Below are 115,343 nucleotides of genomic sequence, written 5' to 3' on the forward strand. Positions count from 1 at the left end.
CCTGCTGGGGGCGCGTTGACACCGCATGTACCCGCGGCGGGGGGGTGGGGGTATTCCCCCCGCACCACCCGTCCGCTTCTGTGCGCCCGTCAACCCCACCCGCCGCGTCAGCCCTCCACCCCGTCGCCATCCCCGTCGCCGTGACAGATTCCGCACCAAAATCCGAGATCAAGGCGCGGAATTCGCGACGGCGGCGGCGGTTCTTCGTCGAGTGATGCGGAATCTGCCACGGCGCCGGCGGGCGGCGCTCACGGCAGCCGCGCCCGTGGCGCACGAGAACGGCCTCCCCGCGGGGAGGCCGTTCTCGTGCGTGCGCCTATTCCCGTTGCCAGGCGAGCACGGCTCGCTGCAGCAGCACGAAGATCAGCAGGATGCCGCCCGTGATGATCGTCGTCGCCTCCGGCGGGATGCCGCCGTCGCGCGTGATCAGGACGTTCATCAGGCCGAGCACGAGCGCGCCGACGACGGAGCCGAGCACGAAGCCGGCGCCGCCCGTCAGCAGCGTGCCGCCGATCACGACCGCAGCGATCGCATCGAGCTCCCAGCCGATGCCCGTGATGTTCTGGGCACTGCCGAGGCGCGCCGTGTACAGCACGGCCGCGAGGCCGGCAAGGGTTCCGCTGATGACGTAGACCCAGATCTTCGTCCTGGCGACCGGCAGGCCCATCAGCAGCGCCGACTGCTCGGAGCCGCCGATCGCGTACACCGTGCGGCCCGTGCGGGTGCGGTGCAGGATGACGAATGCGATCAGCACGACGATGATCGCGATGAACACGCTCGGCGTGACCGTGAAGTCGTTGACCTTCGGCCCGTCGATGATCTTGATCTTGGTCGAGAGCAGGCTCAGCGCGCCCTCGTTCTCGAGCCGCTCGGGCGTCGTGCTCATGATCGAGGCGAGCCCGCGGCCCAGGAACATCATCGCGAGCGTCGCGATGAACGGCTGCACGTCGAAGTACTGGATCAGGATGCCCGAGATCGCGCCGAAGGCCGAGCCGATCAGGACCATCGTGACCATCGCGATCCACGGGTTCCACCCCGCGTTGATCAGGATCACGCCCGCCACGCTGCTGCAGGCCACCACGGCCCCGACAGAGAGGTCGATGCCGCCCGTGACGATCACGAACGTGAGCCCGACCGCGAGCAGGATGAGGTGGGAGTTGTTGATCAGCAGGTTCGACAGGGTGTTCGCCTGGAAGATCTGGCCGTAGGCGATCTCGCCGTAGACGAGCATCCCGACGAAGATGACGACGGCGGCGGCCGTCGGCAGCGCATCGAGCCGGTGCGAGAGCCGCTGCCCGAGCTGCCGGATGGCCGAGGGCTTCGGCTGCTGCGCCGGGGTGGGGGTGGTCAGGAGCGAGCTCATGCCGCGACCGCCTCTCGCTTGTTCGGGCGCGCCGTCCGGGCCCGCCGCTTCTGGAACGCCTTCCGCACCCGCTCCGACTGGAGCAGGCACAGCGCAACGATCACGATCGCCTTGAACGCCGGCGTCGCCGCCGAGGGGATGCCGAGGAACACGACGGTCTTGTCGAGGGTCGCGATCAGGATCGCGCCGATCGTCGCGCCCGTGATGCTGAACTTGCCGCCGGCCAGCGACGTGCCGCCGATCACGACCGCGAGGATCGCGTCGAGCTCCAGCAGGTTGCCGGTGCGCGAGACGTCGACCGTCATCACGCTGGCCGTGGCGAAGACGCCCGCGAACCCGGCGAGCACACCGGATGCGATGTACACCGTGAACAGCAGGGCGCGGCGGTTGATGCCCGCCAGCCTCGCGGCTTGGGCGTCCATGCCGATCGCCTCGATCATGAGGCCGAGCGCGCTGCGGCGCACGAGGCCGCCGACGAGGAGGACGATGCCGAGCGCCAGGAGGAACACGACGGGGAGGCCGAGCACGTACCCATTGGCGAACCACTGGTACACGTCGTTGGTCGCCGCCGTGTTCTGTCCGCCCGTGATGACCTTCGCGAGCCCGCGGCCGGCGAGCATCAGCACGAGCGTGCTGATGAACGGCTGCAGGCCGACGACCGAGACGAGCAGGCCGTTCACGGCCCCGAGCGCGCCGCTGACGAGGATCACGAGGAGCAGCGCCGTGAACGCCGCACCCGCCGTGTTGGGCGCGGAGCTCAGGAACTCCATGCCGACGGCGCCGGCGACGGCCATCGTCGAGCCGACCGAGAGGTCGATGCCCTTGGTCGCCACGACCAGGCACATGCCGACGGCGATCATCATGATGGGCGCGGATGCGCGCAGGATGTCGATCGGGTTGCCGACGAGCTGCCCGTCGGCCCCGACGGAGAGCGCGAGGTAGCTCGGGTCGGCTATCAGGTTGATGATCAGCAGGACGACGATGGCGACGATGCCCCAGAAGTACTGCCGTTTGGCGAGGCTCTTCAGCGCCCCGCCGATTCCACGTGGGCTGTCGTTCATGACGCCACCTCCTCGAGGGTCGAGCGGTCGTCGGCGATGATCGTGACGATGTTGTCGGTGGTGGTGCCCGCGCCGCCGGGCAGTTCGGAGATCTTGCGGTGGTCCTTCAGGACCATGATGCGGTCGCTCTGGCGCACGACCTCCTCGAGCTCCGACGAGATGAACACGACGGAGAGGCCGTCGTCGGCGAGGCGCGACACATAGTCGAGGATCTCGGCCTTCGCGCCGATGTCGATGCCGCGCGTCGGCTCGTCGAGGATCAGGATCTCCGGCTCGGTCGCGAGCCAGCGGCCGAGCAGCACCTTCTGCTGGTTGCCTCCGGAGAGCAGCCGGATGGGCCGCTCCGGGTCGGTCGGCCGAACGCCGAGCGCCGAGATGTACTTGTCGACGATCTGGTTCTGCTCGCGCCGCGAGAGCGGCCGCGCCCAGCCCCGCTTCGCCTGAACGGCGAGGATCATGTTCTCGCGCACCGACAGGTCGCGGATGATGCCCTCGTCGCGGCGGTTCTCGCTCGCGAACGCGATGCGCTCGGAGAGCGCCTTCGCCGGGTTCTTGATGTCGGCCTTCCTGCCGTGGAGGCTGATGGTGCCCGTGTCGGACTTATCGGCGCCGTAGATGAGCCGCGCGAGCTCCGTGCGGCCCGAGCCGAGCAGGCCGGCGAGGCCGACGACCTCGCCCTTGCGCAACTCGAAGTCGACCGGTTCGAGAGCCCCCTTGCGGCTCAGTTCGGTGGCGGCGTACACCGGCACGGTGCCGGTGCGCACCTTGCGCGTGTCGCCGACGCCCGCCGTGAGGGCCGAGACCTCCTTGCCGATCATCTCGGCGATGAGCTGCGTGCGGTCGAGGTCGCGCGTCATGTGCTCGCCGACGAACTGGCCGTTGCGCAGCACCGTCATCCGGTCGCTGATCGCGTAGACCTGGTCGAGGAAGTGCGACACGAACAGGATCGCGACGCCCTGGTCGCGCAGGTGCCGGATGACGCCGAACAGCTGCTCGACCTCCGCGGCGTCGAGGCTCGAGGTCGGCTCGTCGAGGATGAGGACCTTGCACTCCTCGACCATCGAGCGGCTGATCGCCACGAGCTGCTGGATCGCGAGCGGCAGCGTCGACAGCGCCTGCTTCGGGTCGAGGTGGCCGAGGCCGAGCTTGTCGAGCACCTCGTGGGCGGCCCTGTGCGTCGCGCGCCAACTGATTCCGAGCGGCCCCCTGATCTCGTTGCCGAGCATCACGTTCTCGCCGATGCTCAGGTTCGTGCAGAGGTTCACCTCCTGGTACACCGTCGAGATCCCGGCGCTCTGCGCGTCGGCGGTTCCGCTGAAGCTGCGCTCCTCCCCGCCGACGACGATCCGGCCGCCGTCGATCTTGTAGACGCCCGTGAGCGCCTTGATGAGCGTCGACTTCCCTGCACCGTTCTCCCCCATCAGGGTGTGGACTTCGCCGGGGAAGAGCCGGAAGCTCACCTCGTCGAGCGCCTTCACACCGGGGAAGGTGATGGAGATGTCGGTCATCTCCACGATTGGACGCGATTCGGGCATCACTGTCTCCACATCTGGTTGCCGCGGTCGCCCGCGAGCGCTCGGGGCGGTGCGGGGGCGCTGGGCCCCCGCACCGCTCATGAGCGCGCTTGTGCTCGGTCGATCAGAACGCGCGGTCCGGGAGGGCCTCTTCGGCCGCCTCGGGCGAGTCGAACGTGGCGCTCTCGACGACGATGCTCGGCTCGACCGTCTCACCGGCGAGCGCCTTCTCGACGACGTCGAGGGCGACGTCGCCGAACAGCGGGTTGTACTCGGCGACGAACGTCAGGTCACCGGCGGCGAGCGCCTCGAGGGCCGACTTCGTGCCGTCGATCGTCGCGATCTTGACGTCCTCACCCGGAACGAGGCCGGCCTCTTCGACGGCCTGCGCGGCGCCGAGACCCATCTCGTCGTTCTGGGCGAACACGAACTGCACGTCGTTGCTGTTCGACTTCAGCACGGTCTCCATGACGCCGCGGGCCTCGTCCTTCGACCAGTTCGCGGTCTGGGCGCCGACCTTCTCGAAGCTGTCGTTGCCGCCGATGACGGCGTCGAAGCCCTCGTTGCGCTCGTTCACGACCGAGACGCCCGCGGGACCCTCGAGGGTGAAGTACTTGGCGCCCTCGGGGAAGGCACCGACGGCCCACTCGGCGACCGCGCCCGAGACCTCGACGTTGTCGGGCGCGATGCGGGTGACGTACATGCTCGTGTCGTCGGGCTCGATGCCGCGGTCGAGCAGCACGACCGGGATCTCGGCCTCCTGTGCGTAGGCGAGCGAGTCCTCCCAGCCCGTGGCCTCGGTGGCCGAGAGCAGGATGATGTCGACGCCCTCGTCGACGAACGACGTGAAGCTGTCGATCTGCGACTTCTGGTCGTTGTTCTGTGCGGGGGCGTACGAGAGGTCGTATCCGGCGTCCTCCGTGAAGGTCTCCTGGATGTTCGTCTCGTTGGCCTCGCGCCACGCGCCCTCGGGGCCGACCGCGACGAAGCCTACCTTGACGAGCTCGCCGTCGCCGCCCCCGCCGGTGGCGCCGGCATCATCGCCGCCCGAGCAGGCGACGAGGCCGACCGACATCGCGCCCACCGCGGCGAGCCCGGCGGCGCGGAAGATGTGCTTGCGTGCAGACATTTCTCTCCTCCTTGAGACCGCCGGATGCCATCATCCGGCGGCGTGAGTCCGACACAGGACCCGTTGCTGATTGCAGAGACGCTGGCGCGTCGTTCCGGCTATGTTACCGGGAACAATTTGTATCACACAACCCGCCCCGGACACGGTTCGGTCACGGCCGGCCCCGCCGCGGGCCGCCCGTTCAGGCCTCGTCGTCGAGGTCGGCCGCGATCATCTCGACGACCGTGTCGACCGTGACTCCCGGCCCGTTGCTCAGCTCACCGATCTTCTCGCGGTCCTTCAGCACGACGATCCGGTCGCTCAGCCGCACGACCTCCTCGAGCTGCGACGAGATGAACACGACCGACATGCCATCGCCGGCCAGGCGCGAGATCCGGCGCTGGATCTCGAGCTTCGCGGCGATGTCGATCCCGCGGGTCGGCTCGTCGAGGATCAGCACGTGGGGGCGTGTGGCCAGGAGGCGCGCCAACATGATCTTCTGCTGGGTTCCGCCCGAGAGCTCGTCGACGGGCCGATCGAGGTCGGCCGCCGTGAGGCGGAGCGCCTCGACCCAGGTGTCGATGATGTCCGCCTGCTCGGCGGGTGCGACCGGATGCGTCCAGCCGCGCATCGCCTGGAGCGCGAGCATCATGTTCTGCCGCCCCGTGAGCCGGCCGATCAGCCCGTCGCCCCGGACGTCCTCGCTCGACATCGCGATGCCGCGGCGCAGGCCGGCACCGGGGCTGCGCAGGTCGATGCGCTCGCCGTCGAGCCACAGCTCGCCGGCGTCGGCCCTGTCGATGCCGGCGAGCAGCCGCGCGAGCTCGGTGCGCCCCGATCCGCGCAGGCCCGCGAAGCCCACGATCTCGCCCGCCGGGAGCTCGACATCGGTGGCATCGAGCACCCCGCGCCTGCCCAGGCCGTCGGCGCGCAGTCGCGCCTCCCCCTCGCTCGGATAGGAGTGCTCGAGGCGCTCGGAGCGCAGGGCGCGCAGCGCATCGATGTCGCCGCCGACCATCTTCGACACGAGGTCGGAGCGATCGATCTCCTCGGCGAGGTACTCCGCGACCACGCGGCCGCCGCGCAATACCGTCATCCGGTCGCTCACCGCGAGAACGTGCTCGAGGAAGTGCGAGATGAACAGGATCGCGACGCCGCGGTCGCGCAGCCGCCGCACGACGTCGAGCAGGCGCCGCGCCTCGGCGGCATCGAGGCTCGACGTCGGCTCGTCGAGGATCAGCACGCGCGGGTCGAGCACGAGGGCGCGCGCGACGGCGACGAGCTGCTTCACGGCCGGCGACAGGCGGGCGAGGCGCGTGCTCGGGTCGACGTCGTCGAGGCCGAGCTTGGCGAGCACATCGCGGGCGCGGGCGCGGTTGCGCTTCCAGTCGATGCCGAACGCGCCCCGGGCCTCGTCGCCGAGCACGATGTTCTCGGTGACGGTGAGGTGCGGGAGCAGGTGCGACTCCTGGAACACCGTGGCGATGCCGTCCGCCCTGCTCTGCGCGACTCCCGCCGGCACCCACGGCTCGCCGCCGAGGCGCACGGTGCCCGCGCTCATCGGGTACGTGCCGGTCAGCGCCCCGATCAGGGTCGATTTGCCCGCGCCGTTCTCGCCCATCACGGCGTGCACCTCGCCGGCGCGCAGCGTGAGGTCGACGCCGTCGAGCACGCGCACGTCGCCGAACTCGACCGTGATGCCGCGCATCTCGACCAGGGGCGCCGCCTCGCTCATCACCGGCCTCCCCTGGGCGCCGACGTCGAGGAGCGCACGACGAGCTCGGGTTGGATCCGCGTGACGTTCGGGATGTCGCGCCGCTCGATCGCGGCGCGGAGCATGTCGACCGCCGCGGCCCCGAGGCTCGCGAAGTTCTGCTGCACCGTCGTCAGCGGCGGGAGCGCGTGGGCGGCGAGGCTGACGCCGTCGAAGCCGACGACGCTGATGTCGTCGGGCACCGAGATGCCCCGTTCGTGGAAGCCGTGGATGAGGCCGATCGCCATGTCGTCGTTCGCGACGAAGACGCCCGTATAGTCGGGCAGCCCTCGCAGCCCCCGCGCATAGTCGTAGGCGAAGTCGGCCGACCAGTCGCCCACGACGATGGGCCGCTCGCGCATCCCCCACTCCTTCGCGCGGGCGTGGAAGGCGCGCTCGCGCGCGCGGGCGTCGAGCCAGTCGAGCGGGCCCGCGAGGTGCAGCACGTCGCGGTGGCCGAGCGAGACGAGGTGGTCGACCGCGAGGGCGGCGCCGGCGTGCTGGTCGATCGAGATCGTGAGGAACGTCGGGTCCTTGTCTGGCTTGACGACGAGCACCGGCACCGCGATGGCGATCTTCCGGATGGTCGCGAGCGACGACGAACGGGGCGCCACGATGCAGAGCGCGTCGATTCCCTGCCCCGTGAGGTGCTCGATCGCGTCCTGCGGCGTCACCTCGTCGCCGCCGTGCAGCGCAATCGAGTCGACGGAGTAGCCGGAGGTGCGGGCCGCGAACTCGAGGGCCCTGAGGATGCTGGTCGGGCCGTACGAAGCGGCGCTCTCGACGAGCACGCCGATCCGGCGCGTGCGCTGGGTCGCGAGGGCCCTCGCCGCCTGGTTCGGGCGGTAGCCGAGCTCGTCGATCACGTCGAGCACGCGCTTGCGCGTGGCCTCCTTGATGTGCGGGTAGTCGTTCATGACCCGCGAGACCGTCATGTGGGACACGCCGGCGATCTCGGCGACCTGCCGGATGTTCGGCCGCTCGGCGCTCGTGCCTGCCACGTGGCTCCTCCCTGATGCGCGCCGGTCGGCGCGCCCGCGCGCACGGCGCGGTCGTCTCAGATTAGCGATCGCGCCCGCGCGGCGTCGCCCGCCGCCCCGGCGCGCGGCGACGCCGCACGCCGTCGGGAGGAGCGCTCCTCCCGCCGGCGCGCGGCGTGCGGACCCGGATCAGCGGCAGGATGCCGCCGGATATCCGGCGGCGGCCGTCGCCGCACCGACCGTCGCGGTCGCCTCACCCGCCGCGACCTCGGGCAGCCGCGTCGAGAACGCTGCCGTCCGGCTCGCGCCGGGCGCGACGCGCACGCTCTCGCGCTCGCCGAACTCGGTCGCGATCGAGGCCGAGACGGCCTCGTCGCCGGTGTTCGACACCGTCACGGCGAGCACGACGCTGCCGGCGACGCAGCGCGTCGCGGCCGTCGCCTCGACGGGGGCTCCCCCGAGGTCGACAGCCGCCGACTCGGAGGCGGCGACGAGGCCGTCCCTGTACCCGTCGTAGCGGGCGGTCACCGAGGCGACGCCCTCCGGGACCTCGACGCTCGCCGCGCCCGCCGAGAGCGCGACCTGCTCGCTCCATCCGGAACCGGAGAACGTCACGGTGCCCGCGACCTCGCCGCCGTCGGTCGCAGACACGGCGGCCTCGAGCGTGCGCCCATCCGCCGACAGCGCGGTCTCGGAAGCGACCGCCTCGATGTCGCTCCACGAGTGCATGGCGTCGAGCACCTGCTGCGGGGCGCTGACGAACGAGCCGTGGCGGGGGCTCGCGGGCAGCCCGTCGGTGCGCGGCGTCCAGCCCTCGCGCTGCGAGAGTCGGTCGCCCTGCGAGCTCGAAGCGATCGCCTCGCCGCTCGTCACGAACGCCCGGTAGCCGCCGGCGCTGTAGTTGTCGACGAGGAACACGTATCCGTCACCCGCCGAGGCGTTGTTCGGGTCGCCCTCGTTGAGCTCCGCGATCTGCGGGCCCTCGCCGTGGTGACCCGTGACGGAGTTCGTCATGGCGGTGTCGACGAGCTGCCACGTCTGCTCGGGGTCGGCGTTCCAATCGCTCGCCGCCGTCGGCGCCGTGAGCACCTTCGAGCGCTCGAGGAAGATGTCCTTGCCGCGCTCGAGGCCGTCGGCGGCGCCGCCGTCCTCGTTCTTCGTGAAGCGGTAGTAGTAGTCGCCGATCTTCTGCACCGTCGAGTCGATGCGCGCGAATCCCGTGTCCTGCCACGTCGCCGGCGGCGACGAGAAGGTGCGGAAATCACGCGTGACGACGGCGAACATCTTCGCGTACATGTCGCCCGTCGTGTGCTCGACGTCGTCGTAGAGGCGCGAGGCGAAGAACACCACGTACGACTGCAGCTCGTCGTCCCAGTACGCCTCGGGCGCCCAGGTCATCCCGGCCTCGGGCTGGTTGACCGTGATCCCGCCGTTGCCGTCGCCGTTCGTGCGCTCCCAGTGGACCATGTCGGTCGACTCCCAGAAGTTGATCTTCAGGCTGCCGGCGCTCTGCGCATCGCCCCAGCTCGTGCCGCACCCGATGCAGAGGTCGGTCGCGATCATGTAGTACTTGCCGCCGTCGTGCGAGCGCAGGATGTAGGGGTCGCGATGCCCCGTCGTGTCCTCCGCGTTGTCGACGACGGGCTGACCGCCGTTCACCTCCTCGAACGTGAAGAAGTCGTTCTCCGTCGTCGCCGCGCTGTAGATGCGCTCGTCGCCGTCCGACTTGAAGTAGGCCGCGGCGTAGCCCGCGTCGGGTGCCGTGCGCGCCCGCTCCGCCACGGTCACGACGAACTCGCGCGTCTCGGTCCGGCCGCCGAGCGACGCCGTCGCCGTCAACGTCACCTCGACGTCGCCCTCACCGTACGCGGGCCTGGTGACGATGCCGCCGCCCGCGTACGGGTCGGCCATGCCGACCTCCGGCACCGCGTAGGCGGCGTCGGTGCCCGTGACGACATCCGGGTCGGACGAGGCCCACGTGATGGAGGCGCCCTCCTCGGGGCCCTCGACGACGAGCGGGAGGTTCTCCGTCGTAACAGGAGACAGGTCGATGGCCTCGAGATCCGCTGAGACCGACGGTGCGAGCACCGTCACCTCGAACGCGAGCTCGGCACCGGACGCGGTCACGGCCGTGAGCGTGACCACCGTGTCCTCCGCGATCTCGCGCGAGACCGTGCCGTCGAGCGCGACGACCGCCTCGTCGGACGACGACCAGGCCAGCGCGACCCCGTTCAGCTCGCCCGGGAGCGACAGCGGCTCGGTCACGCGGTCGAGCGCGGGGTTGGCCCCGAGCATGGCGCGCTCGATGTCGAAGCTCAGCAGGCCCTCGTCGGACGCCTGCTTCTGCTCGGCCGTCGGCTGCGACGCACGCAGCTGCTCGGCCGTGAGCGCCTCGTCCCAGAACTTGACGTCGGTGACGTCGGCCTCGAGCAGCTGGTCGGGCGCGTAGAGCGAGCGGCCGAGGTAGCCGAGCACGTCGCCGGACGGTACGATGTCGCTCATCGCGTAGGGGTGCGTCCCTGTCGAGATCTGCTCGCCGTCGACGTAGACCGTGAGCGCATCGCCGGAGCCGACCATCGTGATGGTGGCGAAGCCCGAGCCGATGCCGCCCCCGGCGGGCAGGCGGACCTCGCCGTTGCCGTCGCCCGTCTTGACCCGGATGCCCGAGAGCACCTGGGACGCGTAGCCGGACTGGGCGCTGCGCGGGTTGACGAAGACGTGGTCGCCGAGCTCGGTCGAGTTCCAGGCCCCGACGCCGTCGCCGATGACCCAGCCGAACTGGTTGCGATCGAGCTCGGTCGCCACCGTGTACTCGACCGTGAAGTCGTTGTCGGCTCCGGTCACGAGCCCCTGCGGCAGAGCCGCGTACGCGTCGCCCGCGAAGCGGAGGACGTCGTCGCCCGCCGCGGAGACGAAGCTCGTGTCGGTGGTGCCCGTCAGAACCGCGTCGCGCCCGTTGCCGGACACGTCGATGAGGGTCTCGCCCGAGTGCGACATGTCATAGTGCGCCGTCGGTGCGGGAACGTCGACGGCATGCGCCGCCGCGGCGCCGAATGCGCCGAGCGGTACGGCCAGCGCGCACGACAGCAGCGCGGCCACGCCGCGCCGGCGGCGCCGGATGGTCGGCGCCGCATCGGCGCCGGGTGAGCGGGTGGTCATGGGGTGTGCTCCTCTGCGGAATGGTGGGAGGGGAGGGGCGCAGCGGCGCCCCTCCCCCGGTGCGGGGATCAGCCGCAGGACGACGCCGCATACGGCGCCGCGACAGTCTCGTCGCCGACGGTCACGACCGCCTCGCCCGCGGCGATCTCCGCCGCGCGCGTCGTGAACGACTTCGTGACGCTCGTGCCGGCGCCGACCCTGACCTCGGGCCGTTCGCCGAACTCGGTCGCAATCGTCGCTGTGGCGGCGTCGGCCCCGGCGTTCTCGACGGTTACGGCAAGGACGTTCCTGCCCGCGACGCAGCGGGTCGCCGCGTCGGCCGTGATCTCGGCGGCCTCGGTCACGTCGACCGTGACGGTCACGGTCTCGTTCGCCACCTCCTCGTGCGATTCCATGTCCATGACCGGCATGCCCTCCGCGTCGAAGTGCACGCGGCGCACGAACATGTCGCGGCCGGTGAGGCCGTTGTGATCGGTGCGGGCGTGGAAGACGTAGATCAGGTTGCCGTCCTCGTCCTCCGACCACATGCCGTGCCCGGTGCCGAGCTGCCACTCGCCGTCGTAAATGCCCGACTTCTGCAGCGGGTAGTTCAGCTTCTGCCACGACGCGGGGTCGGTCAGGTCGCTGCCCGCGGCATCCGCCGTCGCGAGGCCCGTCGTGTACGTGTCACCGACGCTCGACCCGGAGTAGATCATGAGCAGCTTGCCGCCGCGCGTATGCACGTTCGGGCCCTCGGCGCAGACGTTGTCCCACGCGTACTCCGGCTCGATGATCATCACGGGATCGGTCGTGATGCGCGTCGGATCGGTCGGGTCGACCTTCGCGATCCACGTCGCGCACACCTGCTGCCACGCGTAGTACGCCTGGCCGTCCGCGTCCGTGAAGAACGTCATGTCGAGCGAGATCCCGGAGACGGCGTTCAGGTCGCTGCCGTCCGCACGCGTGACGTGCTCGGGCGTCGACCAGTTCTCGGGCACCATCGGGTCGAGGTCGTTGCCCTCCGCGTCCTGCGCGAGCTGCATGATCGATGCGCGGCCGGTCATGTAGTCGGGCGAGGCGTTGTAGCAGGGCATGAACAGGATCGACAGCCTGCCGTCGATCTCGTGCAGTTCGGGTGCCCAGAAGCACCCGGTCATCTCGCCGCCGTGCGCGTCGACGTCGCCGCGGTCGAGCAGGTGCACCTCTTCCGCGCCCGCCTCGTCCGAGAGGCCCGCCAGCGTGTCCGACGAACGGATCGGCAGGAACGCCGCACCGCGCTGATTGACGACATCCGAATTGGGGTCGTTCGTCGCGACCATCAGGTAGCGCGTCTCGCCGTTCGCGGTGTACTTGTACGCCGAGGGGTCGGCGCGCTCGTCGGCGAAGGGCGTCGGGTAGTCGGCGCGCTTGACCGTCGTGGTCGCCTCGTAGGTGCCCGGTGTGGTCGTGTCGACCCCCGAGAGGTCCCACTCGTTCAGCGGCAGCTCGCGCGTCGAGCCGTCGGAGTACTCGAGCTCGACCGTGCCAGGCAGGTCGCCCTGCGCCACGTCGGAGCCGGCGGCCACCGACACGTCGTCGAACGCGGTGTGGCCCGTGTTCACGACGCGGCCGAAGCGCTGCTCCAGCCCGTCGGCCGTGCTCTGCGGGATCGTGAGCTCGACGCCCGCGGCGAAGTCCTCGATGCCGGTGCCGGATGCCTCGGTCGTGCCGGTGGCGCGGCCGCTGGCCGACGTGCCCGTGGCGTCGCCGCCGACGGCGGCGACGATGTCGTCGAACGTCTGGTGGCGCTCGGCGCCCGAGTCAGTCGTCCACGAGACGCGATACACGTCGTCGGCCGTGTCGTAGACGGCGCTCGGCCGGTTCACGCCGCCCGCCTCGTCGAGCTCGAGCAGGCCGATCTCGTCGTAGCTGCGCAGGTCGCTCGAGGTGGCCACCAGGACCGAGTCGGTCTGCGTGCCGTCGGCGCCGCCGCCGCGTGCGATGCGGGTGCCGACGATGCCGTAGCCGCCGGGCATCGCGAAGACGGCGGGGTCCTTGAGGCTCCGGATGAGCGCCGAGCTCGGCCCCGCGGCCGGCAGCGGCGCCGAGGTCTTCGGGAAGAAGATGCCGTAGTTCTCGTTCAGCGGCGCCCACGCGTCGCCATCGGCGAGCGCGAGGTGCATGCTGTACGCGACGTCGGCGTTGTTCGCCTCCTGCTCGCTCGTGGGCGTGCGGTGGTAGGCGGCCAGGCGTGCGGCACCGGATGCCGGGAGCACCGAGACGTCGAAGGTCTTGGAGACCGCGACATCCGGGGCGCTTTCGCGGGCGACCTCGACTGTGACGGTCGCGTCGGCGGTCTGGTCGCCGTCGAGGCGCAGCGCGTCGCCGTCGAGCGCGGCCCCCGTCGCCGAGACGGGTGTGACGACGACGCCATCCGGTGCCGCCGGCAGGCTCGCGCCGTCGGCGAGCACGGCGGGAACCGCGTAGCGCTCGGCCGCGAGCGCCGCGCGCTCCTCGGCCGTCGCGGTCGACGGCTGCACGACGACCTCGTAGTCGGCCGTCGCAGAGATGCCGCGGACGGTCGCGGTCGCGGTCAGGGCGACCGTCACCGGGTCGGCTCCCTGCTCGGGCTGCGTGACGCGGCCGTCCGCAGAGATCACCGACTCGTCGCTGCTCGTCCAGCGCACCTGGCCGTCGGCCGTCGGGAGCGCCAGATAGTCGCTCTCGACGGCGTCGGGGAGCGCCCCGATGTCGTCGAGCAGGCCCTGAGCGTGCGCGAGGATCTCGTCGTGGTTCAGCTCGGCGTCGGCCGCGCTCTCCGTGGCGATCTCCTCGGCCGTCAGCGCGCGGTCGTACACGCGGAACGCCGAGACCTCGCCCGCGAACAGCGGGTCGGGCCAGGGCGAGCGACCGATCGTGTTGAACGACTGGTCGGTGATCGATGCGGGCGTCAGCGACGTGCTCGTCTGCCCGGTGAGCTCGCCGTCGACGTAGAACGACAGGGTGCCCGCCGCGCCGTCGAGGCTCGCCGTGACCGAGTGCCAGCGGTCGGCCTCGAGGTTCTTGCTCGACGGCGCGTTCGACTCGGCGCCGCTGGAGCCGGTCGTGATCGCGGTGCGTGCGGCGTCTCTCGCAGAGGCGAAGAAGTAGTGGTCGGTGTCGTTCTCGGCGCCGATGTTCCAGAGGAAGTTGTAGACGCTCTTCATCGACTCGTCGATCTTGACCTCGGTGGTGATCGTCGCCGAGTCCGCGCCCTGGAGCAGGTCGTTCGGCAGCCGCACCCAATTGCCGGTGCCGCCCTTCGCGCCGCCCGTCAGCTCGAGCGAGCTGCCCGTCCACTGCGCGTCGGCGGCGTTCTGCACGACGGCGGGTTCGCCGCCGGCGGCGTCTGCCACCTCGGCGCCCGTGGCCTGGGTGAACTCGTAGTCGACCACGGGCGCGCCGCCCTCGGCGGCCGTCGCCGTCTGCGACACGGGCAGCAGTAGTGCCGCCGTGACGGCGCACGCGGCGCCCAGCGCGAGCGGGCGCCTTCGCCCGCCGCGCGGCGGAGCCGCACCGTTCGATGTTCGGATGTCCATACGCATCTCTCCTGTCGTGGGGTGGGCGGGGCGGCGCACGCGACGTGCGCCGCCCCGGAGGGGGATCAGCCGCAATCGGCTGCGGGATAGACGGCGGTGACGGCGTTCCCGTCGACCGTGACGGCGATCTCGCCGGCGGGGATGTCGGCGGCGCGCGTCGAGAAGCTCACGCTGCGGTCACCGCCCGAGGGGATCGTCACGCCGGTGCGCTCGCCGTACTCCGTCGACACATCCGCGGAGACGCGGGCGTCGCCCGTGTTGGTCACGGTCGCGACCAGCACGTTCTTCCCCGCGACGCAGCGCGTCGCCGTGTCGACCTCGACGGCGGGCGCCTCGGTCACCGTGACGCTCGCCTCGACGGGCCGACGCGAGTCGTCCTGCGCGACGCCGGCGACCGTGAAGGTCCCTGCCTCGGCGTACGCCGACGCGGGCACCTCGTCCCAGACGACGCTCGCGTCCTCCTCGGCGCCGGAGGCCTTCTTCAGGCTCACCGTCTCCGGCAGGGCCGGAGCGGTGCCGGCCGGCGTCTCGACCGCGACATCTGCGACCTCCGCGACCGCGACATCCGGGGCGTAGGCGGCGAGCACGGTCTCGTACTGCTCGCGTGTGACCGGGACGATCGTGCCGTGTCGCGGCATGCCGCCGTCCGTGTTCTGCGGGAACTGCGGCTCGGGCATCTCGTCGCCGATGACCTGCCAGGCCGACGCGTCCGTGATGTCGCCCGTCGCCATCGGCACGTAGTGGTTCGGGCCGCCGTGGTAGTTCGGCTGGTCGGCGAACAGGTAGTACTCGTACCCGTTCACGTCGCCTTCGTTGGCGGGGAACAGCGACGGCCCCTCGCCCTCGGCCCACGTGCCGCCGTAGCCGTTCGGCTGGCCGGCGCCGAGGTGCACGCCCTGCTCGACCCACTCATCGGCAGCGCCCGTCGTCGCGGGGTAGCTGCCCTCGACCGTGGCGAGGAGATCCGACGAGACCTCCTGGCGCAGAGACATGTCCTTCTCGTCCTTGTAGACGCGGTAGTAGTCACCCTCGTGCTGCGTGACGCTGACGTCGATCGAGCCCGCGCCCGCCTGGCCGCGGCGGTCGACGTCGATCCAGACCTGCGGCTCCGAGAACGTGACGAAGTCGTCTGTCGTGACGTACATCATCCGGTTGTAGTTCGGCGTCGTGCGGTCGGCCGGGTCGGTCGTCTCGTAGAGGTTCGACGCCCAGTAGACGACATAGGTCTCGCGCTCGGCGTCCCAGAACGCCTCCGGGGCCCAGGTGTTGCCGGCGTAGGGGGTGTTCACCTCGACGTGGCGCTGATCCGACCAGGTGACGAGGTCGCTCGACTCCCAGATCTCGATGCCGAGCGAACCGTGCGTCTGCGCGCCCGTGAAGCCGCCGGGGCGGCCGTCGATCTTCAGGTCGGTCGCGAGCATGTAGAAGGTGTCGCCGTCAGGCGAGCGCAGGATGAACGGGTCGCGCAGGCCCTCCTCGCCGAGCGTCGACTCGAAGAGCGGCTCGCCGCCGTTGAGCGTGTTCCAGTCGAGCGCGTCGTTGCCCTTCGAGGCGGCGAGGCTGATCTTCTCGCCGCCGACGCCCTCGCCCGTGAAGAAGGCCCAGACGTACGCCTCGTCGTCGCCCCGGTCGGCGGGCATCGGCTGGATCGCGACGGTGAACTGCCGCGCATCGGCCGCCGTGCCGGATGACACGGTCGCCTCGAGCACGATCTCGACCGCTCCCTCGCCCGCCGCGGGGCGCGTTACGTCGACCGTGACGCTCGTGTCGTTCACACCGTCCGAGATCGTGGCGGTGCCAGCGCCGGACGCGACCCGCCAGGCGATGTCGGAACCGAACTCGCCGGATGTCGGGAGCGAGAAGCTGCCGCGCATGGCATCGGCGTTCGCGATCCCGATCGCGTCAGCGTCGCGCGCCACCCTCAGCTCGTCCGTGACCTCCGGGACGGTGACCGTGACGGCGGCCGTCACGCTCGGGTCGCCGTCCGCGGCGGCCGTGATCGTCGTCGTGCCCGGCGCGACCGCCGTCACGGCACCGCCCGTGACGGTCGCGACCGCCTCATCGGCGCTCGACCACGAGACGGTGCCCTCGGCGCCCTCCGGGGCGACGGTCGCGGAAAGCTGCGTCGTCTCATCCGGCCACAGCTCGACGGCGCCGTCGGCGACGGCGTCGCCCGTGATCGCCACGGACTCCGGCGCCGGCAGACCCAGCTGCGCTGACGTGAGCGCGGCGTCGTAGATCGTGACGTTGTCGAGGAGCCCCGCGAAGTACTCGCCGCCGCCCCAGTTCGCCTTGCCGAGCTGCAGGATGCCGCCGTCGCCGAGGATCTCGGTGAGCGCGGGGCCGTTGCTGTTCGCGTCGACGAGCTGCCGGTCGACGTAGAGCTTCGCGGTGTCTCCGTCGAGCACGAGGTCGACGTGGCGCCAGCCGTCCTGCAGGCCCGACGCCGCGAGGTTGCCCGTGGTGTCGCGCCCGCCCGTGTTGTCGTAGCGCTCGAACGTGATGCCCGTCGACCTGTCGAGGAAGCCGATGTAGTGCTCCTCGCCACCGGTCGGCGGGTCGGCCGTCTCCGCCGCGAACAGCGTCCATCCGGTGTTCCCGGACGCGGCGGGGCGCGAGTCGTACGAGATCGTCACCTGGTCGCGACCGGCGAGGAGCGCCCCGCCATCGGTGCCCGTCACGTCGAGCCAGAACGCGCTGCCGAGCTGGGCGGCGGTGCCGTGACCCTCCTGGCTCGGGGCGAGCGCGGCGGTGCCGTGCACCTCGGCCGTCGCCTCGCCGGAGACGAAGGCGCCGCCCGTCGGCTCCTCGTCGAACGTGAACTGCGCGATCGGCTCGGGCGGCGCCTCGGCCGCGCCCGCGGAGAGCGGAACCGCCATCGCGGCAACGGTCGCGGCGCTGGCGAGCGCGCCGGCGGCCGTGATGATCCTGCGTCTTCTGCTGTGCATGGTGTCTTCCTCGACTTCTCTTCTCGGGTGGGGGGCGCCCGCGGCGGCGGGCAGCGGCGGACGACGTCTCGCGGCTCAGCGGATGACGACGAGCCACAGCGCGAACAGGCCGACCGCGACGACGCCGGTTCCGGCGAAGGCCAGCGCGGCGGTCGGCACGGCGCCCGCGGAGCGATCGGGTTCGTGGCCGCTGCCGTTGCCGCCGGGGCCGTGGTCGCCCTGACCGTGGCCGTTGTTCCCGTTGTTCCCGTTGTTCCCGTGGCCGCTGTTTCCGTTGTTGCCGCTGTTTCCGTGGCCGCTGTTTCCGTTGTTGCCGCTGTTTCCGTGGCCATTGTTTCCGTTGTTGCCGCTGTTTCCGTGGCCGTTGTTCCCGCGGTCGTCGTCGGGGTCCTCGCCCTGGTCGCCGTCCGTGCCGGAATCGTCGAGCTCGGTGATCGTCACGTGCACGGCCACGTCGTCGGAGATCTCGCTGTCGGCGGCCGCGACGGCCGCGCCCGGCGCCGACAGCAGCATCGCGGTGAGCGCGATCGCACCGAGGCCGGCACAGGCGAGCGTGCCGGGGGTCCCCGGCGCCGCGGAACGGCGGCCTTCCTCGCGCGCCTGCTGCAGCATCGTCTGCAGCCGGCGCCTGCCGCGACGGCGGTTCCACGTGGCCGCGATCACGATGAGGGCGAGCGCGAGCAGCAGCAGCAGCTGTGCCCACGGGATCGCCCAGGTGTGCACGTCGGCGGAGACGGCGGGCGCCGCTGTCTCCGCCCCGTCCATCGTCGTCGCGACCGGAATCACCTCGATGCTCCCGGTCGCCCAGACCGTCGGCCACACACCGTCGACGTCGTACGCGACCTCGCGGGTGTCTCCGGGGAGGAGCTCGATCCGTGCGCCGTCAGCGGGGACAGCGGCCTCGCCCGTGCCGATAGAGGCCACGCCCGTCACCGAGAGCCGCACGTTTCCATCGTTGGAGATGGTCACGGCTCCGCTCGCGCTGCCGGGGCGGAACGGGTTCCACGAACCGTGGTACTCGACCGCGGCCTCACCGACCGTCAGCACCGGCGTGACCTCGCCGGCGACGCGTGTGATCACCTTGACGCCGACGCGGCTCTCGACCCCGAGGCTCGTGCCGTCGCCCGCCGACTGCGTCGTGGTGAACGATGCCGCGATCCCCGCCGGGTGGTCGCCGGGCTCTGCCCGTTCCGGCACCGTGATCTCGAACGGCACGGCCGCCGTCTCCCCGGCGCCGACCGTGACCTCGTCCGGGATCGAGATCCAGGTGCCGGCGTCGACGGACTCCTCGCCGGTGGGGAGCATGTCGAACTTGCCGCCGACGGTGGTGAAGCCGTCGGCAGCGGAGAGTCGGAACGTCTGCTCGCTGCCGCTGAGGTTCCGCACGGCGATATGGTCGACGATGCTCGCCCCCGGGTCGAGCTCGTGCTGGATCGACACGCGATCATCCGGGCCCGACGCGGTCGCCGGGGTCACCGACCAGCGCACGTCTTCGTCGGCCGCGTGCGCCGGTGCGGCGATGAGCGCGCCGACGAGGCCGGCGAAAGCGGCGACGGCGGCGGCGAGGACGCGCATGCGCCGAGGGTGCTGTGCTGCGAAGGGAGCCATGTGAAGGTGCATTCCTGTGTCGGAACGGGTGAATCATCCTCTGCCGAGGTCGGCGGCCGGGTGCCGGGTACGGTGCGCCCGGCCGCCTGTTCGTGCGCTCGGCGGCGCGCGGCGCCGAGGTCGGTCGCACGGCCGGAGCCGCGACCGCCGTGGCACCGCGCGGTCTCGGCTCAGTACGTGTCTTCGAACAGAGACAGCGTCACGGTCGAGCTGTACGCGCCGCTCGCGACGTCGTTGGGGGTCTTCAGCCGCAGGTCCGCGTTCGCGGTCCACTCGCCGTTGGCCGCCTGCGACTCACCGGAGTCCAGTGCGAGCTGGAGCAGCTCCTGGCCCGACAGACCGCCGGTGTAACCCGACTCGTCGAGGGCCGTGCCGACCTCCTCGCCGGGCGCGACCTCGCCGTTGCCCTCGGTGACGAGCGCCGGCGACCAGCCGAGGTGGTCGGGCGTGATCGGCGCCTGGCCGGCGTCGCCCGTGAAATCGCTCGCCTGACCCGTGACGTACCAGTACACGCCCTCGGGCACGTCCGACCGGGTGTCCGTCACCGTGACGTTCGGCAGGGTCCCCGTGAACTCTCGGTAGTCGGCGGAGGCACCCTCCACCTCGGTCAGCGTCGACGAGTCCGACGCGACGCTGAGCGAGAGCGCGCCCGCGCTCTGCTCCTCGATCGACACGTTCACGTCGACGGCGTCGTTCCCGACTTCCTCGGCGAGGGCTGCGCCGCCCACGCCCACGAGCACGAGCCCGCCGACGGCGCCCACGGCTGTGCGGGCGAGCGCGGCTCGGTTCATCCGGATCATCGTTGTCTCCATTCCTCGGCGTCTGTGCCGATGGGTACTGCGGCAGTGCCGCTCCTCACGTACCGGGCGTGGGGTGGCACCCGGCGGGTCGGCACCCGTTCGCGCCAGCGCACCTCCGACGACGGAGAGCGCGATCACCTCACGGGGTGAGGGTCACGTGGGCACCGTCGCCGCAGGCCGACTGTCGTCGTCTGGGGGCCTTCTCCCGGGAACGATAGCGTGTTATGTTACCGGGAACAAGCAGGAGTTCCGGCCCGCACGGCGCCGTGCCGCCGGGGCCGGGCCGTGCGCGGACGCCGATCCGTTCGGCCCGTTCGACCACCAGCGAAGGAGCTGTCGTGCTGCCCTATCCACCCGCTTCGCGTTCCGCCGTCCGACGCCTCGCGCGCCGCGCATCCGGTGCCCTCCTGGCGGTCGCGGTCCTCGTCGGCGGCGCACCGGTCGCCGCTCAGGCGGTCGAACCCCCGCGCCCGCAGACCGACGCGCACATCCAGGAGCAGGACATCGTGGACGCCGAAACCCCCTTCGGCTATCTGATGGTGCACTTCATCGAGGACAGCGACGGCTACGCCGAGAAGATCTACCTCGACGTCTCGCGGGGCGACGACCCCGAGCAGTGGGACCCGTTGAACGGAGGCGAGCCCATCCTGGCCTCCGACCTCGGCACGACGGGCGTGCGCGACCCGTACCTGACCTACAGCCCCGAGAGCGACACGTACTACATCATCGCGACCGACCTGCGCGTGTTCGGCGGCGACGGGCGCGATGGCGGCGCGTGCACGGAGTGGTGCCACTGGGCGTCACAGGGCAGCACCAAGCTGAACGTCTGGGAGTCGAAGGACCTCGTGACGTGGAGCGATCTGCGCCAGATCGATGTGGCCACGACGGCCGACAACGCAACGCACGCCGAGCTCGGCATGGCGTGGGCGCCCGAGGCGACCTGGGTCGACGACTACGACGGCGAAGGCGAGGGCGCTTTCGTCGTGTACTGGTCGTCGAACGTGTACGACGACCCCGAGCACACGGGCGACACCTACAGCCGCGTGCTGTGGGGAGCGACGACCGACTTCACGCAGGAGACCTACGAGTACGGCGGCACGCTGGTCGACCAGGGCGCGAATGCGATCGACACCACGATCATCCAGGACGAGGGCACGACCTACCGCATCACGAAGGACAACGGCCTCGGCAAGGGCATCTACATGGAGGCGACCGATGCTGGCGACTGGTGGGCCGACGAGACCTCGTGGTCGATGATCCAGACCGAGATCGGCGCGAGCTGGGCCGGCGGCAACGCCGGCGGCGTCGAAGGCCCCGCCATCTTCAAGCGCCACGACGACGACCACTGGTACCTCTACGTCGATGTGATCCCGTCGATCGGGTACCGCCCGATGGAGACGAGCGACCTCGACGCGGGCTGGACCGAGCTGCACAGCGACGACTTCTTCATGACGCCCAGCACGAAGCACGGCGGAGTGATCTCGCTCACGAAAGGGCAGTACGACCGCATCCGGGGCGCGGACGCGGTCGCGGTTCCGGATGCCGAGCTCGGCTCGTTCGAGGTGGCATCCGGTGCAGACGGGGAGACCGTGCGCGGGGCGCTGCCCGCGACCGCGGACGTCACCCTCGCGTACAGCTTCAGAGACGGCGAGCTTCCGGTCGATTGGGATGTCTCGACGGTCAACACGGCGACATCCGGCACGTATGACGTGACGGGCACGGTCCGCTCGATCGGCGCGAACCTGAACGACTGGGTCGGCGACGGCGGCTCGACCGAGTGGGACGCCGAGGGCAAGGAGCTGTTCAGCTCGACGGCGCTGACAGTGACGGCCGAGGTCGTCGTGGGCGACGCGGCGTCGCTGACCGCGACCGCGGCGACGCGCTGCGCGGCGGGCAAGGCCGTGCTCGCCGTCAGCGTCACGGGCGGCACCGACGCCGAAGCGGTCGTGACCACGCCGTTCGGCGAGCGCACGCTCGAGGTCGACGCCGGTCGGACCACGTCGGTGTCGTTCTCAACGCGTGAACAGTCGATCCCCGCCGGGGAGGTCGAGGCGGCAGCGGGCGCGGCGACCACGACGGCCACCTACCCGGCGAAGGACTGCGGCTGAAGTACTGCGCAGCTCGACGTTGTGAACAGCACGAGAATCAGGAAGGGACAATGATGTACTCGAAGAACACCATAGCCCGTACGGCGATCGGCGCAGTCGGAGGACTTCTGCTGGCGAGCCTCAGCGCAGTCGCCGTCGCGCAGCCGGACGACGGACTGAGATCGAACGCCTCTGCCGCGTCAACAGAGGCGGCCGGGAGCCAGACGGCTATCGCCTCGGAGACCGACGAGATCTCGCAGGAGGTGTTCGACCAGATCTACGAGGAGGTGAAGACGCCGTACGAATACGGGATGGTGCTGTCCAAGGGCGAGCAGATCGCGGATTTCGACAGCGAGCTCACCGACCAGATGAACGTCTTCCGGATTCCCGGCGACGATGAGTACGTCTACACGACATATGTGGGCAAAGACATCAATCGGAAGACCGACGGCACTGATGACACGGGCTACAGCACAGGGCTCGCACGCAGCAAGGACATGGTCTCGTGGGAGAAGCTGGGCGTGATCCTGGAGCCGGACGGCGGTTTCTACAGCGGGTCGACGGCGGGCTACCTCGTCAAAGAGCACCAATGGGGCGAGCTTCCCACCCCGCATTCGACGGAGGACGGCAAGTACGCACTCACCGTCCTCGCAACCGACGAGAACGGCTACGAGCAGGGCAACAAGCGCGGCGGTGTCGCGTTCTCGGAAACGACGTCGTTCTTCGACGACAACGGCGATGTCGCTGAGTTCGAGATGCACCCAGAGCCGGTTCTCGACGGGAGCGCGAGCTACGAGAACGGCACGATCTGGGCGGTGAAGACGATCTGGGACGAGGCGACCTCCCGCTACGTCGCCTTCTACAACGCGTCCCACGGCCCCGAGGTCATGAACCAGGCGTACTCCACGGACCTGATCAACTGGGATCGCGAGGAGGCGAACCCCGTTCTCACGCCGTTCGAGCAGCCGAACGGTGAGACGTGGGGGACGCTGTACAACGGTGACGCGGATGTCGTGAAGATCGGTGACTACTGGGTGATGTTCTACTTCACGGATACGCCCGTGAAGATCGGCGACAAGATCAAGCCGAACAACGTCATCGATTCGTTCGCCGTCTCGAAGGACATGGTGAACTGGCAGAAGAGCGCGTACAAGCTCACGGCGAAGAACGATACGTACGCGCGGTCGTACGCACACAAGCCCGCTGTCGTCAAGAAGAACGGCGTCGTGTATCACTACTACAACGCCGTCGCTTACCAAGAGCGAGGCATGGCGCTGGCGACGTCGGTCGACCTCTCCCCCGTGCGCGAGGCGAAGCACATCCTGCAGAACAGCAACGACGCGCTTCTCGCGGATCTCCTCGCCGCAGCACAGAACGAACTGATTCGCGACGGCGGCTCGCTCGAACACGTCACGGCGGCACTGAAGGACCTGCGTCTCTACCTGCATCCCGAGTCCGACTCAGGTGTGATGAACGCGACCGTTGCGTTCAACGTCGACGGAATGGCGCACGAAGCCGCGCTCGCCCCCTCGGCGGACGAGGATGAGGCACTGGAGGCGATCGCGTACTCCGCAACGATCCCGAGCGCCGCGGAGAACGTCCGTCTCCATGTCACCCCCAGCTCGCCCTATGCGTCGGTGCGGATCAACGGCGAAACGGTGAGCCCCAGCGCAGGAACCGGGGTCGCCTTCGATCCGGACGACGGCGCCGCGCCGCTCGAAGTAGTCGTCACCTCGCGGGACGGAACGTCACAGACCGCGTACACCATGGTCATCGCGAGCGATGCCGCGAGCGCAGGACCGGAGGTCGCGGTCGAGACGGGCTCACGCTGCGTCGCTGGCGCTGCGTATCTCACGGTCCGCGTGACCAACGACGAGAGTGCGACCGTCGACGCCACCTTGTCGACCCCGTACGGAGAGAAGTCGCTCGACGACCTGGGCGCGGGAGCCTCGCGGTCCGTGGCGCTGAACTCGCGCACGGACGCATTCCCTGCGGGTGCGGTCGAGCTCACGTCCACCACGGGCGATGTCACGGCAGCGGTGACAGCCGATTATGAGGCCGCGTCCTGCGGCTGATCCGGCCGCCCCGGCTCCGCGCTGACTCCCCGCAGTCGGCGCGGAGCCGGGGCCTCAATCTCGAAAAACTCGAAAACGCTTGCGGAGCGCTCGTGGGCTGTGCTTGAGTGTGGCCGTCTCTCCACGAAGAAGCGGAGCCCCCATGCCTCGTCCCCGACCACGCGCAGCACGCCGCTCCCTGGCGGCCGCGCTGTGCGCAGCAGCCCTCGCGCTGACGACAGCGCCCGCCGCGGGCGCTACCGGTGAAGAAACGGTCACCCGCACAATCCCATCGGCGGGGAATCCGATCATCGCCGACGGATCTTACTACCTCGCGGACGCGGCGCCCCTCGTCGTCGACGACACGCTGTACATCTACGGCGGCCACGACGAAGCGGCGGAACAGCAGGCGGGGTTCGAGATGCACGAGTACGGGGTGCTGGCGACCTCCGATGTCGACGACGGCCCGTGGGAGCTCACCGAGGGCGCGATGCGGCCGGGCGACGTCTTCGAGTGGGCGACGGGCGCCGCCGCCTACGCCGGGCACACCGTGCGGGCGGCCGACGGCCGCTTCTACTGGTATGCCCCCGTCGAGTCCTCCGACGACTCGCTGCCGAACCGGATGGCGATCGGCGTGGCCGTCGCCGATTCGCCGACCGGGCCGTGGACGGACGCGATCGGGGCGCCGCTCGTCGACTGGCGCGATGTGTTCGGGAGCTCCACGAACGGGCAGGAGGTGATCGACCCCCACGTGCTGATCGATCACGACGGCTCGGCGCACCTGTACTGGGGCTCATGGGGCGTCGCGCGCATGGCACCGCTCGACGCGTCGATGACGGCGCTCTCGGGGGACATCATCACCCTCGAAGGGCTCGATGACTTCTACGAGGCGCCGTGGGTGTTCCATCGAGGCGACACCTACTACATGCTCTACGACTGGAAACGAGGCGGCAGCGACTGCACCCCTTCGAACTATCAGGCCTGCGTCGCCTACGCGACCGCCTCGAGCCCGGCGGGACCCTGGGAGTTCCAGGACATCATCCTCGGCGGCACGTCGTCGACGACCGTCCACCCGTCGATGATCGAGTTCGACGGCGCCTGGTACCTGACCTATCACACGAAGGACTCCGCGGGCGGAGGTCACTTCCGTCGGTCCGTCGCCGTCGACGCGGTGACGTGGCGGGGGGACGAGATCCTGCCGGTGCGACAGACCTGGGCGGAGGACCCCGCGTTCCGGCTCAACAGGAACATCGCGCCGGTCGCGAAGGCGTCGGCGTCGTTCACCGAGTCTCCTCCCATGCGCCTGGGCGCCCTGAACGACGGCCGCGCGGAGACCGCGTTGCTCCCACCTGACCAGTGGGGGAACTACCGAGGCACCGACTCCGAGGTCGAGACCGACTGGGTGATGTACCAATGGGACGCCCCCGTGCGGCTCGACGGCACCGGCATCGAGTTCGAGCAGGACCAGAACTGGATCCGTCCCCCCGCATCCTGGCACGTCGAATACGTCGACGAAGCCGGCACCTGGCATCCGGTCGAGGGCGCCGAGTATCCCACGAGCGCGAACACCTGGCACGAGGTGCCGTTCGAGGCGGTCACGACGACGGCACTGCGCGCGGTCTTCCACGGAGCGCAGGAAGGAGCCGCGTTCCACTCGGTCTCCGTGTCCGAATGGGAGGCGTACTCCGTCGCCGCGGATGATCTGGCCGGCCCGACGGTGACGACCACCGTCGGCACCGCGCCGGAGCTGCCGGAAGCCGTTCGCCTGCCGTTCGACGGCACGGGCGCTCTGTGGACCCCGGTGAACTGGCACGAAGTGCCGGAAGAGGACTACGCCGAGCCCGGCTCGATCCGCGCGATGGGCGTCGCGCCGGGACAGGCGGCAGGAGAGATCACGGCCGAGATCCTCGTTGCGGACGAACCGGCGCCGCCCGGCCCCGACGACGGAACACCGCCCGACGCAGCTCTCGTCCCTTCCGGCACGGGCGGCACGTCCGCCTCGCAGGGATGGTACTCGTCCCCTGTGGACGTGCGAGTGACAGGCGCAGACGAGACCGATTATCTGCTCGATCTCGCCGGCTCCGTCGCCGGCAGTCGCTCCGAGGCACAGGCCGCGCGCGCCCTTGACCTGCGCGTGGACTCCGAGGGCGAGACGCTCGTGACCGGCACCGCGGCGGATTCTTCCGGGAACGTCTCGGAGCCTCGCGAGCTCGCAGTGAGGATCGATACGAGCCCGCCCGCGCTGAGCACACAGTTCAGGCCGGACGAACGGGTCGTCGCGGCCGATGCGTCTGACGGCCTCTCGGGCCTCGACCGCCTCGAGTTTCGCGTCGACGACGGCGCATGGGAACCCGTCGCCGAATCCGGTGCGATCGTTGTCGAAGACGCGCTCCCCCACCGCGTCGTCGTCCGCGCCCGCGACGTCGCAGGCAACAGCACCATCGAGTCGGTCACGGTGCCCCCGACCGACGGCGCAGCGCTGACCGGCAACCTCGCACCGTACGCCACAGCGAGCGCCTCGTTCACCTCATCGTGGGAGTCGGTGAACGGGCTCAACGACGGTGCGGGCGAGCTGTTCGACCCGACGGCGGACACAGGGTCGAACTGGGGCACATGGAGCAGCGTCGGTGAGCAGTGGGCCCAGTTGACCTGGGACTTCTCGGTGACCACGGACGAGATCGGCATCTGGTGGTATCGGGACACGCCTGACCAAGGCGGCTCGGGGATGATCCCGCCCCGCAGCTGGTCGCTGCAGGCCCTCGACGACGACGGCGAGACCTGGCGCGAGATCGCCACCGATGCTGACAGCGACGCCCCGCGCGCGAGCAGCGATTACGCGCGCGTTGCGTTCCCGCCCGTCGTGACGACGTCGTTGCGCATCGTCGCGCAAGCGTGGGGCGGGTCCGACGGCGGCGGCTCGACCGGTATCAGGGAATGGCAGGTCGCCGGTGCCGGCGAGGCGCACGACCTGTCCGCGGAAGCCACGACGCGGTGCGCCGCTGGCACTGTCGTGCTCGTGACCCGGGTGGCGAACGGCGGCGATGCCCCGGTCGATGCGACGGTCGAAACCACCCACGGCACCCGCACGCTCCCCGTCGATGCCGGGGGGACGGCATCGACCGCGATCACGACTCGACAAGTCGCCATCGCCGCCGGCAATGCCGTGGTCACCGCGGGCACGGAGAGCACCACGGCCCCTTACCCCACCACCGATTGCTCATAGAACGCGCGACGCGCAGTGCAGGAGTCGTCGTCGAGGCCGTCGTCCGCCCAGCGCATCGGCGCATGGGCCATCGAGAGCTCGGCGAGCAGGCGCTGACGCCTTGCCGCCGCTCGCCCGCACGATCGAAAGTTTCGAAACCCCTTGCGGCAGCGAGGCGCCCATCGTTACCGTGAACACATGCGTCGGCTCAATGAGTGCGCCGACGAGACGAGAGAAGGCGGAGACGACGTGGTCTGGTCTGACACAAGAAGCGCGCGACGGCGCCTGAGCGCCGTCGCGGCCATCGGCACGACGTGCATGCTCGCACCCCTGCTCGCCGCGGCCCCGGCAGGCGCGGCGAACGCCGACATCGGTTACCCGGAGTTCACGGGGAGCGATGCCCCGATCCCCGCGACCGAGGCGGTGTACACGCCGGGCAACCAGCTGCAGGCGATCTACGAGGCCGACCTGGCGAAGGGCGCGGGAACGAGCCCTGACAAGGACTTCTGGGTCGACAGGATGCTCGCCCGGACGGGAACGGCCGGCAGCTTCGGCGACGAGAACCAATGGCTGTTCTCGCGCGGACGCGCGGCGTTCATGAAGGTGCACGATCCGGCGCAGTTGGGCTTCGGCGGGCAGCTGGCCTACTGGGAGTCGATCGACGGCAGAGGCGGGTACACCATCTCTGCGACGGTCGCAGGCGAGGAGATCGAGCTCAGTGAGGACACCTCGAAGCGCAAGCAGACCCCGAGCTACTGGCGCAGTGTGCATGCGAACGCCGACACCGGGGTCGAGATCGTGCAGACGAAGTACGTCACTGACGCGAACGTGCTCGTCACCGAGCTCGAGGTCCGTGCGACAGCGGGCGCCGTCGACGTCGGGCTGCGTGCCGCCTCGCCGTATGCGAAAGTCGCGGACGGCGACGAGCTCACGGGCACGATAGACGCGCTCAACGACATCACGATCATCCACCCCCGATTCTCGGGCGATGGCTTCGCTCCCGCGGGCGGTGGCCTCGAGACCATGCTGTCCGTCCCCGCCGGCGGCAGCGCCGCGACCAAGGTGCAGCTCGGCCTCGTCACCGACGAGATCGCGGATTCTCGCCGTGAGTACGACGCGGTTGCCGCGTCCACTCCGGCCGAGGCGTACACCGAGCACGTCACGGCGTACAACGAGTGGTGGGCGCAGAACGTGCCTTATCTCGACACGCCGGAGGACAACATCGACAAGACGCTGTTCTACCGCTGGTGGCTGCTCCGGTTCAACTTCCTCGACGCGAACGCACCCGGAAACGCGTTCCAGTTCCCGACGGCCGTCGAGGGCGCGCTCGGCTACAACAACGCGATCGACCTCACGGTCGGCATGTTCGTCGACGACCTGAAGTACTTCCGCAACCCGATCTACTCCTACGGCGGCTGGGTGTCGGCGGGCGAGGTCTCCAAGGGCGGGGCGTTCGTGGACAACCCCGGTGACCCCGCCAATTGGAACACGAGCCACACCCAGTACATCTCCGAGTCGGCGTGGGAGTCGTATCGGGTGCACGGCGGGCCGGACGGCATCGTCGAGAACCTGGCGCGCTACGCCGAAGACGACGCGAAGGGGCAGCTCGAGCAGTTCGACAAGGACGACAACGGGCTCCTCGAGATCAGTTGGAACGCCTGGACGGGCAACGACGCCGACGCGGTGTCGTTCGACTACTACGGCCGCGCCAACGAGCGCGCCGAGTCGGCGTACGTCTACGCCGGCGCGAACTCTGCGGCGGCCGCCTACCGGTTGCTCGGCGACGAGGACAAGGCCGATGAGATGCACGGCCTTGCCGACAAGGTCAAGCGCGGCGTGCTCGACAACCTCTGGGATCCGGAGGCCAACCTCATCAAGCACCGCGACGTGGAGACAGGCGAGCTCATCCCCTGGAAGGAGATCAACAACTACTACCCGTACTCGGTCGGCCTGATGCCGAAACCCGGCGATGACGACTACGACGACGACTACGTCGACGCGCTGCGGCTGTTCGCCGACGACGCCGAGTATCCGATCTTCCCGTTCACGACCGCCAACCAGGCGGACAAGGCGGAGGCGGCCGAGGCGGGGCACCCCGGCACCAACAACTTCTCGATCATCAACTCGACCGTGACCTTCCGGATGCTCGCGACAGCGCTCCGCGAGTACCCCACCGACGCGATCGACGCCGAGTGGTACAAGAAGCTCCTCTACTGGAACGCCTGGGCGCACTACCAGAACGGCGGAGACAACCGCCTGCCCGACCAGAACGAGTTCTGGGCGGACGGCTCGACCGACCCGCAGTCGATCGAATACCGCTCGTGGATCCACCACACGATCCTCGGCACGACGAACTTCACGATGATCGAGGACGCGATGGGGCTGCAGCCGCGCACCGACGCGAAGATCGAGCTGTACCCGATCGACATTGACTGGCCGCACTTCACGGCGAACAACCTCACATACCACGGCAGCGATCTCACGATCACGTGGGACGAGCCGGGCGACGGCGAACGCCCTTACGGCGCCGAAGTGCCGGAGGGATACTCGGTGTTCCTCGACGGCGATCTGGCGTTCACCGTCGACTCGCTCGCCCACCTGGTGTACGACCCGGCGACCGGAGAGGTCGAGTTCCCGGATGACGCGGTCAACACCGACGCGGCGCCGAAGATGACGACGGCAGTCGCCGCGGAGCTCGGCGGCGCACAGGACGTCGCCTTCGACGACGACTCCCGCGTCGTCGACCTGTTCCAGAAGGCGGGGCAGGACATCTCCTCGACCGGCGCCGAGAACCTCGCGCAGGGCGCGACGGCCACCGCGACCTTCGAGGCCGAAGGCCGGCCGGCCGCGGCCGCGGCCGACGGCACGACGGTGAACGAGCCGTTCTGGGGCACGAAGGGCTCCGAGAACGCCACGGACTCGCTCGAGGTCGACCTCGGCGAGCCGCAGGCGGTCGACACCGTGCGCGCCTACTTCTACGACACCTCGTCGTCGACGACCGCCCAGGGCTACGCAGAACCGTCGCGCTACTCGGTCGAGTACCACGACGGGTCGGACTGGAAGCCGGTGCCGAAGGCGGCGAAGTCACCGGCGGCTCCGCGCGCCAATCTCAACGAGGTGAGCTTCGAGGAGGTCACCACCGACCGCATCCGGCTCACGGTCGCACACGCCGACGGCTCCCGCACCGGTGTAAAGGAGTTGCAGGCACTGCACACCGGCGCCCCGGCCGAGGCCGCCGAGAACGCGGCCCCGACCGTGATCGCGTACACGAAGGCCGGAGCCCTCGGCGGGGGCAGCGCCGAGCTGACCGGCATCGTGAAGGACGACGGGCGCGCCGCGGACGAGCTGACGACGACGTGGACGGTCGAGGAAGCACCGGAGGGTGCGAGCACGATCTTCGACGACGCGGACAGGCCGAACACGACGGTACGGTTCACCGAAGCAGGGACATATCGGCTGAGGCTGACCGCCGACGACGGTGAGCTCGCAACCTCTGACGACGTCGTGTTCACCGCCGACGAAGCGGGCGGCGGTGCGAACGTCGCGCCCTCGGCGACCCCTTCGGCCTCGTACACGGCCGGATGGAACCAGGTCGGAGCCGTCAACGACGGCTCCGGTGTGAACTCGGGCGGCGACCAGTCTGGCGTCTGGGCCACGTGGTCCGGTGAGCGCCCCGAGAGCCAGTGGCTGCAGTACACGTGGGAGGATCCCGTCCGCGTCAACGGTTCGGACATGATGTTCTGGACCGACACCGCAGCCGGCACCGGTGACGGCGTCGCCGTGCCCGATGCGTGGAGGATCGAATACCTCGACGCCGACGGCGAATGGGCCGACGCCGCGAACCCGTCCGAGTACGGCACGGCCCGTGAAGGCACGAACGCAACAGCATTCGATCCGATCACGACGACGGCCCTGCGCGCCGTGTTCCAAGCTTCGCCGAATGCGGACGGCTCGTCGTACTCGGCCGTCGGCGTCTCCGAATGGCAGGTGTTCGCCGAAGCGCCCGAGCACATCGATCCGCTGCACGTGCGGACGGGTGTGGGGAAGGTTCCCGAGATGCCGAGCAGCATCGGCGTCACCTACGCCGACGGCAGCCGCGGCACCGCGCCGGTCGCGTGGGAGGCGATCTCGGACGCCCAGGTGGCTTCGGAGAACGACTTCGAGGTGCGCGGCGTCGTCTCCGGCGCCCCCGAGGCCGCCGCCGCGCGCATCTGGGTGCGCGCGGCCGACGCCGTGACGATCAACCTCATCGACGAGGTGCCCGTGGCGACCGCGGTCGGCACGGCGCCGTCGCTGCCCGGTACCGTCGTGGTCCTGTACAACGACGGCTCCCGCGAGAACTTGCCGGTGACGTGGGCGGACATCGACCCCGCTGAGTACGCGCAGGCCGGCGAATTCGAGGTCGGGGGAACGGTGCAGACCGAGCACCCGGGTGAGACCGCGGCCGTCGCCCGCGTAGCCGTCGGCGAAGGCGGTTCCGGCGGAACCGACCTGATCGACGTTGAGGCCGCCCATCGCTGCGTCGCCGGAACCGGCGCCGTCACCGTCCGCGTGACGAACATCGGCGAGGAGACGGCAACCGTGAAGGTCGCGACCGAGTACGGCGAGAAGACACTCGAAGGCATCGTCGCGGGCAGTGCCGAGAGCGCGGTGCTCCGCACCCGCCTCGCTGCTACCCCGGCCGGCCAGGTTGAGGCGACCGCCGCATCCGGCGACCTCGCCGACACCGTCACGGAACCCTTCGAGGCGTTCACCTGCGAGTGACACCGCTCGGGCCGCACCGGAGTCGACTTCCGGTGCGGCCCTCTCAGCTCAGCGCACCAGAAAGGAATCACCATGCTCTCTCCTCTCCCCGCCGGCCCCACGCGACGCAGCGTTCTGCGCGGCGGTGCGGTACTGGCTGCCGTCACCGCTACTGCGGCGCTCGCCCGGCCGACTATCGCCAGCGCTTCTCCGGTCCGCGCACACACGGCCGGTGCCGTGAATCCGGCCGCAACCGTGCGCGCCGCCCAGACCTCCGTCTACCCTGCCTCGTGGCCGGTGACGCCGTTCCCCCTGTCGTCCGTGAGGCTCGGCGACAGCGTGTTCACGAGAGCCTTCGAGCAGCACCTGCTGCTCTACCGCGCCTACCCCGTCGACCGCATCCTCGCCGTCTACCGCCGGAACGCGGGCCTCGATACGCGAGGGGCGAACCCACCGGGCGGCTGGGAGGAGTACGGCCCCGCGCCCGATGCGCAGACGTGGGGCCCGCGCGAGTACGTGCGAGGCGAGAACACCCAGGGTGCTGGCGGGCTGCTGCGCGGGCACTACGGAGGGCACTTCCTGAGCGGCGTCTCGATGGCCTACGCGTCGACCGGCGAGACGGCCCTCCTCGAGAAGGTCGACCAGATCGTCGACGGGCTCGAGGAGTGCCGCGCGGCACTCGCCGCCCAGGAGTACGACGGTGCGCCTCGGTACTCGCATCCGGGGTTCCTGTCCGCCTACGGAGAATGGCAGTTCTCGGCGCTCGAGGAGTTCGCGCCGTACGGCGAGATCTGGGCCCCGTATTACACGCTCCACAAGATCATGGCCGGCCTGCTCGACGCTCACGCGCTGGCGGGGAGCGCCAAGGCGCTGGAGCTCGCCGAAGGCATCGGCCACTGGGTGCACGGCCGGCTCTCGCAGTGCAGCGAGAGCCAGCTCGCACGGATGTGGGGTTCGTACATCGCCGGCGAGTACGGCGGGATGAACGAGGTCCTCGTCGAGCTGTACTGGCGTTCCGCCGACCCCGACCGGAGCGAGTTCCTCCGAGCGGCGGAACTGTTCACGCTGCGCACTCTGGTCGACGCCTGCGCCGCGGGCGAGGACACCCTCGACGGGAAGCACGCGAACCAGCACATCCCGCAGTTCCCCGGATACATCAAGCTCGCGGCGGAGACCGGCGACGAGCACTACCTGGCCGCAGCGAAGGGGTTCTTCGACATGGTGGTCCCCGGCCGCGCCTACGCCCACGGCGGCACGGGCGAAGGCGAGCTCTGGGGGCCCGCAGGCACGGTCGCGGGTGACATCGGCCGACGCAACTCCGAGTCGTGCGCCGCGTACAACATGCTGAAGGTCGCGAGCCAGCTGTTCTTCAACGAACAGAATCCGGCGTACATGGATTACTTCGAGCGCACCGTCCTGAACCACATCCTCGGCGGCCGCAGGAACCGCGAGTCGACGGAAGGGCCGGAGAACCTCTACATGTTCCCCGTCCAACCGGGCGCCAGGAAGGAGTACGGCAACGGCAACATCGGTACCTGCTGCGGCGGCACGGGGCTCGAGAGCCACGTGAAGTACCAGGAGGGCATCTACTTCCGGTCCGCCGACCAGTCGGAGCTGTACGTCAACCTCTACATCGCTTCGACGCTGACCTGGGAGGAGACGGGCCTCGAGCTCGAACAGGTCTCGTCGTACCCGGAGAGCGAGACGTCGACGCTCACGATCACTGCCGCTCCGAGCGCTCCTCTCACGATGCATCTGCGCGTGCCGGCATGGTCGCGCGGTGCCGAGATCCGAGTGAACGGCGAACACGCAGGCGTCGACGCCGTGCCGGGTGCGTACGCGAGGCTCGAGCGGGAGTGGCAGGTCGGCGACACCGTCACGGTCCGCATCCCGATGACCCTGCGCGCCGAACCGACGGTCGACCGCCGCGACATCCAGGCTCTGATGTACGGCCCCGTCGTGCTCTCGGCCGCGAGCAGCAGCGTCGACTACCTGAGGGTCTCGCTCGCCGACCGCCTGGACCTCTCAGGCGACATCGTGCGCGGTGTGCGGAGAACGGACGGAAACGTCGTCACGCTCGGCGACTTCACGTACGAACCGGCGTACAACGGCAAGGACGTGGCGTACCACATGTACTTCCAGCGGAAGGAGGCGAAGGTGACCTTCGCCGGCCAGAGCTCCGGCGTGAACAACCCGGCGCGCGACGGGAAGACGCTGCTCGACGAGATCTGGGAGCGTGCGCCGTTCGGGTCCCGCGACGACTTCCTCACCGCCGTCGCCGACGTCAGCGGCTCGTTCGTCGATTCGGGCCAGCTCACCGAGAGGAACCGCCAGCGCATCCTGCTCGCCGCCGGCCGCGCACCGATCGAGAGGACGGCCTGACATGACCACGACACGCACCGACCGACGCAGGCCGGGCGCCGCCATCGCCGCAGCCGCCGTCGTGCTCGCGGCGCTGGTGGCACCGACCACGCCCGCGCTCGCGGAGGACTCCCCCGTCAACGTCGCGCTCGCATCGGGCGAGAACGCTCCGTCCGTCGACGTCAGCTACGTCACGTCGTGGAACTCCGCGCGGGCTCTCAACAACGGCATCACGGGGCCGACCGACGACTACACCGAGATGTGGGGCACGTGGGGAGCACCGGATGCGCCGGCGCAGGACACCGCGACGTACACATGGGAGTCCCCCGTCACCGTCAGCTCCTCGACGCTGCACCTCTGGCAGAACCACCTGACCGGGGATTCCGGTGTGATGATCCCCGACGCCTGGCACATCGAGTACCTGGACGACGGCGAATGGAGCGACGTCGTCGCTGCCGAGTACCCGCTCCCGGCACTCGACCCCGACGCGCCGACCAGTTCTCAGCCGCCCGTATCGGCGACGTTCGACGAGGTGACGACGACGGGGCTCCGCCTCTCGCTCGACCGCGCGAACGTCGACGGCGAGCTCAGAGCGACCAGCCTCATCGAATGGGAGGTCTGGGGCCGGAGCGCGCCGCCGGAAGAGCCCGAGCCCGACGACCCCGGGGCGTTCATCGATGCCGAGCAGGTGGCGATCCGCACCGAGACGGGCAGCGCGCCAGCGCTCCCCGACGAGGTCTGGGTGACCCAGGAGAACGGCCCGCTCGCGTACGTGCCGGTCGTCTGGGACGAGATCGCGCCGGAGCAATACGGCACCGCCGGCTCCTTCGAAGTCTCGGGAGATCCGGACGGCTACGAGGGGCAGGCCGTGACCGCCGAGGTCCACGTAGCGGATGTGCTGTCCGATGCCGTCGTCGCAATCGACTACACATCGGCGCTGACGACGCCTGGCGAGCCGCCGGTGCTGCCCCGCACCGTTCGCGCGCACTACGAGGACCAGACGATCAGCAGCACCGTCCTCGTCGAGTGGGGCTCGGTCGACGAGGCCTCGTACGCGGAGGCCGGGGCGTTCTTCGACGTGGCAGGGGCCGTCACCGGCTACGGTCCGGGGGCGATCGCGACGGTGTTCGTCGTCGAGCCGGCGACGCAGACGACCCCAGTGGTGTCGCTCTCGTTCGACGCCGCCGCTCCCGGGTCCGGGTGGTACACGACGGCCCCGACCGCTTCGATCAGCGTCGAGGACGCGGGCAGCCCGATCTCGACAGTGGAGTATTCGCTCGACGGCGACACGTGGCACGACTACGGCGAACCCTTCATCGTCGACGCTCAGGGCGACGTCACTGTGACGGCGCGCGCGACCGACGCCGATGGCGGCGTCGGAGAGGACGCGCGGTCGATCCGGATCGACACGGTCGCCCCGGAGACGGGGATCGACGTCGAGATCGTCGACGGAACCTCAGCCCTCGTCACCCTCTCGCCTTCCGACGCCGAGCCGGGATCGGGGGTGACCCGCACCGTCTGGTCGGACGGCCCGGATGCGGACCCGGAGGGCGAGGGGAACAACTTCTTCGCCACCTACGAGGATCCGTTCTCCGTCCAGCTGACGGAGGAGCCCCGCTACGTGCACGTCCAGACGCAGGACGCCGCGGGCAACCTCGAGGCGTACCAGACGGTCGAGCTGCCGACGCTGGGCGGCGAGGAGATCGCGCTCGACGTCGAGGCCAACGCTCGCTGCGTCGCCGGGCGCGCCGTCCTCGCGGTGAGCGTGACCAACTCGGACGATGCGGCGGTGCGCGTAGAGCTCGCAGCGGAGTACGGCGAGCGCCGTCTGGAGCTCCGGCCGGGCGCGACGGGCACGCGCACGTTCACGATCCGGAACGAGGACCTGCCGGCCGGCGAAGTCGCCGTCACCGCCGCTTCGGGCGACAGGAGTCACGAGAGCACGGTCGCGTACGACGCGCACAGCTGCCGCTGACGCCACGGGCTCCGCGCTGTGTCCCGCTCGGCACGGCGCGGAGCCCGCGCGTGGGCCGGCAGTCGCTCCTCCCGCGTGACGACATCCGCACCACATCGACTCGGTATGGCAACACAGGTGATGTCACCGCGACAGAAGCTGTGAAGACGGCGGTGCCCCCTCCCATCAGGAAGGGGGCACCGCCGCCTGGGCCGGCTCAGATCGCCGCGATCGTCCAACCGGCCGCGTGGCTCGCGCCCGGCTCGAGCACGACGAGGTCGGTGCCCGAGTTGAAGGCGTCGGGCGGGCACGTCATCGGCTCGACCGCGAGGCCGACGCGATGCGTCGCGCGGTCGCCCGGGGTGTCCGCCGTGTGCACCTGCACCCACGGGCACCGGTCGTCCCACGTCATCGCGACACCCGTGCCGTCCGGGGCCGTGAGGCGCACCTCGGCGAAGCCGCCCTCTCGCTCGAGCGCCGTGAACGCATGGTCGATGAACACGCCGCCGATCTCGCGCGGTTCGCGGAAGTCCCACTCCGGATGATCCGTCACCGGCGCGACGGCCAGCGGGCTCAGGCGGTCGTCGACCTCGAGCACCTCCGCCGCCGGCAGCCTCAGTGTCCAGGCGTTGACGGCGGGCGCTTCGGTTCCCGCCGATTCCCCCGCCGCGAGGTACGGGTGCGGGCCGGTGCCCCACGGCGCCGCATCGGTGCCGAGGTTGCGGGCCGTGACCGTCTGCGTAAGCCCGTCCGGACCGAGGCGGTACTCGCTCGTGACCTCGACGCGGAAGGGGTAGCCCACCTGCGGCTCGACCACGGCGACGAGCGCCACGGCGTCGTCGGCGACCTCACGGGGCGAGAACTCCGCCCACGACAGCAGGCCGTGCAGCGCGTGGCCGCGCGACGGCTCGGTGAGCGACAGCTCGTGGCGTCGCCCGCCGAACTCGTACACGCCGTCGACGATGCGGTTGGGCCATGGTGCGAGCGTCGTGCCGCGGTAGCCAGGGCGCACCTCGTCGGCTTCGAACGGCACCACGAGGTCGCGCCCGCCGTGCGTCAGCGTGCGCAGCGAGGCCCCGACGCTCGCGACCTCGGCGACGTACCCGCCGTGCGCGATCCGGAACTGCGTACCAGAACGGGGCGTCATCACAGCCCCTGGGCGAGGCGGTAGTACGCCTGGTTCCAGCGGACCTGCTTCTGGAACTCGTGGATCTGCGTGCCCTCGTCGATCACGAGGAGCTCGATCTCGGCGAGCTCCGCAAAGTCGCGGAACGCTTCCAGGCCGACGGCCGTCGACATCACGGTGTGGTGCGCGGCACCCGCGGTCAGCCACGCGGCCGCCGACGTGTTGAAGTCGGGCTGCGGCTTCCAGACGGCGCGGCCGACGGGGAGGTTCGGCAGCGACTCGCGCGGCTCGACGTTCTCGACGACGTTCGCCGTGAGGCGGAAGCGGTCGCGCATGTCGCTCATCGCGACCACGATCGCGGGGCCGGCGTCGGCGGTGAAGACCAGGCGCACCGGGTCCTCCTTGCCGCCGATGCCCAGTTCGTGCACCTCGAGGCTCGGCTTCTTCGTCGTCAGCGACGGCGACACCTCGAGCATGTGGGCGCCGAGGATGAGCTCGTCGCCCGGCGTCATGTCGTAGGTGTAGTCCTCCATGAGGCTCGCGCCGCCGGGGAGACCCGCGCCCATCACGTTCGCGATGCGCACGAGCACGGCGGTCTTCCAGTCGCCCTCGGCGCCGAAGCCGTAGCCATCAGCCATGAGGCGCTGCACCGCGAGGCCCGGGAGCTGCTTGAGCTCGCCCAGGTCCTCGAAGCTCGTCGTGAAGGCGCCGAAGCCGCCCTCTTCGAGGAACGAGCGCAGGCCGATCTCGATCGCGGCGCCGTCGCGCAGAGACTGGTGGCGCTCGCCGCCCTTGCGCAGCTCGGGCACGACCTCGTAGAGCTCCTCGTACTCCGCGACGAGGGCGTCGACCTCGGCCTCGGTCGCCCGGGCGACGGCCTCGGCGAGCTCGTTGACGCCCCAGGTGTTGACCTGCACGCCGAGGCGCAGTTCGGCCTCGGTCTTGTCGCCCTCCGTGACGGCGACGAAGCGCATGTTGTCGCCGAAGCGGGCGAGCTTCATCGAGCGAGCGGCGGCGAGGCCCGCGGCGGCGCGCTGCCACGTACCGATCTCGCGCTGAACGCGCGGGTCGCTGGCGTGGCCGACGACCGTCTTGCGCGGCACGCCCAGGCGGGTCTGGATGTAGCCGAACTCACGGTCGCCATGCGCGGCCTGGTTGAGGTTCATGAAGTCGAAGTCGATGTCGGCCCAGGGCAGCTCGACGTTCGCCTGCGTGTGCAGGTGCGCGAGCGGCTTGCGCAGCGCGTCGAGGCCCGCGATCCACATCTTCGCGGGGCTGAAGGTGTGCATCCAGGCGATCAGGCCGATGACGGCGTCGTCGGCGTTCGCCTCGAGCGCGACGCGCTTGATCTCCTCGGAACCGGTCAGGACCGGCTTCCAGACGATCTTGACGGGAACGTCGCCCGCCTCGTTCAGCAGGCGAGCGACTTCCTGCGACTGCTCGGCGACCTGGGCGAGCGTCTCGGGGCCGTAGAGGTGCTGGCTGCCCGTGAGGAACCAGACCTCGTAGTGGTCGAGCGAGGTGGTGAGCTTCGTACGAGTCATGCGTCTTCCGTTCGGTTCAGAGGGACTGCGCGGCCGCGGCGACGACGCCGAGGCCCGCGCGGTAGCGGTCGAGGTAAGCGGAGAACCCGGCCACATCGGCGGGCTCCGGATGGGCGACGACGGTCTCCGCAGAGGCGAAGACGTCGTCGGCGAGGTAGGCGGCGAGCGACTTCTCGCCCGCCTTGCCGAGGTACGACGCGAGCACGGCGATGCCCCAGGCACCGCCCTCGCTCGCGAGGTCGCCGACCTCGACGGGCGCGCCGATGGCCCCGGCGAGGAAGCGCTGCGCGACGCCCGCCGTGCGGAACATGCCGCCGTGGGCATACATCCGGTCGATCGCGACCCCCTCCCCCTCGAGCACCTGCATGCCGAGGGCGAGGGTGCCGAAGACACCGTAGATCTGCGCGCGCATGAAGTTGGCGAGCGACAGCTCGCTGTCCTGCGTGCGCACGACGACCGGGCGGCCGTCGGTGAGGCCCGCGACGGGCTCACCGGCGAGGTGGTTGTACGCGACGAGGCCGCCGGCATCCGGTTCGCCGACGAGGGCCTCGCCGAGCAGCGCCTCGAACACCCGGTCGCTCGTCAGCTCGGTGCCGGCCGCGGCCGAGAAGCGCTGGAACAGGCCGGCCCAGGCGCCGAGCTCGCTCGCGCCGTTGTTGCAGTGCACCATCGCGACGGCGTCGCCCGCCGGCGTCGTCACGAGGTCGAGCTCGTGGTGCGCCGAGGCGAGCGGGCGCTCGAGCACGACCATCGCGAAGATGCTGGTGCCGGCCGAGACGTTGCCAGTGCGCGGCGCGACCGAGTTGGTCGCGACCATGCCCGTTCCCGCGTCGCCCTCGGGCGGGCAGAGCGCGGCGCCGGGCCGGAGGCCGCCCGTCGGATCGAGGAGGGCCGCGCCCTCGCTGGTGAGGGCACCGGCCGGTGCGCCGGCCGGGAGCACGCGCGGCAGGATGTCGGTGACGGCGGCCGGCAGGCGGCCCTCCGCGACCGCGGTGTACGCGTCGATCATCGCCGCGTCGTAGGTGCCGGTCGCCGAGTCGATCGGGAAGACGCCGGAGGCATCCCCGACGCCGAGCACGCGCTCGCCCGTGAGCCGGTAGTGCACGTAGCCCGCGAGCGTCGTGACGAAGTCGAGGCTCGGCACGTGCGGCTCGGCGTCGACGACGGCCTGGTGCAGGTGCGCGATCGTCCACCGCAGTGGGATGTTCACGCCGAACAGTCCGCTGAGCTCTGCGGCGGCGACGCCCGTGTTGGTGTTGCGCCACGTGCGGAACGGCACGAGCTGCTCCCCCGCCGCGTCGAAGGCGAGGTAGCCGTGCATCATCGCCGAGATGCCGATCGCGCCGACCTGCTGGGGGCGTGCCCCGTGGCGCTCGTGCGCGTCGTCGGACAGCGCGGCGAACGCCGCCTGCAGGCCCTTCCACACGTCGTCGAGGTCGTACGACCAGAGTCCGTCGACGAGCGCGTTCTCCCACGAGAACGAGCCCGTCGCGATCACCTCTCCGGGCTCGGAGCCGATCAGGCAGGCCTTGATGCGGGTGGAGCCGAGCTCGATGCCGAGGCTCGTCGCCCCGCCGAGGATGTCGTCGCGGGCGCTCATCGGCGCGCGTCCGTCGACTGGCCGTACACGTTCTGGTAGCGGTTGTACAGGCTGTCGATCTTGTCCTGCGGGATCGGGATGAGCTCGCCCGCCTCGCGTGCGTAGTGCACCGAGCGGGCGACGTCCTCGGTCATGACGGCGGCCTTGACGGCGTCCTTCGCGTTCACGCCGATCGTGAACGGGCCGTGGTTCTGCATCAGCACGGCGCGCGATCGGTGCCCGCTGAGGGTCTCGACGATGCCTCGACCGATCGAGTCGTCGCCGATGATCGCGAACGGCCCGACGGGGATCGGGCCGCCGAACTCGTCGGCCATGCCCGTGATGACGCACGGGATCTCCTCGCCGCGGGCGGCCCACGCGACCGCGAAGGTCGAGTGCGTGTGCACGACGCCGCCGACCTCGGGCATATTGCGGTAGACGTAGGCGTGCGCTGCGGTGTCACTCGACGGGGCGCGCTCGCTGCCGAGCGAGCCGGGGATCACGTTGCCGTCGAGGTCGCACAGGATCATGTTGTCGGGCGCGAGGTCGTCGTAGCTGACGCCCGAGGGCTTGATCACGAACAGGTCGGCGTCGGGCACGCGGCCCGACACGTTGCCTCCCGTCCAGATGACGAGGCCGTAGCGCACGAGCTCACCGTGGAGCTCCGCGACATCGGCGCGGACGGAGGCGATCGCTTCTTCGATCTCGGGGGAAAACTCGGCGGCGTTGCTCACGGGTGTCCTCACTGCAGTGTGTCGATGTGACCGGTCACAATAAGCCTAGGCGCCGGGCTCCGGCTGGGCAAGCCGCGCGGCCGCATCCGGCCGCGCGAAGCCGGCCGCAGCGCGCACCCGCGCGCGATCGAGGAGAAACGGCATCATCGAGGAGCTTTCGCGCGGATAAGTCCTCGATCCTGCTGAATCTCCTCGCGTGTGCGCGCCGCGCAGGCGGTTCGGTCAACGTCTGGAGCCCCTCCGCACGACGCGCTCTGCGCACGCCCGGAGGCCCTGCGCCATCCGAACCCGCGCACCATCGAGGAGAAACCGCGTCATCGAGGAGCTTTCTCGTCGATTCGCCCTCGATCCTGCTGAATCTCCTCGATTGCGCGCGGCGGGGCGACCGATCCGCGCCGGATGAGCTGGGGCGCCAGTGGCTCGGCCGACGGCTCCGAGCCCGTCACCATGGCGACGGCGCGGCGGGCGAGCTCGGCGAAGTCCTGCCGGACGGTCGTCAGGGGCGGCCACCCGTACTCCCCCTCGGGTGTGTCGTCGAACCCGACGACGCTGACGTCCTCGGGAACCGCGACGCCGAGCGCGCGCAGGCGCCCGATCAGGCCGAGCGCCATCTGGTCGTTCGCCGCGAACACGGCCGTCGCGCCGGATGCGAGCACGCCGTCCGCCGCCTCATAGCCGGCCCGCGGGGTCCAGTCCCCCGCGATCACGACGGCGGGTTCGAGCCCGCGTGCCTTCAGCTCCGCCTCGGCGCCGGCCCGCCGCGCCCGCGACTCGAGCCATTCATCCGGGCCCGCCACGTGGGCGATCGCCGTGTGGCCGGCGTCGGCGAGCTCGGCGACCGCCATCCGGGCCCCCGCGACTTGGTCGACGGCCGATGCCGCGGGCCTCTCGGCCCCGGATGTCGGCGCGGAGCCGCCACCGGAGGCCCCGCTCTCGGCGATGCCTGCCGCCGACGGGTGCCCTCCGCGCCGCTCCCGCGCGTCAGGCGCGGCGGCCTCGCCGGCGCCGTCCGCCCCGGACGCGCCGCGCACCGGAGCGTCACCGGAGGAAGCCCCCGGATCTCCGCCCGCCCGAGGGCCCGACGTTCCGGGCGCCCCGACCCCGTCGGGCGCCGAGAGCAGCATCGCCGTCGGGATCCCGAACGCCATCGAGCCGAGGCGCTCGGCGAGGTGCGCGTGCGGCGCGAACAGCACAAGCCCCTCGACGCCCTGCGCGCGCAGGTGCTCGATGCCCCCGAGAACCGACTCCTCGTCATCCGGGTCGACGAACGCCGTCGACACCCAGTACCCCGCCGCGCGCGCCGACTCCTCGACGGCGACGAGGCTGCGCATCGGGCCGTACTGCAGCACGTCGCTCGCGAGCACGCCGATCGTGCGGGAACGGCTCGTGCCGAGCACGCGCGCCGCGTTGTTCACGCGGTAGTCGAGCCGGGCCATCGCGGCCAGGACGCGCTCGCGGGTCGCGGGCGCCACATCCGGGTTGTCGTTGATGACGCGCGACACGGTCTGGCGCGACACGTTCGCCGCCGCCGCGACCTCGCGCACCCCCGCAGGGCGGGTGCGCTTCGTGCCCGCGTCAGCCATCGTGGTGTCCCTTCGTCGGAAACGGCCCCGCCCCGCGCCCAGGCGGGCACGGGACGGGGCCGATCGTATCGCGAGGCGCGAAGGCTCAGCGGGCCTGGCCCGCGCGGCGCTTGTTGTAGATGTCGAACGCGACGGCGAGCAGGAGCACGAGGCCCTTGATGATCTGCTGCATCGACTGCGGCACGCCCATCAGCTGCATGCCGTTGGTCATCACCGCCATCACGAGGCCACCGATGAGCGCGCCGCCCACGCGGCCGACGCCGCCCATCGTCGACGCACCGCCGATGAAGCAGGCCGCGATGACGTCGAGCTCGAACATGTTGCCCATGCCCGGCTGTGCGCCGTTCGAGCGCGACGAGAACACCGCGGCGGCGATACCCGTCAGGAAGCCCATGTTCACGAAGATCCAGAAGTTCGTGCTGCGCACGTTCACGCCGCTGAGGCGGGCCGCGGCGAGGTTGCCGCCGACGGCGTACACGTGGCGCCCGAAGATCGTGCGGTTCGTCACGACCTGGTACACGAGGATCAGCACGGCCAGGATGATCAGGACGTACGGGAAGCCGCGGTTGTAGGCGAGCGCGGCGGCGAAGGCCAGCAGCACGGCCGAGATGACCACGAGCTTCAGCACGAACAGGAACATCGACTCGACGGGCTGGTTGTAGTTCTGCTTCGTGCGGCGCGAGCGGATGGAGCTGACGATGATGCCGCCGACGGCGAGCACGCCGATCAGGAGCGTGAAGACGTCGAGCGTCTGGGGAACGGCCTTCAGGCCCTGCCCCTCTGCGATCGTTATCGCGCCGAACGTGCCGTCGAGGAACCCGGATGCGATCTCCCGGTACGCGCCGGGGAACGGCGACAGCGAGACGTTGTCGAGCACGAGCCAGGTCAGGCCGCGGAACAGCAGCATGCCGGCAAGCGTCACGATGAACGCCGGGATGCCGACGTAGGCGACCCAGAAGCCCTGCCAGACACCCACGAGGATGCCGACGATGATCGCGGCGAGCACGCCCATCCACCAGGGCATGCCCATCCGGATGACGAGCACGGCCGAGACGGCGGATGCGAACGCGAGCACGGACCCGACCGACAGGTCGATGTGTCCGCCGACGATCACCAGGATCATGCCGAGCGCCATGATCAGGATGTGCGCGTTCTGCAGCACGATGTTCGTGACGTTCTCGGCACTGAGCAGGGTGCCCTGCGTCAGGATCGTGAACAGGAGGACGATCGCGACGAACGCGATGTAGATGCCGGAGGTCCGCAGATTGTGGGTCAGCAGGTCCTTGACCTCGACGAAGACGTTGTTCTTCATACTGCGATCCCCTTCGTATTGGTGGGTTCGATCGTCATCAGCGACATGAGCTTCTCCTGCGTTGCTTCGGCGGCCGGGAGCTCGCCGGTGATGCGCCCGTAGGCGAGGGAGTACACGCGATCGGACAGGCCGAGGAGCTCAGGCAGCTCGCTCGACACGACGATCACGGCCTTCCCTGCCGCCGCGAGCGCACCGATGATCTCGTAGATCTCGTACTTGGCCCCGACGTCGATGCCGCGCGTGGGCTCGTCGAGGATGAGGACGTCGGGGTCGGTGTAGAGCCACTTCGACAGCACGACCTTCTGCTGGTTGCCGCCGGAGAGGTTGCCGACGATCTGCGCGACCGTCGGGGACTTGATGTTGAGATCGGTGCGGTACTGCTCCGCGACCTTGATCTCTTCGTTGTTGTTGACGAACATCCCGCCGGAGACGATCTTGCCGAGCGCCGCGGAGGTGATGTTCGTCTTGATGTCGGAGATGAGGTTGAGGCCGAAGTGCTTCCGATCCTCCGATACGTACGCGATGCGGTTGTCGATCGCGTCCTTCACAGTGCGGGTCGAGATCTCCTCGCCCTTCAGGAACACCTTGCCCGAAGCGTCGCGCCCGTAGCTGCGGCCGAACACACTCATCATGAACTCGGTGCGCCCCGCGCCCATCAGACCGGCGATGCCGACGATCTCGCCCGCGCGCACGTTCAGCGACGCGCCCTCGACGACCACGCGCCCCGCCTGCGTCGGATGCATGACGCGCCAGTCCTCGATCCGGAAGATCTCGTCCCCGATGTCGGGGGTGCGCGGCGGGAAGCGGCTCTCGAGCGAGCGGCCGACCATGCCCCGGATGATGCGGTCCTGCGTCGCATCCGGGCCGGTCATGTCGAGCGTCTCGATCGTCTCGCCGTCGCGGATGATGGTCGTCGAGTCGGCGATGTCGACGATCTCGCCGAGCTTGTGGCTGATGATGATGCACGTGATGCCCTGGTCACGCAGCTCCCGGAGCAGGCCGAGCAGGTGCTCGGAGTCCGTGTCGTTCAGCGCCGCCGTCGGCTCGTCGAGGATCAGCAGCTTGACGTCCTTCGTGAGCGCCTTCGCGATCTCGATGAGCTGCTGCTTGCCGACGCCGAGCTGGCCGACCGGCGTGGTCGGGTTCTCGTGCAGGCCGACGCGCTCGAGCTGTTCGGCCGCGCGCTTGTTGGCCTCGTTCCAGTCGATCAGCGCGCCGTGCGTGATCTCGTTGCCGAGGAAGAGGTTCTCGGCGACCGAGAGGTACGGCACGAGCGCCAGCTCCTGGTGGATGATGACGATGCCGGCCTCTTCGGAATCCTTGATCCCGCCGAAGCTCTGCGGCTGGCCGTCGAAGACGATCTGACCGTCGAAGGAGCCGTGCGGGTAGACGCCCGACAGCACCTTCATGAGGGTGGATTTGCCGGCGCCGTTCTCGCCGCAGATCGCGTGGATCTCGCCGCGCTCGACGCTCAGGTTGACGTCCTTGAGCACCTTGACGCCGGGGAAGTTCTTGATGATGTTGCGCATCTCGAGGATCGCGTCAGCCATCGCTGCTCCTGTCTGTGACATTGCAGGGCGACTCCGGGTGGCGGCGGGCGGCGCTTCGGCGCGCCCGCCGCCACCCGGGTTCGGGATGTCTCGGGTGATGCCGGGCCCGGCGCGTCAGCACCGGGCCCGGCGGGAAGTGCCTTACTCGGCGACGCCCGAGGCGACTTCGTCCTCGGTCCAGTACTCGGAGTCGATCAGCAGCGGCTGGATCTCGGCCTGCGTGACGATGTCGGACTCGAGCAGGAACGACGGCACGACCTTGACGCCGTTGTCGTACGACTCGGTGTCGTTGGCCTCGGGCTCGGAGCCCTCGGCGTACGCCGAGGCGGCGTCGACGGCCGCGGTCGCGAGCTTGCGCGTGTCCTTGAAGATGGTGGCGTACTGCACGCCGTCCTCGATCATCTTCACCGACGCGATCTCGGCGTCCTGGCCCGAGAGGACCGGCAGGCCCTCCTCGATGGTCGAGCCGTAGCCGGCGTTCTCGAGCGCCGTGATGATGCCGCGCGAGATGCCGTCGAACGGCGAGAGCACGCCGTCGAGCTGGCCGGAGCCGCCGTCGTAGGTGCTCGTGATGAGGTCTTCCATGCGCTTCTGGGCCGTGGCCTGGTCCCAGCGCAGCGTCGAGACGGTGTCGAAGTCGTCCTGGCCGGAGCCGATCGTGAGGCGGCCGTCGTCGAGGAACGGCTTCAGCGTGTCCATCGCGCCGTTGTAGAAGAAGGTCGCGTTGTTGTCGTCGGGCGAACCGGCGAACACCTCGATGATCTTCTCCTCGTCGAGGCCGGTCTCCTCGTAGTTCTCGTCGAGGTAGCCGAGGCCGCGCAGGAGGGACTGCGCCTGCTGCACGCCGACGGTGTAGTTGTCGAACGTGACGTAGAAGTCGACGTCCTCGGTGCCGTTGATGAGGCGGTCGTAGGCGATCACCGGGATGCCCTTGCTCGCCGCGTTCTCCAGCTGCGTCGCGAGCGCCGTGCCGTCGATCGACGCGACGATCAGGATGTCGGCGCCGTTCGTGATCATCTGGTCGAGCTGCTGCTGCTGACGGGGGATGTCGTCGTTGGCGAACTGCAGGTCGACCTCGTAGCCGGCCTCCTCGAGCTGCGACTTGACGGCGTCGCCGTCGGCGATCCACCGCTCGCTCGTCTCGGTCGGCATCGCAACGCCGACCTGGATGTCCTCGGCCGCAGCGTCGCCGCCGCCGCCTTCCGAACCGCCCGAGCAGCCGGCGAGGCCGAGCCCGAGTGCGACGGCGCCCGTGAGCGCGACCATTCGCATGCCGTTTCGCTTCATTGCTGTGTCTCTCTTCGTCGAGGTCCAACGCCGCGGAATGCAGCGCCTCCGATCCGCGTCGGCGCTGGTCCGCGCCGATCGCTCGTGAGAGCATTACATATTGACGGGCCCGCGTACAAATTACTTTCGCATAACATCGACAGACCCCCGTCCGAACCGCTCCGAGGCGAATCCATGCCGCAGACCATCCTCCGCACGAGCGGAATCACGAAGCGGTTCCAGGGCGTCGCGGCACTGAGCGATGTATCGCTTGAGATCGCCGCAGGCGAGGTGCACGCGCTCTGCGGCGAGAACGGAGCGGGCAAGTCGACGCTCATGAACGTGCTCTCCGGGGTCTATCCATCCGGGACCTACGAGGGCACGATCGAGCTCGACGGCGAGGCCGTGGGCTTCCGCTCGCTCGCCGACAGCGAGGCCCACGGGATCGTGATCATCCACCAGGAGCTCGCGCTCGTTCCACAGCTGACGATCGCCGAGAACCTCTTCCTCGGGAGCGAGATCGCCTCGCGCGGGTTCATCGACTGGCACGCGACGCACACGCGGGCGGCGGCGGCCCTGGAGCGCGTCGGCCTCGACGAGAATCCGTCGACCCCCGTCTCCGAACTCGGCATCGGCAAGCGACAGCTCGTCGAGATCGCGAAGGCTCTGTCGAAGGACGTCCGGATCCTGATCCTCGACGAGCCGACCGCGGCCCTCGGCGAGGCCGACTCGGCGCGCCTGCTCTCGCTCATCGCGCGGCTCCGCGAGCACGGCATCACGTGCATCCTGATCTCGCACAAGCTCCGCGAGGTGATGCAGATCGCCGACCGCATCACGGTTCTGCGCGACGGCGAGAACGTCGAAACGATGCATCGCGACGAGCCGGAGACCGACGAGGGCAGGATCATCCGGGCGATGGTCGGCCGCGACCTCGACAGCCTGTTCCCGCCGCGCGAGCCCCTCATCGGCGACGAGCTCTTCCGCATCGAGAACTGGAGCGTCGGGCGACCGGATGCGCCGGATCGCCACGCGATCGACGACGTCGGGTTCCACGTGCGATCCGGCGAGATCGTCGGCTTCGCCGGCCTCATGGGCGCCGGGCGCACCGAGCTGGCGATGAGCATCTTCGGCCGTTCCTACGGAACGCGCATCTCCGGCTCGGCGTTCCTGCACGGAGAGCGGGTCGACGTGTCCACGGTGCAGCGCGCGATCGAACACGGCATCGTGTACGTGCCGGAGGACCGGCGCGGCCACGGGCTGAACATGTTCACCGACATCCGGACGAACGTTTCGGCCGTCGCGCTCGACAGACTCACCCGCGGGGGCCTGCTCGACCTCATCCGGGAGTACAAGATCGCCGACGCCTACCGCTACAAGATGAACATCAAGGCGCGCGGTGTCACCGAGATCGTCGGCAACCTCTCCGGCGGCAACCAGCAGAAGGTCGTGCTGGCGAAATGGCTGTTCTCGACCCCGGATGTCCTGATCCTGGACGAGCCGACGCGCGGCATCGATGTCGGCGCGAAGTACGAGATCTACGGGTTCGTGAACGAGCTCGCCGCGCAGGGCAAGGCCATCGTGCTGATCTCGTCCGAGCTGCCGGAGGTGATCGGGCTGTCCGACCGGATCTATACGCTGGCGGAGGGCCGGATCACCGGCGAGGTCGCGCGCGAGGACGCGACGCAGGAGCGCCTGATGCACCTGATGACGGCGGACGGAGCGGGCGCGAGGTGAGCACCATGCACGTCCCTTCCCCCCTGCCCCTCTCGAAGCGCCAACCCACCGGCCGCACGACGAACGAAGAGGTGCGCCAGCAGAACCTCGCGTCCGTGCTGCAGCTCGTGCATGTCGACGGGCCGCAGTCGCGGTCGGCGATCGGCACGGCGACGGGCCTGAACCGCTCGACCGTCACGGGCCTCGTCACGGAGCTGACGGAGTTGGGCCTCGCCGTCGAGACGAGCACGGCACCGACCGGCCGCGTCGGTCGCCCGTCCCTGGGCGTCGCGGCCGATGACGCGGTCGCCGCGCTCAGCGTGCGGGCCGAGCCCGATGCCGTCACGGTCTCGCTCGTCGGCCTCGCGGGCACCGTGCACTCGCGCGTTCGGCACGACCTCGCCGGCGCCCCGAGCCCCCGCCGCTTCGCCCAGATCACGTCGTCGCTCGTCGACGGCATGCGCGCCGACATCGACAGGCACTACCGCCTCGTCGGCGCGGGCGTCGCCATCCCGGGGCTCGTCGACGAGGCCGGCACCGTGCTGGTCGCGCCTCCCCTCAGATGGAAGCGCGAGCACATCGCGAGCCGCCTCTCGTCCGCGCTCGGAATGCCCGTGGCGGCCGCCAACGACGCGAGCGTGGGCGCCATGGCCGAGGCCCGCTTCGGCATGGGTCGCGGCATCGAGAACATGCTCTACATGGCGGGCTCGACGACCGGCATCGGCGGCGGGCTGATCTTCGACGGCACGCTGCTGCGCGGCACGAGCGGGTTCGCCGGCGAGCTCGGGCACGCCGTCGTCAACCCCGGCGGCACCAAATGCACGTGCGGCCGCCGCGGATGCCTCGAGGCCGAGCTGAATCCGCACCGCGTGCTCGACCTGCTCGGCAGGCGCAACCTCGACGAGGACGAGCTCGACATCGAGCTCGGGGTCGTGCGGAATCCCGCGGTGATCGCGGAGGTCGCCCGCCAGGTCGATGTGCTCTCGATCGCCCTGACGAACTTCGTGAACGCCTTCGCGCCCGAGGTCGTCGTGCTGTCGGGTTACCTCGGCGTGCTGCTGGCGACGAGCCGCGAACGGCTCTCGAACGCCGTGCGGGTCGAACCCGTCGGCGCCGACGGCCGGTCGGTGCGCCTCGAGCGCGCCCACATGCGCTCCCACCTGATGCAGATCGCCCCGGCCGAGCTCGCGTTCGCGCCGCTCCTCGCCGACCCCGCCGCTCGCGCCCCGCGCCGCGCGGGGCACTGAGGCGCGGCGCCGCGCTCCGCGGCACCGCGCCGCCTCGTTCTCGTGCCTTCGTCGATGCATCCGGCGCCATGACTCGACGGCGGCACGGATCCATCCGGGTCTCGGCCCGCAGAACGCGACAGCGCCCCCGCTCCGAGGAGCGGGGGCGCTGTTCGTCGGGTGTCAGCGCTGGTACTTAGCGCCCGACTTCGCATGGATCGGCAGGGCCATCGCGAGGCACACGGCGACGATGCCGAGCGCGAACACGAGGGCGTGCACGAAGCCGACGGTGATGAACGGCATGAATGCCACGCCGAACAGGGCGATACCACCGATGAAGAGGATGATGCTGAGCAGGAACATACGTGCCCTTTCTGACGCTTGCGCTCCACCCTAACCGCAAGGTCCGCTCATCCGAAAACACTCGCCCCGAACGCCTCGGATCCCAGGGTCTTGACGCGCGCAGGTTTGCGCCACAAACTACTTTGCATGGACCCGCAGGAGGATCGCCGCGACGAAGACGCACCCGACCCCGCCGAGATGGCGCGGGTGATGGCCGAGCAGCAGCGAGCCCTCGACCAGCGGACGGCGCGCCTCGGCGGCGCCCTTCTCGTGATCTGGGGCGTCGTCTGGGTGCTGGGCTACACGGTGAAGTGGAGCCAGGTTGGCGCTCTCGGCGGCAACCCGCTTTTCCGAATCCCGGCACCGGCGGTCGACATCGCGATCGCCGCACTCGTCGGCGGGGCGCTCGTCGTCTCGGGGATCATCGGCGCACGGATGGGGCGCGGCGTGCGCGGGCCGAGCGCGCGCACCGGAGCGCTGTACGGCTGGACGATCTCGATCGGCACTGCGGCCGTCGTGATGTTCACGGTCGCGCTCGCGCGCGCCGGGCTCGACGAAGAAGCCCTCGCGCTCGTGTTCCCCGGCGCGTTCACGCTCGTCTTCGCCACGCTCTACATGGTCGGGTCGGCGCTCAGCGGCACGCGCACGCCGTTCGTCGTCGGGCTCGTCCTGTGCCTCGCGACGATCGCCGCCACCACGGTCGCCGTGCCGAACCACTGGCTCGTGTACGCCGCATCCGGGTGCACGTTCTTCGTCGCCGCCGCCCGCTCGGGCCGCGTCGTCGGCCCTCTGGCGGGTGCGTGAGATGGCGCTCGACCCGGTCATCCACGCGCCCGTCCGCCTGCGCGTCGTCACGCTGCTCGCCGCCGCTCTGCGCGACCCAGCGGACGAGATCCCGTTCGTACAGGTGCAGCGGGAGCTCGGCCTCACCGCGGGCAACCTCACCACGCACCTCGCAAAGCTCGAGGATGCCGGCTACGTCGCGATCGGCAAGGAGTTCCAGGGGCGCAAGCCTGTGACGCATGTCTCCCTCACCGCCCCCGGTCGCCTCGCGTTCGCGCAGTACCGCGCCGAGCTGCTGTCCCTGCTGTCCGCCGACGAGGTGTCGCAATGAGGGTCTCGGGCCGCTCCCCCGCCTTCACCGCTGCCGACGCGTGGGCCGTGCTGACCGTCCGGCTCGCGCTCATCGTGCTGGCCGCCCTCGCCGGTGGTCTGCTGCTGCTCGCGGCGAACGGGCGATGGGCGTTCCCTCCAGGGTCGATGATCGCGACCTGGACGATCCTCCCCGTGAACGTCCTCACGTGGGTGGTCGTGATCCGAACGCTGCGGCGGCGCGGCACTCGGGTGCGCGACATGCTCGTCCCGGGTCCCCGCGGAATCGGCATCGACGTGCTGTGGGGCTTCGTGTGGCTCGCCGCCCTGTACCTGCCGTTCGCCGGCGCCCTGATCGGCACGCTCGCAATCTTCGAGCCCGACCCCTTCGCCGCGTTCGAGACCGCCTTCGCGTCGCCGAGCACGCTCGTCGACATCCCGGCCGCCATCGCGCCGCTGGTCGCCGTGGTCGGCGTCGTGCTGTTCGCCCCCGTCAACGCCCCCGTCGAGGAGCTCGCCTACCGCGGCATCGCACAGCGCGGCCTCGGCGGCTGGGCGGGCGTCGTCGTCCCATCGGTCGCGTTCGGATTCCAGCATCTCTGGTTCGCCGCGACGTGGAGCGCCGCCGCAGCGATGTTCGCGGCCTTCACGGTGTGGGGCCTCGGCTCCGCGCTGATCGCCCGTTGGCAGGGGCGTCTGCTGCCGATCGTCATCGCGCACTTCGTCGTGAACGTGCTCACGAGCGCCCCCGCACTGCTGTTCCTGTTCATCGACGTCGGGTGACCCGCACCGGGCCGCGATGTCGGAACCCCACAACCGGCTGGCAGGCCCGACGGCGGCGCAATAGCGTGGCGCCATGCCCGCAGAACTGCCAGGCGATCGCACAGCGCCGTACGAGGTCACCCGCCCGCTCGACACCGACTACTACGCCGTCTTCGCCGACGTCGCAGGCGCCGATCGCGACGCGTGGGCGCGCGCCCGCACCCTCGTCGACGAGGTGGGCGACCGGATGCTGAAGGCGTGGGAGACCGCCGAATACCCGACAGAGGTCGTGCCCCGGATGGGCGAGCTCGACCTGCTCACCGACGGCGTCGAGCACGACGGCCTCACGCGCCTGACGCCGCTGGCGGCCGGCCTCGTCAACATGGAGACCTCGCGCGGCGACGGCTCGCTCGGCACGATCCTCGCCGTCCAGGGCGGGCTCGCGCTGCGCACGCTCGCGCTGTTCGGCTCCGACGCGCAGAAGGAGCGCTGGCTCCGCCCGCTCGCCGACGGCACGGTGCTCGGCGCGTTCGCCCTCACGGAGCCGACCCACGGCTCCGACTCGACCTCGCTCGAGACGACGGCATCCCGAGACGAGTCCGGATGGGTCATCCGGGGCGCCAAGAAGTGGATCGGCAACGGCGCCTCCGGCGGCATCACGTTCGTGTGGGCGCGCGTCGACGCGCCGGGCGACCCCGATGACAGCGCCGTTCGGTGCTTCCTCGTCGAGCAGACCGCGCCCGGCTACGGGGCCAGCGTGATCGAGGGGAAGGTCGCGCTGCGCGCGATCCACCAGGCGCACATCCGGCTCGACGGCGTGCGCGTCGCGACCGACGCCGTGCTGCCGGGCGCGCACTCGTTCAAGGACGCCTCGCGCGTGCTGTTCGCGACCCGCTCGGGCGTGGCGTGGTCGGCGCTCGGCCACGCGACCGCCTGCTACGAAGCGGCGCTGGCGTACGCCGGCCAGCGAGACCAGTTCGGCAAGCCGCTCGCGCGCTTCCAGATGGTGCAGCAGCGGCTCACCGAAATGCTCGCCGACCTCACGTCGATGCAGCTCTACTGCCGCCGCCTCGCCGACGTCGAGGCATCCGGCGCGCTCCGCCCTACCCAGGCGTCGCTCGCGAAGTTCCACAACACCCGCACCGCCCGCCGCATCGCCGCGACCGCCCGCGACATGCTCGGCGGCAACGGCATCCTTCTCTCCAACCGCGTCATGCAGCACCTGGCCGATATCGAGGCGATCCACACGTACGAGGGCACCGAGAGCGTGCAGGCCCTGCTGATCGGCCGCGACATCACGGGCGTCGGCGCGTTCGCGTAGGGACTCCCACCGCTCGGGTACGGCGAAGTGCGGGTCACGCCGACCTCCACCCACACGAAGCCGCACCCGAGCGGTCGGGGGCGGGTGTCGATGTTCGTCGTTCGAGCGCCCGAGGCGCGTCCGGGCCGCTCGCGCGGCGGGCGCCACCCCGCTGTGTGTGACGCGGGAACGCCCCGAACGGTGCGAGGATGGGCGCATGCGTGCGACCGTGATCGGCAGCGGACCCAACGGGCTCGCGGCGGCGGTCGCGCTCGCCCGCAGCGGCTACGAAGTCACGGTGCTGGAGGCCGCCGCCATCGCCGGCGGCGGCACCTCGACGGCCGAGCTGACCCTCCCCGGTTTCCGCCACGACATCGGCTCGGCGGTGCACCCGCCCGCGATCGCGTCGCCTTTCTTCCGTACAGCCGGCATCGTCGACCGCGTCGATTGGATCACACCCGACATCTCCTACGCGCAGGCGCTCGCCCCCGGTCGCTCCGCCATCGCGTGGCGCGACCTCGGCCGCACGGCCGCCGGCCTCGGCGACGACGAGCGCGCGTGGCGCCGGATGATCGGACCGCTCAGCAAGCACATCGACGGGGTCGTCGACTTCACCGGCAACAACATGCTGCGCGTGCCGCGCGACCCGGCCACGGCCATCCGGTTCGCGCTCCGGATGCTGCCGACCGGCACCCGCCTGGGCCGCGCCGCGCTGCGGACGCCGGAGGCGCAGGCGCTCCTGACGGGCGTGCTCGCGCACGCGAACACGCCCCTCCCCTCGCTCGCGGGCGCGGCCGCTGGGCTGATGCTCGCGGCGCACGGCCACACGCGGGGCGGGTGGGGGTACCCGCGCGGCGGCGCGCAGGCCATCGCCGACGCGATGATCGCCGATCTGGAGGCGAACGGCGGCCGCGTCGAGACCGGCGTGCACGTGCGCGATCTCTCGGCGCTCGACTGGGGCGACCCCGCGCGCGGAGACCTGCTGATGCTCGACACAACGCCGCGCCTGGCTCTCACGCTTCCGGATGTCCCTGCCGGCTACGCGAGATCCCTGCGCCGCTACGCCTACGGCCCCGCGGCGGCGAAGGTCGACTTCGCGCTCGACGGCCCCGTGCCCTGGGCCGACGAGGCTCTCGCCCTCGCCCCGACGGTCCACGTCGGCGGCAGCCGCGAGGAGACCGAGGCGAGCGAGAACGCCGTCGCGCACGGCCGCCTCGGTGCGACGCCTTATGTACTGGCGGTGCAGCCGTCGGTGCTCGACCCGACACGGGCGCCCGGGGGCAAGCAGACGCTGTGGGCGTACATCCACGTGCCGTTGGGCTCCCCGATCGACCCGACCGCCTTCATCACCGAACGCATCGAGCACTTCGCCCCCGGCTTCCGCGACCGCGTCCTGGCCTCGCACGCCGTGGCCGCCAACGCCCGCGAGGCGGGCAACCCCGCCGCGATCGGCGGCGACATCCTGGGCGGAGCGTTCACGCTCGCCCAGGCGTTCCGCCGCCCGACCGTCGGGCTCGCGCCGTGGCGCACGCCGATGCGCGGCGTCTACCTCGCAGGCGCCTCGACCCCACCGGGCCCCGGCGTCACCGGTATGGCCGGCTGGCACGCGGCACGCACGGCACTCGCCGACCGCGGCATGCCCTCGTCCCTCGAGCACGTGTTCGCGTAGGGTGCGCTGCCCGGCCGGTCGAACACAACGCAGTCGATCCTCGCCGCGTGACGCCGGAGAAGCCCGCGATTCCATGCCCAGGAGGGCGGCGCGGTGCAGATCTGACTGCGTTGTGCACGCCTCCAGAACCCACCGACCGTCCGCGTCGTCGCCCGAGTCGGGCGGTGGTTCGGAGGCCTCGGCTCACTCGGCGAGTGCGATGACCGGCGCGAGCTCCTCGCGCGTCAGCGTCATCAGGGGGCCGGCGGGGTCGATGATGACGCCGCCGAGGCGGTCGTGGTCCTTCAGCATCTTGGCGATCTTGTCGACCGCGAGCGGCATCGCCTTCTCGGGGCGGCTGAGCGCGACGACCTCGAGCGGATGCGAGAACACCTGCAGGAGGCGCGTGCCGTCGGCGAGCCGTGCCTCCGCGACGCCGAACGCCTTCTTGTCGTCCTCGTCCGAGCCGTCCTTCTGCACCTCGCCGACGGCGACCCACAGCGGCGGCTTCTCGGCGAGCACCGCCGCGAGCTTGCCGGGCGTCTCGGCGTCGCGCGGCTGCGCGAGCAGGTTCTTCAGGCGCATCTTCGGGTCGGCCTGGTTCAGGGCCTTCTCGAGGATCTCGCGGGGCAGGACCGCCCGACTGCCCTTGGAGTAGTTGTCGACGATCATGCCCGCGAAGGTGCCGGCGAGCATGTGCTTGATCAGCGCGGGCGTCGGCTGCGCCACGGCGGAGGTCTGCGCGTCACCGTCGACCTTCACGGCGTCGCGCAGCGCGCGGCCGGAGCTGAAGACCATCATGTAGTCCTTGCCGCCCGCCTTGGCGACGCCGAAGGTCACCTGGCCGCCCTCTGCGAGGGTCTTGCGGGCATCGCCCTGCACGCGGAGGTACAGGTGGCCCTGCATCATCTGCCGGATGACGCCCATGACCTCGGCGCCCGTCGGCTTCTCGGGCAGGGCGTCGAGCGCGTCGCGGACGAGCGCGTTGTCGCGCAGGCCGGGCACCGTCTCGAGGTCGGTCGGCGGGGCCGCGGGGGCTGCGGGGAGCGGCGGCCGCCTGGTCGCGCCCGCCTGCGCAGCGGTTTCGCCGCCCGACGGGTCCCGATCGACGGATGCCGGCTGGCTGCCCGCGGGCGCCTGCCCGGGGGCCGCGGCGCCGTTCGTGTCGGCCTGGTCGCCGAGCTGGGCCGGGCGCGCATCGGCCCCCGTGGAGCCCAGGCCCTGGAACGCCGAGAGGGAGATGTTCACGGAGGCAGTGTCACCGGATGCGGCGCCATCGGTGCCCGCAGCGGCGCCCTCGCCGGCGGCGGAGTCGTCACCGGCCCCCTCGCCGGCCGCGGAGTCGTCACCTGCGCCGGCACCGTCGCCGGCCGCGGCGCCGCCTCCCGCGCCAGCGGAATCGCCGCCGGCCGCGATGGCACCGGTGGCCGAACCGTCGCCCCCGGCCGCCGTGCCGGATGCGCTCGGCGCACCCGCCTCATCCGGGGCCTGCTCGCCCCCACCCTCACCGGCGGTGGCGCCCGCGGCTTCCTTCGCTGCGTCGGCCGCATCGCCCTTCTTCGCGCTGCGGTCGTCCTTCTTCTTCCGCGAGAACAGACCCATGGCACCAGCCTAGGGGCTCGGCCGAGCGCAGACGCCCCGAAGGGTGCAAGCGTGGGCACCGCCCCGGCCGTCGCGGGCGCGCCGGCCCGTTGAGAGCGCAGCTGTCGCCCTCCCCGCCGCCGGGGATGGGCGATAGGCGCGGCTTCGCGCTCGCCCCTTCGGGGCGCCGCTACAGCTTGGTGATCGGGGCGACCTTCACGAGGAGCTTCTTGGCCCCCGCCTCGTCGAATCGCACGTGCGCGACGCGCTTGGGGCCCTGACCCGTGATCGCGTCGACGGTGCCCTCGCCGAAGTCGTCGTGGCGCACGCGGTCGCCCGCGGCCAGCTCCATATCGCCGTTGTCGCGCACCTTGCCCGTGACGCGGTTCGGGAACTTGTCGAGCGCCGTCGACTTCGGCTTCAGCCCGCCGCCCGGCGCGAGCGGTTTCACGCCGAAGCGGTCGCCGGAGCCCTGCCCGCCGGGCCGCCGCGCGTTCAGCGCCCGCGACTGCGTGCCGCCGCGGGAGTTCACGTCGCCGGGCGACTGGCGCCACTCGATGAGCCCCGCCGGGATCTCCTGCAGGAACCGGCTCGGCATCGCCACCGACACCTCGCCGAACTGCGCGCGCGTCATCGCCAGAGAGAGGTACAGCGAGCGGCGCGCACGGGTGATGCCGACGTAGAACAGGCGCCGCTCCTCCTGCGGCCCGCCCGGCTCGTTCGCCGAGATGCGGTGCGGGATGAGGTCCTCCTCGACTCCCGTGAGGAACACGGTGTCGAACTCGAGCCCCTTCGCGGTGTGCAGCGTCATGAGCGACACGACGCCCGACTCGTCGTCGATGTCGTCGCTGTCGGCGACGAGGGCGACCTCCGTGAGGAAGTCGACCAGCGTGCCGTCCGGGTTGTTCCGCGCGAACTCGCGCGTGACGGCGACGAGCTCGTCGAGGTTCTCGACGCGCGCCTCGTCCTGCGGGTCGCGCGAGGCGCGGAGCGCATCGAGGTACCCGCTGTCGTTCAGCAGCTTCTGAACGCCCTCGGTCACCGAGGTGGGCTTCGGCGTATCTCCCGACGAGGGCAGCATGATCTCCCGCGCCTCGTTCAGCACGCGGTCGAGCCGCTCGATCGCGGCGCGCAGCTTCGGCCCGACACCGAGCTGGTCCGCGTGGCCGAGCGCATCGCGGAACGAGATGTCGTTGTCGGCCGCGAACTGGGCGATCTGGGTCTCGGTCACCTGACCGATGCCGCGCTTCGGGCGGTTCAGGATGCGCCGCACCGCCATCTCGTCGGCGGGGTTCGCCACGGCGACGACGTACGCGAGGGCGTCCTTGATCTCGGCCCTGTCGTAGAACTTCGTGCCGCCCATGATCTTGTACGGCACGGCCGACCGGATGAAGATCTCCTCGAGCGCACGCGACTGCGAGTTCGTGCGGTAGAAGACCGCCATCTCGTTGTAGGGCCGGCCCTTGCGGTGCAGCGCCTCGATCTCATCCGCGACGAACTGCGCCTCGTCGTGCTGCGAATAGCCCGTGAAGCCGACGACCGCGTCGCCCGCGCCCTCGGCCGTCCAGAGCTTCTTGTCCTTGCGGTCGAAGTTGTTCGAGATCACGGCGTTCGCCGCGTCCAGGATGTTCTGGCTCGACCGGTAGTTCTGCTCGAGCAGGACGACCTTCGCACCGGGGAAGTCGCGCTCGAACTCGGTGATGTTCCGGATGTCCGCCCCGCGGAACGCGTAGATCGACTGGTCGGAGTCGCCGACGACGGTCAGCGACGCGCCCTCCTGCTCGGGCAGGAGCGCGATCATGCCGCCGGCCTCCGTCTCGCTCTGCACGGGCCGCGTCAGCTCGTGGATCAGCGCGTACTGCGCGGCGTTCGTGTCCTGGTACTCGTCGACCAGGATGTGCCGGAACCTCTTGCGGTACACGTCGGCGACGTGCGGGAACGCGCGGAACAGGAAGACGGTCTGGGCGATCAGGTCGTCGAAGTCGAAGGCGTTCGCCTTGCGCAGCTGGCGCTGGTAGTCCGCGAAGACCTCGAGGAACACCCGCTCCGCTGGGTCCTCCGTGCTCACGGTGCGCCCGTAGCTCTCGGCATCGTGCAGTTCGTTCTTGAGCTTCGAGATGCGCGACTGCGCCCCCGCGGGCGTCAGCCCGTAGGCGTCGGCCTCGTGATCCTTGACGAGGCGCTTGATCAGAGCGCGCGAGTCGCCCGAGTCGTAGATCGTGAACGACGACGTGAAGCCGAACTGCTCGGCCTCGCGCCGGAGGATGCGCACGCACGCCGAGTGGAACGTCGAGATCCACATGCCGCGCGCGGTTTCGCCGACGAGCTGCTCGACGCGCTCCCGCATCTCCTGCGCCGCCTTGTTCGTGAACGTGATCGCGAGGATCTGGCTCGGCCAGGCCTCCCGCGCGCGCAGCAGCGACGCGATGCGGTGCGTCAGCACGCGGGTCTTCCCCGAGCCGGCGCCGGCGACGATGAGCAGGGCGGGGCCCCGGTACTCGACCGCCTCGCGCTGCTGCGGGTTCAGACCGTCGAGGAGCGGATCCGCCCCACTCGGAGCGCGGTCGGCGTCGGGGGGCAGGATGAGCGGCGAAGAGGCATCAGTCATGTCCCGTTCAGTCTAGGAGGGACCGGCGACGCGCCTCCCGAACCCCCTTGTGGATGAGCTCCGCTGAGCGCAGTATTTCAATACCACAAGTGCGTTGAGCTCCCCAGGTGACTACCCGGGCAGTTGGGCACCTTGGCGCGTTTCTCAGGTTGTCCGTAATCAAATCGAGATACGTTCGCCCGAAGGGAGCACATCGTCCGTGCCCGACGAGCGCGCGCCGGCGGCGCGCAGCGACAGGACGATCCATCAACCTGGCGGGCCCCCGCCCGCACGGAGGAACCAGAATGCCAAACAAGACCGGACCCCTCGAGCAGGACAGCCAGCGGCTCGCTGACGCCGTGTACGAGCGTCTCGGAGAGGCCATCATCGATGGCACGCTCGAGCCCGGTGCTCGGATCCGGGATCAGGAGATCGCGAGCGATCTCGGAGTCTCCCGCATGCCCGTCCGCGAAGCACTTCAGCGGCTCGAGCGCATCGGCCTCGTCGAGATGTCCGCGAGCCGATTCACCCGCATCACCGAGGTCTCGGACAAGGACGTCGACGACTCGATCGAGTACCTCGGCTACCAGGCCGCTGCTGCGATCCGGATGGCGACGCCCCGGATGAACGACGCGCAGCGTGAGCGCGCGGCGGCTCTCGCGCGCGCCGTCATCGCGTCGACCGACGGAGCCGACCCCGAGAGCGCCGACGACGTGCAGCGGATCTTCCAGGCGTACAACTCGCTCTGGTCGCACCTCGCCGTCTGCAGCGGGAACCTCGTGTTCTCCCGCACCTACACCGAGGCGTGGTACGCCCTGGAGCGCGCGTACCGGGACCAGAGCAAGCTCTCGCACCCGCTCGACGTCATCCGGGACACCGCCGAGCAGATCGCACGGGCCATCGAGGAGCAGGACACCGACGAGGCCGAGCGCATCGTGCGGAGGATCTTCTTCATCGCGGACTGACCGCGCGCCCCGCTCACCCGCAGCGCCGAACGCGGCAGGTCAGCGGAACGCGTCGAGCGCGAGGTCGGTGTGGTCGGCGAACACGCCGTCGACGCCGGTCTCCCGGATGACGCCCCACTCGCCCGCATAGTCGCCGAACGCGGCCTTCCCGCCTGGGCCGCGGAACCGGGGGGCGAGGAACGCGTTCTCGGGCCGGCACGTCCAGGTGTACACGCCGAGCCCGCGCTCGTGCGCCGCGCCGACGAGCGCGCGGCCGGCCTCGCCCGACGCCTCGGGCCCGAGGAGCATCGACTTCGCGACGCTGATCCCGTCATAGCCCGCGGCCCAGCGGTCGAGCCCGGCAGGAGTCGCGATCTCGGCGTAGCTCGGGGCCTCCGCGCCGCGCTCCGCGATGAGATCGGGCGGGGCGCCCGATGCTTCGAGCAGGAACACGTAGTCGGCCGCGCGGCCCCGCGAGCGCAGGCGATCGAGCACGCCGGGCTCGAACGACTCGATCGTGAGCGGCGCGGGCAGTGCACCGCCCACCGACCATCCGGATGCCGACAGCTCGTCGTCGACGAGCTGGGCGAGGTCGAAGCCGATCGACCGGAAGTAGGCGTCGTGCTTGATCTCGACGACGACGCCGACAGGGCGCTCTGCGTCCGCCGAGACGGCGAGCACGTCACTCAGGCGCAGCATCGGCTCGGCGCCGTCGTGCGCCGCGCTTCCGGACCGGAGCTTCGGCAGCCGTTCGCGCACGCGCAGGGTGCTCAACTCGTCCCACGTGAAGTCCTCGGTGAACCACCCCGTCTGGCGCACGCCGAGGAACGCCTTCGTCGTGCGGCGGTCGGCGAACTCCGGTCGGTCGGCGACGTCGGTCGTGCCCGAGATCTCGTTCTCGTGCCGAACGACGAGCACGCCGTCCTGCGTCGGCACGACATCCGGCTCGACGGCCCCGCACCCCATCGCGATCGCGAGCTCGTACGCGGCCCTCGAATGCTCGGGCCGGTACCCGGAGGCACCTCGGTGGGCGATCACGAGCGGGCCGTCTGCTGGCATGCGGCAAGGCTATGCCACGCGGGGCGCCAGCGCTGAACAGCCGGTTCACCGAGCGCGAACGGGCCCGGAATAACAGTCCATGCATAGCAATATCCGTCTACCCTGAGAGGACGACGGCGTGACGCCGCCGTCATCGACCCTTGGAGTGTGACCACAGCTATGGCCAGCCCCGGATTCAACAACCCCGTCTTCCAGCCTCAGGGCCAGTACGGAACGTCGCTGCAGCCGCCCGCGCAGCAGCCGGGCGCGTTCCCCCGGCAGGGCGCCGGCCAGCAGGCCTACCCCGGCTACGTCGACCCCTCGCAGCAGGCCCGGATGGAGGGCGCTTACGCCTCGCCGTCGGCCGACTCGGTCGACACGGGCCGCATGACCATCGAGGACACGGTCATCAAGACGGTGCTCCTGTTCGCCGCGATGCTCGTCACCGCCGTCGTCGGCTGGGTCTGGACGCTCGGCGGCGCCCTCAGCCCGTCGATGGCGACCCAGGCGCCGAACCTCGCACCGTGGATCATCGGCGCGCTCGGCGGCTTCGTGCTCGCGATGGTGAACATCTTCAAGAAGAAGCCCTCGGTTCCGCTGATCTTCGGATACGCACTGTTCGAAGGCCTCTTCGTCGGCGGCATCTCCGCCTACTTCGAGTTCATCTTCCCCGGCGTCGTGTTCCAGGCCACCCTCGCGACGGTCGCGGTCATCGCCGTGACCCTGGCGCTGTTCGCGAACGGCAAGATCCGCGCTTCCAAGCGTGCGACGAAGATCTTCATGATCGCGATGATCGGCTACCTCGTCTTCTCGCTGCTGAACGTCATCCTGATGTGGACGGGCGTCGCCGACAACGCCTTCGGCCTCCGCTCCATGGAGGTCATGGGCATCCCGCTCGGCGCCATCATCGGCGTCCTCGTCGTCATCATGGCCGCGTACTCGCTCGTGCTCGACTTCGACCAGATCCAGCAGGGCGTGCGCAACGGCGCCCCGCGCAAGTACGCCTGGCAGGGCGCCTTCGGCATCATGGTCACGGTCGTGTGGCTGTACGTCGAGATCCTGCGCATCCTGGCGATCTTCCAGTCCAGCGACTGACCCGCCCCGCACGCACGAAGGCCGCCCCTCGGGGCGGCCTTCGTCGTTCCGCAACCGCGTCAGCCGCGCCCCGCGGCCTTCTCCTCCAAGAGCCGCCGTTCCCTGTCATTGCCGGCGAGAGCGGCCGCCGTCGCGAACTCGGAGCGGGCCTCGTCTCCCCTCCCGAGCCGGAGCAGCAGCTCCCCCCGCGTCGCCGGGAGCAGGTGGTAGCCGCGCAGAGCGTCGGCGAGCGCCGGCTCGTCGAGGATTCGCAGGGCCGTCGCCGGCCCCGTCGCCATCGCCACCGCGGCCGCCCTGTTGAGCTCGACAACGGGCGAGGGCGCGATCCGGCCCAGCGCTTCGTACAGCACCACGATGCGCTCCCAGTCGGTGTCGTCGACCGACGCGGCCACCGCGTGGCACTCGGCGATCGCCGCCTGCAGGCCGTAGGCGGTGCGCCCCGCGCCGAGCGCGTCGGAGCGCGCGAGTGCGGCGCGCCCGCGCGCGATCCGCCCCCTGTCCCACCGCGTGCGGTCCTGGTCGGCGAGCAGAACGGGCTCGCCGTTCGCATCCGTCCTGGCGGGGCATCGTGCCGCAGTGAGCTCCATCAGCGCCAGCAGGCCGTGGGCATCCGGTTCCTTCGGCGCCAGGGCGACGAGCGAACGGCACAGCCGGATCGCCTCGACGCCGAGCTCCGGGCGCATCCAATCCGGCCCGCTGCTGCCTGTGTGCCCCTCGTTGAAGATCAGGTAGAGCACGCCGAAGACCGCGCTCAAGCGCTCGGGATGCTCCTGCCTCGGCGGCACCTCGAACGGCACCTTCGCCGCGGCCAGCGTCTTCTTCGCGCGCACGATGCGCTGCTGCACCGTTGCGACCGGAACGAGGAACGCCCGCGCGATCTGCTCGGTCGACAGCCCCGCCACGACGCGCAGCGTCAGCGCCACCCGCGCTTCGCGGGAGAGCACCGGATGGCACGCGACGAAGATCAGTCGCAGCACGTCGTCGTCGATGACATCCGGATCCCAGGGGTCGGCGTCCATCGCCTCGGCCTGCTCGCGCTCCAGGTCGTGCGCGATCGCCGCGATGCGCTCGTCGTAGCGCTCCTGGCGGCGCCAGGCGTCGATCGCCCGCCGCTTCGCGGTCGTCGTGAGCCATGCGGCGGGGTTGCGCGGAACGCCGTCGCGCGGCCATCGGGCGAGGGCTTCGACCAGCGCGTCCTGCGCGAGGTCTTCGGCGAGGCCGAAGTCGCCGACCGTGCGCGTGAGCGTCGCGACGATGCGGGCCGATTCCAGGCGCCACACCGCGGCGACGGTGCGCTCGGTGACCTCGGCCGCCGAGCGCACCCCGTCCTGACCGCTCATCTCACTGCTGGGCGCGCTGGGCCTGCTCCTCGCGCCATCCGGCTTCCTTCTCGATCCATTCGTTGTCGGCCGGGAAGTCCTCCATCTCGGTCACCCGACGCACCTCGAGGAAGGCGCCGGGCCCGAGCGGCGCGCGCTTGGCCCACTCGACCGCTTCCTCGCGGGTGGACACCTCGATGATCCAGAAGCCGTTGAACAGTTCCTTGGTCTCGCCGTACGGGCCGTCCGTCACGAGCGGCGCCTCGGCGGAGAAGTCGACGACGAAGCCCTCCTCGGCGTCCGTGAGGCCCTCGCCCGCGAGCAGCACGCCCGCCTTCATCATCGACTCGTTGTACTTGCCCATCGCCTCGATGATCTGCTCGAACGGGATCTCCTCGAACGCCTTCACTCCCGAGTCGTCCGCTCGCATGATCAGCATGAACTTCATGATCGTCTCCTTCGATCGCGGGGCCGCGATTCGACCCTCTCACTGAAGACGTCGAACGGGAAGAGGCCGGATCGACACGGCCCGCAGGATTTTCCGAGGCCGGGGTCGCCCCCTCCGACTCCCCTGCACTCAGCCCGTGCCGCACGTGCGCAGGCTGGGCCGGATCGACACAACGCAGTCGTCTCTGCGCGCCGATCGATTCCGACACGGGTGATACGCGGGCCGCGCGGACACGACGCACGTATCGACTGCATTGTGTCCGTCTCAGCGGTGCACCGAATGGGCCAGCACCCGACGCACGGCCTCGCCGAGCGCCGCCATCGCCGCGTCGGGGCTCCAGCGCGCGGCGGATGCCGGCGCCTGCTCCGCGAGCTCCGCGCGGCGCTCGTCGTCGGTCAGGAGGCTCCGGATGCTGCCGGCCAGCGCGCGCTCGTCGGCGTCAGGCACGAGCACGCCACCGCCATCAGCGAGCGCGTCGGCGGGGCCGTACCGGATGTCGTACGTCACGACGGGGCAGCCGTGCGCGAGCGCCTCGACGATGGCGAGGCCCTGCCCCTCGTACTCCGTCGACGTCACGAACAGCGCGGCCGTCTCGAGCACGCGCCCCGGTTCCGTCGTCGCGCCGCGGAGCGCGACGCGCTCGGACGCGCCGAGCTCGTCGATCAGGTGCTGCAGGCGTTCGTGCTCCGGCCCGTCGCCGTAGATGTCGAGCCGCGCCCCGGTGACGTCGGCGGCGAGGAACGCCCGGATGCTGTGATCGACGCGCTTGCCCGGCGCGAGCCGGTTCATCATCACGACGAGGCCGGAGTCGCGCTCCGCGGCCGCCGGCACGGCACCCGGCGCGACCACGCCGTTCGGCACCACCACGTGGTTGTGTCCCCCGAACCGGTCGGCGACGTCTTCGCGCTGCGCCTCCGTGGGCCACGCGATCGCGTCGAACGCGTCGGCGACCTCGAACCAGCGCCGCCAGAGGGCGTTGATGGGTGCGTCGGCCGTGAACGGCTGCTCGAGGTGCATCGTGTGGATCGTGTGGATGATGCGCGCATCCGGGTCGCGCCAGCCGGCGAGCAGCTCGCCCAGCTGGCGCGACTCGCAGATCACCACGACGGGGCGGTCGTCCTCGGCGCGCAGGTCGGCCACGACGCGGTCGACCCACGCGCGGTACACCCCGCGGAAGCCGGAGAGCACGCCCGCCTCCGCGCCGTCGGCGTCGTACACGACGACCGGTGCCGTGCTGAGGTGCCAACCGGACGGGTCCGGAACGTTCGGTAGGGCCACGAGGGGCCGGCCGTCGGCGTCGGGGACCGTGCGGTACTCGAACCGGGCGTCGCGCTCGCCCGGGGCCGCATCGGCGAGCAGCCACGACCGGTCGGCGCCCGCCTCGTCGAAGAGGTTGCGCAAGGAGGGTCCGGCCGATGTCAGCTGACCGCGCCGGACGAATTCGTCGCGGTGCTCGGCGTGCGCCTGGGCCGTGCCGGGGTCGAAGGTGAGCATCCGCACGCTGTCGGCGCCGGCCGCGGCCATCTGGGCGGCGCGGGCGAGCGTCGCGATCGTGTACCCGCCGTCCAGGCCGGGGATCAGCCGGCTCGAGAAGATCAGGTAGTGCGCATGCGGAAGTGTGTCGTCGCTCATCGATTCGATCTTCCCACCCGCGCCCGCGCCGCGCGACCCGTACGACGACGCGCCCCGGGCCGGATGGCCCGGGGCGCGTCGTCAAGCCGATCGCTGCGCGATCACTCCCACTCGTCCGCTGACGCGTCCGAGTGCCGCGCAGTGCCGATCACTCCCACTCGATCGTCGCGGGCGGCTTCGAGGTGACGTCGAGGGTGACGCGGTTGATCTCCGCGACCTCGTTCGTGATGCGGTTCGAGATCTTCGCGAGCACGTCGTACGGCAGGCGCGTCCAGTCGGCCGTCATCGCGTCCTCGCTCGAGACGGGGCGCAGCACGACGGGGTGTCCGTAGGTGCGGCCGTCGCCCTGCACGCCGACGCTGCGCACGTCGGCCAGCAGCACGACGGGGCACTGCCAGATCTCGCCGTCCAGGCCAGCCGCCGTGAGCTCCTCGCGCGCGATGGCGTCGGCCTCGCGCAGGGTCTCGAGGCGGTCGTGGGTGACCTCGCCGATGATCCGGATGCCGAGGCCCGGCCCCGGGAACGGCTGGCGGCCGACGATCGCCTCGGGCAGGCCGAGCTCGCGGCCGATCTGACGCACCTCGTCCTTGAACAGGGTGCGCAGCGGTTCGATGAGGTCGAAGTCGAGGTCGTCGGGCAGGCCGCCGACGTTGTGGTGGCTCTTGATGTTCGCCGTGCCGCTGCCGCCGCCCGACTCCACGACATCCGGGTACAGGGTGCCCTGCACGAGGAACTTGATCGGCGCACCGGAGGCCTTCGCCTCGTCGACGAGCTCGCGCTGGACCTTCTCGAAGGCCCTGATGAACTCGCGGCCGATGATCTTGCGCTTCGCCTCGGGGTCGGTGACCCCCGCGAGGTGGCCGAGGAAGGTGTCCTCGGCGTCGACCGTGATGAGGCGCACGCCCGTCGAGGCGACGTAGTCCTGCTCGACCTGTTCCCGCTCGCCCTTGCGGAGGAGGCCGTGGTCGACGAACACGGCGGTGAGCTGGTCGCCGATCGCGCGGTGGACGAGGGCCGTCGAGACGGCGGAGTCCACGCCACCCGAGAGCGCGGAGATGACGCGGGCGTCACCGACCTGCTCGCGGATGCGGGCGACCTGCTCCTCGATGACGCTGCCGCTGTTCCAGTCGGCGGGGAGACCGGCGGCGCGGTGCAGGAAGTTCTCGATGACCCTCTGGCCGTGGTCGGAGTGCTTCACCTCGGGGTGCCACTGCACGCCGTAGAAGCAGGTGTCGGCGTTGCCGAACGCGGCGACGGGCGTGCCGGATGTCGAGGCCAGCACCTCGAAGCCCTCGGGCGCGCGGGAGACGGCGTCGCCGTGGCTCATCCACACGTTCTGCTCGGCCGGCGTGCCCTCGAGCAGGATGCCGCCGGAGCCCGAGACGGCCGCGTCGGTCGCGCCGTACTCACGACTGCCCGTGTGCGCGACCTCGCCGCCGAGCGCCTGCGCCATGACCTGGAAGCCGTAGCAGATGCCGAGCGTCGGAACGCCGAGGTCGAAGATCGACGAGTCGAACGCCGGCGCTCCGTCGGCGTAGACCGAGCTCGGGCCGCCCGAGAGGATCATCGCAACGGGGTTCTTCGCCTCCACCTCGGCGCGCGTGACGCTGTGCGGCACGAGCTCGCTGTACACGCCGGCCTCGCGGACGCGGCGGGCGATCAGCTGCGCGTACTGCGCTCCGAAGTCGACGACCAGAACCGGTCGCTGGGCGGTGTCGGCGCTCATCCGGCGGCCTCCTGGGTGTTGGGGTTCTTCGCCGCGCGCTTCGCGGCTGCGATGGTCTCGCGGTCCGAGAGGTAGGTCTTCACTTCGCGGCCGACGCGCGCCTCCATCACGAAGGACAGGAACGGCACGACGCCGCCGCCGGCGAGCGCGAGGAACCGGACGAGGCCCCAGCGCATCAGGCTCCACAGGCGGAAGCAGGCGAACAGGTACACGACATAGAACCAGCCGTGCACGACCAGGATCGCGAGCGAGAGGTTGACGCCGTCGCCCGCCGAGGTCATCTCGCACGCGGAGCCCGCGCCCATCGCGAGCTTCGAGTACCAGCTGCAGTCACCGGCGACGATGACGTCGGCGAACCAGAGGAATCCGCCGGAGCCGCCCATGAAGAGCTCGGTGTGCAGAGGCGAGTACTTCAGCACCATCTCGGCGACGAGCAGGAGCAGGCCGATGCCCGTGATGACGGAGCACACCTGGTAGAAGCGCAGGGCCCCTCGGATCTTCGGGAAGGAAGAGAGCTTGGGTTGCGCCATGTGACCAGTCTAATCGGGCACTCCCTGAGCCCACCCCCGGAGCGGCCCCCAGAGCCCGCCCACGGACCTCGCCCCTGAGCCCACCCCCGGAGCGGCGCCGCCCACCGGGCAGAGCCGCCACCCGCGTCCCCGCCAACCCCGTCGCAGATTCCGCCGCCACCCGCTCCGCCGCGGTCGCAGATGACGCGCCAAGATTCGGATCTTGGCGCGTTTTTCGTCACCGCGGCGGAGGTTCCGGGAGGTGCGGTCCTGGGGGTCGCTCAGGCTTCGTCGGGGTCGTAGCCCTCGATGTCCTCGATCTCGCGCTGCTGGGCGTCCTTCGCGAGGCGGTACCAGAGGTAGAACGCGGCGCCCGCGAAGACTGCCCACTCGACGGCGTAGAAGATGTTGAGCCAGTTGACGGGGCCGGCGATCTCGGGGGCCGGCGACGAGATGGCGTCGAGACCCGCCTCGGCGATGCCGCCCGAGGGGTCGTGAGACGTCACGTAGACGCGATACGTCTCGCCCGGCACGTCACCCCACTGGCCGAGCAGCGCGGCGGGCGACATCCGCGTCATCTCGTACGGGTCGTCGCCGCTCGGCAGCACGGGGCCCTCGTCGGAGATGATGCGCCCCGTCAGCTCGACCGCGGCATCCGGCTCAGCCGCATCGGCGAACGCGGCGAGCGCGGCGTCCGCGTCGGCGCGCTCCTGGGCGAACCCGATCGCGACCGCCATGGACGAGGCGTCGTCGAGCTCGAGGCGGCCGGTGACCCAGTACCCCTCGACGTCGTCGTTGTAGCGCGACGAGACGATGCGGAAGTCCTCGGGGTCCCATCGGCCGGCGACGTCGACGCGCTGGCCGATCAGCTCCTCGGAGACGTACTGCGCCGGCTGCGCGACTTCCGCGAGCGGCACGACCTCCTCGGTCGCGCCCTCGACGGGACGGTCGAAGTCGACAGCGCGGGCGAACTGCCACTGCCCGAGCCACGCGAAGACAGCCGCGACGATCAGGCAGAAGCCGAGCATCGCCAGCCAGCGCGGCCGGAGCATGACCTCCCGCAGCGTCGGCGGGAAGACGAGGGCGGAGTCCTCCTGGTCGGTCACGTCGGGATCAGGCTCCGTACGGCGCCATCACGACGGGAACGCGCTGGAACTCCTTGAGGTCGGAGTAGCCCGTCGTCGCCATCGCCTTGCGCAGCGAGCCCAGCAGGTTCGCCGTGCCGTCGGACGCGGTCGTCGGGCCGTACAGCACCTCCTCGAGGGTGCCGGTCTGCGAGACCTTGATGCGGCGCCCGCGGGGCAGCTTCGCGTGGTGCGCCTCGGGGCCCCAGTGGAACCCGCGGCCCGGCGCATCGGTCGCGCGGGCGAGCGCGACGCCGAGCATCACGGCGTCGGCACCGACCGCGAGCGCCTTGACGATGTCGCCGGATGTGCCGACGCCGCCGTCGGCGATCACGTGGACGTAGCGGCCGCCCGACTCGTCGAGGTAGTCGCGGCGCGCGGCCGCGACGTCGGCGATCGCCGTCGCCATCGGCGCGTGGATGCCGAGCGTCGTGCGCGTGGTCGACGCCGCCCCGCCGCCGAAGCCGACGAGCACGCCGGCGGCGCCCGTGCGCATCAGGTGCAGCGCCGCGGTGTAGGTGCTCACGCCGCCGACGATGACCGGCACGTCGAGGTCGTAGATGAACTTCTTCAGGTTCAGCGGCTCGACGTCGCTCGAGACGTGCTCCGCCGAGACGGTCGTGCCCCGGATGACGAAGAGGTCGACGCCGGCGGCGACGACGGTCTCGTAGAACTCCTGCGTGCGCTGCGGGGTGAGCGAACCGGCGACGGTGACGCCCGCCGCGCGGATCTCCTCGAGCCGCGCCGAAATGAGCTCGGGCTTGACCGGCTCGGAGTACAGCTGCTGCATGCGGGAGGTGGCCACCTCATCCGGCAGCGAGGCGATCTCGTCGAGCAGCGGCTTCGGGTCGTCGTAGCGGGTCCACAGCCCCTCGAGGTCGAGGACGCCGAGGCCGCCGAGCTGCCCCAGCCGGATGGCGCTGGCCGGGCTCATCACAGAGTCCATCGGCGCGCCGATGACGGGGGTGTCGAAGGAGAAGGCGTCGATCGACCAGGTCGTCGAGACGTCTTCGGGGTTGCGGGTGCGCCGGGAGGGGACCACCGCGATGTCGTCGAGCGCATACGCGCGACGCGCTCGCTTGGCCAGGCCCAGCTCGATCTCCATGGTCACCCCAATACCCTACCCGCGGCCGCCTATGGGAATGCCTCGGCGCCATCACCCCTCACGTTCGCCCTTCGGCCGACCACCGCGGCGCCGCACCCCTCGGGACCGGCCGGGCAGAGGCCCGGCGTACGAGCACAGCGCAGTCGATCCGCACCGCACGGCCGACCCCGCCCGCACGACCTCGCGGCCCACCGCGCGCACGCGCCGAAGAATGACTGCGTGCGGTTCCACTGGCACGACGAACGCCCGCGCCGGAGCGCGGGCGTTCGTCGTCTGCGGGTGTCAGCCCTTGTAGTTCGGGGCCTCGACCATCATCGCCATGTCGTGCGGGTGCGACTCGCGCAGGCCGGCCGGGGTGATCCGGACGAACTTGCCCCGCGACTTCAGCTCCGCGACGGTGCCTCCGCCGACGTAGAACATCGTCTGGCGCAGGCCGCCGACGAGCTGGTGGATGACCGAGCCGAGCGGGCCCCGGTAGGCGACCTGACCCTCGATGCCCTCGGCGATCAGCTTCTCGTCGCTCGGCACGTCGGCCTGGAAGTAGCGGTCCTTCGAGAACGACGTGTTCTTGCCGCGGGTCTGCATGGCGCCCAGCGAGCCCATGCCGCGGTAGGCCTTGAACTGGCGGCCGTTGGCGAAGATGAGGTCGCCCGGCGACTCCTTCGTGCCCGCCAGGAGCGAACCGAGCATGACCGAGTCGGCGCCGGCGACGAGCGCCTTGCCGATGTCGCCCGAGTGCTGCAGGCCGCCGTCGGCGATCACCGGGACGCCGGCGGGGATGGCCGCCTTCGCCGACTCGTAGATCGCCGTCACCTGGGGCACGCCCACGCCCGCGACGATGCGCGTCGTGCAGATCGAGCCGGGGCCGACGCCGACCTTGATGGCGTCGGCTCCCGCATCGATGAGCGCCTGGGCGCCCTCGCGCGTCGCGGCCTGGCCGCCGATCACGTCGACGTGCGCCGCGCGCGGGTCCTTCTTCAGGCGCGAGATCATCTCGAGCACGCCCTGGCTGTGGCCGTTGGCCGTGTCGACCACGAGCGCGTCGACGCCGGCATCGACCAGCGCCATCGCGCGGTCGTAGCCCTCGCCGAAGAAGCCGACGGCCGCGCCGACGCGCAGTCGGCCCTCGTCGTCCTTCGCCGCGTTCGGGTAGTCCTCGGCCTTGTCGAAGTCCTTGACCGTGATGAGCCCGCGCAGCACGTCGTTCTCGTCGACGAGCGGGAGCTTCTCGATTCGGTGCTCCGCGAGCAGGGCGAGCACGTCGTCGCGCGAGGTGCCGACGGGCGCCGTGACCAGCGGCATCCGGGTCATCTTCTCGTGCACGGGCGTGGTCGCCCACTCGTCGCGCGGCACGAAGCGCGTGTCTCGGTTCGTGATGATGCCCAGGAGCTTGCGGTTCTCGTCGACGACAGGCAGGCCCGAGACGCGGAAGTGCGCGCAGAGCTCATCGAGCTCGGCGAGGGTCGCGTTCGGCGTGACCGTGACGGGGTCGGTGATCATGCCCGACTCGGAGCGCTTGACCTGATCGACCTGCTTCGCCTGGTCCTCGATCGAGATGTTGCGGTGGATGATGCCGATGCCGCCCTGGCGCGCGAGCGCGATCGCCATGGGTGCCTCGGTGACGGTGTCCATCGCGGCAGAGAGAACCGGGATGTTCAGCGTGATCCGCTTCGTCAGCCGGGTCGACGTGTCCGCCTCGGAGGGGATCACATCGGTGTGCCCCGGCAGGAGCAGCACGTCGTCGTACGTCAGCCCGACGAAGCCGAAGGGATCGTGGTCGGTCATGGGTGCGGCACCTCTCCGTTGGCTCGGCCCGCGGTGCTCGTGGCCCGCGCGTGTGTGTCACATTCTAAGGTCCGAGGGCGTCCGAATATTCCGAGTGCTCCGGATGCCCAGGGGCCGATGCGGGCGGCCCTGCGGCGCCTCCCGATCAGAGCGGCGGGATCTCGCCCGTCACGGGATGCGCGTCGCGATGCGCGCTCCGGCGCGAGGCGCGGTCGCGGCGCGCGGCCCGGATGATGTCGATGATCAGCAGCGCACACGCCACCCAGACGAGGGCGAAGCCGATGAGGCGCTCGAGCGGCATCTCCTCGCCGAGGAGGAAGACCCCCGTGATGAACTGCAGGATCGGGGCGATGAACTGGAGCATGCCCATGGTCGACAGCGGAACGCGGCGAGAGCCGGCGGCGAACAGCAGCAGAGGCACGGTCGTGACCACCCCCGCGAACGACAGCGCGACGGTGTGCCCGATGCCGGCCGTTCCGTAGGTGAGGCCGGTCGTCAGCGCGACGATCACGAGCTGGGCGACCGCGACGGGGGCGAGCCAGAGCGTCTCGAGCGCGAGGCCGCCGATGGCATCGACCGCGGGGCCGATGCGGTGCTTGACCAGCCCGTAGAAGCCGAACGAGAGCGCCATCGCGAGCGCCAGGTACGGAACGGCGCCGTACCCCGCGACGATCACGCCGACCGCCACGGCCGCGACGCCGATCGCCGCCCACTGCAGCGGGCGCGGGCGCTCGCGCAGGAAGATGACGGCGAGCAGCACCGTGATGATCGGGTTGATGAAGTAGCCGAGGCTCGCCTGCAGCACCTGCCCCGTCTGGGCGGCGATGAGGAAGACCTGCCAGTTGACGTAGATGAGCGCGCCGGCGAGCACCGTCCACCACACCAGGCGCGGGCTCGTCACGACGAGGGCGAAGCGGCGCCAGCCGCGCGTGATGGTGACGAGGATCGCGCAGAGCGCGAGCGAGAGCAGCACGCGCCAGGCGAGAACCTCCCACGGGCCTGTCGGGGCGAGCAGCACGAAGTACAGCGGCAGGAAGCCCCACAGCAGATAGGCGCCGGCCCCGTACCCCGTTCCCATCGTGCGATCTCGGGCATCCGGAAGGTTCAGGCTCACCGACCCAGCCTAGTCGCGCGACGGGCATGCGGCCCCGCGCACCGGGGCGCGGGGCGGCGCCGGGCGAGGGCTCTGGCGGCATCGCAGGCGGACACGGACCGGCCCGGCCCGACGGGCCCCGCACCCCGGTCAGTCTCCGAACCGCGGCAGAACCACGCCGGTTCTGCCGCGCGCCAGCGATTCCGCAGCGCCTCGGAACCCGACGCACTCCACGGCACCCGGACGAGCGCCGGCCCAGACGCGCAGAACCCCGGGCCCTGGGGCCCGGGGTTCTGTCAGATCACTCGATCAGCGCTCGACGACCGCGAGGACGTCGCGGGCCGAGAGCACGAGGTACTCGTCGGCGCCGAACTTGACCTCGGTGCCGCCGTACTTGCTGTACAGAACGGTCTCGCCCACGGCGACGTCGACCGGAACGCGGTTGCCGTTGTCGTCGACCCGACCGGGGCCCACGGCGACGACCTTGCCCTCCTGGGGCTTCTCCTTCGCGGTGTCCGGAATGACCAGACCGCTTGCGGTCGTCTGCTCGGCCTCGACCTGCTGGATGACGATGCGGTCCTCGAGCGGCTTGATGGAAACCGACACGGTGTACCTCTTCCCTGTGGTGTCAGAAGACTGTAATTCGCACTCTCGATGCGAGAGTGCTAACGGCAGTGTAGGACGCTCGCTGGCACTCTCGCAACGCGAGTGCCAGAAATGTTCGCTCGCGGCGTCAGACGCGGTCGGCCAGCAGCGCGACCCGCTTGTCTCCCATCCGGGTCATGATCAGCGTCGCGGCGCCGTCGCCCTTGAGCGAGAGCTTCTTGCGGAACGCCGCCGGGTCGATGTCGATGCCGCGCTTCTTGATCTCGAGCGTACCGATGCCCCGTTCCCGCAGCGCCCGGGCAAGGCGCTTCGCGTCGGCCGGCAGCGTCTCGCGCACACGGAACGACGACACGAACGGGCTCGTCACTTCCCGATCGCCGGTCAGGTACGCGATGCCCTGCGCGACGGGGCCGGCGCCCAGCGCCCTGGCGACGTCGCCGATGAGGCGGGCCCGGATGACGGCGCCCTCCGGCTCGTGCACGAAGGCCCCGAGCTCCCGCGGCGGTTCGTCCTCGGCGTCGGCTGGCGCCGTCAGCTCGTGCGCCTCGTCGCCCCGGATGACCAGGGCCGAGCGCGCGACGGATTCGCGGCGAAGGCGGCCGGTCCAGACGACGAGCTCGACGGTCGACCCGTCGACGCTGATCCACTGCGCCTCCGCGTCGTCGGGCAGCGCCTCCCTGTCGTGCGCGGGGCCGAGCTTGATGCCTGCAGGAACGCGCGAGGCCAGGTCGAACACCCAGTCAAGAGGCGGCGAGTAATCGGCGGCCGAGACGCGCTTGGTCTCGGTGCGGCCGCCCGTGCGCCGGGCGGGGTCGAGCCAGACGGCGTCGACGCCGGCGAGATCCGCGCCCTCCGCCGTGCCGTGCACGACCGTGGTCTCCGGGCGGAACGGTGCGAGGTTGTAGGCGGCGAGCGCGGCCGTGACCTCATCGGCGTCGACGGCGCGCACGGCGAGCCCCGAGCCGGCGAAGGCGAGGGCGTCGCCGCCGATGCCGCAGCCCAAGTCGGCGACCGACGCGATGCCTGCTCTGTGCATCCGGTCGGCGTGCCGGAGGGCGACGCTCGTGCGGGTGGCCTGCTCGAGCCCGGCGCGGGTGAAGAGCATCCGGTCGGCGAGCTCGCCGAACTTCGCCCTGGCGCGGGCGCGCAGCCGCGCCTGGCCGACGGCGGCCGAGACCAGGTCAGGGCCGTGCCCGGCGGCGCGCAGGCGGGAGACGACGTGTGCGACGTCGCCCGTCGTCTCGACGGGGTCGAGCGAGTCGAGCAGCGCCAGGCCCTCGCGGGTGAGCAGCGCGTCGAGCTCGGCCATCTCCATGCCGACCAGCCTATGCGGCGGCGCGCATCGCCCGCCGAACGATGAACCGGGCGCCGGCGACGCCTCCGCCGGGCGGCGCCCCGGACGCGAGCCGTCCCAACGCAGTCATCCTTCGAACGTTCACTGCGCGCCCCGCGGAATGACGCCCCTGTGCGGACGCTGCGCACGAACGCTGACTGCGCTGAGGGCGTCCGCACGTCGCCGTCGCGCCGCAGCCGAACGGTCGGGTGGACGCTGCTCCACCGTGTGCCCGCCGCCGCGCATAGGCTGGCACGCATGGAGTACTGCGTCTTCATCGAGCCCCAGCAGGGCGCCTCTTACGACACCCAGCTCGCCTTCGCCCGCACCGCCGAGGAGCACGGGTTCACCGGCTTCTTCCGCAGCGACCACTTCCTGAAGATGGGCGACTTCTCCGACGGTTCCCCCGGCCCGACCGACGCGTGGACGACGCTCGCTGGTCTCGCCCGCGAGACGTCGTCCATCCGGCTCGGCACGCTCGTGTCGTCGGTGACGTACCGGCACCCCGGCCTGCTCGCGCTGCAGGTCGCGCAGGTCGACCGGATGTCGGGAGGGCGCGTCGAGCTCGGCCTCGGAACCGGCTGGTACGCCGAGGAGCACGCGGCCTACGGCATCCCGTTCCCGCCCCGGCGCTTCGACCACCTCGAGGAGCAGCTCGAGATCGTCACGGGCATGTGGGCGACCCCCACCGGCGGCGCTTACTCGTTCGCGGGCGAGCACTACGAGCTCGCCGACTCGCCCGCCCTGCCGAAACCCGCGCAGAGCCCCCTCCCCGTGATCGTCGGCGGCTCGGGCCTGACGCGCACCCCGGCGCTCGCGGCCCGCTTCGCGCAGGAGTTCAACATCCCGTTCCAGGCGGAGGACGTCATCGCCGACCGCTTCGAGCGCGTCGCACGGGCATGCGAGGCCATCGACCGCGACCCCGCGACGCTGAAGCGCACGGTCGCGTGGACGACGCTCGCCGGCGCGACGGAGGCCGACCTGCGCCGCCGCGCGGCGAACACGGGGGAAGATGTCGACCAGTTCCGCGCATCGCACACCTTCTCGGGCTCGGCCGCCGAGATCGTCGACCAGGTGGGCCGCCTGCGCGAGCTCGGCGCCGAGCGCGTGTACTTCCAGATGATGGACATGACCGACCTCGACCACGTCGCCTACCTCGGCGAGGAAGTCCTGCCGCAGTTGGACCGCTGACGCCCGTACCGCGCGTGCGGCGTCGCACCGCGGCGACGGCGCACGCCCGTCGGCACTGAGCCCGTCGATCGGCGCCGCCCGTTCCGGCCGCCGGCCTCAGCCGCCCGGCTGGTTGATCGGGTCGGGGCCCCAGATCGGAGCGCCGGCGGGGAGCTCGTGCGCCTCGACCGCGGGGTCGTCGACGAGTGCCCGGATGAGGGCGGTCGGCCCCGCGACGATCGACGAGTCGAGGTCGACATCGCCGGCGATGACCCACTCGCGCCCCGTGGGCCAGATCAGGCTCGGCGGGTGCGAGTACTCCGGGTTCTCGTCGCGCCACGCAACGGTCGCGGGCCACGACTCGTCGGCCCACGAGCGCGGCGCCATCCGGAACAGCACGTGGTCGCGGTCGGGGAGCCCGAGGCGCGGGCCGCGCGAGATCTCGTCGGAGAGGATTCCCGGCCGCCACTTCGCGCGGCCGAAGACGCCGTTGAACGTGTCCTTCAGGCTCGCGCGCAGCATCGCCGTGTGGCGCGGGTCGTGCGCCAGGAGCGCATCGCTGGATGCCGCGCCGCGCACCTTGGCGCCGACGAGGTCGCCCCACCCCTCCCACACTCCCGCGAACCCGTCGTCGGGCGTCGACGTGTGCGCGAGCAGGTGCGGAACGATGCCCGCCAGCGCCTCCGGCACGAGCCCTCCGCCGCCCGGCCCGTCGTAGCGCCACCCGTCGGCGTCGTGCGGCGCATCCGGGTTCCAGTCGTCCGGGGCGGCGCCGATCAGCCCGCCCCACTGCGCCAGGGGGTGCATCGTCGTGCCGAAGGCGTCGGCCGCGTGCTGCCACGTCACGCGCTCGGCGTCGATCTCGGGTCGGTCGGCCGAGAAGCGCTCCCACGCGCCGAGGTCGCCCTCCGCCGGCCACGCCCGCCCGACCGGCCGCTCGCGGTGCACCGGATGGAAGATGCGGGCATACGCGGGCATGCCACCCGGCACGAGGTGGTGGATCGTCCAGACCTGCGGATCCCACTCCAGCCGCTCCCGGATCCAATCGCCCGCCGAAACGTCGCTCGCCCATTCCATGGTGCCCAGCGTACGGAACCCGCGTCGGAGCCCTGCGCCTGCCGTGCCCCGCGGCGCGGCGCGGCGCGACGCTTCGAGTTCCTGCGCCGTCGTCGACGTATGACGCGCCGAACGCCGACAACGGCGCAAACTCATCCGGCGACACGCGGTCGGCGCACGTCACTTCCCGCGGCGGCTCCGGATGTCGCGGAGCGCCGGTTCCAGATCGGGGTGGCGGAACTCGAAGCCCGCGTCGAGCAGGCGCCGAGGGGCGACCCACCGGCTCTTCAGCACGAGCTCGGGCTCGGTGCGCAGCGCCCACATCGCCGGTTCCAGCATCCACCTGGCCGCCGGCAGTCCGACCGGCATCCCGACCGTGCGGCGCAGCGCCCGCATCAGCTCGCGGTTGTCGGGGGTATCGGGGGTCGCGAGGTTCACGGGCCCGTCGATGTCGTCGCGGTCTCGCAGGAACAGGATCGCGCGGGCGAGGTCGTCGATGTGGATCCAACTGAACTTCTGCCTCCCGCCCGTGCTCTCGGCGCGGAAGCCATCGTCAGACGGGTCGGGCCCGATGCCGCGGTAGCGCCCGTGGCGGAACCACCTGCCGTCGTACTGCGGGCCGCCGAGCCCGAACTGCGCGAGCCGGAACAGCATGTTCGTGGCCGGCCCGTCACCCAGGCAGATCGAGATGCGCAGCGCGATCCGGCGGGTTCCCGGCAGTTCGCCCGCGAAGAACTCGCGCTCCCAGTTGCGCGCCACGTCGCACGAGAAGCCCCAGCCGGGTTCGCCGTCGTCCTCGCCCTGCGGCCGGTCCATCGCGTCGCGGTAGATCGTGCCGGTGCTGGCGTTGAACCAGACCTTCGGCGGGTCGTCGCTCGCGGCGACGGCCTCGCGCAGCTGCCGGGTCGTCTCGACCCGCGAGCGCAGGATCTCGTCGCGGTTCGCGTCGGAGTACCGGCAGTTCACCGACTTGCCAGCGAGGTTGATCAGCATCTCGGCGCCCGTCACGGCGTCGACGAGCGCGTCGCGCTCTCCCCACCGCACGCCCGCGCTGCGGCCGATCTCGCGCACGTCGTAGCCCTCGTCGACGAGCGCCGCGTGCAGGGCCGTGCCCACGAACCCGCTGACGCCCGCGATCACTGCGACCCGATCCGGATGTGTCATCTGCGCTCCCCGAAGAACGCCTCGAGCGGCGCCCTGGTCTCGGCCTCCATGACACCACCGACGACCTCCGCGCGATAGGGTAGGCGCCGATCGCGCACGACGTCGTACAGCGAGCCGGCGGCACCCGCCTTCTCGTCCCACGCCCCGAAGACGAGACGTGACACGCGTGCCTGCAGCAGCGCACCCGCGCACATCAGGCACGGTTCGAGCGTGACGACCAGCGTGCATCCGGTGAGGTTCCACGACCCGATCGCAGCGGCGGCCCCGCGCATCGCGACGACCTCGGCGTGCGCGCTCGGGTCGTGCGTCTGCTCGCGCCGGTTCCGGCCCTCACCGATCACGGCCCCGGATGCGTCGGTCACGACAGCGCCGACCGGCACCTCGCCGGCGGCGCCGGCCTCCGCGGCGAGCGCCAGCGCGCGGTGCATCAGCGCGACGTCGGCCTCGGCGGGATTCATGCCCCCAGCGTACGGCCAGCGCGCGTTCCCGGCGGGCGCATCCAGCCGGGGCGATCCGGACGCGGGCGCATCCGCCCGGCGACCGCGCGCCGCCCCGCGGCGGGCCGACGCGCGGTCGTTGCTCCTACGGCGTGACGACGGCCCGACCGCGAAGGGTGCCTTCGTGGAGCCGGTGGTACGCCTCCGGTGAGTCGTCGAGGGAGAACGTCTCGGTCTCGACCGAGACGCGACCGGAGTGCGCGAGCGCCAGGACGTCCATCAGCTCGGGCCGCGAGCCCCAGTACGGCGCGCGGACGGTGGCGTCGTACGGGCTGCCGAGCGTTCCCATGGTCACGTCCGCGACGCCCACGCCCACGAGCACTTGGTCGGTCTCGACGCCGCGCAGCTTCGCGCCGAGGTCGGCGGTCGCCTGGTTGCCGACGAAGTCGAAGATCGCCGTGACGGTGCCCGCGCCCGTCGCGCTCCGGATCGCCTCCGGCGCCGAGTCGTCGGAGCGGAACGCGTGATGCGCGCCGACCTCCTTCGCGAGCTCGAGCTTGGCGTCGCTGATGTCGAGCGCGATCACCGTCGCGGGTGTCAGCGCCCGCAGGAGCTGCACCGCGACGTGGCCGAGCCCGCCGGCGCCGATGACGACGGCCGTCGAGCCGGCGACGAGCTTCGGCAGCGAGCCCTTGATCGCGTGGTACGGCGTCAGGCCGGCGTCGGTGAGCGCCACGTTCTCGGCGGGGTCGAGGTCGCCGAGCGGCACGAGGAACCGCGGCGAGTCGACGATCATGTACTCGGCCATCGACCCATCGTGCCCGAGGCCCGGCGGGGTGATGCCGAGCTCGGCGGCCCGCTCGCAGTAGTTCTCCTTGCCCTGCGCGCACTGGTAGCAGCGCCCGCAGCCCCACGGCCCGTACACCGCGACGCTGTCGCCGATCGCGACCTCGGTGACGCCCTCGCCGAGCTTGTCGACGATGCCGGCGCCCTCGTGGCCGAGCGTCATCGGCAGCGGGTAATTGGCCCGGTACTGCTCCTCGTCGAGGCCCATCACGAAGGAATCGGAGTGGCAGGCGCCGGCCGCCGTGACCCGGAGCCGCACCTGGCCGGGGCCCGGCTCCGGTGTCGGCACGTCCCTCACCTGGGGCGGCTGACCGATCTCCACATACTGCAGTGCCTTCATGACATCGACCTTTCGTGCGTGAGCGGCGAGAGTTTCTCGCCCCTGCCATCCTCTCCCCGCTCCGGGTGCCCGGCACCGGGCATCCGTGCGCCGCCGGCCACCGTTCCCTGGGCGTTCCCCGGCTCGCCCAGTAGCCTTATCGCATGCGCCTGCACGTCGCGGACCACCCGCTGATCACCCACAAGCTGACCGTCCTGCGCGACAAGCGCACCCCCTCGCCGGTCTTCCGCCAGCTCGCGGAGGAGCTCGTCACGCTGCTCGCCTACGAGGCGACGCGCGAGGTGCGGGTCGCCCCGCGCGAGATCGAGACACCGGTCACGACGACGGTGGGCGTGCAGATCAGCGACCCGAAGCCGCTCGTCGTGCCGATCCTGCGCGCTGGCCTCGGCATGCTCGAAGGCATGACCAAACTGCTGCCGACCGCCGAGGTCGGCTTCCTCGGCATGGTGCGCGACGAGGAGACCCTCCAGCCGACGACGTACGCCGAACGGCTCCCGGATGACCTCTCCGGCCGCCAGTGCTTCGTCGTCGATCCGATGCTCGCGACGGGCGGCTCGCTCGCCGCGGCGATCGAGTTCCTCTTCGCCCGCGGCGCCGACGACGTCACGGCCGTCTGCCTCCTCGGTACGCCCGAGGGCGTGAAGGCGATCGAGGACCTCGTCGGCGACAAGAACGTGCACCTCGTGCTCGGCGCCCTCGACGAGGGGCTCGACGAGAACGCCTACATCGTGCCGGGCCTCGGCGACGCCGGCGACCGGCTCTACGGAACGGTGTAACCCTCTCCGCCGGGCACACCCCGCGCTACCAGCGCGCAACCGTCGAGAAAATGACGCGAACTGCTCCCGGCGATCCGGATGTCGAGCAGTTCGCGGCATTCTGACGGCGCTCGGGACAGGCGGGCCTGACGCACCCGACACGACGCGCGTTCCGAGGCAACGGCGGCCGGCGTCAGGCGCCGACCGCGCCGACGAGGCGGGCGAACGCGCTGAGGCGGGCGACGCCCTCCGGCGTGTGCGGCAGGTCGTCGAGCAGGGCAGGGCTGTGCACGAGGTACGCCGCGACCTTGGCGCGGCTGATCGCGACGTTGAGGCGGTTCTCGAGCAGCAGGAACTCGGGCCCCCGAGGGGCGTCGCGGCCGGATGACGCCGCGAGCGTGACGATCGCGACGGCGGCTTCCTGCCCCTGGAACTTGTCGACCGTGCCGACCCGCACGTCGCCGAATCCGGCGTCGGCGAGCGTACGTTCCACGAGCTGCTGCTGCGCGTTGTACGGCGCCACGACGATCACATCGGCCTGCGTGAGGGGCCGGGCGGGCTGGGGCGCCGCGACCTGATCGTCGTCGATCGCGATGTCGACGAACTCGCGCCCGACGGCGTCGCGCACGATGCGCAGGACCTCGGCCGCCTCCTCCGGCGACTCCGTGACGTTGCCGCGATGCGCGACGGCGACGGGGTGCACGCCAGGCGCCAGGCCCTCGATCGAGCGCAGCTCCGCTCCCTCCCTCGCGCGCAGCTTTCCGCTGTACGACAGTTCGGAGACGGGCCCCGCGACGCTCGGATGCAGGCGCCACGTCCGCGCGAGGAAGTACCCGTGGCCCTCCGGCAGCACGGCGGCGTCGCGCATCAGCCAGCCGAGCGCCGAGGTGTCGATCGGCGCGGGGTGCGTGCCCTGGCTGACCTGCGGCAGCTGCTGCGGGTCGCCGAGCAGCAGCAGGTGCCGCGCCGACATCGACACCGCGATCGTCGCGGCGAGCGAGAACTGGCCGGCCTCGTCGACGACGAGCAGGTCGAGCCCGCGGCGGGCGACCCGCGTCGTGTTGGCGAAGTCCCACGCCGTGCCGCCGATGACGTAGCCCTTGCGCGACGAGCGCCCCTGCTGGAACGCCGCCAGGCCGTTGCGGGGCACGGCCGTGAACCTCTCGTCGCCCGGCGCCGTGCCCGCCTTGAGGGTCTTGCCGACCTGGTCGGCGGGCACGCCCGCGCCGACGACGCGGTCGAGCATGTTCTCGACGACGGCGTGAGACTGGGCGACGACCCCGACCTTCCAGCCGTGGTCGTTCACGAGCCGCGCGATCACGTGCGAGCCTACGTAGGTCTTGCCCGTGCCTGGTGGGCCCTGCACCGCGACGTACGTCGGCACGCTGAGCAGCGAGAACACGATCGCGTCGACGTCGTTGCCGATCGCCTGCGACATCACCTTCCCGCCGTGGTGGTCGGCACGCAGCCGGCGCAGGATGTCGGTCGCCGGGTCGACGGGGAACGCCCCGTCGCTCGCCCCGACGTTCTTCTCGGCGCGCAGCAGCTGGTCGGCCCACTCGTCGATCGCGCCCTGCTGCGCGCCGGCGGGCGGCGGCTTCGGCGGCGTCAGCGCGACGGGCAGCTCGCGCCATGTCTGCCCGTCGACGGCGTACTCCTCGACGATCGCGCCGTCGTCGAGCGCCTCCACGACGCGCACCTCGCGCGGCACGTGGATCCACCGGTTCGACGCCCCGTCGGCCGGGAACGGCGCGGGCGCCGGGTACAGCACGTACGGGCTCGCCCCCGCGCGCAGCCGCGTGCCGGGCGCGAGGTCGCCGCGCAGCTCGACGATGCGGCGCTCGGCGCGCTTGCCCTCCGGCGTGTGCCAGTCCTCGACCACGTCCGACGCCCGGATGTCGACGAGCAGCACATCGCGCGTCTCGCCCCACAGTGACATCGGCTCCCGAAGCCGCTCGAAGTGCGCCTGCCAGAACGACCGCTGCTCGCGCGGGTAGTAGTCGATCGCCGCGGCCGCGAGCCGGAGCGCGCTCTCGTCGGCGGAGGCGGCGTGCGCGGCGGCGCCGGGCACGCCGGCCGCCCGCCGCGCGCCCGCCTCGGCCGGCTCCGCGCCCCGGCTCCCCGGGGTCCACACGGGCGCGCCACCCCGCGCCAGCGCCTCCCCCTGGCCCGTCGCCGTCGCCGCGGCGCCTCCCGCGGGCGATGTCCCGTCGCCGCCCTGACCCGGCGGTGCGGCCGCGAGCCCGGCCACAGCGCCCGAACCGCTGAGCTCCCGCTCGACCCGCTCGCGCTCGTGGCGCAGCTCGTCGGCGCGGGCGTTCAGCGCCAGCGCGCGCGGCGAGGGCTCGTACGCGTCGGCAGGGCGGTCCTCCGGCGCCGCCGGCAGCACGCGCGTCTCGCGCGCCCGCTCGACGAGCCAGTCGCGCAGGCGCCTGGTCGACACGCAGTCGTACCGGTTGTAGTCGGCGAGGTCGGCCAGGATCGCGTCGGCCTCCTCGGCCTTCCCCGCCGCGGCGAGGGCGCGCGCCTCGACGTAGCGGACGATCGAGTCGTCGCCCTTCTGCACGTCCTGCGTGCGCACCTCGTCGCCCATGTAGAGCGGCTCGAGCTTCTTGATCGAGTACGACCGCGAGCCGACCCTGAGCGCGTTCTTCACGATCGGGTACAGGTCGACGAACAGCTCGTCGCGCAGCATGCGGTCGACATCAGCCTCGCGCACGCCGTGCCGCGCCGCCATGGCCGCGAGGTGGGTCGGCTCGTAGGGGGCGTAGTGATAGATGTGCATTCCGGGCGCCTGCCGACGCCGGGCCGCCACGAAGTCGCAGAAGCGCTCGAGCGCCCGCCGCTCGGCCGCGAGGTCGTGCGCCCACAGCGGCGTGTACTGCTCCTTCTGATCGACCCAGCCGAAGAGGTAGTCGATGCCCCACCCCTGCGATCCGTCGGCGAGGGGCTCGCTGTAGAGCGGATCGCCCTCGAAGTCGAAGAAGATGTCGCCGTGGTCGGGGCGCGGCATCGCGCTGAGCGCCGCGGGATTGACGACCTCGTAGAGGGGCTCGCCCGTTCCCTCGCGCTCGGTGGCGACCTGCAGGCGCGCCTGCGTGCGCAGCGACTGGAACGCGTCGTCCCCCATCCGCTCGGGCTTCGCCGCCGCCTCGGCGAGCTCGTCGATCGTCGCGATGCCCGCCTCGCGCAGGCGATCTCGCTGGGTCGGCCGCATGCCGGCGACGAGCAGCACGTCGCGGTGAGCCTCGACCTGCTGCTGGCACGTCGCACATCGCCCGCACGCCCGGATGTCGAGCGCGCCGCGCCGATCGCCCCAGGCGATGGCCTCCCCCGCTGCGCCCTGCTCGACGCGCCGGTCGGCGATCAGCGCCCGGATGCGGTCGCGGCGCACGAAGAACAGCGGCAGCACGTCGGCGACCGCGTGCGTCGACGTCGAGCCGTCGCCGAGCAGCAGGTCGACCTCGTCGGCGCGCGGGATGCCGAGCCGGTCGAGCTGGTCGACGTATGCACCCAGCTGCATGAGGGCCGTCGCCTTGGCGCGGCGGGCGAGCTTCGAATCCTGCACGCGCCACGCCCCCTGCCCGTCGCGCACGAGGAAGTCGGCGAAGCCCACGAAGTCGTCGGCACGGAACGCCGCCTGGAACACGACCTGCGCGTCGGCGCCGCGCAGCGCGGCGGAGGTCTCGTCGACGGCCCGCGCCATCGCCTCTGGGTCGTGAGCACGCGCCTCGGCGATCTCGACGACGGCGTCGCCGAACTCCCGCCGGTACTCCTCGAGCACCCGCGCCTCGTGCGCATCGCCCATGCGCGCCGCACGCTCGAGCATCGCGTCATCCGGGTCGTCGACGGCCTCGACCCGGCCCAGCTTCGCGTCGAGCGCCCACAGCCATTCGAACTCGCAGTTCGCCGCCACGGTCATGTCGCTCGCGCTGAAGACAACGCGCTGCTCGGATCGGATGTATCGCACGTTCCGAGGCTACGCGGGGGCGCAGACATTCCCCCTCGCCCCCGGCGCTCCGTGACAGACTGCAGATGTGACCGAGTTCGACTTCTCCAGCGCCTACCGGCACGGGTTCGCGCGGGTCGCCGCGTGCACCGTGCCCGTCGCGATCGCCGACCCTGCGGCCAACGCCGCGGCGATCCTCGAGACCGCCCGCGAGCTCGACGACCGCGCGGTCGCCGTCGCCGTGTTCCCCGAGCTGGCCCTGTCGGGCTACGCCATCGACGACCTCGTGATGCAGGACGCCCTGCTCGACGCCGTCGAGGCCGCGCTCGAGGAGCTCCGCAACGCGTCGGAGTGGATCATGCCGCTGCTGCTCGTCGGCGCCCCGCTGCGCCGCGACGGCCGCATCTACAACTGCGCCGTCGCGATCCACCGCGGCGAGATCCTCGGCGTCGTGCCGAAGTCGTACCTGCCGACCTACCGCGAGTTCTACGAACGCCGCTGGTACGCCGACGGCGCCGGCGAGACCGGCACGATCCGGCTGAAGCGCGGCGAGGTGCCGTTCGGCCCCGACCTGCTCTTCGCGGCCTCCGACTTCCCCGGCCTCGTCGTGCACGCCGAGGTCTGCGAAGACCTCTGGGTGCCCGTTCCCCCTTCGTCGTTCGCCGCGCTCGCGGGGGCGACGGTGCAGGCGAACCTCTCCGGCAGCCCCATCACGATCGCCCGCGCCGACGAACGCCACGCGCTCGTCGGCGCATCGTCGGCGCGCAACCTCTCCGCGTACGTGTATGCCGCGGCGGGCATGGGCGAGTCGACGAACGACGTCTCGTGGGACGGCCAGACCATGATCTTCGAGTCGGGCGAGCTGCTCACCGAGACGGAGCGCTTCCCCGACGGCCCCCGGCAGGCCGTCGCCGACGTCGACCTCGACCGCCTGCGCCAGAGCCGCGTGCGGCAAGGCACGTTCGGCGACAACGCCCGCGCCGTCGGGGCGTCCGGGCCCGACTTCCGCACCGTCCCGTTCGAGCTGCGCCCGCCGAAGGGCGACGTCGGTTTCGAGCGCACGGTCGACCGGTTCCCGTTCGTCCCGGATGACCCCGAGCGCCTCGCGCAGGACTGCTACGAGGCCTTCAACATCCAGGTCGCCGGCCTCATGCAGCGCATGCGCCAGATCGGAGACCCGCGCCCCGTCATCGGCGTCTCCGGTGGGCTCGACTCGACGCACGCGCTGCTCGTGATCGCGCGGGCGATGGACCGGATGGGCCGCGATCGCAAGGAGATCCTGGCATACACGATGCCCGGCTTCGCGACGAGCGAGCACACGAAGGCGAACGCGCTCGCGCTCGCGGAGGCCATCGGCGCGACGACGGAGACGATCGACATCCGCCCCGCCGCGCGCGAGATGCTCTCGCAGATGGACCACCCCTTCGCCCGCGGCGAGGAGGTCTACGACGTCACCTTCGAGAACGTGCAGGCGGGCCTGCGCACCGACTACCTGTTCCGCCTTGCGAACCACCACGGCGGCATCGTCGTCGGCACGGGCGACCTCTCCGAGATCGCGCTCGGCTGGTCGACCTATGGCGTCGGCGACCAGATGAGCCACTACGGCGTGAACTCAGGCGTGCCGAAGACGCTGATCCAGCACCTCATCCGCTGGGTGATCGCCGACGGCACCGGCGTCTCGTCGATCGAGGCGCGCATCCTGCGCTCGGTGCTCGACACCGAGATCTCGCCCGAGCTCGTGCCCGTCGGGCAGGACGGCAGGGCGCAGTCGACCGAGGACACGATCGGGCCGTACGCCCTGCACGACTTCGCGCTCGCGCACGTGCTGCGGTACGGCACCCGGCCCTCGAAGATCGCGTTCCTCGCGGAGCACGCCTGGGGCGATCCGGATGCCGGCGCCTGGCCGCCCGGGTTCCCTGCCGACGAGCGCTTCGGGTACGACCGCGAGACGATCGTGGCGTGGCTTCGGGTGTTCATCCGGCGCTTCTTCGGCTTCGCGCAGTTCAAGCGCAGCGCGATCCCGAACGGCCCGAAGGTGTCGCCGATCGGCTCTCTGTCTCCCCGCGGCGACTGGCGCGCACCGAGCGACGGCAACGCGAACGCCTGGCTCGCCGAGCTCGACCGCGCGTTCGGCGAGCCGGAGCGGCGCTGAGCCGGTCCCCCGCACGCGGCGGCGCCCCGGATCGTGGGGTGATGATCCGGGGCGCCTGCCTCGCGAAGCTCGGCGTCAGTCCGAGCCCGCCGACGCGACCGAGCTCGCGCTGGCCTGGGTCGCGGGCGTCGCCGGGCTCACCGGCGAAGCGGGTGACTGCGCGCTCGGAGCGGTGGTCGGCGACGCCGGGGTGTGGGCGCTCGGCGGCGTGACCGCCGACTGCGGGGTCGGGGCGGTCGGGGCGGTCTGAGCGGACGGCGCGGTCTGCGCTGACGGGGCCGTCTGGGCGGACGGGGCCGTCTGGGCGCTCGGCGCCGTGGGCCCGGTCGCGCCCGTCGCCGCCGTCGCGACTGACGCCGACGTGCCGTTCTCCGAGACGTTCATCGTCACGCCGCCCGTGCGGTCGAGCACGGCCTTGCCCGTGATCTGGTTCCCGGCGGGCACGGCGCGCGAGCTCGTGCCCTCGTTCAGGTCGAGGCTCGCCGCCGCGGCCGTCGCACCGCCGGCGATGACGCCGACGCCCAGCAGGCCCGTGACGCCGTATGCGATCCACTTCGTCTTCATGATTGCCCTCCATGGCTTCGGCCCGTGTGCTGTGGGGCCAGGTCGTCGAGCGCCGGTGCTCCGGCGATGACTCAAGCCTGACGGGCGACTCTAAAGCGCTCAGGAGGCGCGGATGAGGCGGCTCTTAACGACGGCGCAGAACTCTTCGGTTCAGAGGCACGCGCGCGGAATCACGCGCCGGCCCCCGGCGCACGCCTCACGGAGACGGCGCCGCCGGAGCCGAGATCCGCGGAGCGCCGCAGCGCCGCGCGGTCGGCGAGCTCGGGGAACGACTGCAGCACCATGTCGACGAGGCGGCCGAGGGGGCGCGTGAGCGGGTCGGTCGCGGGAACGCCGTTCGCGAGCTCGATGTCGTCGATCGCGTCGTCGATCTCGACGTCGGTCATGCCCTCGTGGTTCACGGTCACCCCGATGACCTCGGTCGCGGCGAACGCCTCGATGAGGGCGATCTCGCTCTCCAGGGTCGGCATCGGAACCATCGGGAAGTCGCCCAGCACGCGGCGCCGGGGCGCGTGCTGCACGATGACGCCCTGCGGCCTGCTGCCGCGCAGGATGTGCGCCGAGGTCAGGTAGGCGGGGTGGCTGAGCGCGCCCTGCCCCTCCACGATGATGACGTCCGGGTCCTCACCCTCGAAGGCCGCGACGACCTGGTTCTCCACCTCCCCCGAGCAGAACTGCGGCACGAGCGCGTCGAGCGCGACGCCGTAGCGGCCGCCCTGGATGATCGTCGTCTGCCCCGTGCCGACCATGACCGCCCGGATGCCGCGGGAGACGAGCGCCTGCACGACGAGCGTCGCGGTCGTGCGCTTGCCGATCGCTCCGTCGGTGCCCAGCACGGCGATGCGCGGGCACGTCACCTCGGCGATGCGCCCCGAGAAGAGGTGCAGGTCCTTCTTCTCGCGCGGGCGCCGGATGTCGGTGATCGTGACGCCCGCGAGGATGCTGGCGGCGGCGAACTCGACGTCGTCGGCGAGGAACTCGTGCAGCCCGTTGATGATGTGCATGCCGCGGGCGATCCCGTCGAGCAGCACGACGCGCTGCTGCGTCGACAGCAGGCCGTCGGCGGGCGCGACGCCGCAGATCAGGTAATCGGGCGCGCTCCCGGCGTGCGCGACCGCGCTGGCCAGGTCGGCGTGCACGGGGATCCCGTTCGGCACGCCGTCGAGGACGTCGCCGGCGTCGGCGCCGGCACGGGTGCTGTCGATGACCGAGAGGATCTCGTACTTCTCGGAATGTCGGACGAGGCCGTTGGCCGTCTTGCCGTCCTGAGCGCCGAACTGGCCCTCGCAGTAGACGATCGCGGTGGACGGGGTGGGTAGGGCGGTGCGCATCGAACTCCTCGCGGTCACACAGAGGAGGCGACGGATCACGGAGAGCCCTGAGGCGGATCGGCAGACGAGAAGTCTTCTCTGATCGTCGGCGAGATGCCGACGCCCTCAACGTAGCAGTGCGAGCTATGCGCGAGCGGTGCGAACCCCGCGCCGACGGTCAGTCGGAGCCCGCGCTGGCCGCCGAGCCCCCGACCGAGGCGGCCGAGACGGGCGACGCCGCCGGAGGGGCCGCCGGCTCGGGCGCCGATTGCGTGTTCTGGGCGGGCTGTGCCTTCTGCGCGGGCTGCGGCGCGCCGCCCGTTCCACCTTCCGGAGCGTCGGGCGCGGAGGCCGCCGAGAGCTCGCCCGGTGTATCCGCCGAGTGCGGGCTCGGCCCGTTCGTCGAGTTCGGGGTGGCCGCCGAGGCGGCCTCCCCCGGCGTCGGCGCCGAGAGCTGCAGCACTCCGGAGTCGATCCCCGCGGCGGTCCGCTCCTCGCTGCCGCTCGTGATCGCGCCGGCGGCGATCGCCTGCCCGGATGTCGTGCGCAGGTCCATCGCGCCCGCGGCGGCGACCGCGCCGCCGGCGAGCGCGGCGACGCCGAGCGCGCCCGTGGCCCCGTATGCGATCCATCTCCTGCTCATACCGACCAGTCTGCGAGCGCCGGCTAAAGCCCCGACCAGCCGCGGATGAGAGCGTTCTTAGATCGGCATCCGGATCATCGTCCCGGCCCCGGCGGGCGGCGGCACGGGTCAGGACGACGCCCCGGCGCTCCCGACCGGCTCGGCCGCCCCTCGCAGCGGCGCGCCGACGGCCGCTGCCTCAGCGAGCGCGAGCAGCGTGCGGGTGCGATCGTCGTCGCCCGACATCCCCGCGGCGAGCGCGTGCCCCAGCAGGTGGATGCCCGTCAGAGCCCGCATGCGCTGCCCGTCCCACCGCCGCTGCGCGCCCTCCGCGAGCCGCCACACGCGCCCGCGCGGCTCGGCGTCCGCCGTGATCAGCGCGCTGGCCGCGGCATGCGAGCAGAACGCCGCCGCATCCTCCGCCGGGTCGCCGAGCCCCGCGGTGTCGACGTCGATGAGCCCCGTGATCGCGACATCCGGCCCGGTGCCGCCGAGGAAGAGCTGCCCGATGTGCAGGTCGCCGTGAATAGTGCGCCGCTCGGCCGGCTCCGTCGCCAGCCCCAGCGCACACGCGGCCCTGACCCGGGAGACCTCCGCCTGGTGCTGCGGGATCGCCTCGTGCGCGCGCTCGGCGTACCAGGGCAGCCGCTCCGGGACACCGGTCCTGGCCGTCCACTCGGTCGTGGTCCGCTCGATGCGTCGGCGCAGCTCGTCGACGCGGTCGAGCAGCGCATCCGGCTCCCACGCGACGTCGGGCGCCGCCGTGCCCGCCGCGGCGTCGATCACGAGCACGCCGTCGGGCGACCAGCCCCGCACGCGCGGCGTCGGCAGCCCTCCCGCCTCGAGCGCGCGGTGCGCGTCGACGATGCGCGAGATGCGTCGGGGCCGCACGACCTTCACCCATGCCGTCCCCTCGGCCGTCCGCACCCGCAGCACGGCACGGCGGCCCGGCCGGTACGCGACGAACTCCGGCGCGCCGACCGCCTCGATCCCGAGCCGCTCCAGCAGAACGACGACGGCCCCGCCGAACGCCGTCGGCACGAGCGCAGGCAGGTGCGGGTCGGCGGGGTGCGTCCACACGCGGGCGACGCCCTCGAGCACGAGGCCCGTCTCGCGCGCGACCGGGATGCCCGAGGTATCGACGTACTCGATCGTCGTCCGCGGGGCGCCCGGCGCGCCATCCGGGAGCCCGCTCTCGGCGCCGTGCGCCACCTCGAAGCCCGTCACCGCTCCCGCTCCGAGCGGTTCGCGGCTGATCATCCGGAGCCCGCTCGCGGGCACGCCGATCGCCGACGAGAGCAGCTCCTCGTCGCTCGGCCTGTCGGGTGCCGCGGCACCGGCTGCGTCCATGCCGAAATTCCACCACGCGCCGGCGCCCCCGCGCCACGAGGCGGCAGTGAGACGTTTCTTATTTTCCGCCCGCGGGCCGTTCCGCGCGCACCGGTTCGCGATACTAGCCTGGTGGGACGGACGAGGACGAAGCGCTGGCGGCTGCCGGTCGTCTCGGTGCGCACGCGCCTGCTCGCCGTCATCGCCGCCGCCGTGACCGTCGGCCTCGTCGGCGTGGGCGCCGCCGTCTACCTCTCCGAGCGCGCGCGCATCATCGCCACGACCGACGACCTCCTCATGAACAACCTGGAAGCGGCCCAGGTGCTCGTGCAGACGTACGTCGACGAGGAGCCGACGGCGACAGCCGAGGACGCCCTGCGCGTCATCGTTCAGCGCGTCAGCCCCGACGACAACATGGGCGTTCTCGGCATCGTCGACGGCCAGGCGACCCTCGTGCCCGGCGTGCAGCTCGACCTGCAGCTCGAGTCGCAGCCCGACTTCGTCGAGCAGGTCGCCGCCGAGGCGAACGGCACCGACGCGATGCTCGGGCGCTATGCCGAGAACGGTGTCGCGTGGCAGTACCTCGCCGCGCCGATCGTGCTCACCGAGGGCCAGCAGCAGAACGTGCTGTTCGTGATGGCGTACGACCTCGAGGCCGAGCTGGCCGAGATCAACGGCTCCGGCCGCACGTACATCGTCGCGTCGGCCATCACGATCCTCCTCGTCCTGCTCGTCGGAGGCATCGCGGCGGGGCGCCTGCTGCGACCGCTGCGCCGGATGCGCGAAACGGCGGAGCGCGTCTCGGGGCAGCAGATGGACGAGCGCATCCCCGTCGAGGGGCGCGACGACGTCTCCGAGCTGGCGCGCACCATGAACGACATGCTCGACCGGCTCGACGCGTCGCTCGACGCGCAGCGGCAGCTGCTCAGCGACGTGCGGCACGAGCTGCGCACGCCCATCACGATCGTGCGCGGCCACCTCGAGCTGATGAACCCGGATGACCCGGCCGACGTCCGCGAGACCCAGGAGCTCGCGGTGGACGAGCTCGACCGGATGAACGCGCTCGTGCAGGACCTCTCCGAATCGGCCGCGGTGCACGGGCCGGCATCGCTCCAGCTGCAGGCCACCGACATGCGCGAACTCGTCGCCCTGCTCGTGCGCAAGGCAGACGCGATCGATGGCGCAACCGTCGAAGCCGGGCCCGCCGAGAACGCCGTCGTCCCCATCGACCAGGCCCGCATCACGCAGGCCGTGCTCCAGCTCGCGCAGAACGGCGTCACGCATGGCGGCGGGCGCATCGTGATCGGCTGCCGCGCGGCCGGCGACGTCGTCGAGCTCTGGGTGCGCGACTTCGGCCCCGGCGTGCCCGACGACCTGAAGGTGCGCATCTTCGAGCGCTTCGACCGGGGCGCGGGCGGCACGCGCGGCAGTGGCCTCGGGCTCAACATCGTGCACCTGATCGCGGCGGCGCACGGCGGTTCGGCACGCGTGATCGATCCGCACGACGGCCCTGGCGCGGTGTTCGTGCTCGCGCTGCCCGTCAACGGCCCGGGCTTCCCCGAGCCCGGGTCCGCCCCTGACAACACGGGCGCCCATCCGGGTGCTCCGGCCCGGCCGCCCGGCGCCTCGCCCGTTCTCGGTTCGGGCGCCGCGACGGCTCCGACGCCTCCCCTGCCTCCCGAGATCCCGCAGCGCCCGCCGCTTCCCGCGGCGCAGGCGCCGACCCCCGCAGACGAGCACGAGGAGGAACCGTGGCATCGATCCTGATCGCCGACGACGAGGCGCGCATCGCCGGCTTCATCGAGAAGGGCCTGAAGGCGGCCGGCTACGCGACCCGCACGGCGGGCGACGGCTCAGAGGCGCTCGATCTCGCACTCACGGGCGAGTTCGACATGCTCGTGCTCGATGTGAACATGCCGAAGCTGAACGGCTTCGAGGTGCTCGACCAGCTGCGCGGCTCCGGCTCGACGATGCCCGTGATCATGCTGACCGCGCGCACCGACCTGAACGACACGGTCGCGGGCCTCGAAGGCGGCGCCGACGACTACCTCGGCAAGCCGTTCCGGTTCGACGAGCTGCTGGCGCGCATCCGGCTGCGGATGCGGCAGGCGGAGCCGGAGCCGGGCGCCGTCTCGAACGAGCTGCGCCACCGCGACCTCGTGCTCGACGTGCGCGCCCGCCGCGCCACGATCGACGGCGGCGCCGCGATCGACCTGTCCTCGCGCGAGTTCGCCCTCGCCGAGGAGTTCATGCGCCACGCGGGCCAGGTGCTCAGCCGCGAGCAGCTGCTCAGCCGCGTGTGGGGCTTCGACTTCGACCCCGGCTCGAACGTCGCCGACGTGTACGTCGGCTACCTGCGGCAGAAACTCGGCGCCGAGCGCATCGAGACGGTGCGCGGCGCCGGATACCGGATGGTGTGAGTCAGCCGTTCCGGCGCTTCACGGCGCGCGAGATGAAGTAGCGCACGGCGAAGAAGATCACGAGCCCGATGATCAGGGCGCCGATCAGCTTGAACGCGAACCACATCACGGACAGCAGCGCGTTCAGCACGAACCAGCCGACGATGACGGCGACGATCGCCCCGATCACGGCCAACACAGTTCCCCAGGTGCTCATGCGTACAGCCTACGGGGCGCGGCTATGGGCCCGCTCTCATTCCTGACGGACGACGCTCCAGCCCTGCGGGGTCTGCTCGACCCGCAGCTGCGACGGGATCTGCTCCTTCATCTGCTCGACGTGGCTGATCAGGCCGATGGTGCGCCCGCCCTGCCGGAGGTCGTCGAGCGTGCGCATCGCGACCTCGAGCGTCTCGGAGTCGAGCGAGCCGAAGCCCTCGTCGATGAACAGGGTGTCGAGCCGGATGCCGCCGGAGCGGCCGGTGACGACCTCCGCGAGCCCCAGCGCGAGGGCGAGGGACGCGAGGAAGGTCTCACCGCCCGAGAGCGAGTGCGGCGGGCGGGCTCGGCCCGTGTGCGCGTCGAACACCTCGAGGCCGAGCCCCGATGCGGCGTTGCGGTACGCGCGCTGGTCGGTGTGCCGCAGCGTGTACTGGTTGTCGCTCATGGCCGCGAGCCGATGGTTCGCGGCCTGCACGATCTCCTCGAGCTCCGCCGCGAGTACGAAGGTCTCGAGGTTCATGCGGCGGTCGTTCGGAGGTCGGCCGGCGACGGTGTCGGCGAGCCGCTTGATCGCCGCGGCCTCCTCGGCGCGCTCGGCGATGGCGTCGTGCGCCTTCGTCGCCGCGTCGAGGGCCGCTCCGAGCGTCGAGGCGAGGTGCTCGGCATCGCTGCGCGCCGCGACGGCCCGGCTGTATGCCTCTCGGGCGGCGGCGAGCGCGGCCCGCGTCTCCTCCCTGTCGACCGGCTCATCGGGGAGCTCCGCCTCCGCCAGCTCGGCCAGGGCGCGCTCGGCGGCGGCGCGGGCGGTGTCGGCCTCGCCCACGCTCTTCTCGAGCGCCCGGATGGCCTCAGCCGCCCGCAGTGCGGCCCGCGCTCCGTCGCCGGTCGCGAAGCCGGCCTCCGCGAGCGCCGCTTCGAGCGCGGAGCGGGAATCGGCGGCCGCCGTCGCGGCCCGGGCGGCGTCGCGTGCCGCGGCGGCACAGGCGCGGGCGAGCGAGGCGAGGCGCTGGGCCGCGCCGATCCGCTCGGCGACCGATCCGAACGCGCCACGCGCCGCGTCGACCGCGCTCCGCGCATCGGCGAGCCGGTCTTCGGCCGCCTTGATGCTCGATTCGAGGGCGCCCTTCTCTCCCGACGCCGTGTTGGCCGCGGCCGTGATCTCGTCTCGCTCGGCCTCGAGCTCGGCGAGCCGGCGCGCGTACGCCTCGTGCTCCTTCGCGGCGGTCTGAGCCTCCGCGCGGCGCTCGCGGGCGGCGAGCAGGTCGCCGTCGATCTCGGTCTCGGTGCGCCCCTCCGACCGCTTCTGCGCGTCGGTGAGGGCGAGCTCGGCCTGCCGGCGCCTCTCGAGGGCGGCGTCGTGCGCCGTCGCCGCCTCGGCCCGCGCGGCGTCGGCCTCGTCGATCTGCTCGGGACTGACGTGGTCCTCGGCGATCTCGGCCGGTGCGGGATGCTCCGTCGCGCCGCACACGGCGCAGGGCTCCCCCGGCACCAGCCCCTGGGCGAGCTCGCTCGAGTACCCGGCGAGGCGCCGGCGGTGCAGCTCGTCGAGCGCCGCGTCGGCGCGGCCGGCGGCGGCCTTCGCCTCCCTGACGCCCGACTCGGCCGCCGCGTAGGCATCCGCCAGGTCGCGCACCTCGTGCGCCGCGGCGAACTGCGCCTCGAGCGCCCGGATGTGCTCGTCGACGGCGCCCAGCCCGTCGGCGCGCTCCTTGGCGCGGTCGCGGTGGTCGCGCGCGGTCGCGATGAGCGCCGGCAGCTCACCGGCGCGCTTGTCCCTCGCCGAGATCGCCTCGACGAGGGCGGCGAGGGCCTCGCGCTGCTCGTCGATCCGCACGGCGTCGCGGGCCAGCTCGCTCTCGCGCTCCCGCAGCGGCTCCCACCCGCCGATCTTCCGGTGCATCGCCGCATCGAAGGCGTCGAGCGCGTCGGGCGCGGCATCCGCCGCCGGGATCTCGGCGTCACCGCGCGTGCCCGCGCCGGTGTGACCGCGCGGGCGCTCCGCGTCGGCGGAATCCGGCGCTTCCCCGGCGGCAGCGACCTGCTCGGCCTCCGCCGCATCGCTCGCCTCCGCGCCGCCCCGCGCCGCGGCCCAGGCCGCGCGCGCGTCGCGTTCCGCGGCGGCCGCCGTCGTCGCCTTCTCGTCGGCCCGCACGACGGCGTCGAGCGACGCGCGCACGCCCTCCGCCCGCCGCGCCTCCGCGAGCTCGGCGCGGGCGGCTTCGGTCTCCTCGCGCGCGGCATCGAGCGCCGCGATCCGCTCGCGCGCGGCGCCCCGACTGCGCTGCTTGTCCGCGACCGCGCGCCGGAGGTCGTCGGCCGCCGCGGCCGCGTCGCTCGATGCTTCAGCCTCCGCCGCTCGCGCGGTGGCCGAGGCGCGCCGTTCACCCGCGGCCGCGCGCGCCGCCTCGAGCAGCGCGATCCGCCCCGCCCAGTCGTCCGGCGCCGGCGGCTCGGTTGAGGCCTCGTCGCCCTCGGCCTCCGTGCCCGCGGCGTCGTCCTCCTCGCCCGCCAACGCGCGCTCCACGGCGTCGCCGGCCTGGTCGAGCAGCGCCCGCAGGGCTCCCGTGCGCTCGCCGACGGCCGCCTCGGCCTCGCGGCGTCGGGCGTCGAGAGCCTCCTCGTAGTCGCCGAAGCGGTGGGTGCCGAACAGCGACCGGAGCAGGCGCCGGCGCTCGTCGTCCTTCGCGAGGAGGAACCGCGCGAAGCGGCCCTGCGCGAGCAGGATGACCTGCTGGAACTGATCGGAGCTCATCCCGACGATGTCGATGACGCGCGCGCCGACCTCGCGCTCCTTCGCCGCGACCCCGTGCCAGGCAGACCCGACGCGCTCGAACAGCTCGACGCTCGCGCGCTCGGTCGTCGTGCCCTCGCCCCGCTGCTTCGGCCGCTCGTACTCGGGCGTGCGCTCGATGCGCCAGGCGCCGTCGCCGACCTCGAACTCGAGCGCGACCCTCGTCGGCTCGCCCACGGCCGCATAGTCGCTGCGGAGCCGCTTCTCGCCGTCGCTGTACCGGGGCGTCGAGCCGTACAGGGCGAAGCAGATGGCGTCGAGGATGCTGGACTTGCCGGCGCCCGTGCGGCCCGAGATGAGGAAGATGCCGTCGCCGGCGTACCGGTCGAGGTCGACCCGCTGCACGCCGCGAAAGGGGCCGAAGCCCTCGATCTCGATCGTCCGGATCTTCATGCGCGGGCCTCCGCCCGCCGCTCGGAGACGACGTCGGCGATCAGGCGCCGCTCGTCGTCGCTCGCGCGCTCCCCGGCACGCACGTGCGCGAGGAAGTCGTCGACGACCTGCGGGTCGGGGGCGCCCCGGCCCACACGGTCGCGATAGCTGCGCGCGTCGGGCTCTGCCGGCCCCCGCTCGGGTCGGTGCTCGATCGTGGCGCAGTGCGGGAAGCGATCGCGCAGCTTCCGCATCGGCTCGACCTGGGGCAGTGGGTCGGTGAGCACGGCGCACACCCAATCGTCGCGATGCTCGCCGTGCGCGGCGTCGGCGAGCAGCTCGTCGAGCGTGCCGCGCAGCGTCACAAGCCGCCGCGGCACGGGCAGATCGACCCACTCGACGGCGGCGAGGCCCGCGGCGTCGAGGTCGACCAGCCACGCCCCGCGCGGTTTGTCGGCCTCGCCGAAGCTGTAGTGCAGCGGGGCGCCCGAGTACCGGATGCCGTCGGCCAGCGCCGCCCGCCCGTGGATGTGGCCGAGCGCCACGTAGTCGGGCCCCGCGAAGTCGGCGAGCGGCACGACGTCGAGCGAGCCCTGCGTGAGGCTCTGCCGCACCTCGCGCTCGAGCTGCGGGGTCGGCTCGACGCCCGCCGCGAAGCAGTGCGCGATCGCGACGGAGCGCCCGCCCCGCTCGGCGCGGTCGTCGTTGACGAGCCCCATGGCGTGCCGCATCACCTGCTCCTGCGTTCGCAGCGCCTCGCCCGGCCAGAGGTGCCGCACGAGCGCCGGCTCGAGGTACGGGATGCCGTAGAAGTGCACGGGCCCGTGCTCGTCGTCGAGCGTGACGGGCTCGCCGATCGCGAGCGGATCCGTCACGACGTGCACGCCGGCCGCCCCCAGGAACGGCGCCTGGAAGCCGAGCCGCGCGGCGGAGTCGTGGTTGCCGCTCGTCACGACGACGAGGGCGCCCGCGCCCCGGATGCCCTCGAGCGCATCGGTCAGCAGCCGGTAGCAGTCGGCGGCGGGCATCGCGGAATCGAACACGTCGCCCGCGACGACGACCACGTCGACGCCGAGCTCGCGCACGCGGTCGACCAGGGCGTCGAGCACCCTGCGCAGCGCGTCGAGCGTCGAGTGGCCGTGGAACGACCTCCCGATGTGCCAATCCGACGTGTGGAGAATCCGCATGCCCCAACGCTATCCGGGGCCAGCGACACTCCCCGGCGCGTGCCCGCCCACATCGCTCAGGTGCGGCTCGTTGTGGGTCCGCACTGCTGCGACCGCACGCGGAGGCACCTGAGCGGCTGTGCTCCGGCCGAGCCGCTGCCCCACCGCTCGGGTGCCGCGCGCCCGGGCGGCGCCCCGGCGCTACCGTTGGTGAACGTGAACGCATCCGCGCCTGAGGTCCCCGCGATCGACGCAGTGCTCGCCCGCATCGAGGCCGACCGACGCGCCGGGCGCTTCGACGCGTGGGCGCGCTCGACCGTCGTCGACGAGAACATCGGCGAGGCCGTCATCGACCGCGAGCTGTTCGACGCCCTGCACGCCGCCGCCGGCGTCGACGCGGCCTTCCCCGTCGGCAACGCGGGCGTCATCCACGTCTACGGCTACCTCTTCTCCACGGTGCGCACGCCCTTCGGACTGAAGAGCGACCGATGGAACGACGGCGCCCTCGCGCGCACGCTCGGCCTCCCCGCCGACCGCTTCCGCCTCGGCGCCTCCGCCGACGAGACCCCACTCGAACGCGTGCTCGCCGCCGCGGCACCGCTGCTCGAGACGACGACGCCGGATGCCGAGTGGCGCGTCGGCGAGACGACCCAGCGCGCCGTTGTCGCCCGCGCCGCCGACGGCACTGGCGCCCTCGTCTCGGGCGTCGACGCCGGAGACGGCATGCGCCTCCTCACGGTCTTCCCCGTCGCCGACGCCGCCGCGTTCGCCGCGGCCATCGGCACCCCCGACCGCCTCCGCTGGAACGCCGCCGCCTGACACCGCCCTCCGGACGCGCAGCCGTCGCCGCGAGGGGGCGCGCGAGCGGCGACGCCTGCGGCGCGCTCCGGGCCCCGCCTGCGCCGGGCTGCGAGCAGCCGGATGAGCCGGGCCAGCGGCCGCCCTCTTGATGCACCCCCGTCATCCGGAGTTCACTCGCCCGTAAACGCTTCGTCCACAGGTGCGATATATGTTGGACGCATCGTCCATAACGCGCAGGGAGGCTTCGTGGCGTCAACACTCGTCTTCGACTTCGACGGGACGGTGGCCGTGGGAAACGGCCCCGTGCTCGCATACGCCCGTGAGATCGCACGTTTCGCGGACCCCGGCTTCGCCGCCCGCGCGGAGGCCGAGATCGAGGCGTTCGAGGCCGGCAGGGCGAGCGGGTACCGCGACGGCTACGACGTCGTCGGCAGCCTGGCCGACGCGGCGGGCGTCGCCCCGGACGACCGCCAGGGCGCGTACCTCGCCAGCCGCGGGGCCCTCGGCACCCCCGGCGGCGAGCCGGTCGCCGCCGCGCCCGGCCTCGCCGAGATCCTCGCGGCGCTGCCCGCCGACGCGCACGTCGTCCTCGCGACCAACGCCCCCGAGGCCGGCGTCGAGCGAGCGCTCACAGCCTGGGGCATCCGGGGCTTCTTCGACGAGATCGTGTTCGACACGGGCAAGCCGGCCGGCCTCGCCCCGATCGTCGAGCGGGCGCTCGCCCGCGGCCCCGTCCTCTCGATCGGCGACATCGTCGCCAACGACCTCGAGCCCGCGACGGCGCTCGGCGCCGACACGGCGCTCGTCGGCGCGACGGCCGCAGCGAGCCCCGCGGCCGTGACGATGCGCGGCACGACGCTCGCCGAACTGACGGCACCCATCCTCGGCTGGGCCCGCTCCCATTCCTCTTCCGACCATCAGCACGACACAGCACCCACTCTCTGAAGAAAGGCCACCCCATGCGCAAGACCCTGTTCGCGGCGGGCTCCGTCGCCGTCCTCGCCCTGGGCCTCGCCGGCTGCTCCGCCGGTGACGCTTCCGCCGAGGGCGAGACGCCAGACGAGATCACGATCTCGCTCGTCCCCTCCGTCGAGGGCGAGGACCTCGCCGAGGCCCTCGACCCGCTCACCGAGTACCTCTCGGAGGGCCTCGGCATCGAGGTCAACGGCGTCGTCTCCGAGAACTACGCCGCCACGGTCGAGGCGCTCGGCTCCGACCAGTCGCAGGTGATCATCACCGACGCCGGCTCGCTGTACAACGCGATCGAGCAGTACGACGCCGAGCTCGTGCTGCGCGACGTGCGCTTCGGCGCGACCGCCTATTCGGCGGTGGCGTACACGAACAACCCCGACAAGTACTGCGACGACGAGCCCGTCATGGCCACGTACGAGGCCGGCCCCGCCGAGCTGTCGTACTGCAACGGCCTCGAGGAGGCCGGCGCCACCGCGATGGGCGAGGGCGGCCCCGTCGGCATCGAGCACCTCGAAGACGCGAAGGGCGCGAAGGTCGCGCTGCAGGCGGCCACGAGCCCCGCCGGCTACCAGTACCCCGTCGTCGCGATGCGCGAGCTCGGCCTCGACACCGACGCCGACATCGAGCAGATCCCGGTCGAGGGCAACAACAACGCCGTCATCTCGGTCGCGAACGGCGACGCCGAGATCGGCTTCGCCTACTGGGACGCCCGCGTCACCGTGATGGAGGAGTTCCCCGACATCGCCGACAAGGCCGTGGCCTTCGCCTACACCGAGATGATCCCGAACGGCGGCGTCGCCGTGTCGAACACGCTCCCGGATGACCTGGTCACCGAGCTGACGACGCTGCTCGACGAGTACGCCGAGTCGTCCGACGAGGCCGCCGACGTGATGTTCAACCTCGTCGGCCTGTCCGACTGGACGAGCGAGACCGCCGAGGACGAGATCACGCGCTACGGCGAGATCCTGGAGCAGTTCGCGGGATGACGATGAACGACGCTCACGCGCCGGGGGCCCAGGCCCCCGGCGCGTGGCCGATCCGTCTGACGGACGCATCGGTCACCTACCCCAACGGCACCGCCGCCCTGAAGAACGTCTCGCTGACGATCGAGCCGGGCGAGATGGTCTCGGTCGTCGGCCTGTCCGGATCGGGCAAGTCGACGCTCATCCGCACGATCAACGGTCTCGTCCCCGTCACGGGCGGCACCGTGCAGGTCGGCCCGCACGAGGTGTCGGCGCTCAAGGGGCGCGGCCTGCGCGAGCTGCGCGGCAGCGTCGGCATGATCTTCCAGGCGTTCAACCTCGCCGAGCGCGTCGACGTGTACCGCAACACCCTCGTCGGCCGCTTCGCGCGCGCCGGATGGCTCCGGTCGCTGTTCGGCGTCGCGAGCCGCACCGACCGCGAGATCGCGCTGGCCGCCCTCGACTCCGTCGGTATGCTCGAGAAGGTCTGGACCCGCGCTGGTTCGCTCTCGGGCGGCCAGAAGCAGCGCGTCGCGATCGCGCGCGCCCTCTCGCAGGAGCCGCGCGTCATGCTCGCCGACGAGCCCGTCGCGAGCCTCGACCCGCCCACGGCGCACTCCGTGATGCACGAGCTCACGCGCCTCAACGCCGAGCGCGGCCTGACCGTGCTCGTGAACCTGCATCTCATGGATCTCGCCCGCGACTACACGACCCGGATGATCGGCCTGCGCGCCGGCGAGGTCGTGTACGACGGGCCGGCCGCCTCGGCGACCGACGCCGATTTCGAGCGGATCTACGGCAGGAGCATCCGGCCGCAGGACCGCCTGGGGGCCTCGTGACGCTGACGGTTCCGCCGAAGCCGCGCACGTGGCCGAAGACAGCGCTGATCGCCGCGGCGTTCCTCGCCTTCACGGTGCTGACGTGCCTGCCCGCGATCGGCGGCGTGGAGCTCGACTTCGCGTCGATCGCGAAGAACTGGCGCAACGGCGCGACCAAGATGGCGCAGCTGCTGCAGCCGGACTTCGCGTTCCTGCCCCGCACGATCGCGCCCATGCTCGAGACGCTGCAGATGGCGTTCGTCGGCGCCGTGTTCGCCGCCGTCGCCTCCGTGCCTCTCACGCTCTGGGCGGCCCGCCCCACCAACCCGAACGGCATCGCGCGCCGGCTCGTGCGGGTGCTGATCAACGTCATCCGGGCCGTTCCCGACCTCGTCTGGGCGACGATCCTCGTCGCGCTCACGGGTGTCGGCGCGCTGCCCGGGCTGCTGACCCTGTTCCTGTTCGACATCGGCGTGATCGTGAAGCTCGTCTCCGAGGCGATCGACTCCGACGAGCACCCCTACCTCGAGGCGGGTCGCGCGGCGGGCGGCACGCAGTTCCAACTGAACCGCGCGCTCGCTCTGCCGCAGTCGCTGCCGCTGTTCTGGAACCAGTGGCTGTACGCGCTCGAGCTGAACGTGCGCATCTCGGCGGTGCTCGGCATCGTCGGCGCCGGCGGCATCGGCCGCCTGCTCAACGAGCGCTTCGGCTTCTACGCGTACGACGACGTGTCGATCATCATCCTGGAGATCCTCGTGGTCGTCGTCCTCATCGAGGTGTGCTCGAACCTGCTGCGACGGAGGCTGACATGACCGCCCCTACGATGACGCCCGCGAAGCTCGCCGTGCCGAAGCCGCCGTCGAAGGTCGCCGTCACGACGTGGAGCATCGTCGTCGGCGCCGCGTTCCTGATCGCAACGGCCACCCTCGACATCGACTGGGCGGCGCTGGTCGCCCTGCCTCGCGAGTCGTGGGAGTACGCGAACCTGATGTTCGCGCCGCCCGACTGGGAGAAGCTCCCCCGCGCCCTGTTCGAGATGTGGCGCTCGATCTCGATGGCGTGGCTCGGCGCGATCCTCTGCGTCGTGGCGTCGATCCCGCTCGGCATGCTCGCCGCGCACGGGGTCGGACCCCTGTGGCTCCGCGGCGCCCTGCGCGGAATCTTCGCCGTGATCCGGGCCGTTCCCGAGGTGATCATCGCGCTCATCCTGCTGACCGTCACCGGCCTGACGCCCTTCACGGGCGCGCTCGCCCTCGGCATCGCCGGCATCGGCACGCAGGGCAAGTGGGTGTACGAGACGATCGAGTCGCTGAACGACGACGCCGCCGAGGCCGTGTCCGCGGCCGGCGGCGGCAAGCTCGCGGTGCTGCGCTGGGCGCTGTGGCCGGCCGCCATGCCCGCGCTGATGTCGTTCGCTCTGTACCGGTTCGAGCTGGGCATCCGGATGTCGGCCGTGCTCGGCCTCGTCGGCGCCGGCGGAATCGGCTCTATGCTGTCGAACTACACGAACTACCGCGAGTGGCCGACGGTCGGCATGCTGCTGATCGTCGTGATCGCGGTCACGATGGTCGTCGACGCGATCTCGGGCGCGATCCGGCGCCGCATCATGGAAGGGGCCACAGCGCGTGGTGTGGAACGGAGCCGCTGACGCTCCCCTGACGGCGCGGATCCGCGCGCTCGCCCCGTCTCTGGGGGCGGGCGAGCGCCGGGTCGCCGAGACGATCGCGGCCGGCCTCGCGACGACGGTCGAGTCGACGGCGCAGGACGTCGCGGACGCGGCCGGCGTCGGGCGCGCGACCGTCGTGCGCACGTCGCAGACGCTCGGCTACGACGGCTACCCGCAGCTGCGCGTGGCGGCCGCGCGCGAGCTCGCCCTCGGGGCGCCGGATGAGGCCGCCGACGACCCGACGCTCGTCGGCACCGTGCGCGCACAGGTCGCGCGCTTCGCCGCCCGCCTCGACCACACGGTGTCCGGCCTCACGGAGGAGTCGCTCGCCGAGTTCATCCGGGCCCTCGACGCCTCCCCCCGCCTGCTCATCGTGGCCAACGGCCTGAGCTCGCCGCTGGGCCTCGACCTGCAGATGCGCCTCACGGCGGCGGGGCGCCCCGCGGAGTTCATGTACGACCCGCTCGCCCAGCGCATCGCGGCCCGACAGCTGGCGCCGGATGACGCCTGCCTCGTCATCTCGGGGTCGGGCGCGAGCGAGGCCTCGCTCGCGTCGATGAGCGCCGCGAGCGAGGCCGGTGCGCGGACGCTGGCGATCACGTCGTTCGCGCGTTCGGCGGTGTCAGAGCAGGCGACGACCACACTCGTCGTGCCGCCCGTGAACGACTCGTTCCGCGACGAGCTCGTGCACACGTCGCGCGCCGCACTCATGCTCGTGATCGAGTCGCTCGTCGACGCCCTCATCGCCCGCCGGGGCCCACGCGGCCGAGCCGCCCGCGACGCCGTGCTGAGGGAGCTCGGGGCGACGATTCGGGAGTAGGGGCGGCTGCTCATGCGGCTGGCGATGCGCGGAGCGCGCCGGCACGAGCCCGCACCGCTCGCCACCAGCTCGAATCGTCCGCCGCCGCTTACTGCCCGACGGACGTGATACAGGCAAGACGTGACTCTGGCTGACACACACGACGGTGCGCCGCGCAAACCGCACCGAGCCGGTCGACGAGGTCGCCGTCGACCCCGACGTCACCCTCGCCCCAACCTGCGGGCCAGACTGTGACCAGCGCAGCGCCGAATACTCGGCCCTCCATCCGAATGCCGAGCTCTGCCAGCACATGGTGGATCGGGTTCAGCGGGAACCAAGAATCTCCTGTGCCACCTTCTCCGTAGGAGAGCGTGAGTTCGGCTCCAGGCAGGCGCGGATCGCGCAGGGGCTCCACTCCGCACCAGTTGTGCACGTAGCGACGCGTCAGATCGTCGACGCGTTCATCCCCCGATGCGAAGCGGAACACCCGTGTCCGCGCATTCGACTCCACGACCAATGCTCCGTAGTGCAACGGCGGGAGCCCTGTCGCTCGGCTCTGCCGCCGCCACACGGGTACTACCACGGGTACGCACGCGCCTCGGCTTCGATTCGCTCAACTGTGGCCTTCTCAAGCCCCACCGTCTCCCCCTCGCTGTCAGTGGCGCCAGTGACGACGACGGGCCCCGTGAGCGCGAACGGCAGGTCGGCTCCGACCATGTGCAGGATGAAGGGCGACGGGCTGACAGCCCTGGACTTCTTGAGGTCCGCCTCTTCGTCGAACCACACGGCGAGTTGCTGAAGCGACGTCCGGCGACTCACGGGGTGGGTCACCCCGACGTATCCGCCGACCGCTTGTTGCAGCGCCGCCAGGCTGCCCTCCGATCCGTCGAGGTCGATCCGCTTCGTCGTGGCATTCGTCGCGATTCGCACCGCGATCCGTGGCTCACCCATGGCGCACGTCTCCTTCCCATCGTCAACGCGGCGAGGTTCCGCTGCGTTGTTGCGAGGAAGGCTGCCACCTGACAACCCCTGGCGCAGCCCTCGCAGCCAAACCGTGACTCGTTGGCCGGCGCGAAGTACCCGACGCGCGGGATTGCGAACCGCTGTGTCGTTGGTCCGTGGGAAGCTATGGCTGCGTCGAACCGATATTCAAGGAGCCTCGTGAAGAAGCAGATCAATGTCGTCGGAGCCGTCATCGTGAAGGACGGCGAAGTGCTCTGCGCCCAACGAGGCACAGGATCGCTCGCCGGGCTGTGGGAGTTCCCGGGCGGAAAGATCGAACCGACCGAGACTGCTCGCGAGGCGTTGCAGCGAGAGATCACCGAAGAGCTGCTTTGCCGCGTCGAGGTCGGCGACGAGGTGACGACCACGGCCCACGAGTACGACTTCGGCATCGTGAACCTCACAACCTTCTTCTGCGAGCTCATCGATGGCACTCCGAAGCTCACCGAGCACACGGAGGTGCGCTGGTTGCCCCCAGTGCGCATGGGTGAGATCGAGTGGGCGCCGGCCGACGTGCCGGCTGTTGATCTCGTGCAGGCCCGGTTCGCGTAGTGGGCCCGATCGACTACTTCGAGGGGGACTCGTTCGCCCTCGACGTCTCGTTCGGCTTCCTCGAGCGAACGCAAAACGCGCCCCAGCAGTTCCACCCCCAAGTCGTCGTCAACGACGGCGACCAAAATGTGCTCCACGCTATTCGCGAAGAGCTGGCCCGGTGTTCGACGTTCACGTTCTCCGTCGCCTTCGTCACGCCCCGAGCCGTAGCGATGCTGAAACAAGAGCTGTTGGACTTCACGGGGACCGGCCGGATCATCACGTCCGACTACCAGTCGTTCAATCAGCCACGTGCTTTCGAGGAGTTGCTCGAGCTCACGCGTCATACCCGTGTCGAGGCGCTGGTGCACGAGTCACGCGCATTCCATCCGAAGGGCTACGTCTTCACTTCGGCGGATTCCGTCACCGCCATGATCGGCAGTTCTAACCTTACGGAGACGGCGCTCGCGTCGAACCACGAGTGGAACCTCAAGGCGACGGCGGCCAGAGGGAGCGATCTCGGCGATCAGCTCACCCGCCTCGTGGAGCGCGAGGTCGAGGGCTCGCGGCCACTGACACCTGAATGGATCGACGCATACCGCGCACGGTACGTCCCTCAAGCACCGCGGCCGCAGCGGTCTGCCGAGGCACCCCTCGGCGCCGAACAGGGCATGGCCGAACGGATCGAGCCGAATGCGATGCAGCAGGACGCGCTCCACAAGCTCAGGGCAGTTCGCGACGCAGGCAAGCGCAAGGCCCTGATCGTGTCCGCAACCGGCACGGGAAAGACGATTCTCTCGGCGCTCGACGCGCGCGCTTGCAACCCGAGTCGGCTTCTCTTCGTCGTTCATCGAGAGCAGATTCTGGATCGAAGCATCGAGGAGTACCGCCGCGTCCTGGGTGGGGTTCCGAGCGACTACGGCAAGTTCACGGGCCACGTGAAGGAGCACGATCGTCGGTACGTGTTCTCAACCGTGCAGACGCTCTCCCGCCACCTCGATACATTCGCTCCCGATACGTTCGACTACATCGTGATCGACGAGGCTCACCGCGCCGGCGCCGAGGGCCACCTTTCCGTTATCACTCACTTCACCCCGAAGTTCCTCCTCGGCATGACGGCGACACCAGAGCGCACAGACGACTTCAATGTCTTCGAGCTGTTCGACTACAACGTGCCCTACGAGATCCGGCTGCAACACGCTCTGGAAGAGAACATGCTGTCGCCGTTCCACTACTACGGCATCGCCGACATTGAGTACGACGACGACCGCACGATCGATGCGAAGAGCGATCTGTCCGTGCTCGTCACGCCCGAGCGTTCGCGCCACCTCGTCGACGCACTCGAGAAGTACGCACAGGCGGGGGTCCAGCCGCGAGGGTTGATCTTCTGCAGCCGCATCGAAGAAGCCCAAGCGCTGTCCACGGCGCTCAACGAGCTGCAGTTCCGTGGACGCCGACTCCGCACGATCGCGCTCTCGAGCAATGACTCGCTTGAGCAGCGCGAAGCGCAGGTCGAGCGCCTCGAAGGCGGTGAGCTGGACTACATCCTGTCAGTCGACATCTTCAACGAGGGCGTCGACATCCCTTCGATCAATCAAATCGTGATGCTCCGCCAGACGAAGTCCGCGATCGTCTTCGTCCAGCAGCTCGGGCGCGGGCTTCGCAAGGACCTGCCCTCCGCCAAGGAGTACCTGGTCGTCATTGACTTCATCGGCAACTACGCAAACAACTACATGATCCCGATCGCGCTGTTCGGAGATAACTCGCTCAACAAGGAATCCTTGCGCAAGGAGTTGGTGACGTCCGCCGAACGCGGCGTGCTCCCGGGGCTTTCCAGCGTCCGATTCGACCGGATCGCCAACGAACGCGTGCTCGCCGCGATCAGCAGTGCCAGGCTCGATGGGATCCGGAAGCTCCGCGAGGCGGTGAAATCGATGCACGCGAGGGTCGGGCGGCTGCCCTTGCTCGCCGACTTCGTGGCGTACGAGTCCACGGATCCGGTCGTCCTCGCGACGCAGAAGAACCCTCCTCACTTCCCCGCGCTTGTCGCGTCCGCGCTCGGGCACACCACCGGCTTGTCGGCAAGCGAGGACAAGATGCTTGCCTTCGTGTCGAGAGAGATGTTCGCTGCGAAGCGCGCGCACGAGCTCACCGTGTTGCGGGCAATCCTGAAGGGCGAGCGAGTCGACGCGTCAAATGTCTCTGAGATCGCCGGCGACCCAACACCGACGGCGGCACGGAGCGCGGCACTCGCGCGCGTTCTGACGGGCGAGTTTCAAACGGCTCCGGAGATGGAGCAGTACGGCGGAGCTGTCATCGTCGCCGACGGATCGAGGCTGCGCCTATCCGACCGCTTTCACGCGTCATATTCCACCAACGCCACATTCCGATCTGCCATCGACGATCTCATCTCGACGGGCATCCCCCTCAATCGCGAGCGCTACGGCTCCGGCCATCTGGTGCCAGGCATGCAGTACTCGAGAAAGGATGCGTGTCGGCTCCTGGGCTGGGACAACAACGAGCAGGGCGTGATCTACGGCTACAAGGTCCATCAGGCATCGGGAACCTGCCCGATCTTCGTCACGTTGCATAAGAGTTCCGATGTCACGGCGAGCGTCGCGTACGAGGATGAACTCATTGATCCCTCGACGGTGCGCTGGTACACGCGGAGCAAGAGGACGCTGCAAACTCCCGAGGTGCGCGCTATCGTCGATCGGACGACCGAGCCGCACGTTTTCGTGAAGAAGGACGACGCCGAAGGATCGGATTTCTACTACTTCGGTGCGGCACGCCCAGCGTCGCCGGAACAGACGACGATGCCGGGCACAAACGGACAGCCACTCGACGTCGTCCGGATGCTGCTACGGCTGGAAGCTCCGATCCCGCGCGGGCTCTTCGACTACTTCCACCCGACGATCGTCTCGTAAGACGCGCCAGACCTACCTCGTGGGCCTACGAGGTGTCTCGCCGGTCGACCCGGCGGCGCGCCATATTGCGAGGCGCACGCAGACCGACCGCACGCACGCCGCGGGGGCACGCACCGCTCGCGATGCGTGCCCCCGCGGGTCCGTCAGCCGTAGAGCTCGGGGCTCGTGCGGGCCCCCACCTCCTGCTCGAACGCGTACGCGTAGCCGAGCAGGTAGGTCTCGGCGAAGTCGCGGCCGAGGAACTCGAGGTTGACGCCGGCGCCCGTGATCGTGCCGTCGGCGTCGATCGCCTGGCCCATGGGCACCGTGACCGCCGGCATCCCCGTGTTCGGGCTGAGGCGCATGTTCATCCCCAGCGACGCGTAGGGGTCGGTGCTCGGGTAGACCATGGCGTCGAGGCCGAGGTCGTCGAGGAGCCCCGTCACGCTGACCTTGAACTCCGCGAGCGCCGTCGTGTGCGTGCCCTCGGGGCCCGCCCAGTCGAGGTACTGCTCCTCGGTGATCTGGGCGCGCTGCTCGTAGGCGCCCTGGCGGCTGGGAACGAACTTCCCCGATTCGAGGATCTGCTCGAGCGACCGCGCTTCGACATCCGGATCGAGGTGCGTCTCGATGTAGGCGTCGAGGTCGTGGCGGAACTCGTTCGTGCTGCCGCTGCCCTCACCGAGCACGTCGGCGAACCAGGCGGGCTCGTCGATCTCGACGACGGTCGCGCCGCGCGCCTCGAGCGACTGCTTCGCCGCCTCCCACAGCCGCAGGGTCGTGGGGTCGTCGCCCAGCATCGACGGCAGGAAGCCGATGCGCGCGCCGTCGAGCGCCGCTTCGTCGAGGCCCGCGGTGTACGACTCGGGCACCTTCCCCTGCTGCGACGCGGTCACCGGATCCGCCTCGTCGACGCCCACGACGGCGTCGAGCGCGGCGGCAGCGTCGACCACGCTGCGAGCCATGGGGCCTCCCGTGTCCTGCGTCAGCGCGAGCGGCACGATGCCGTCGCGGCTGGCGAGGCCCACCGTCGGCCGAACTCCGACCAGCTGGTTGTACGACGAGGGCACCCGGATGGAGCCTCCCGTGTCGGTCCCGAAGCCGATGCCGGCGAGGTTGGCCGCGATCGCCGCGCCCGTGCCGCCGCTGGAGCCGCCGGCGCTCTCACCCGTCACGTACGGGCTCGCGACGAGGAGCGACTCCCCCGCCTCCTGGCCCGCCGTGAACTCCGAGACGAAGCCGAACGCGAACTCGTCCATGCTCGCCTTGGCGATCATCACGGCCCCGTCGGAGCGCAGCCCCGACACCATGGCGGCGTCCTCGGCCGTCCAGTTGTCGTCCCAGCACCCGCAGCCGGCCGTGGTGGGCATGTCGACGGTGTCGTAGTTGTCTTTCACCGCGACGGGCACCCCGAGCAGCATGCCGCTCATGCCGCTCTCGGCGCGCTGCGCGTCGGCGGCCGCGGCGGCCTCGAGCGCCGAATCGTTCACGGCGATGATCGAGTTCAGGGGCCTGCCGCCCTGCTCGACGACGGTGCGATCGTACTCGGCGATGCGGTCGAGGTACTCCTGGGTGATGGCGACGGAGGTGGTCGCCCCCGCGTTCATCGCCGCCTGCATGTCGATGACGCTCGCTTCGACGAGCTCGAACGGGCCGTCGTCGTAGACCATGCGGCTCGAGACCTCGGCGAGGTCCCCGACCGTGATGGCGCCGTCGCCGTCGGCATCCGCCGCCGCGTCCCATCCGGCGTCGCCCGATGCCGTTCCGAGCAGGTCGCCGACCCGCTCGAGGTCCTCCGTCGTGACCTGCCGGTCACCGGTCAGGTCGAGCTCCGTGTAGTACGGCATCAGGATCGGGGCGGATGCCTCGCCCGCCGGCGCCGCGGAGGCGATGCCGCCGGTCAGCGCTCCCGCGATGATCGCCGGAATCGCCACGGCCGCCGCGACCGCGCCTCGGCGCGCATTCTTCATCGTCTTCGTCTCCCTGCGGCCACTGCCGCGCATGCTCATCTGCTCCGACATCATGCGACCCCTTCCCTGCGGCGGCGCACCAGCACGATGCCCGTGACGATCGCGCCCGCCGCCACGACGACGGCGATGCCTGCGCCGGCGATCGTTCCGCCGGTGACGGCGAGCTCGCCGTCGTCCGATGCTGCCTCGTCGGATCCGGCTTCGCCCGGCCCGTCGGATGCCGCGTCATCCGAACTCGAATCGCCGGAGCCGTCGGTCGAGGCCGGGTCGTCCGCGCCATCGCCCCCGTCGGTCGGCTGGTCATCGCCCGTGCCGCCCGGGTCATCCGGATTCGTCGGGTCTGCGCCCGCGTCGTCGGCGACCGAGATCGTCACGGCCTCGACGGCGCCGAGCGGCTGCTGTTCGCCCTCGGTGCCGACGAGGGTGCCGCCGTCGATCGACACCGTCGCGTCGCCCGCGCCCATGACCTCGAACGACACCGTCGCGACCGTTGCGTCGCCCGAGACGCCCGGCGAGCTGCCGAGCCGCGTGTACGCGAGCTGCGCCGCGCCCGATTCTTCATTCGCTGCGCCGTAGCCGCCGTCCAGGAACACGGCGGAGTCGGGGATGTACTTCAGGACCTCGTCGTCGAAGGCGAGCGCGAACTCCGCGGCGTAGACGTCGGCGGCGCCCGTCGCCTCGATGGCCACATCGACCACCTCGCCGACCTCGCCCGTCGCCGGTGCGCTGAGCTCAACCGCTCCGACCTGCGCGGGCGCGGCCAGCGCGGGGCCGGAGCCCAGCAGTGCGGCGCCGGCGGCCGCGATGCCGACCGCGACAGCGGCGGCGCGACGGCGCCGTTGAGACGGCGCCGATCCTCTGGAAATGTGCATCTGCACACAGCCCTTCCTCGATGTTCACGCGGCGCGGTTCCGCACCGTCGAGGAGCGCCGCAGGAGCTCACTCTGGCGCTCCAAGATTTCGGAATGATTTCGCTGTGTGAGCGGCACGTTTCGTGCGGCGCGCGTGCGGGTGGCTCCCGTCGCGAGCCACGAGCCGTGCGGCATCGCGCGGCCGGGTCGGTGCGATGCGTCCGGATGGCCCCGCGCGCCACGCCCGCGCCTTCGCCCATGTCGGAGGCACCACGTAGCGTTGGGGGCATGACGTCGGAAGAGCAGCCGAAGAACCTCGTGCAGAACGCCCGCGTGCAGGAGGCGCTGGACGCCTGGGCGGAGAACAAGGACCCGCAGGTGCACAGCGATGTGCTGCGCCGCGCGGCGTCGGGCGAGCTGCTGCTCGACATCTCGAACTCCGAGTTCGCCGACCCCGAGAACCCGATGCAGGAGGGCGACCGGCTCGCCGTCACCAGCGTGACCGACAACGGCGGCAAGGACCTTCTCCTGGCCTTCACCGACAATGCCCGCCTCGAGGCGTTCGGCACCGGCGAGACCGGGCACTCGCTCGCTCAGTCGGCGGCGGGCGTGCTGCGGATGGCGAACGACCGCCACGACGGCGTCGCGATCGACGCCGGCACCGACGGGGCCTTCATCGCCTACGGCGACGAGATCGAGCGCGCGTTCGGCGACAGCTTCGACGACGCCGTGCGCCTCGCGACCGCGATCGTCGACGGCGGCGTCGAGATCGACGCGTTCGTCGAGCTCCTCAAGGAGTCGGTCGTCTACATCGGCGGCATCCCCGTGTTCGGCGACGACGGCGAGACGATCGGCTACCACATCGCCACGGCCACTCCCCCGAGCGGCGGCGAGCTGCACGCCGTTTTCACCTGCCCCGCCGAGCTCTGGGCATGGCAGCCCAACGCCGTCGCCCAGCCGACGACGCTCGACCGCATCGTCGCGTCCGCCCGCGAGGGCGAGATGGCCGGGCTCGTCGTCAACCCCGTCGGCCCGTCCGCCGAGCTGAAGCTCGAGCTCTTCGACGCGGCGTAAGACCCCGCGCGTCAGCGGGTCGAGAGCAGGCCGGCGCGCTCCGGGTGGTCGCGGAACCAGTCGGCGACGTACCAGCAGACGGCCGAGATGGTGCGGTCGCCGCGCGCGGCGATCTCCTCGACAGCGCGGGCCGTGACAACAGCGGCGTAGCCGTGCCCGCGATGGAGCGGGTTCGTGAACGCGCGCGTCAGCGCGACGTCGCTGCCGTTGTCGCGGTAGTCGAGCACGCTGACCAGGTCGTCGCCGCGGCGCAGTTCGTAGCGCGAAGACGCGGCGTCGTGGGTGAAGCTGAGGTCCGTCACCGGCCCAGGCTACGCCTTCCTCGGCCGCTCGGCTCCGGATGATCGGATACGGGCAGAACGCCCAGCCACCAGCCGGACACGCCCGTCCGGTGCGGACAGAACGCTCACTCGCCCCGCAACATCCGGACAGAATGCGTCACGTTCCGTCATGTGACGACGCATTCGCCGTCACATTTGACTCGCCGCGACACGCCGGGTCATAATCTTCAACATGTCACGCAACGCAACGACCCTGTCCGCCCTGGAGGCGAACGGAGTTACCGGGAGGATGATGCCCGGTCGCGCTGACATGTGTTGTCGAATGTGCCGCTGACCCTCCGCCAGCGCTGCACGGCTCACAGGCGCTCGCCCTGAGCCCGCGAGATTCCTCGCGCACCGCCCGCCGCACCCGCGGGCACACCGCCTGATCGCACACCGGCAGGCGCCCCAGACGCACACGCCCGTTCGGGCACACACCGAAAGCATCATCATCATGTCGAACGCAGCCGTTCTCCCCCAGCAGTCCGCCGCCGCCCGCGCCCACCTGCGCGCCGTCCCCTCGATCGCCGAGCAGGAGGCCGCCCAGGCCGCCTCGTCGAGCTCGGCGCTCCCCGCTGGCACGGCACCGCGCGGTTTCGCCCTCTACGTCGGTCTCGACGAGGTCAAGGCCGCGATCGACGGCGTCGGCCTCCCCGTCCTCGTCGACGCGCTGCGCCGCACGATCGCCGACCTCGCCCCCAGCGCCGACACGTACGCCGCCGTGGCCCTCGCCCCCGAGCAGGCCGGCGGCCGCGACGTCGACGTCGTGCGCCTCGCGCTCAAGGAGCCGGGCGCGGTCCGCCGCCGCGAGCAGGAGGCGCAGAAGACCCGCACGGAGGAGGGCGTCGTCATCGACCTCTCCCGCAAGCGCGTCGTGATCGACGGCGAGCACGCGAACCTGACGTACAAGGAGTTCGAGCTGCTGCAGTACCTCGTGCTCCGCGAAGGCAGCACGATCGAGCGCTCCGAGCTGGTCGAGTCGCTCTGGCAGGCCGGCGACGACGATGCGCCCGGCGTCCGCACGATCGACGTGCACGTGCGCCGCCTGCGTTCGAAGCTCGACCGCTACCAGGACATCGTCCGCACGGTGCGCGGCGCCGGCTACCGCTTCGATCGCCACGCCGACGTCGCCGTCCGCTACGGCGCCGGCACGCCGTCGCCCGACGCCGTCTGAGTCGCCGTTCGACAGAACGCCCGCCGCCCCTCCCGGGGCCGGCGGGCGTTCTTCCGCGCGGGCCGCTGCACAACGCAGTCAGAACCCAGGCCCGTCGACGCGATTCCCGCGGAGCAGCAGGAGCAGCGCGTCGGCGCACACCCGCTGTGACTGCGTTGTGCACCGCGCACGTCGGACGACCGGCGTAACGTGAGCCGGGTGATCCGATCGTCTGCAACGCGCACGAACTCTGGTGCGCGAGCGCAGGCGCCCGCTCCCGAGCCGGGCCCGCGGCTCGAGAGCGAGTACCGGCCGAACGGCGCGCTCGACCTGATCGGCACCATCGGCGGCCTGCAGCGCGGCCCTGGCGACCCGACGCAGAAGCTCGATCGCACCGGCGGCATGGTCTGGCGGGCGACGCAGACGCCCGGGGGCGTCGCAACCCTCGCGCTGCGCCGGATGAGCGACGGCGTCGTGCGACTCGCAGCATGGGGGCCGGGGCGCGAGTGGGCGATCGCGCAGGCGCCCGCACTCTGCGGGGCCAGCGACGACTGGTCGGGGTTCGAACCGCGGCATCCGCTGCTCGCCGAAGCACTGCGCAGGAACCCCGGGCTGCGCCTCCCCCGCACCGACCTGCCCTTCGATGCCCTCGCGCAGGTCATCACGGAGCAGAAGGTCACGCTGCGGCAGGCGTTCGGCGCGTGGCGCAGCGTCGTGTCGCGCTTCGGCGAGAGGGCGCCCGGCCCGGCGCCCGAGGCGATGTTCGCGCCTCCGACGCCCGACGCCTGGCGCCGGGTGCCGTCGTGGGCGTGGCACCGCGCGGGGCTCGAACCTCCGCAGGCGCGCACGATCGTGCAGGCGGCCGAGCGCGCCCCGGCGCTCCTCCGGGCCGCGGAGGCGGACGCCGGCGGCGGGACGGCGGGAGGCGCGCACGACGGCCCCGCGACGAGGTTCGACGCCGCGGGCTCCGACGCCGGGCGGGGAGCCGCGCCCGCTCCCGCCGAGCGCCGCTTCGACCGCGCGCTGGCGAGCCTGCCGGGAGTCGGGCCCTGGACGGTCGCCGAGACGCGCATCCGGGCGTTCGGCGACCCCGACGCGGTCAGCGTGGGCGACTACCACCTGGCGCACCAGGTCGGCTACGCGCTCACGGGCAGCCGCGTCGACGACGACGGCATGCTCGAGCTGCTGGCCCCGTGGGCGGGGCACCGGCGCCGGGTCATCCAGCTGATCTGGGCATCCGGCGTGAGCGAGCCCCGCCGCGGCGCCAAGGTGCACATGGAGGACCACCGCGACCGGTGAGCCCCGGCGGCCCTGGCGCGCATCGCCGCCGGCGCAGATGACGCGTCGAGCTGCGGGCCACGACGCGCGCTTCGGCATGTGAGCGGGAGCCCTTCCGCCGGATCGCGCGGGGGGCCGCCGCGCCCGGCTCGGGTCGCGGGCGGCAGAATGGCACCATGAGTCGCCTCAAGACCCTCGGCCTCGCCCTCGCCGCGCTGGCGCTCGGCGCCGTCGTCGGCACGATCCTCGGCAGCGTGTGGCTCGGCCTGGTGATCGGGCTCATCGTGGCGATCGTCATCTTCATCTCGGGCCAGAGCGGCAGGGGCGGAAACCAGGGCGTCAACGACGAGGGCCACGGCATCGAGCTGTAGGCCGCACGGCGCCCTCCGCCGGGCCGTCGCACCGAACTGCGTGCACGTGAATACATTCCCAGGGAACTCCTAAGCTTCGGGGCCCGCCCTCGTTATCGGTTCGTTACCAACCGGACAGCCGCCCCTGCGATCCGCGCCCTCGCGCGGATCGCAGGGGCTTGCACGCCGCACGCGCCGCCGCGACGCGGAATCCGGGGATCCACCCGCTCTCACCGCCGATCCAGGCGGAGGCCAGGGAGCACACAGGCGCGGATTGAGAGAGTCTCCCGACCGCAAAAGTAACGACACGGTAACG

Annotated in this window: 84 protein-coding genes; 33 read left to right on the top strand and 51 right to left on the bottom strand. The window is 71.2% G+C overall.

Features of this window, described 5'->3' with window-relative positions; genetic code table 11:
• Window positions 1-316: 316 nt before the first annotated feature.
• The 11 genes from C0010_RS10300 to C0010_RS10350 all read right to left on the bottom strand — a co-directional run bounded on the left by C0010_RS10300 (window position 317) and on the right by C0010_RS10350 (window position 19,842).
• A complete protein-coding gene (locus tag C0010_RS10300; RefSeq protein ID WP_105567004.1) occupies window positions 317-1,363 on the bottom strand; it encodes an ABC transporter permease in 1,047 nt (348 codons plus the stop codon).
• On the bottom strand, window positions 1,360-2,424 hold the full coding sequence (locus tag C0010_RS10305; protein WP_105567005.1) for an ABC transporter permease: 1,065 nt from the start codon (window positions 2,422-2,424) through the stop codon (window positions 1,360-1,362). Before C0010_RS10305 ends, C0010_RS10300 begins: the two co-directional genes overlap by 4 nt.
• A complete protein-coding gene (locus tag C0010_RS10310; protein WP_105567006.1) occupies window positions 2,421-3,959 on the bottom strand; it encodes a sugar ABC transporter ATP-binding protein in 1,539 nt (512 codons plus the stop codon). The genes C0010_RS10305 and C0010_RS10310 overlap by 4 nt, the downstream gene beginning before the upstream one ends.
• Window positions 3,960-4,062: 103 nt before the next feature.
• On the bottom strand, window positions 4,063-5,067 hold the full coding sequence (locus tag C0010_RS10315; RefSeq protein ID WP_105567007.1) for an ABC transporter substrate-binding protein: 1,005 nt from the start codon (window positions 5,065-5,067) through the stop codon (window positions 4,063-4,065).
• A gap of 181 nt (window positions 5,068-5,248) precedes the next feature.
• Window positions 5,249-6,781: a sugar ABC transporter ATP-binding protein gene (locus tag C0010_RS10320; RefSeq protein WP_105567008.1), complete on the bottom strand. Its 1,533-nt coding sequence runs from the start codon at window positions 6,779-6,781 to the stop codon at window positions 5,249-5,251.
• Window positions 6,781-7,800 carry a LacI family DNA-binding transcriptional regulator gene (locus C0010_RS10325; protein ID WP_105567009.1) on the bottom strand — a complete coding sequence of 340 codons (1,020 nt, stop codon included), beginning with the start codon at window positions 7,798-7,800 and terminating at the stop codon, window positions 6,781-6,783. Before C0010_RS10325 ends, C0010_RS10320 begins: the two co-directional genes overlap by 1 nt.
• 168 nt (window positions 7,801-7,968) lie before the next feature.
• Window positions 7,969-10,938: an immunoglobulin-like domain-containing protein gene (locus C0010_RS10330; RefSeq protein ID WP_158685436.1), complete on the bottom strand. Its 2,970-nt coding sequence runs from the start codon at window positions 10,936-10,938 to the stop codon at window positions 7,969-7,971.
• Between the two features lie 68 nt (window positions 10,939-11,006).
• A complete protein-coding gene (locus tag C0010_RS10335; protein WP_158685438.1) occupies window positions 11,007-14,474 on the bottom strand; it encodes a family 43 glycosylhydrolase in 3,468 nt (1,155 codons plus the stop codon).
• Window positions 14,475-14,539: 65 nt separating this feature from the next.
• Complete coding sequence (locus C0010_RS10340; protein ID WP_105567011.1) at window positions 14,540-17,422, bottom strand: LamG-like jellyroll fold domain-containing protein; 2,883 nt, start codon at window positions 17,420-17,422, stop codon at window positions 14,540-14,542.
• A gap of 75 nt (window positions 17,423-17,497) precedes the next feature.
• Entirely contained in the window at window positions 17,498-18,997 is a 1,500-nt protein-coding gene (locus tag C0010_RS10345; protein WP_158685440.1) for a WxL protein peptidoglycan domain-containing protein, read from the bottom strand.
• 203 nt (window positions 18,998-19,200) lie between these two features.
• Window positions 19,201-19,842, bottom strand: coding sequence for a hypothetical protein (locus C0010_RS10350; protein WP_158685442.1), 642 nt, complete (start codon window positions 19,840-19,842; stop codon window positions 19,201-19,203).
• 326 nt (window positions 19,843-20,168) lie between these two features.
• Here C0010_RS10350 and C0010_RS10355 point away from each other — a divergent pair, with 326 nt between their 5' ends.
• The 6 genes from C0010_RS10355 (at window position 20,169) to C0010_RS10380 (ending at window position 36,252) form a co-directional block, all read left to right on the top strand.
• Window positions 20,169-21,938 carry a family 43 glycosylhydrolase gene (locus C0010_RS10355; protein ID WP_158685444.1) on the top strand — a complete coding sequence of 590 codons (1,770 nt, stop codon included), beginning with the start codon at window positions 20,169-20,171 and terminating at the stop codon, window positions 21,936-21,938.
• 50 nt (window positions 21,939-21,988) lie between these two features.
• Complete coding sequence (locus C0010_RS10360; RefSeq protein ID WP_105567014.1) at window positions 21,989-23,992, top strand: cadherin-like beta sandwich domain-containing protein; 2,004 nt, start codon at window positions 21,989-21,991, stop codon at window positions 23,990-23,992.
• Between the two features lie 142 nt (window positions 23,993-24,134).
• Window positions 24,135-27,194 (top strand): family 43 glycosylhydrolase, encoded by a 3,060-nt coding sequence (locus C0010_RS10365; RefSeq protein ID WP_105567015.1) that lies wholly within the window; start codon window positions 24,135-24,137, stop codon window positions 27,192-27,194.
• A gap of 177 nt (window positions 27,195-27,371) precedes the next feature.
• On the top strand, window positions 27,372-31,937 hold the full coding sequence (locus tag C0010_RS10370; protein WP_232531910.1) for an Ig-like domain-containing protein: 4,566 nt from the start codon (window positions 27,372-27,374) through the stop codon (window positions 31,935-31,937).
• Window positions 31,938-32,213: 276 nt separating this feature from the next.
• Window positions 32,214-34,298: a glycoside hydrolase family 127 protein gene (locus tag C0010_RS10375; RefSeq protein WP_232531911.1), complete on the top strand. Its 2,085-nt coding sequence runs from the start codon at window positions 32,214-32,216 to the stop codon at window positions 34,296-34,298.
• Window position 34,299: 1 nt separating this feature from the next.
• Complete coding sequence (locus C0010_RS10380; RefSeq protein WP_105567018.1) at window positions 34,300-36,252, top strand: Ig-like domain-containing protein; 1,953 nt, start codon at window positions 34,300-34,302, stop codon at window positions 36,250-36,252.
• A 196-nt stretch (window positions 36,253-36,448) separates the two neighbouring features.
• Here the strand turns inward: C0010_RS10380 and C0010_RS10385 are convergent, their stop codons facing one another.
• The 8 genes from C0010_RS10385 to chvE form a co-directional block, all read right to left on the bottom strand.
• The gene (locus tag C0010_RS10385) at window positions 36,449-37,378 is read right to left on the bottom strand and encodes an aldose 1-epimerase family protein (RefSeq protein WP_105567019.1); all 930 of its coding nucleotides are present in this window, start codon (window positions 37,376-37,378) and stop codon (window positions 36,449-36,451) included.
• A complete protein-coding gene (araA, locus tag C0010_RS10390) occupies window positions 37,378-38,901 on the bottom strand; it encodes an L-arabinose isomerase (protein ID WP_105567020.1) in 1,524 nt (507 codons plus the stop codon). Before araA ends, C0010_RS10385 begins: the two co-directional genes overlap by 1 nt.
• A 16-nt stretch (window positions 38,902-38,917) precedes the next feature.
• The gene (locus C0010_RS10395) at window positions 38,918-40,501 is read right to left on the bottom strand and encodes a xylulokinase (RefSeq protein WP_105567021.1); all 1,584 of its coding nucleotides are present in this window, start codon (window positions 40,499-40,501) and stop codon (window positions 38,918-38,920) included.
• Window positions 40,498-41,214 carry an L-ribulose-5-phosphate 4-epimerase gene (locus tag C0010_RS10400; RefSeq protein WP_105567172.1) on the bottom strand — a complete coding sequence of 239 codons (717 nt, stop codon included), beginning with the start codon at window positions 41,212-41,214 and terminating at the stop codon, window positions 40,498-40,500. The genes C0010_RS10395 and C0010_RS10400 overlap by 4 nt, the downstream gene beginning before the upstream one ends.
• A gap of 314 nt (window positions 41,215-41,528) precedes the next feature.
• Window positions 41,529-42,797 carry a LacI family DNA-binding transcriptional regulator gene (locus C0010_RS10405; protein WP_105567022.1) on the bottom strand — a complete coding sequence of 423 codons (1,269 nt, stop codon included), beginning with the start codon at window positions 42,795-42,797 and terminating at the stop codon, window positions 41,529-41,531.
• An 85-nt stretch (window positions 42,798-42,882) separates the two neighbouring features.
• The gene (mmsB, locus tag C0010_RS10410; protein WP_105567023.1) at window positions 42,883-44,109 is read right to left on the bottom strand and encodes a multiple monosaccharide ABC transporter permease; all 1,227 of its coding nucleotides are present in this window, start codon (window positions 44,107-44,109) and stop codon (window positions 42,883-42,885) included.
• Window positions 44,106-45,659, bottom strand: a complete 1,554-nt coding sequence (mmsA, locus tag C0010_RS10415) for a multiple monosaccharide ABC transporter ATP-binding protein (protein ID WP_105567024.1) — start codon at window positions 45,657-45,659, stop codon at window positions 44,106-44,108. The genes mmsB and mmsA overlap by 4 nt, the downstream gene beginning before the upstream one ends.
• 141 nt (window positions 45,660-45,800) lie before the next feature.
• Window positions 45,801-46,946, bottom strand: a complete 1,146-nt coding sequence (gene chvE, locus C0010_RS10420; RefSeq protein ID WP_105567025.1) for a multiple monosaccharide ABC transporter substrate-binding protein — start codon at window positions 46,944-46,946, stop codon at window positions 45,801-45,803.
• Between the two features lie 174 nt (window positions 46,947-47,120).
• Here chvE and C0010_RS10425 point away from each other — a divergent pair, with 174 nt between their 5' ends.
• Both C0010_RS10425 and C0010_RS10430 read left to right on the top strand, forming a co-directional pair.
• Window positions 47,121-48,659, top strand: a complete 1,539-nt coding sequence (locus C0010_RS10425) for a sugar ABC transporter ATP-binding protein (RefSeq protein ID WP_105567026.1) — start codon at window positions 47,121-47,123, stop codon at window positions 48,657-48,659.
• 5 nt (window positions 48,660-48,664) lie between these two features.
• Window positions 48,665-49,885 (top strand): ROK family protein, encoded by a 1,221-nt coding sequence (locus tag C0010_RS10430; RefSeq protein ID WP_158685446.1) that lies wholly within the window; start codon window positions 48,665-48,667, stop codon window positions 49,883-49,885.
• A gap of 162 nt (window positions 49,886-50,047) precedes the next feature.
• On the opposite strand, the gene C0010_RS10435 is transcribed toward C0010_RS10430, so the two are convergent.
• On the bottom strand, window positions 50,048-50,227 hold the full coding sequence (locus C0010_RS10435) for a hypothetical protein (protein WP_105567028.1): 180 nt from the start codon (window positions 50,225-50,227) through the stop codon (window positions 50,048-50,050).
• A gap of 126 nt (window positions 50,228-50,353) precedes the next feature.
• On the opposite strand from C0010_RS10435, the gene C0010_RS10440 reads away from it, so the two are divergent.
• From C0010_RS10440 to C0010_RS10460, 5 genes are all read left to right on the top strand, one after another.
• The gene (locus tag C0010_RS10440; protein ID WP_105567029.1) at window positions 50,354-51,010 is read left to right on the top strand and encodes a hypothetical protein; all 657 of its coding nucleotides are present in this window, start codon (window positions 50,354-50,356) and stop codon (window positions 51,008-51,010) included.
• Between the two features lies 1 nt (window position 51,011).
• Window positions 51,012-51,320, top strand: coding sequence for a transcriptional regulator (locus C0010_RS10445; protein ID WP_105567030.1), 309 nt, complete (start codon window positions 51,012-51,014; stop codon window positions 51,318-51,320).
• Window positions 51,317-52,081, top strand: a complete 765-nt coding sequence (locus C0010_RS10450) for a CPBP family intramembrane glutamic endopeptidase (protein ID WP_105567031.1) — start codon at window positions 51,317-51,319, stop codon at window positions 52,079-52,081. Before C0010_RS10445 ends, C0010_RS10450 begins: the two co-directional genes overlap by 4 nt.
• 73 nt (window positions 52,082-52,154) lie before the next feature.
• On the top strand, window positions 52,155-53,381 hold the full coding sequence (locus C0010_RS10455) for an acyl-CoA dehydrogenase family protein (RefSeq protein WP_105567032.1): 1,227 nt from the start codon (window positions 52,155-52,157) through the stop codon (window positions 53,379-53,381).
• A 196-nt stretch (window positions 53,382-53,577) separates the two neighbouring features.
• Window positions 53,578-55,029, top strand: a complete 1,452-nt coding sequence (locus tag C0010_RS10460) for a phytoene desaturase family protein (protein WP_105567033.1) — start codon at window positions 53,578-53,580, stop codon at window positions 55,027-55,029.
• A gap of 183 nt (window positions 55,030-55,212) precedes the next feature.
• Here C0010_RS10460 and C0010_RS10465 read toward each other — a convergent pair whose 3' ends face one another.
• Both C0010_RS10465 and C0010_RS10470 read right to left on the bottom strand, forming a co-directional pair.
• Window positions 55,213-56,610, bottom strand: a complete 1,398-nt coding sequence (locus C0010_RS10465; RefSeq protein WP_105567034.1) for an SseB family protein — start codon at window positions 56,608-56,610, stop codon at window positions 55,213-55,215.
• A gap of 169 nt (window positions 56,611-56,779) precedes the next feature.
• Window positions 56,780-59,197, bottom strand: a complete 2,418-nt coding sequence (locus C0010_RS10470) for an ATP-dependent helicase (RefSeq protein ID WP_105567035.1) — start codon at window positions 59,195-59,197, stop codon at window positions 56,780-56,782.
• A 284-nt stretch (window positions 59,198-59,481) separates the two neighbouring features.
• Between C0010_RS10470 and C0010_RS15365 the strand changes: the two genes are divergently transcribed.
• On the top strand, window positions 59,482-60,141 hold the full coding sequence (locus C0010_RS15365) for a GntR family transcriptional regulator (RefSeq protein ID WP_158685448.1): 660 nt from the start codon (window positions 59,482-59,484) through the stop codon (window positions 60,139-60,141).
• A 39-nt stretch (window positions 60,142-60,180) separates the two neighbouring features.
• On the opposite strand, the gene C0010_RS10480 is transcribed toward C0010_RS15365, so the two are convergent.
• Window positions 60,181-61,179 (bottom strand): glycerophosphodiester phosphodiesterase family protein, encoded by a 999-nt coding sequence (locus C0010_RS10480; RefSeq protein WP_105567036.1) that lies wholly within the window; start codon window positions 61,177-61,179, stop codon window positions 60,181-60,183.
• A 159-nt stretch (window positions 61,180-61,338) separates the two neighbouring features.
• Here C0010_RS10480 and C0010_RS10485 point away from each other — a divergent pair, with 159 nt between their 5' ends.
• Complete coding sequence (locus tag C0010_RS10485) at window positions 61,339-62,253, top strand: Bax inhibitor-1/YccA family protein (RefSeq protein ID WP_105567037.1); 915 nt, start codon at window positions 61,339-61,341, stop codon at window positions 62,251-62,253.
• 59 nt (window positions 62,254-62,312) lie between these two features.
• Here C0010_RS10485 and C0010_RS10490 read toward each other — a convergent pair whose 3' ends face one another.
• The 11 genes from C0010_RS10490 to C0010_RS10540 all read right to left on the bottom strand — a co-directional run bounded on the left by C0010_RS10490 (window position 62,313) and on the right by C0010_RS10540 (window position 74,915).
• A complete protein-coding gene (locus C0010_RS10490; protein WP_105567038.1) occupies window positions 62,313-63,593 on the bottom strand; it encodes an RNA polymerase sigma factor in 1,281 nt (426 codons plus the stop codon).
• A 1-nt stretch (window position 63,594) separates the two neighbouring features.
• The gene (locus tag C0010_RS10495; RefSeq protein WP_105567039.1) at window positions 63,595-64,020 is read right to left on the bottom strand and encodes a YciI family protein; all 426 of its coding nucleotides are present in this window, start codon (window positions 64,018-64,020) and stop codon (window positions 63,595-63,597) included.
• 264 nt (window positions 64,021-64,284) lie between these two features.
• Window positions 64,285-65,652, bottom strand: coding sequence for a glycosyltransferase (locus tag C0010_RS10500; RefSeq protein WP_105567040.1), 1,368 nt, complete (start codon window positions 65,650-65,652; stop codon window positions 64,285-64,287).
• A 148-nt stretch (window positions 65,653-65,800) separates the two neighbouring features.
• A complete protein-coding gene (gene guaA, locus C0010_RS10505) occupies window positions 65,801-67,378 on the bottom strand; it encodes a glutamine-hydrolyzing GMP synthase (protein ID WP_105567041.1) in 1,578 nt (525 codons plus the stop codon).
• Entirely contained in the window at window positions 67,375-67,908 is a 534-nt protein-coding gene (locus C0010_RS10510; RefSeq protein WP_105567042.1) for a DUF3817 domain-containing protein, read from the bottom strand. The genes guaA and C0010_RS10510 overlap by 4 nt, the downstream gene beginning before the upstream one ends.
• 260 nt (window positions 67,909-68,168) lie before the next feature.
• Window positions 68,169-68,993, bottom strand: coding sequence for an SURF1 family protein (locus C0010_RS10515; protein ID WP_324998652.1), 825 nt, complete (start codon window positions 68,991-68,993; stop codon window positions 68,169-68,171).
• A 7-nt stretch (window positions 68,994-69,000) separates the two neighbouring features.
• A complete protein-coding gene (locus C0010_RS10520) occupies window positions 69,001-70,116 on the bottom strand; it encodes a GuaB3 family IMP dehydrogenase-related protein (RefSeq protein ID WP_105567043.1) in 1,116 nt (371 codons plus the stop codon).
• A 282-nt stretch (window positions 70,117-70,398) separates the two neighbouring features.
• Window positions 70,399-71,901, bottom strand: coding sequence for an IMP dehydrogenase (gene guaB, locus C0010_RS10525; protein ID WP_105567044.1), 1,503 nt, complete (start codon window positions 71,899-71,901; stop codon window positions 70,399-70,401).
• A gap of 145 nt (window positions 71,902-72,046) precedes the next feature.
• On the bottom strand, window positions 72,047-72,979 hold the full coding sequence (rarD, locus tag C0010_RS10530) for an EamA family transporter RarD (protein WP_105567174.1): 933 nt from the start codon (window positions 72,977-72,979) through the stop codon (window positions 72,047-72,049).
• Between the two features lie 324 nt (window positions 72,980-73,303).
• Complete coding sequence (gene groES / locus C0010_RS10535; protein ID WP_105567045.1) at window positions 73,304-73,600, bottom strand: co-chaperone GroES; 297 nt, start codon at window positions 73,598-73,600, stop codon at window positions 73,304-73,306.
• A 127-nt stretch (window positions 73,601-73,727) separates the two neighbouring features.
• Window positions 73,728-74,915 carry a class I SAM-dependent methyltransferase gene (locus tag C0010_RS10540; RefSeq protein ID WP_105567046.1) on the bottom strand — a complete coding sequence of 396 codons (1,188 nt, stop codon included), beginning with the start codon at window positions 74,913-74,915 and terminating at the stop codon, window positions 73,728-73,730.
• A gap of 276 nt (window positions 74,916-75,191) precedes the next feature.
• On the opposite strand from C0010_RS10540, the gene C0010_RS10545 reads away from it, so the two are divergent.
• Window positions 75,192-76,124 (top strand): LLM class F420-dependent oxidoreductase, encoded by a 933-nt coding sequence (locus C0010_RS10545; RefSeq protein WP_105567047.1) that lies wholly within the window; start codon window positions 75,192-75,194, stop codon window positions 76,122-76,124.
• Between the two features lie 96 nt (window positions 76,125-76,220).
• Here the strand turns inward: C0010_RS10545 and C0010_RS10550 are convergent, their stop codons facing one another.
• The 4 genes from C0010_RS10550 to C0010_RS10565 form a co-directional block, all read right to left on the bottom strand.
• Window positions 76,221-77,180 carry a hypothetical protein gene (locus C0010_RS10550; RefSeq protein ID WP_105567048.1) on the bottom strand — a complete coding sequence of 320 codons (960 nt, stop codon included), beginning with the start codon at window positions 77,178-77,180 and terminating at the stop codon, window positions 76,221-76,223.
• A 159-nt stretch (window positions 77,181-77,339) separates the two neighbouring features.
• Window positions 77,340-78,323 (bottom strand): epimerase, encoded by a 984-nt coding sequence (locus C0010_RS10555; RefSeq protein ID WP_105567049.1) that lies wholly within the window; start codon window positions 78,321-78,323, stop codon window positions 77,340-77,342.
• Window positions 78,320-78,781: a nucleoside deaminase gene (locus tag C0010_RS10560; protein WP_174150290.1), complete on the bottom strand. Its 462-nt coding sequence runs from the start codon at window positions 78,779-78,781 to the stop codon at window positions 78,320-78,322. The genes C0010_RS10555 and C0010_RS10560 overlap by 4 nt, the downstream gene beginning before the upstream one ends.
• A gap of 124 nt (window positions 78,782-78,905) precedes the next feature.
• Complete coding sequence (locus C0010_RS10565; protein ID WP_105567050.1) at window positions 78,906-79,946, bottom strand: NAD(P)-dependent alcohol dehydrogenase; 1,041 nt, start codon at window positions 79,944-79,946, stop codon at window positions 78,906-78,908.
• Between the two features lie 143 nt (window positions 79,947-80,089).
• Here C0010_RS10565 and upp point away from each other — a divergent pair, with 143 nt between their 5' ends.
• Window positions 80,090-80,722: a uracil phosphoribosyltransferase gene (upp, locus tag C0010_RS10570; protein WP_105567051.1), complete on the top strand. Its 633-nt coding sequence runs from the start codon at window positions 80,090-80,092 to the stop codon at window positions 80,720-80,722.
• Between the two features lie 172 nt (window positions 80,723-80,894).
• Here upp and C0010_RS15285 read toward each other — a convergent pair whose 3' ends face one another.
• Window positions 80,895-84,671, bottom strand: coding sequence for a TM0106 family RecB-like putative nuclease (locus C0010_RS15285; protein WP_232531912.1), 3,777 nt, complete (start codon window positions 84,669-84,671; stop codon window positions 80,895-80,897).
• 67 nt (window positions 84,672-84,738) lie between these two features.
• Here C0010_RS15285 and C0010_RS10585 point away from each other — a divergent pair, with 67 nt between their 5' ends.
• The gene (locus C0010_RS10585; RefSeq protein WP_105567052.1) at window positions 84,739-86,802 is read left to right on the top strand and encodes an NAD(+) synthase; all 2,064 of its coding nucleotides are present in this window, start codon (window positions 84,739-84,741) and stop codon (window positions 86,800-86,802) included.
• Window positions 86,803-86,877: 75 nt separating this feature from the next.
• On the opposite strand, the gene C0010_RS14975 is transcribed toward C0010_RS10585, so the two are convergent.
• From C0010_RS14975 to C0010_RS14980, 4 genes are all read right to left on the bottom strand, one after another.
• Window positions 86,878-87,366, bottom strand: a complete 489-nt coding sequence (locus C0010_RS14975) for a hypothetical protein (RefSeq protein ID WP_158685450.1) — start codon at window positions 87,364-87,366, stop codon at window positions 86,878-86,880.
• A gap of 170 nt (window positions 87,367-87,536) precedes the next feature.
• Window positions 87,537-88,697: a DUF1611 domain-containing protein gene (locus tag C0010_RS10595; RefSeq protein ID WP_105567053.1), complete on the bottom strand. Its 1,161-nt coding sequence runs from the start codon at window positions 88,695-88,697 to the stop codon at window positions 87,537-87,539.
• A gap of 157 nt (window positions 88,698-88,854) precedes the next feature.
• Window positions 88,855-89,319 carry a hypothetical protein gene (locus tag C0010_RS10600; protein WP_105567054.1) on the bottom strand — a complete coding sequence of 155 codons (465 nt, stop codon included), beginning with the start codon at window positions 89,317-89,319 and terminating at the stop codon, window positions 88,855-88,857.
• A gap of 108 nt (window positions 89,320-89,427) precedes the next feature.
• Complete coding sequence (locus C0010_RS14980) at window positions 89,428-90,648, bottom strand: phosphotransferase (RefSeq protein ID WP_158685452.1); 1,221 nt, start codon at window positions 90,646-90,648, stop codon at window positions 89,428-89,430.
• Window positions 90,649-90,759: 111 nt separating this feature from the next.
• On the opposite strand from C0010_RS14980, the gene C0010_RS14985 reads away from it, so the two are divergent.
• Both C0010_RS14985 and C0010_RS10610 read left to right on the top strand, forming a co-directional pair.
• On the top strand, window positions 90,760-92,394 hold the full coding sequence (locus tag C0010_RS14985; RefSeq protein WP_158685454.1) for a sensor histidine kinase: 1,635 nt from the start codon (window positions 90,760-90,762) through the stop codon (window positions 92,392-92,394).
• Entirely contained in the window at window positions 92,379-93,047 is a 669-nt protein-coding gene (locus tag C0010_RS10610; protein ID WP_105567056.1) for a response regulator transcription factor, read from the top strand. Before C0010_RS14985 ends, C0010_RS10610 begins: the two co-directional genes overlap by 16 nt.
• Window position 93,048: 1 nt before the next feature.
• Here C0010_RS10610 and C0010_RS14990 read toward each other — a convergent pair whose 3' ends face one another.
• From C0010_RS14990 to C0010_RS10620, 3 genes are read right to left on the bottom strand one after another with little or no spacing between them, the layout of a single operon-like run.
• Window positions 93,049-93,243: a hypothetical protein gene (locus C0010_RS14990; RefSeq protein WP_105609297.1), complete on the bottom strand. Its 195-nt coding sequence runs from the start codon at window positions 93,241-93,243 to the stop codon at window positions 93,049-93,051.
• Window positions 93,244-93,279: 36 nt separating this feature from the next.
• Window positions 93,280-96,429, bottom strand: coding sequence for an AAA family ATPase (locus tag C0010_RS10615; RefSeq protein WP_105567057.1), 3,150 nt, complete (start codon window positions 96,427-96,429; stop codon window positions 93,280-93,282).
• Entirely contained in the window at window positions 96,426-97,595 is a 1,170-nt protein-coding gene (locus C0010_RS10620) for an exonuclease SbcCD subunit D (protein WP_105567058.1), read from the bottom strand. Before C0010_RS10620 ends, C0010_RS10615 begins: the two co-directional genes overlap by 4 nt.
• A 195-nt stretch (window positions 97,596-97,790) precedes the next feature.
• Here C0010_RS10620 and C0010_RS10625 point away from each other — a divergent pair, with 195 nt between their 5' ends.
• The 7 genes from C0010_RS10625 (at window position 97,791) to C0010_RS10655 (ending at window position 103,613) form a co-directional block, all read left to right on the top strand.
• Window positions 97,791-98,393 (top strand): amino acid deaminase, encoded by a 603-nt coding sequence (locus tag C0010_RS10625; RefSeq protein ID WP_158685456.1) that lies wholly within the window; start codon window positions 97,791-97,793, stop codon window positions 98,391-98,393.
• A gap of 228 nt (window positions 98,394-98,621) precedes the next feature.
• Window positions 98,622-99,320, top strand: coding sequence for an HAD family hydrolase (locus C0010_RS10630; RefSeq protein ID WP_105567060.1), 699 nt, complete (start codon window positions 98,622-98,624; stop codon window positions 99,318-99,320).
• Between the two features lie 14 nt (window positions 99,321-99,334).
• Window positions 99,335-100,333 carry a PhnD/SsuA/transferrin family substrate-binding protein gene (locus tag C0010_RS10635; RefSeq protein ID WP_105567061.1) on the top strand — a complete coding sequence of 333 codons (999 nt, stop codon included), beginning with the start codon at window positions 99,335-99,337 and terminating at the stop codon, window positions 100,331-100,333.
• On the top strand, window positions 100,330-101,148 hold the full coding sequence (gene phnC, locus C0010_RS10640) for a phosphonate ABC transporter ATP-binding protein (RefSeq protein WP_408631080.1): 819 nt from the start codon (window positions 100,330-100,332) through the stop codon (window positions 101,146-101,148). The genes C0010_RS10635 and phnC overlap by 4 nt, the downstream gene beginning before the upstream one ends.
• Window positions 101,145-101,939 (top strand): phosphonate ABC transporter, permease protein PhnE, encoded by a 795-nt coding sequence (phnE, locus tag C0010_RS10645; protein ID WP_105567062.1) that lies wholly within the window; start codon window positions 101,145-101,147, stop codon window positions 101,937-101,939. Before phnC ends, phnE (C0010_RS10645) begins: the two co-directional genes overlap by 4 nt.
• Complete coding sequence (gene phnE, locus C0010_RS10650; protein WP_105567063.1) at window positions 101,936-102,775, top strand: phosphonate ABC transporter, permease protein PhnE; 840 nt, start codon at window positions 101,936-101,938, stop codon at window positions 102,773-102,775. Before phnE (C0010_RS10645) ends, phnE (C0010_RS10650) begins: the two co-directional genes overlap by 4 nt.
• Entirely contained in the window at window positions 102,753-103,613 is an 861-nt protein-coding gene (locus C0010_RS10655) for a MurR/RpiR family transcriptional regulator (protein WP_105567064.1), read from the top strand. Before phnE (C0010_RS10650) ends, C0010_RS10655 begins: the two co-directional genes overlap by 23 nt.
• Before the next feature lie 88 nt (window positions 103,614-103,701).
• On the opposite strand, the gene C0010_RS14995 is transcribed toward C0010_RS10655, so the two are convergent.
• Complete coding sequence (locus tag C0010_RS14995; RefSeq protein ID WP_158685458.1) at window positions 103,702-104,103, bottom strand: hypothetical protein; 402 nt, start codon at window positions 104,101-104,103, stop codon at window positions 103,702-103,704.
• Window positions 104,104-104,168: 65 nt separating this feature from the next.
• Window positions 104,169-104,543: a DUF3846 domain-containing protein gene (locus tag C0010_RS10660; protein WP_105567065.1), complete on the bottom strand. Its 375-nt coding sequence runs from the start codon at window positions 104,541-104,543 to the stop codon at window positions 104,169-104,171.
• Window positions 104,544-104,753: 210 nt separating this feature from the next.
• On the opposite strand from C0010_RS10660, the gene C0010_RS10665 reads away from it, so the two are divergent.
• Entirely contained in the window at window positions 104,754-105,146 is a 393-nt protein-coding gene (locus tag C0010_RS10665; RefSeq protein ID WP_324998667.1) for a (deoxy)nucleoside triphosphate pyrophosphohydrolase, read from the top strand.
• Window positions 105,146-108,052 (top strand): DUF3427 domain-containing protein, encoded by a 2,907-nt coding sequence (locus C0010_RS10670; protein ID WP_232531913.1) that lies wholly within the window; start codon window positions 105,146-105,148, stop codon window positions 108,050-108,052. Before C0010_RS10665 ends, C0010_RS10670 begins: the two co-directional genes overlap by 1 nt.
• 143 nt (window positions 108,053-108,195) lie before the next feature.
• Here the strand turns inward: C0010_RS10670 and C0010_RS10675 are convergent, their stop codons facing one another.
• Both C0010_RS10675 and C0010_RS10680 read right to left on the bottom strand, forming a co-directional pair.
• Window positions 108,196-110,052, bottom strand: a complete 1,857-nt coding sequence (locus C0010_RS10675) for an amidase family protein (protein ID WP_232531914.1) — start codon at window positions 110,050-110,052, stop codon at window positions 108,196-108,198.
• Window positions 110,052-110,873, bottom strand: a complete 822-nt coding sequence (locus C0010_RS10680; RefSeq protein WP_158685460.1) for a cohesin domain-containing protein — start codon at window positions 110,871-110,873, stop codon at window positions 110,052-110,054. The genes C0010_RS10675 and C0010_RS10680 overlap by 1 nt, the downstream gene beginning before the upstream one ends.
• Window positions 110,874-111,140: 267 nt before the next feature.
• Between C0010_RS10680 and C0010_RS10685 the strand changes: the two genes are divergently transcribed.
• Entirely contained in the window at window positions 111,141-111,926 is a 786-nt protein-coding gene (locus C0010_RS10685) for an SseB family protein (RefSeq protein WP_158685462.1), read from the top strand.
• An 11-nt stretch (window positions 111,927-111,937) separates the two neighbouring features.
• On the opposite strand, the gene C0010_RS10690 is transcribed toward C0010_RS10685, so the two are convergent.
• Entirely contained in the window at window positions 111,938-112,228 is a 291-nt protein-coding gene (locus C0010_RS10690) for a GNAT family N-acetyltransferase (protein ID WP_105567069.1), read from the bottom strand.
• A gap of 472 nt (window positions 112,229-112,700) precedes the next feature.
• Between C0010_RS10690 and C0010_RS10695 the strand changes: the two genes are divergently transcribed.
• The 3 genes from C0010_RS10695 (at window position 112,701) to C0010_RS10705 (ending at window position 115,048) form a co-directional block, all read left to right on the top strand.
• The gene (locus C0010_RS10695; protein ID WP_105567070.1) at window positions 112,701-113,420 is read left to right on the top strand and encodes a winged helix-turn-helix domain-containing protein; all 720 of its coding nucleotides are present in this window, start codon (window positions 112,701-112,703) and stop codon (window positions 113,418-113,420) included.
• Between the two features lie 198 nt (window positions 113,421-113,618).
• Window positions 113,619-114,698, top strand: coding sequence for a DNA-3-methyladenine glycosylase family protein (locus C0010_RS10700; protein ID WP_105567071.1), 1,080 nt, complete (start codon window positions 113,619-113,621; stop codon window positions 114,696-114,698).
• Window positions 114,699-114,853: 155 nt separating this feature from the next.
• Entirely contained in the window at window positions 114,854-115,048 is a 195-nt protein-coding gene (locus C0010_RS10705) for a hypothetical protein (RefSeq protein WP_105567072.1), read from the top strand.
• Window positions 115,049-115,343 lie beyond the last annotated feature (295 nt).

Origin of the sequence: Microbacterium halophytorum, from assembly GCF_002970975.1 — a bacterium.
Classification (GTDB): Bacteria; Actinomycetota; Actinomycetes; order Actinomycetales; family Microbacteriaceae; genus Microbacterium; species Microbacterium halophytorum.

What these genes read in the sequence shown, in the direction of transcription:
- C0010_RS10620 (WP_105567058.1), bottom strand. Translation starts at nt 97,595, where the DNA reads ATGCGGATTCTCCACACGTCGGATTGGCACATCGGGAGGTCGTTCCAC.
- C0010_RS10345 (WP_158685440.1), bottom strand. Translation starts at nt 18,997, where the DNA reads ATGCGCGTCCTCGCCGCCGCCGTCGCCGCTTTCGCCGGCCTCGTCGGC.
- C0010_RS10445 (WP_105567030.1), top strand. Translation starts at nt 51,012, where the DNA reads ATGGCGCTCGACCCGGTCATCCACGCGCCCGTCCGCCTGCGCGTCGTC.
- C0010_RS10395 (WP_105567021.1), bottom strand. Translation starts at nt 40,501, where the DNA reads ATGAGCGCCCGCGACGACATCCTCGGCGGGGCGACGAGCCTCGGCATC.
- C0010_RS10540 (WP_105567046.1), bottom strand. Translation starts at nt 74,915, where the DNA reads ATGGAGATGGCCGAGCTCGACGCGCTGCTCACCCGCGAGGGCCTGGCG.
- C0010_RS10485 (WP_105567037.1), top strand. Translation starts at nt 61,339, where the DNA reads ATGGCCAGCCCCGGATTCAACAACCCCGTCTTCCAGCCTCAGGGCCAG.
- C0010_RS10335 (WP_158685438.1), bottom strand. Translation starts at nt 14,474, where the DNA reads ATGGACATCCGAACATCGAACGGTGCGGCTCCGCCGCGCGGCGGGCGA.
- C0010_RS10500 (WP_105567040.1), bottom strand. Translation starts at nt 65,652, where the DNA reads ATGAGCGACGACACACTTCCGCATGCGCACTACCTGATCTTCTCGAGC.
- C0010_RS10595 (WP_105567053.1), bottom strand. Translation starts at nt 88,697, where the DNA reads ATGCGCACCGCCCTACCCACCCCGTCCACCGCGATCGTCTACTGCGAG.
- C0010_RS14975 (WP_158685450.1), bottom strand. Translation starts at nt 87,366, where the DNA reads ATGAAGACGAAGTGGATCGCATACGGCGTCACGGGCCTGCTGGGCGTC.
- C0010_RS10310 (WP_105567006.1), bottom strand. Translation starts at nt 3,959, where the DNA reads ATGCCCGAATCGCGTCCAATCGTGGAGATGACCGACATCTCCATCACC.
- C0010_RS10495 (WP_105567039.1), bottom strand. Translation starts at nt 64,020, where the DNA reads ATGAAGTTCATGCTGATCATGCGAGCGGACGACTCGGGAGTGAAGGCG.
- phnC (WP_408631080.1), top strand. Translation starts at nt 100,330, where the DNA reads ATGACGATGAACGACGCTCACGCGCCGGGGGCCCAGGCCCCCGGCGCG.
- mmsB (WP_105567023.1), bottom strand. Translation starts at nt 44,109, where the DNA reads ATGAAGAACAACGTCTTCGTCGAGGTCAAGGACCTGCTGACCCACAAT.
- C0010_RS10615 (WP_105567057.1), bottom strand. Translation starts at nt 96,429, where the DNA reads ATGAAGATCCGGACGATCGAGATCGAGGGCTTCGGCCCCTTTCGCGGC.
- C0010_RS10635 (WP_105567061.1), top strand. Translation starts at nt 99,335, where the DNA reads ATGCGCAAGACCCTGTTCGCGGCGGGCTCCGTCGCCGTCCTCGCCCTG.
- C0010_RS10385 (WP_105567019.1), bottom strand. Translation starts at nt 37,378, where the DNA reads ATGACGCCCCGTTCTGGTACGCAGTTCCGGATCGCGCACGGCGGGTAC.
- C0010_RS14980 (WP_158685452.1), bottom strand. Translation starts at nt 90,648, where the DNA reads ATGGACGCAGCCGGTGCCGCGGCACCCGACAGGCCGAGCGACGAGGAG.
- C0010_RS15365 (WP_158685448.1), top strand. Translation starts at nt 59,482, where the DNA reads ATGCCAAACAAGACCGGACCCCTCGAGCAGGACAGCCAGCGGCTCGCT.
- C0010_RS10695 (WP_105567070.1), top strand. Translation starts at nt 112,701, where the DNA reads ATGTCGAACGCAGCCGTTCTCCCCCAGCAGTCCGCCGCCGCCCGCGCC.
- C0010_RS10685 (WP_158685462.1), top strand. Translation starts at nt 111,141, where the DNA reads ATGACGTCGGAAGAGCAGCCGAAGAACCTCGTGCAGAACGCCCGCGTG.
- C0010_RS10315 (WP_105567007.1), bottom strand. Translation starts at nt 5,067, where the DNA reads ATGTCTGCACGCAAGCACATCTTCCGCGCCGCCGGGCTCGCCGCGGTG.
- C0010_RS10550 (WP_105567048.1), bottom strand. Translation starts at nt 77,180, where the DNA reads ATGGAATGGGCGAGCGACGTTTCGGCGGGCGATTGGATCCGGGAGCGG.
- C0010_RS10305 (WP_105567005.1), bottom strand. Translation starts at nt 2,424, where the DNA reads ATGAACGACAGCCCACGTGGAATCGGCGGGGCGCTGAAGAGCCTCGCC.
- C0010_RS10600 (WP_105567054.1), bottom strand. Translation starts at nt 89,319, where the DNA reads ATGAGCAGGAGATGGATCGCATACGGGGCCACGGGCGCGCTCGGCGTC.
- upp (WP_105567051.1), top strand. Translation starts at nt 80,090, where the DNA reads ATGCGCCTGCACGTCGCGGACCACCCGCTGATCACCCACAAGCTGACC.
- C0010_RS10405 (WP_105567022.1), bottom strand. Translation starts at nt 42,797, where the DNA reads ATGGCTGACGCGGGCACGAAGCGCACCCGCCCTGCGGGGGTGCGCGAG.
- C0010_RS10450 (WP_105567031.1), top strand. Translation starts at nt 51,317, where the DNA reads ATGAGGGTCTCGGGCCGCTCCCCCGCCTTCACCGCTGCCGACGCGTGG.
- C0010_RS10425 (WP_105567026.1), top strand. Translation starts at nt 47,121, where the DNA reads ATGCCGCAGACCATCCTCCGCACGAGCGGAATCACGAAGCGGTTCCAG.
- C0010_RS10330 (WP_158685436.1), bottom strand. Translation starts at nt 10,938, where the DNA reads ATGACCACCCGCTCACCCGGCGCCGATGCGGCGCCGACCATCCGGCGC.
- C0010_RS10680 (WP_158685460.1), bottom strand. Translation starts at nt 110,873, where the DNA reads ATGCACATTTCCAGAGGATCGGCGCCGTCTCAACGGCGCCGTCGCGCC.
- C0010_RS10555 (WP_105567049.1), bottom strand. Translation starts at nt 78,323, where the DNA reads ATGACACATCCGGATCGGGTCGCAGTGATCGCGGGCGTCAGCGGGTTC.
- C0010_RS10465 (WP_105567034.1), bottom strand. Translation starts at nt 56,610, where the DNA reads ATGGGTCTGTTCTCGCGGAAGAAGAAGGACGACCGCAGCGCGAAGAAG.
- C0010_RS10560 (WP_174150290.1), bottom strand. Translation starts at nt 78,781, where the DNA reads ATGAATCCCGCCGAGGCCGACGTCGCGCTGATGCACCGCGCGCTGGCG.
- C0010_RS10360 (WP_105567014.1), top strand. Translation starts at nt 21,989, where the DNA reads ATGATGTACTCGAAGAACACCATAGCCCGTACGGCGATCGGCGCAGTC.
- C0010_RS10340 (WP_105567011.1), bottom strand. Translation starts at nt 17,422, where the DNA reads ATGCACAGCAGAAGACGCAGGATCATCACGGCCGCCGGCGCGCTCGCC.
- rarD (WP_105567174.1), bottom strand. Translation starts at nt 72,979, where the DNA reads ATGGGAACGGGGTACGGGGCCGGCGCCTATCTGCTGTGGGGCTTCCTG.
- C0010_RS10365 (WP_105567015.1), top strand. Translation starts at nt 24,135, where the DNA reads ATGCCTCGTCCCCGACCACGCGCAGCACGCCGCTCCCTGGCGGCCGCG.
- phnE (WP_105567063.1), top strand. Translation starts at nt 101,936, where the DNA reads ATGACCGCCCCTACGATGACGCCCGCGAAGCTCGCCGTGCCGAAGCCG.
- mmsA (WP_105567024.1), bottom strand. Translation starts at nt 45,659, where the DNA reads ATGGCTGACGCGATCCTCGAGATGCGCAACATCATCAAGAACTTCCCC.
- C0010_RS10460 (WP_105567033.1), top strand. Translation starts at nt 53,578, where the DNA reads ATGCGTGCGACCGTGATCGGCAGCGGACCCAACGGGCTCGCGGCGGCG.
- guaB (WP_105567044.1), bottom strand. Translation starts at nt 71,901, where the DNA reads ATGACCGACCACGATCCCTTCGGCTTCGTCGGGCTGACGTACGACGAC.
- C0010_RS10435 (WP_105567028.1), bottom strand. Translation starts at nt 50,227, where the DNA reads ATGTTCCTGCTCAGCATCATCCTCTTCATCGGTGGTATCGCCCTGTTC.
- C0010_RS10565 (WP_105567050.1), bottom strand. Translation starts at nt 79,946, where the DNA reads ATGAAGGCACTGCAGTATGTGGAGATCGGTCAGCCGCCCCAGGTGAGG.
- C0010_RS10675 (WP_232531914.1), bottom strand. Translation starts at nt 110,052, where the DNA reads ATGTCGGAGCAGATGAGCATGCGCGGCAGTGGCCGCAGGGAGACGAAG.
- C0010_RS10705 (WP_105567072.1), top strand. Translation starts at nt 114,854, where the DNA reads ATGAGTCGCCTCAAGACCCTCGGCCTCGCCCTCGCCGCGCTGGCGCTC.
- C0010_RS10470 (WP_105567035.1), bottom strand. Translation starts at nt 59,197, where the DNA reads ATGACTGATGCCTCTTCGCCGCTCATCCTGCCCCCCGACGCCGACCGC.
- C0010_RS10545 (WP_105567047.1), top strand. Translation starts at nt 75,192, where the DNA reads ATGGAGTACTGCGTCTTCATCGAGCCCCAGCAGGGCGCCTCTTACGAC.
- C0010_RS10480 (WP_105567036.1), bottom strand. Translation starts at nt 61,179, where the DNA reads ATGCCAGCAGACGGCCCGCTCGTGATCGCCCACCGAGGTGCCTCCGGG.
- C0010_RS10455 (WP_105567032.1), top strand. Translation starts at nt 52,155, where the DNA reads ATGCCCGCAGAACTGCCAGGCGATCGCACAGCGCCGTACGAGGTCACC.
- C0010_RS10320 (WP_105567008.1), bottom strand. Translation starts at nt 6,781, where the DNA reads ATGAGCGAGGCGGCGCCCCTGGTCGAGATGCGCGGCATCACGGTCGAG.
- chvE (WP_105567025.1), bottom strand. Translation starts at nt 46,946, where the DNA reads ATGAAGCGAAACGGCATGCGAATGGTCGCGCTCACGGGCGCCGTCGCA.
- C0010_RS14990 (WP_105609297.1), bottom strand. Translation starts at nt 93,243, where the DNA reads ATGAGCACCTGGGGAACTGTGTTGGCCGTGATCGGGGCGATCGTCGCC.
- C0010_RS10380 (WP_105567018.1), top strand. Translation starts at nt 34,300, where the DNA reads ATGACCACGACACGCACCGACCGACGCAGGCCGGGCGCCGCCATCGCC.
- C0010_RS10300 (WP_105567004.1), bottom strand. Translation starts at nt 1,363, where the DNA reads ATGAGCTCGCTCCTGACCACCCCCACCCCGGCGCAGCAGCCGAAGCCC.
- C0010_RS10520 (WP_105567043.1), bottom strand. Translation starts at nt 70,116, where the DNA reads ATGGAGATCGAGCTGGGCCTGGCCAAGCGAGCGCGTCGCGCGTATGCG.
- C0010_RS10350 (WP_158685442.1), bottom strand. Translation starts at nt 19,842, where the DNA reads ATGGAGACAACGATGATCCGGATGAACCGAGCCGCGCTCGCCCGCACA.
- C0010_RS10430 (WP_158685446.1), top strand. Translation starts at nt 48,665, where the DNA reads ATGCACGTCCCTTCCCCCCTGCCCCTCTCGAAGCGCCAACCCACCGGC.
- araA (WP_105567020.1), bottom strand. Translation starts at nt 38,901, where the DNA reads ATGACTCGTACGAAGCTCACCACCTCGCTCGACCACTACGAGGTCTGG.
- C0010_RS10440 (WP_105567029.1), top strand. Translation starts at nt 50,354, where the DNA reads ATGGACCCGCAGGAGGATCGCCGCGACGAAGACGCACCCGACCCCGCC.
- C0010_RS10490 (WP_105567038.1), bottom strand. Translation starts at nt 63,593, where the DNA reads ATGAGCGGTCAGGACGGGGTGCGCTCGGCGGCCGAGGTCACCGAGCGC.
- C0010_RS10510 (WP_105567042.1), bottom strand. Translation starts at nt 67,908, where the DNA reads ATGGCGCAACCCAAGCTCTCTTCCTTCCCGAAGATCCGAGGGGCCCTG.
- guaA (WP_105567041.1), bottom strand. Translation starts at nt 67,378, where the DNA reads ATGAGCGCCGACACCGCCCAGCGACCGGTTCTGGTCGTCGACTTCGGA.
- C0010_RS10660 (WP_105567065.1), bottom strand. Translation starts at nt 104,543, where the DNA reads ATGGGTGAGCCACGGATCGCGGTGCGAATCGCGACGAATGCCACGACG.
- C0010_RS10370 (WP_232531910.1), top strand. Translation starts at nt 27,372, where the DNA reads ATGCGTCGGCTCAATGAGTGCGCCGACGAGACGAGAGAAGGCGGAGAC.